This window comes from Pseudomonas sp. GP01-A4 (assembly GCF_058780865.1).
On record NZ_JBYSWF010000005.1, the window covers coordinates 57,672 to 173,014 of the forward strand.

Sequence of the window (115,343 nt, forward strand, 5' to 3'; positions counted from 1 at the left end):
CTCAACACTGTTTCGCTCATTATTGCGCCGCCAGTTCAGTGCCCGGGATGGTCAACACCTGGCCGACCTTCAATTCATCGGTCTTGAGGTTGTTGGCACTGCGCAAGGTTGCCGCTGACACCTGGAAGCGCACCGCCAGCATCGCCAGGGTGTCACCCGGCTGCACGCGATGGTCACGCGGGCCCTGGGCGATTTTCCCGGAGTCACGCAGCCAGGCTATATAAGTGCCCGGCGGCGGGTTCTGCTGGAAGAACTGGCGAACACCGGCGCTGATGGAGCGCGCCAAAGCCTGCTGATGGCTGGCCGAGGCCAGTTTCGAGGCTTCGTTGGAGTTCGAGATAAACCCGGTCTCCACCAGGATCGACGGAATATCCGGCGACTTGAGCACCATGAACCCGGCCTGTTCCACGCGCTGTTTGTGCAACGAGGTGACGCGACCAATGTTGCTCAGGACTTTCTGCCCGACGTTCAGGCTAGAGGTCAGCGAGGCAGTCATCGACAGATCGAGCAATACGCCAGCGAGCATCTTGTCCTTGTCGTCGAGGGATACGTTGCCAGCCCCGCCGATCAAGTCGGAACGGTTTTCACTGTCCGCCAGCCAGCGGGCGGTCTCGGACGTAGCGCCGCGATCAGACAGGGCAAACACCGAGGCACCAAACGCCGCGGCCGAAGGTGCGGCGTCGGCGTGGATCGAGACGAACAGGTCGGCGCCCTTCTTGCGGGCGATTTCGGTACGGCCACGCAGCGGAATAAAGTAGTCGCCGGTCCGGGTCAGCTCGGCGCGGTAGCCTTTCATGCCATTGATCTGGCGCTGCAGTTCGCGGGCGATGGCCAGTACTACGTCTTTTTCATGCTGGCCGCGCGAGCCCGAGGCACCCGGGTCTTCGCCGCCGTGACCGGCATCGATGACCACGATAATGTCACGTTTGCCCGCCGGAGCCGGTGGCAGCGGCGGCAATTTGACCTGGGGTTGCGACTGGTTCACCGGCACCGCAGGTATCGTCGCGACGCTTGGAGTTGGCGCAGGCGGCGGCGCGGCATCGGCGGCGTTGTCGAACAGGTCGACCACCAGCCGGTTGCCATACTGCGCGTTGGGCGCCAGCACGAAGCTTTTCGGGGTCACGGCCTTTTTCAGGTCGATAACCACCCGCAGGTCGGTCGGCGTACGCTGGGCCGAGCGCATCGCGGTAATCGGGGTATTGGCCATGGCGACTTTCAACGGCGCGGCCAGGGTCGCACCGTTGATATCAATCACCAGGCGATCAGGCGCCGTGAGGGTGAAGACGCTGTGCTGAACCGGGCCAGACAGGTCGAATACCAGTCGCGTGTTATCCGGTGCCCGCCACAGGCGAACACTTTTCACCTGTGAGGCCGCCAGTGCATTGAAAGTCATTGCCGCAAGCAACACCCCTACGACAGTAACCAACGCGCGAAAGCGCATACCTAACCCCATCAATTATTTGAATTCCAATGCCAAGGCGGCGCACCACGACTCGCCGCGCGCGCTCTGGGACAACAACTTCAGCTGACGTCCTTGCTTATGCGGGGTAATGGTAATGGTCAGGTCCGGCTTTGGCAAAAAGCCTGTGCCTTTATCTGGCCACTCGATCAGGCACAAGGCGTCCTCATCGAAGTAATCACGAATGCCCATGTATTCCAGTTCTTCCGGGTCCACCAGGCGATACAGGTCGAAGTGGAACGCTCGTACGTCACCGATTTCGTAGGGTTCTACCAAGGTGAACGTAGGGCTTTTCACAGCACCCGCGTGCCCCAACCCGCGAATGATGCCCCGGGACAAGGTGGTTTTTCCGGCGCCGAGATCGCCTTCCAGAAAGATCAGCCCTGAGCCTTGAGTGACCCGGGCAATACGGTTGCCCAAGGCGACCATGGCGTCTTCATCAGGCAGGAAAAGAACTACTTCAGACACGGCGATTGCTCCTCCAGCAACTGACGAATGGCAGGAATCAGGTCACTGGCGGCGAGCCCGCGACCGTAGGTACCCTGGCGATCTCCGGCAGTGGCATGCAGCCAGACCGCCAGGCAGGCGGCATCAAATGCCGGCATGCCTTGCGCCAGCAAAGCACCGACCAGGCCGGCCAACACATCGCCCAGGCCAGCGGTCGCCATCGCAGGATGGCCCTGATCGCAGCGGGCAACCCGACCGTCCGGGCTGGCGATCAAGCTGCCGGCGCCCTTGAGGATCGCCACCGCATTGAATTTCTGACTCAAGGCGCGCGCCACGTTAAGGCGGTCGGCCTGAACCTCGGCTGTCGAAATACCCATCAAGCGGGCCGCTTCGCCAGGATGCGGAGTGATCACGCAATTGGCCGGCAGGCTGACGCTGCCCGCCGCCAGCAGGTTCAAGGCATCGGCGTCCCAGACTTGCGGCTGCCTGGCATTGGCCGCTACCGACAGCAGGCTTTTGCCCCAGGAGACCTCGCCCAGGCCCGGGCCGATGACGATCACGGAAATCTTTTCCAGCAGGCCCATCAATTGATTGGCCGAGTGCACGCCCACCGTCATCACTTCCGGCAACCGCGCCAGCGCCGCACCGACGTGTTCGCTACGGGTCGCCAGGGAAACCATGCCGGCACCACTGCGCAGGGCACTTTCAGCACTGAGCAAGGCGGCGCCGCCAAAACCTCGGTCGCCGCCGATCAGCAATACATGGCCGAACTGGCCTTTACGGGCGTCCGGGGAACGCGCAGCGAGTTGCGGCAATTGGCCGGGCAACAGGTGCTGAACGTCGGGTATTTCGTGTTTTGTCTGCGGCATGCGTCTTCAAGCTCCGATGTCTGGCAGAATTATACGCATCTAACCTGCGGTTTCTCTTGTTCATGCCTGCTATTACCTACGACCTGCCCGCCCTCGCCCAATCGATCAAAGACTGGGGCCGCGAGCTGGGCTTTCAACAAGTGGGCATCAGCGGCCTCGACCTCGCCGAGCATGAACAGCACCTGCAACGCTGGCTCGACGCCGGCTACCACGGCGAAATGGACTACATGGGCGCCCACGGCAGCAAGCGCTCACACCCGGAGGAGCTGGTACCCGGCACCTTGCGCGTGGTCTCACTGCGCATGGACTACTTGCCGGGCGACACCCAAATGGCCCAACTGCTGGCCAAACCCGAAAAAGCCTACATCTCCCGCTACGCCCTGGGCCGCGACTACCACAAGCTGATCCGCAAGCGCGTGCAGCAACTGGCCGACCGCATCCAGGCGCAAATCGGCCCGTTCGGCTTCCGCGCCTTTGTCGACAGCGCCCCCGTGCTGGAAAAAGCCATCGCCGAGCAGGCCGGGCTCGGCTGGATCGGCAAGAACACCCTGGTACTCAATCGCAAGGCGGGCAGTTACTTCTTCCTGAGCGAGCTGTTTGTCGACCTGCCGTTGCCGGTCGACCCACCCCACGCCACCGAACATTGTGGCCGCTGCACCGCCTGCCTGGATATCTGCCCTACCAACGCCTTCGTCGGGCCCTACGTGCTGGACGCCCGGCGCTGCATTTCCTACCTGACCATCGAGCTGAAAAGCGCGATCCCCGAAGAACTGCGCCCACTGATCGGCAATCGGGTATTCGGCTGCGATGACTGTCAGATCGTTTGCCCGTGGAATCGTTTCGCGCGGCCTACCGACGAAGGCGATTTCAAGCCACGGCACAACCTGGATAACGCAGAGCTCGCCGAGTTGTTTATGTGGGACGAGGACAAATTCCTCAGCAGCACCGAAGGTTCTCCCCTGCGCCGCGCCGGCTATGAGCGCTGGCTGCGCAACCTGGCGGTGGGCCTGGGCAATGCGCCATCAAGCATTCCGGTGCTGGAAGCGCTGAAGGCGCGTCGGGAATACCCCTCGGAACTGGTGCGCGAACATGTGGAATGGGCGCTGAACCAGCACGCCGAACGTCAGTGCACGTCGTCGTTGTAGACGAACTTGGGCATTTCCCAGTGAAAACGGATCGCCAGCAGGCGCAATAGAAAGCCGCTGAACAGCGTCAGCAGGATCGATTGCTCACTTGGCAGCTCAAGGTAGATGCACAGCATGTAGAACCAGGCGGCCAGGAACGACACGCTGGCGTACAGCTCGCGGCGGAAGATCAACGGAATGTCGTTGCAGAAGATATCCCGCAGGATGCCGCCGAATACCCCGGTGATCACACCGCTGACTGACGCCACCAGCATGCCGTGGCCCATTTCCAGGGCGGTCATGCTGCCGATCAGGGTGAAGGCCACCAGGCCCACGGCGTCCAACGCGAGGAACAGCGACCGCAGGTGGCGCATCAATGGAGCGATGAAGATGGTCACCAGGGCCGCGACGGAGGTCAGCACCAGGTACTCCGGGTGTTTGACCCAGGTCAGCGGGTAGTGGCCGAGCAACACGTCACGCACCGAACCGCCGCCCAGCGCCGTCACGCAGGCGATCAGCACCACACCGAACCAGTCCATCCCGCGCCGCCCGGCGGACAAGGCGCCCGTCATGGCTTCGGCGGTGATGGCGATGAGGTAGAGCATCAGCAGCATGGTGGCGATCCTTGCAAAGAGGCGCGCAGTCTAATCATTTGGTGATGGCACCAAAAGGGGGCGAGCGCTGAAGAGTTTAAAGCTCTTGCTGATGTGGCGAGAGAGCTTGCTCCCGCTGGACTGCGCAGCAGTCCCATTTTTCAGGGCCGCTTCGCAGCCCAGCGGGAGCAAGCTCCCTCGCCACAAAAACGCCTCACCACGACTCAAGTCAGAACCTGATGAAATGCTTGCGGTAATGCTGCAGCTCGGCAATCGACTCGCGAATATCGTCCAGCGCCAGGTGGGTGCTGCCCTTGTGGAAGCTGTCTTTGACTTCCGGCGCCCAGCGCGCGGCCAGCTCCTTCAAGGTCGACACGTCCAGGTTGCGGTAGTGGAAGTAGCTTTCCAGCGCCTTCATGTGGGTATAGAGAAAGCGGCGGTCCTGGCAAATGCTGTTGCCGCAGATTGGCGACTTGCCCTTGGGTACCCACTTTTCCAGGAAGGCGATGGTTTCGGCTTCAGCCTCGGCCATGCTCACGCGGCTGTCGCGCACACGCTGGGTCAGGCCCGAGTTGCCGTGGGTGCGGGTGTTCCACTCGTCCATGGTGGCCAGCACCGCGTCGCTGTGGTGAATGGCGATCACCGGACCTTCGGCCAAGGTGTTGAGGTTGCTGTCGGTGACAATGGTCGCCATCTCGATGATGACGTCGGTGTCAGGGTTCAGACCGGTCATTTCCAGATCGATCCAAATCAGGTTCTGTGGGTTTTGCATGTCGTGGTTCCTTGGCACCTTGGCGTAGCTGCGCAGTTTAGCAGGCAGGGCGTGCTAGACTCGCGACCGTTTCACCTAACCTTTGCATTATCGACACGGAACACCAATGGCCAAACGCCAGCTCAACCGTCGCCAAAACTGGCGCATCGAAAAGATTCAGGGCGAACGCGCTGCCCGCGCCGCCAAACGTGAATCCTCCGCCGTGGAAGCGCTTGAGGGCGGCGACCTGGGCCCCGAGCAAACGGGCCTGGTGATCGCGCACTTCGGTGTGCAGGTCGAAGTCGAGGCCACCGAAGGCGATCACGCCGGCCAGGTGTTCCGTTGCCACCTGCGCGCCAACCTGCCAGCGCTGGTGACCGGCGACAAGGTGGTATGGCGTGCCGGCAACCAGGGCATCGGCGTGATCGTCGCCCAGTTGCCGCGCACCACCGAACTGCGTCGCCCCGACAGCCGTGGCCAGCTCAAGCCGGTAGCGGCCAACGTCGACATGATCGTCATTGTCTTCGCGCCACTGCCCGAACCCCATGCCAACCTGATTGACCGCTACCTGGTAGCCGCCGAACACGCCGGCATTCGCCCGCTGTTGCTGCTGAACAAATTCGACCTGATCGACGAACAGAACGCCCCGGCGCTCAACGCGTTGCTGGCGGTGTACCGCACCCTCGGCTACCCGGTGCTGGAAGTCTCGGCGCATCACGGCAATGGCATGGAACAGTTACAGACTGAACTGGACGGGCGCATCAGCGTGTTCGTCGGCCAGTCGGGTGTGGGCAAGTCGTCTCTGGTCAACAGCCTGTTGCCGGAAGTCGAAACCCGTGTTGGCCCGCTGTCGGAGCTGTCCGGCCAGGGCACCCACACCACCACCACCGCGCGATTGTTCCACTTTCCGGGCGGCGGCGAGTTGATCGACTCCCCCGGCATCCGTGAATTCGGCCTGGGCCATGTGAGCCGTGCCGATGTTGAAGCGGGCTTTATCGAGTTCAACGACTTGATCGGCACCTGCCGCTTCCGTGACTGCAAACATGACCGCGAGCCGGGTTGCGCCCTGCTCAAGGCACTGGAAGACGGCCGCGTGCAGCAGCAGCGAATGAACAGCTATCGCTCGATCATCGCCAGCTTGCCCGAGACCAGCTATTAACATGTAGGAGCGAGCTTGCTCGCGAAAAGCTTGAGGGCGCCGCGTGCATTCAGAGAGCACGCGTCATCGTTAACGTCCATCGCGAGCAAGCTCGCTCCTACAGGATGTAGCAGATACAAAAAGGCCGCGATCATCGCGGCCTTTTTGTACCTGCTTACGAGCCAGTGGCTGGCTGAGTCGGATCCTTCACACCGCCATCGTCAAACAGGTTCAGCTTCTGCCGCAGCTCATGGGCTGGCAGCGGCTCCTGCTCCGGCGGCAGTGCGTTCGGGTCTGCCGGCACTTCGCCCGGCGCGCCTTCACCCTGGGTCGGTACCGGTGGCGTCGCAGGCGGGTCACCTTCAATTGCACGCTGGGCCTTTTTGGTCAGCACGACGATATCGATGCGTCGGTTGATCGGATTGAACGGATCCTTGGGATCAAACAGCTGCGAGGAAGCAAACCCCACCACCCGTGCCACTTGCGGGTCCGGATAGCTGCCGGCCACCAGTGCACGGCGCGCGGCATTGGCCCGGTTGGCCGAGAGCTCCCAGTTGCCGAAGTCGCCCTGGCCTGCATACGGCTTGGCGTCGGTGTGGCCGCTGATGCTGATCTTGTTCGGCACCGCCTTGATGGTGTCGGCCATGGCCAGCAGGATGTCTTCAAAGTACGGCTTCAAGCGTGCACTGCCGGAATCGAACATCGGCCGGTTGGCGGCGTCCGTGATCTGGATGCGCAAGCCATCCGGGGTGATCTCGAAGGAAATCTGGTCCTTGAACTTCAGCAGTTGCGGGTTTTCCTCAACCTTGGTTTGCAGTTCCTGCAGCAGCAATTCCAGGCGTTCCTGCTCGACCTGTTCGGCCATGCTCTCGACGGTGTCGCGCTCGATCGGGATCTTTTCCTGGGGCGAGTCGGTCTTGATTTCCGGGTTGATGGTGCGCTCTGGCGCCAGTTGCGGCGAACCACCGAGGTCGATCACAAAAGGCGTGCCGCTCTCGGAGAAACCGATGGGGTCCTTGAAGTACCCGGCGATGGCGATCTTCTGTTCCGGCGTAGCGGTGGACATCAGCCACAGCACCAGGAAGAACGCCATCATCGCCGTCGCAAAGTCGGCGAAGGCGATTTTCCAGGCGCCGCCATGGTGCCCCGCAGCGAAGCGCTTGACGCGCTTGATGATGATCGGCTGGTTGTTTTCCATGGCTTAGCGACCGCGAACCGCTTGTTCCAGCTCAGCGAAGCTTGGACGGTGCTTCGGATACAGAACCTTGCGCCCGAACTCCACTGCCAGCGATGGCGGCATGCCGGAAGCCGAAGCCACCAGGCAGGCCTTGATGGCTTCGTAAAGATTCACTTCTTCCTTGGCATCGTGGGCCAGGGACGTGGCCAGCGGGCCGAAGAAACCGTAGGCCGCGAGAATACCGAAGAAGGTACCTACCAGTGCCGCACCTACGTGCATGCCGATGGCTTTCTGGTCGCCTTCACCGAGGGAGGCCATGGTCACCACGATCCCGAGCACCGCGGCAACAATACCGAAACCGGGCATGCCGTCGGCGATGCCGGTCACGGCGTGGGATGGGTGCTCCAGCTCTTCCTTGAGGCTGAACAGTTCCATGTCGAACAGGCCTTCCAGCTCATGGGGCGCCATGTTGCCGGACGACATGATGCGCAGGTAATCACAGATGTAGGCGGTCATGCGCTCGTCTTTGAGCACGGCCGGGTACTTGGCAAAAATCGGGCTCGCCGCGGCGTCCTCGATGTCGCCTTCGATGGCCATCATGCCTTCGCGGCGGCTCTTGTTGAGGATCTCGTAGATCAGCCCCAGCACTTCCAGGTAGAAGGTGTGGGAGAAGCGCGAGCTGAACATGCCCAGCGACTTCTTGATCACGTGCATCGTCATGTAGCCGGGGTTGGCCTGCAGGAATGCGCCGAACGCCGCACCGCCGATAATCAGCACTTCGAAAGGCTGGATCAGCGCCGCAATCTTGCCGTGGGAAAGGACGTATCCGCCGAGCACGCTCGCGATGACGACGATGATGCCGATAATTTTAGCCATAGGGGATGAGTACTTGCGCCGTCGGGTTCAGGGTCATATTCGCAAGAGTTGAAAACTCTTGTTCTACTTATCGGCAAATCTGCGCCAGACTATAGCCCGTTATGGCGAAAAACCAGTTCGGCCCGTCCCGGGCGTGTTGACCGCAAGTGATGATCGCGCCCCAATCATGGCAAATGAAACGACAGTCCCAACTCAAAAACCCGCCACCCTCGCCGCTTGGATAAAGCGCCTGGACGATGTGCTGTTGCCTGTTCCACAGGCGAGCCACGACCGGGTTTGCAAGGCCATCGGCGACAACCGCAGTTCGTTGCGGGATATTGCAGAGCTGATGCAGAACAGCCCGGCGCTGGTGCTGAGCGTGATGCGCGAGGCCAACAACCAGGCCCACGGCAGCCTCGCGGAGCCGGCAGAAAACCTCGAAGTGGCGATCAATCGCCTCGGCCTCAAGCGCACCGAGGAGTTGCTGCGGCGCCTGCCTTCCGTGCCGCTAAATGAAATTCCCGTGGCCCTGCGCCAGCTGCAGATGATCAGCCAGCACGCGTCGCAACAAGCCAGCGGCCTGTTCGCCAGCCGCCTGGCGCGGTTGTGGCAAGACATTCACTGGGGCAGCCTGCTATTCCTTTCGCCGCTGTGGCCGATGGCGATTGCCTATCCCAAGCTGCTGGAAGAATGGGAGCTGCGGGTGATTCACAAGGGCGAATCGGCCCGCACGGTCGAACAGGAGCTGTTCGGCGTACGCCTGCTGGACCTGTGCCTGGGGTTGACCGACACCTGGCGCCTGCCGATCTGGGTGTCCCAGGGTTATACGTTGCTGCTGACGGAACAACGCTTGCTGGTCAAGGCGCTGAGCATTGCCCGTGAAGACGAGCCGTTGCGCCAACAGCAGTTGCTGGATGCCGACCCGAACCTGCGCCGCTGGCTGAACCAGCCGGCCAACACTGTGCTGTTGGCCAACGGCCTGGCGCTGGCGGCGCAGGAGTCCTGGACCTGCCCGCACACCCAGCGCTGGCAATACCTCACTGCGCTTTACCTTCAACAACCGTTGGCCGAAGTGCAGCAACAGTCCCACCAACACGCGGCGATCAGCGCCCGCAGCACCCTGATGCGCGACCTGTGGCACCCGGCGCTGTCGTTGATCTGGCCATGGGATGTGCAGCGCGTTCACCACGGTTTGCTGCCGGCCCCCCCGCCCACCGCCGAGTCCCTGGCGATCTGGCGCAAGCGCTGCACCGAATTGCTCGTAGAGCCGAGCCGCTTTGCCAATGCCATGCACCTGACCACCTGCGCCAAGGAAGCCCTCGTGGCCTGCGGCATGCAACGGGTGATGCTGCTGATGGCGGACAAAACCTTGAGCACGCTACGTGTGCATCAAGTCGACGGCCTGCCGAAGGACGCCGACCACATGAGCCTCGACGTGGCGCAAAGCACCCTGCTGCAACGCCTGCTGGCCAAGTCCGCCCAGGTGCGCCTCAACCCCGACAACCACGCCCAGTTCTCGGCACTGCTGCCGCCGGAACTGCGCCGCCTGTTCAAGGGCGAACACCTGCTGCTGCGCTCCCTGAGTTGCAATGGCCGGGTGGTGATGCTGATGGTGGCCGACCAGGGCGGCGGGCCGTTCTCGGAAACCACCGTGCAGGCCTTCGGTAAAACCGCCCAATGCATCGAAAAGGCCCTGCACAGCTTTACCAACCGCAGTGCCTGACGCTTGCGCTACAATCGCCCTCCCTTAGCGCCCAATTTTTATGCCCAGGAGACCTCACATGCCTGACTTCTCTGGCTTGCCGCTGGTCATCGAGGCCAGTGACCTGCTCGGTCGCCTCGATGCCGAACACCTGATCCTGGTGGACCTCACCAGCGCTGCGCGTTACGCCGAAGGGCATATCCCCGGCGCACGCTTTGTCGACCCCAAGCGCACCCAACTGGGCCAGCCACCAGCGCCGGGCCTGCTGCCGGGCAAGGCTGATCTGGAAAAGCTGTTCGGCGAACTGGGCCACACTCCGGATGCCACTTACGTGGTGTACGACGACGAAGGCGGTGGCTGGGCCGGGCGATTCATCTGGATGCTCGACGTCATCGGCCACAAGAAATACCACTACCTCGACGGCGGCCTGCTGGCGTGGCTGGAAGAAAAACACCCAGTGTCCACCGAGGTACCGGCCAGCGCCGGCGGCCCGGTCAGCCTTACGTTGCATGAAGAACCCACCGCCACCCGCGAGTACCTGCAAAGCCGCCTCGGCGCTGCCGACCTGGGCATCTGGGACGCTCGCGGCCCGCTGGAATACTCCGGCGAGAAAGTCCTCGCGGCCAAGGGTGGACACATCCCGGGCGCGGTGAACTTCGAATGGACCGCCGGCATGGACAAGGCGCGCCAACTGCGCATCCGCCGCGACATGCCGCAGATCCTCGAAGACCTCGGGCTGACCCGCGACAAAGAAATCATCACCCACTGCCAGACTCACCACCGTTCTGGCTTCACCTACCTGGTGGCCAAGGCGCTCGGTTATCCGCGAGTCAAAGGTTATGCCGGTTCCTGGGGCGAATGGGGCAACCACCCCGACACCCCCGTTGAGATTTAAGGTTTAAGGACAGTTAATGAAAAAGCAGTTGTTCATCCTCAGCCAGTACTTGCTGCCCCACCACCTGCTGTCGCGTCTGGCCGGTTGCATTGCCGAATGCCGCGTGCGCTGGTTCAAGAATGCGTTCACCAGCTGGTTTGCCAAGCGTTATCAAGTGGACATGTCCCAGGCCCTGGTTGAAGACGTGACCGCTTACGAGCACTTCAACGCCTTCTTCACCCGCGCGTTGAAAGACGGTGCACGGCCGCTGGATCAGACCCCAGGCGCGGTGTTGAGCCCGGCCGATGGCGCTGTCAGCCAGTTGGGCCCGATTGAACATGGCCGGGTGTTCCAGGCCAAGGGCCACAGCTTCAGCGTGCTGGAATTGCTGGGCGGCGATGCGGCGGTGGCTGCGCCGTTCATGGGCGGCGATTTCGTCACTGTTTACCTGTCGCCGAAGGACTACCACCGGGTGCATATGCCATTGGCCGGCACCCTGCGGGAAATGGTTTATATCCCTGGCCGAATCTTCTCGGTAAACCAGACCACCGCCGAAAATGTGCCGGAACTGTTTGCGCGTAACGAGCGTGTTGCCTGCATCTTCGACACCGAACGCGGCCCGATGGCCGTGGTTCTGGTTGGCGCGATGATCGTGGCGTCGATTGAAACGGTTTGGGCAGGCTTGGTAACGCCGCCAAAACGCGAGCTGAAAACCTTCCGCTACGACGAAGCTGCCCGTGGGCCGATCCACCTGGAAAAAGGTGCGGAACTGGGACGCTTCAAGCTGGGTTCGACGGCAATCGTGCTGTTTGGGCCGGACCAGGTTCAATGGTCGGAAGCACTGTTGGCGGGTTCGCCGGTGCAGATGGGCCAGGGCATGGGTTTGCCGAAAGCCTGACTCAAGGCGATTGAAGATCAAAATGTGGGAGCTGGCTTGCCTGCGATAGCATCGGCGCGGTCCCTCTGAAAGAACGAGGCGCCTGCATCGCGGGCAAGCCCGACTCCCACATTGATCCGGTTCAGACCTTAAGCTTTGTGTCGTTTACAGTTGGCCGTCGCGGTCGCGAAAGCCCAACAGGTACAACACGCCATCCAGCCCTAAAGTCGAAATCGCCTGCTTGGCCGATTGCTTGACCAGCGGCTTGGCCCGGAACGCCACACCCAACCCGGCAATCGCCAGCATCGGCAAGTCATTTGCCCCGTCGCCGACCGCAATGGTCTGCTCCAGACGCAACCCTTCCTTGTGTGCCAATTCCCGCAACAGGTCAGCCTTACGCTGTGCGTCGACAATCGGCTCCACGGCCACACCCGTCACCTTGCCGTCTACCACTTCCAGCTCGTTGGCGAACACATAGTCGATACCCAGCTTGGCCTGCAATTGCTTGGCGAAGTAAGTGAAACCGCCCGACAGGATCGCGGTCTTGTAGCCCAGGCGCTTGAGTTCGGCGAACAGGGTTTCGGCGCCTTCGGTCAGGCGCAGCGAGGCGCCGATGGAGTCCAGCACGCTGACGTCGAGGCCTTTGAGCAGCGCCAGGCGCTCCTTGAAGCTGGCTCGGAAATCCAGCTCACCAGCCATGGCACGCTCGGTAATTTCCGAAACCTGCTCGCCTACACCGGCAGCCTTGGCCAATTCGTCGATAACTTCGGCTTCGATCAGCGTCGAATCCATGTCGAACACCGCCAGGCGGCGATTGCGGCGGAACAGCGAGTCTTCCTGGAAGGCGATATCGACGTTCAGCTCCTGGGCAACGCTCAGGAATTCGGCACGCAGGGCCTGGGGATCTGCCGGCTCACCGCGTACGGAGAACTCGATGCAGCCCTTGCCCTTGTCCGCCGGCGTGTCCAACGGCATACGACCCGACAGACGGTCAATGTGGTCGATATTCAAACCGTACTGAGCCGTGATCGAACTGACACGCTGCAATTGCTCGGCCGTCACCTTGCGGGTCAACAGGGTCACGATGTGGCGTTTTTTGCCCTGGCCGGCCACCCAGCTCTGGTAATCCTCTTCGGACACCGGGGTGAAACGCACCTGCTGATCCAGCTTATACGCCGTAAACAGGATGTCCTTGAGCACGGACGAGGCTTGCTCGGTGCTGGGAATTTCCACCAGGATGCCGAACGACAGCGTGTCGTGAATCACTGCCTGGCCGATGTCGAGAATGTTCACACCACCCTGGGCCAGAACACCGGTAATGGCTGCGGTGAGACCCGGACGGTCCTCACCTGTGATGTTAATCAGGACAATTTCGCGCAAAGCGCACCCCCGAGCTGGAAAAAAACCGCATTCTACCCACTTTCAGTGACCATCGGGCACAGCCAGCGCTTTGCCGGTCTTGGGCCTGTCGCTATACTGCGCGTCAACTTCACGGACTAAAGAGCCGAGCTTAAGTGAACCGGCCCACGCCAGTAAAAACCGATAACTTCTTCCTGCTGATCTTCCGGGCACTGCGCCACCGCCGTGTACCGATCGCATTACGCATCGCCAGCCATAACGTGATCCTGGTCGCCCTGGCCCTGGTCATCTACGCCTGCGTGATGGGTTTGCAGTTCAAGCAGGCCATGCACGAGCAAGCCGACGCTTTGGGCGAGAGCCTGACCACCCAGACCGCCACCTCGGCGACTGAGTTGTTGGTGTCCAACGACATCCTCAGCCTCAACGTGCTGCTCAACAACCTGACCAAGAACCCGCTGGTGGCCCACGCCGCTATCTATAGCGTGGACAACCGGATCATGGCCGAAGCCGGGCAACGCCCGAAAAACGGCCTGCTGGGTGAAGCCGAAGGCCTGTACCAGAGCAATATCACGTTTCAGGACGTGAAGGCCGGCCAACTGCGCATCAGCCTGGACATGCAACAGTTCCAGCAGCCGATGACCATCAGCCTGCAGAGCATGGGCATCCTGAGTGCGATCCTGCTGGCACTGTCCCTGGCCTTGAGCCTGCGCCTGGGCCGGCATATCTCCACGCCACTGATGCAACTGCGCATCTGGCTGCGGGATATCGATGAACACACCCCGGCCACCGACCGCCAGGACGAAATCGGCGACCTCGCCCGCCAACTGCACACCAGCTTCGCGCCGGAGCCCGTAGTGCCCGAGGTTGAACCCGAGCCCGAGTTCGACGACACCGACTACGAAGACGACGAGCCCGAGTTTGAAGTGCGCAACCTGCGGGACCCGAGCTTCGACGAGTCTGCGCCGGTAGCGGCCCAAAAGCCGGCGACCCGTCATGTGATCAAGGCAGAAGAAGACGAACTGGACGAAGAAGACCCGTTCGCCGATCTTCGCGATACTTCAGTGCCAACCGCTCCTGCTGTGCAGCCTGCTCCGGTGCGCAGCACCCAGCCCCAGCACAGCGCCGTATTGGCCGTGCAACTGGGCGCACAGGATCAACTGCGTCGCTTGCCGCGGGCACGCCTGACCGAGCTGCTGGAACGTTATCGTGACTGCCTCGACCAGGCGGCCTCGCTGTATCAGAGCGAACTGCACACCCTGAACGACGGCAGCACCTTGATGCTGTTCCACAGCGAAGACAGCGGCGAAGACTACCTGACCAACGCCATCTGCTGCGGTGAACTGCTGCGGGCCCTGGGCCATGCGCTGCAAATCGAAGTGGCCGACAGCGGCATCACCCTGCAACTGCAATTGGGCCTGACGGTGGGCGACGATCTGTATGGCATGAGCCAGATCGATCTGCTCCTGACCGAGATTGCCCAGGATGCGCTGGCCTTGTCGCAACACAGCCGCAACCTGCTGCTGGTGGAACGCAAGATCAGTGACGACGTGCTGATTCGCCAGCGTGCGCGGATCCGCCCGATTGCCAGCCCTGAAGGTGCGTGCTGTGTGGAGCGGTTGATGGAGCCTTACCCGTCGATGCTTGAGCGCCAGCTGGCGCGGATGCATGAGACGCGGGCGAAGAACTAAAGAACAACGCAAATCAATGTGGGAGCGGGCTTGCTCGCGAAAGCGGCCTGTCAGTCAGCCTATGTATCGACTGATCCGCCGCCTTCGCGAGCAAGCCCGCTCCCACATTAGATCTGCGTACCGCTCAAATCCCGCACAAACAAAAGGCCCGCTCATCAGCGGGCCTTTTTGTTGGTCTGTATTCAGGTCAGAACCTGAACACTTCCATATCGGTGCGAATCGGCACGGCCATCGGCATCTTCGGCTTCTCCGGTGCCGCAGCCTTGGGCTGCGCCGGGGCCTGTTTGCGTGGCGCTTCTGCCACCGCTGGCTGATTGGCCAATGGCTTGAGGGCCACCGACAGCTGGTCAGCCAAACGTTGCAGCAACACACCCTGGGCCTGGACCTGGGACGCGGTGCTGCCGCTGTGCTCTTCCTGCAAGTGCACGATGCGGTTATCCCGCACCTGGCCACGACGGTCGATCAGGCGCCATTGCGCGTCGAGGATAGCGGGCTGCGAAACGCCCGAGTCCAGTCGCGTAATGGTCAGCAGCACCTGTACGTCCGGGGCAAAACCCAACGGCGCCGGCGCCAATACCACACGCTGGCTGTCCAGGTGGCCAGCCACCTGGCGCAACATCAACTGATTGATGTCGGACGAAAGGCTACCGGCCCAGCGGCCATCGGTGGAACCTTGCAGGCTGCCGTCGTTCTGACGTTGCAGCAGGGTTTCACGTTGCAGATAGTCGGCCACTACAACAGGGCCAAGCAATACAGCCATGCCGGCACTTTGTGCAGGCTGAGCCGGACTTCCACTGTCCAGCTGATACAGCGACACCGGTTGGTGTGTGCTGCAACCCGCCAGGCCCAAAAGGCCAGCGAGCAACAAAAATAAAGGAAGGCGCGGAGCAGTCATCATCCCATCCAGGTGGCTGCCACAAGGCGAACCACAATGTAATACTCAAAAATAACCTGTACGCGCTCAGCCACGCCGGCGCTGGAAAGGCCATATCATCCGTGAATATGCGCCATGACTCCAGCGCGAAAGCGTCGATCTACGGGTTAAATCGTAGATCGGGCGCTCTATATCGCCTTAAACGGGCGTTTCCACCAGTAAAGCGTCCACTCGCTGGAAGCCGCGCGGCAGTTTATTGCCACGACGACCCCGCTCACCCTTGTAGTGCTCGAGGTCGTCAGGGCGCAGTGACAACGTGCGCTTGCCGGCCTGCAACACCAGGGTCGAGCCTTCCGGGATCACGGCGATGTCGGTCACGTACTCTTCGCGACTGGCCACCCGCTCCCCGGGAATACCAATGATCTTGTTGCCCTTGCCTTTGCCCAACTGCGGCAAATCGCTGATCTTGAACACCAGCAGGCGCCCTTCGGTGGTCACCGACGCCAGCCAGTTGCCTTCACGGTCTTCCACCGGACGCGGCAGGATCACCTTGGCGTTGTTCGGCAGGCTCAACAACGCCTTGCCCGCCTTGTTCTTGGCCTGCAGGTCTTCACCCTTGACCACGAACCCATAGCCCGCATCGGAAGCGATGACGTACAACGAGTCATCGTCCGGCAGCAGCACGCACTCAAAATTCGCACCCGGCGGCGGTGTCAGGCGTCCGGTCAATGGCTCGCCCTGACCCCGCGCCGATGGCAAGGTGTGCGCCGGCACCGAGTAACTGCGACCGGTGGAGTCGATAAACACCGCAAACTGGTTGGAACGCCCCGCCGCCGCGGTTTTGAAACCGTCGCCAGCCTTGTAAGACAGGCCGGTGGCGTCAATATCATGCCCTTTGGCTGAGCGAACCCAACCCTTTTCCGACAGAACGACGGTAATTTTCTCGTTGGGCAGCAGCTCGGTTTCGGTCAGGGCCTTGGCTTCGGCGCGCTCGACAATCGGCGAGCGGCGGTCGTCGCCATAGGTTTCGGCGTCCTTGATCAGCTCGGTGCGCACCAGCTTCTTCAGCTTGGCCTCGCTGCCCAGCAGGGCCTGGAGCTTGGCTTGTTCCTTGAGCAGCGCGTCCTGTTCGTCCCGCAGCTTCATCTCTTCCAGTCGCGCCAACTGACGCAGACGGGTGTCGAGGATGTAGTCGGCCTGGATTTCGCTGAGTTCGAAGCGCGCGATCAGCTCGGCCTTCGGGTGCTCGGCGGTACGGATGATATGGATCACTTCATCCAGGTTGAGGTAAGCGATCAGCAAGCCGTCCAACAGGTGCAGGCGGCGTTCGACCTTGTCCAGGCGGAATTGCAGGCGGCGACGCACGGTCTGCACCCGGAATTCCAGCCATTCCACCAGCAAAGCCCGCAGGTTCTTCAACTGCGGCTTGCCGTCCAGGCCAATGATGTTGATGTTGACCCGATAGCTGGACTCCAGCTCGGTGCTGGCGAACAGATGCTGCATCAGCACTTCATGGTCGACCCGGCTGTTGGTCGGGATGATCACGATGCGGCACGGGTTTTCGTGGTCGGACTCGTCACGCAGGTCGGCGACTTGCGGCAGCTTCGACGGCTTGGCCTGCATCAGCGCGGCAATCTGCTCCAGCACCTTGGCCCCGGATACCTGATGCGGCAGCGCGGTGACGATGATGTCGCCGTCTTCGATGTGGTACACGGCGCGCATGCGCACCGAGCCTTTACCGGTCTGGTAGATTTTCAGCAGGTCGGCGCGAGGCGTGATGATTTCTGCTTCGGTCGGGTAATCCGGGCCCTGGATATGCTCGCAGAGCTGTTCGACCGTAGCCTTCGGCTCATCCAGCAGGCGCACGCAGGCGCTGGCCACTTCCCGCAGGTTGTGGGGCGGTACGTCAGTGGCCATGCCCACGGCGATACCCGTGGTGCCATTGAGCAGGATATTCGGCAAACGTGCCGGCAACACCAGCGGCTCGTCGAGGGTGCCGTCAAAGTTCGGGCCCCAGTTGGCCGTGCCCTGGCCCAGTTCGCTGAGCAACACTTCCGAATACCGCGACAGACGCGCTTCGGTGTAACGCATGGCGGCGAAGGACTTCGGATCATCCGGCGCACCCCAGTTACCCTGGCCGTCCACCAGCGTGTAGCGGTAGCTGAACGGCTGGGCCATCAGCACCATGGCTTCGTAGCACGCCGAATCGCCGTGGGGGTGGAACTTACCGAGCACGTCACCGACGGTACGCGCCGACTTCTTGTGCTTGGAGTCAGCGTCCAGGCCCAACTCACTCATCGCATAGATAATGCGCCGCTGTACGGGCTTCAGGCCGTCGCCGATATGCGGCAAGGCACGGTCCATGATCACGTACATGGAGTAGTTGAGGTAGGCATTTTCGGTGAAGTCAGCCAGCGACCGGCGTTCAACGCCATCTAAGCTGTCTGCAAGGATGTCACTCATGCGGGCCTCATCATTGTTTGGTCTGGCGCAGCAGCAAAGTGCCGCTGCGCTGGGTAAATTCAAGTTGTTTCAATGCACTCATGCCCAGCAATACCTGTTCATCGCCCAAACCTGGTACCACGATGGCGCGCACGTCCCGAAGGACGATATCGCCCAGTTGCAGGCGGCCCAACTCGGTCCGAAAGCCCTGGGTTCGCCCGTTGGCCGTACTCACGCCAACCGGCATGCCGCGTTCAAGCCCGAGACGGTCGGCCAATTCAGCCGGAACCGCCACGTCGGTGGCCCCGGTGTCGAGCATGAACTGCACCGGCTTGCCGTTGATCTGGCCAGTGGCGACAAAATGCCCTTGGCCGTTGCCCAGCAGTTTTACTTCGATATAACCCTCGTGCTGCTCCGAGGTCACCACGGCATTGGGGTTTTCCTGTCGCGCTTCCCACTGCCCAAAAAATCGTGTCGCCAAAAACAGGCCGGCGCCCCACGCGACGAACATCAACACACGCCCGGCGCGCTTGCCGGGTGGTTGCGCACTCATGGCTTGGCGCTCCAGCCACCCGCAGGGGCGGCGAAACGATAGACCACCGGCCGCTTTTCGCCATCGGCGCGGGCACCGAAGTTATTGTCGATGCCGATCCAGGCACCGTCAGCGTCCACCACCAAGGCTTCGGCCAATCCATAGGCCTGGGCATAACGCCGATTCGGCGTCAGCGCTTCATCGGCAAACGACCAGCACAACTCCACCTGGGCCGTGACCGCATCCCGGCGACACACCTGAAACGCATTGCGCTCCAGGGTAAACAGCTTGCCATTGAACAGCGCCAGGTCGGCAAAGTCCTTGGACACCGCCTTGGCGCCCGGGAACTGCGCCGGCTGCATCTCCTGGCCGGCCTCGCTCAGCAATACACAAGGGCCGTCACAATCCCAGAGGGTTTGCGGGCGCTTGATGGAGATCAACCCGCGCCGCTCACGCTCTGCTGCGAGCCAGATTTGATTGCCTTCCGGGTTCACCACGATGCCTTCAAACAGCGCGTTGAAGTGCAGCAACATGCCACTGGCCCGAGCTTCGCGAACCATGCCCGGGGCGATCTTCAGCCACTCCGTTTCACCGTGTTCTGAGGAGAAAGGCACCCTGAGAACCGCCGCGTGGGCTTCGCTGACAATGTAACGGTTACCCGCCGCATCGCAGCTGATGCCTTCAAAATCCAGATCACCACCACGAATCAACGCAGCTGCCCTGGTGCGTGAGCGCAGGCCAAAGGGCAAACCCGACGCCGGCACCGGCGGCACATCAATCCCGTATTTCTCTGCTTTCCAGACGTCACCGGCGGTATCGAGCCGGTAGATCTGGTCGTCATCGCGATCGGAGACTGTCCACAATTCGCTACCGCATAAGGCCAGGCCCGACAGGTTGCCGCCGCGCATGCCTTCCACCGGGTGTTCCGACAACAGCTTCAGCTCAGCCACGGGCGCCGCGACCGCCGAGGTGGTCGCCAACCCGCTCAACAACAGAATCGCCAGGGCGAAACTGCTGCGCATCAGCCCAGAACCTCGGCCAGGTTACCCTTGGACTCCAGCCAGTTCTTGCGATCCGGCGCGCGTTTCTTCGCCAGCAACATGTCCATCATTTCCGAGGTAGCGGCGAAATCTTCCAGGGTCAACTGCACCAGGCGCCGGGTGTTCGGGTCCATGGTGGTTTCCCGCAGCTGCGGCGGGTTCATCTCACCCAGGCCCTTGAATCGGGTGACCTGCGGCTTGCCGCGTTTCTTCTCGGCCACCAGGCGATCGAGGATGCCATCGCGCTCGGCTTCGTCCAGGGCGTAGAAAATCTCCTTGCCCAAGTCGATGCGGTACAAAGGCGGCATGGCGACATAGACGTGACCGGCATCCACCAACGGGCGGAAATGCTGGACGAACAGTGCACAGAGCAAGGTCGCAATGTGCAAGCCGTCGGAGTCGGCGTCGGCGAGGATGCAGATCTTGCCGTAGCGCAGCTGACTCATGTCCGCCGCGCCCGGGTCGACACCGATGGCCACGGCGATGTTGTGCACTTCCTGGCTGGCCAGCACTTCGCTGCCATCGACTTCCCAGGTGTTGAGAATCTTGCCCCGCAGCGGCAGGATCGCCTGGAATTCCTTGTCCCGCGCTTGCTTGGCGGAACCGCCGGCAGAATCACCTTCCACCAGGAACAGTTCGGAACGCATCGGGTCTTGCCCGGCGCAATCCGCCAGCTTGCCCGGCAGTGCCGGACCCTGGGTGATGCGCTTGCGCTCGACTTTCTTGCTGGCCTTCAGGCGACGGCCGGCGTTGTTGATCGCCAGCTCCGCCAGGGCCAGGCCCAATTCAGGGTGTTCGTTGAGCCACAGGCTGAAGGCATCCTTGACCACCCCGGAGACAAACGCCGCTGCCTCACGGGACGACAGGCGCTCCTTGGTCTGGCCGGAGAATTGCGGCTCCTGCATTTTCATCGACAGGACGAACGCGATCCGCTCCCAGACGTCTTCCGGCGCCAGCTTCACGCCGCGCGGCAGCAGGCTGCGGTATTCGCAGAATTCGCGCATGGCATCCAGCAAGCCCTGGCGCAAACCGTTGACGTGGGTACCGCCCTGGGCCGTCGGGATCAGGTTGACGTAGCTTTCCTGGACGCTGTCGCCACCTTCCGGCAGCCACAACAAGGCCCAGTCCACGGCTTCTTTATTACCCGCCAGGCTGCCGCAGAACGGCTCGTTCGGCAGGCGCTCGAATTCGCTGACGGAGTCTTCCAGGTAGGACCGCAGGCCGTCTTCGTAATGCCACTCGACCTTTTCGCCGGTGCCTTTGTCTTCAAAGCTGACCAGCAGGCCCGGGCACAGAACAGCCTTGGCCTTGAGCACATGCTTGAGGCGGCTGATGGAGAATTTGGGTGAATCGAAGTATTTCGGGTCCGGCGCGAAGTACACGCTGGTGCCGGTGTTGCGCTTGCCGACGGTGCCGATCACTTCCAGGTCGGTGGCCTTGTAGCCATCGGCGAAAGTCATCTGATACTCGTTGCCGTCGCGCTTGACCTTGACCCGTACGTGGTTCGACAGGGCGTTGACCACGGAAATACCCACACCGTGCAAGCCACCGGAGAACTGGTAGTTCTTGTTGGAGAACTTGCCGCCGGCGTGCAGCTTGGTGAGGATCAGCTCGACGCCCGACACACCCTCTTCCGGGTGAATGTCCACCGGCATGCCACGACCGTCGTCGGACACTTCCAGGGAATGGTCGGCGTGAAGGATGACTTGTACCGACTTGGCGTGCCCGGCCAAGGCTTCGTCGACGCTGTTGTCGATGACTTCCTGGGCAAGGTGGTTCGGCCGACTGGTGTCGGTGTACATGCCGGGGCGTTTGCGCACCGGGTCGAGGCCCGAGAGGACTTCGATGGCGTCGGCGTTATAAGAGCTAGCGCTGGGAGTGGCCATGGGGTCTCGTCGTGAGTCGTTCGATTAAAAAGTAACCTGCGGTTTCACAATGCGGTGAAATCGAAGGATTGGTACTGATCGGAGCCTATGCCGGCAAAACTCAACAGCGCCGGTAACTGTTGGGCGAAGCCCTGGTAACCGTGATCGCCACCGGCCTGGATGCGCAAGGCACAGGCCCGGTAATACTGCTGGGCGAGGCGATAATCCAGTGTTTCATCGCCGGTCTGCAACCACACCTGATAACGCTGGGCGTCCTGGGGCGCCGGCACTTCCAGCTCGGCCAGGGCCGCGACGTGGTCGTGGGTCAGCTCCCAGGTCTCATCGGTGTAGAGGTTCTTCTGGGTGCCCAGGTAACCGTCGAACATCCGATGAGGGCTGACTGCCGGGTTGACCAGCAAGGCGTTGAGGCCATGGCGTTCGGCAAGATGGGTTGCATAGTAGCCGCCGAGTGAGCTGCCTACCAGCAGTGGCCTTCCGAGGTCACGGATAGCCGCCTCCAACTGGGGGATCGCCTGGCGGGGGTGGTGATGCAGGGCCGGCACGCGCAGTTGGTCGGCCAGACCGAGGCTGTCCATCACGGTGATCAACTGCCTGGCCTTGTTGGAGGCTGGTGCGCTGTTGAAACCGTGGATATACAAGATCGATGCGGACATTCCGGGTCCTCTGTGGGTCTGCCAAAGAGGCGCAGTTTACAGGGAAATCTCAGTAGCCGTTGCTACCGTAATCCACCTGAAACGCGAAGCCCTGCACCCGCTCCACACCGGTTTCCAACCGCCCGTCGGCATGCAACCGCAGCCAGCGATACCCGGGTGCCTGCTCACTCACGCTGAAATCCTCACTCCCGGGAGCGAACTGAATACAGGTAGAAGGCGAAGCCAACAAACGCACCCCATTGCGCTCCCGGTCAATTTCCTGATGCACATGCCCCCAAAGCACCGCCCGCACCTGCGGAAACCGATCCAGCACCGCAAACAACGCCTCAGGATTGCGCAAACCGATGGGCTCCATCCAAGCGCACCCAATCGACACCGGATGATGGTGAAAACACACCAGATGATGCCGAGTCGGCGCCTCACTCAACGATTGCGCCAACAGTTGCAGTTGCTGGTCCTGCAAATACCCCGGCACCGAGCCCGGCACCGCCGAGTCCAGCAGGGTAATCCGCCAGTTACCCACATCCACCACCGGTTCCAGCAACGCACTGTTGATCGCCGCTTGCAGCATCACCTGCGGCTCATCGTGATTCCCCGGGATCCAGCGCGCCGGCGCCTGAATCTGCCGCGTCATGTCACGAAACGCCTGATACGACTCCAGCGTACCGTCCTGGGACAAATCCCCGGTGGCCAGCACCAGATCAATCTGCGGCTGCTGCACCAACACCGTGTCGATCACCCGTTGCAGGCTCTCGCGGGTATTCATGCCCAGCAGGCCGCCGTCCGCCTCGGCAAACAGGTGACTGTCGGACAACTGCACCAGCAACGCCGAAGCGTCAGGGTTCATGGCGGATACGCTCGGCAAGGCGTTCTCCCAGGGCGTGATCACAGGAATGGACATTTGAGGCGATTATGCTGGGGCAGGACACAAAGAGGAAACCCGTGAAGCGGACGCAGTTCACATCTATCGAACGACTTCGAACTCGTGGCCCAGGGCCAGGCAGTGACTCAACCATTCACCGAGGAACACATTGAGCTGTGCTTTCTCATCGGGTTGGTGCATGAACACGTTGGGGTAAGGATAGATGCTGCGAAAGCGTCGTGCATGTTCGGCGCTGATCACTTCGGCCATGCGTGCGTCGTGGTACACCTGCACTTCCAGCTGCGGCACCGGCAGCCACGGCAGGCTGTGCTCCTGACGCACCCGCAAAGTGGTGGTGTACGGGCAGTTCACGATCACTTCCAGGGTCAGCACGCCGAGCATCTGGTCGCCGTGAGTCACGGCAATGCGCCGCGCCTCGGGGGTGTGGCGCATGTCCGGCAGCAGCCGCATCAGCCGTGCATAGTTGGCCTCGCAGGCTGCTTGCAGCCCGATCAGGTCAACCCGATATCGCTCCCGTGCCTTTACTGCCATAACCCCCTCACTTCCGCGCGATTAAGCGCAAGCCATTGCAGGGCAATAATGCTCGCTGCGTTGGAAATTTTACCGTCACGTACCGCCTGCAGGGCATCTTCAAAGGCCCAGACGGTGACGCGGATATCTTCGGCTTCCTCTTCCAGTCCATGGACGCCACCGGCCCCGGCGCTTTCGCAACGGCCCAGGAACAAGTGGACAAATTCGGTGCTGCCACCCGGCGACGGAAAGTACTTGGTGATCGGCCAGAGTGCGGAGAATGTAAGGCCAGCTTCCTCCTCGGCTTCGCGGTGTGCAACCTCCTCCGGTTGCTCATCCTTGTCGATCAGGCCGGCGACCATTTCGATCAGCCACGGGTTGTCGGTACGCCCCATGGCGCCGACGCGAAACTGCTCGATCAGCACCACTTCATCGCGCTGCGGGTCGTAGGGCAGTACACACACGGCGTCATGACGCACAAAGACTTCGCGATTGAGTTCACGGCTCATGCCGCCATCAAACTTCTCGTGCCGCAGTTTCAGCCGATCCAGTTTGTAGAAGCCCTTGTAGGCATTGTCGCGCTGAACAATCTCGACCTTGCTCGGCGTCGATTTCGCTGTGTCCGTCATATCAACCCTCGTTTATTGCCTTGCGGTGTCGAGGCGGCCTCGACATCGCGCCATCCTAACGCGCTCGTGCCCCTTGATGCAGCCCCTTTCCGGTTGCCGGGATAGACGGCGGGCGTCAAACTCACTCTAATCAGCTTAGTGGCGAACTGACTGCCTTGTCGGGAGTCGAAGCTCCACATTTTCACCTTTCCTCGATTTATGAAGGACACACATGTCGCTTTTAAAAATCGCCTCCGTGGCCTGTATCGCCTTGACCCTGGGTGCTTGCCAGAGCCTGTTCCAACCGGCCTACCTGAAGCCGCTGGACACCACCGCCGACGCCTCCGAGCAGATCAAACCCGGCTGCAGCAGTCCGGATTGCCCGCTGGTAAATATCGATACCGTGCACTTCCCGTCCGAGCCGCAGTTGGACCAGATCATCGAACAGCGCCTGCTGCAGATGGCCCGCACTTCACCTGGCCAGGCCATGCCCGCCACCCTGAACGCCTACCGCGACAAGTTCTTGCGTGAGTCCCCGGACCGCAACAGCATGTACTTGCAGGCCAAGGTACGTGAGCAGCATGACGGACTGGTGATCATCGAAGTGTCCAGCTACCTGGACACCGGCACCGCCCACGGCGAGCCGGGCCGCGGCTTCATCAACTATTCACGCCTGCTGCACAAAGAGCTGAGCCTGACCGACATGCTGTTGCCAGGCCAGGAAGATGCATTCTGGAAGACCGCGAAAGTCGCCCACAACAACTGGCTGATCAACTCGCAGATGGACCGTGACCCGGAGTTCGTGAAGAACTGGCCGTTCCAGAAAACCCCGAATGTGGCGCTGACCAGCAATGGCGTGGTGCTCAAGTACAACGTGACCACCATCGCGCCGTACGCATTGGGGCTGATCGAAATGACCATCCCCTATGCGCGCCTCACCGGCGTGATCAAGCCTGAGCTGGTGCCCGCACGCCACTGAAGGCCCGGCCCAGGATGAAGTGCAACAGCCCTGCCAGCACCAGCGCCGGCAGGGTCGCGCCGACATCCGGGTACAGATTCGCCAACAGGTGATAGGTGCTGATCCCTCCAAGCCACGCCAGCAGTGCCGGCCAGCGCAGGTTGGCGGCAACACCATGGCCACGACGGCGCAGGATGAAGTGATCCACCAGCACCACGCCGAACAGCGGCGCGAACACCGAGCCGATCAGCAGCAGGAAGTTCTGGTACTGCGCCAACGGTGCAAAGCAGGCGATCAGCGTGCAGATAACGCCAATGGCCAATGCCAGGTGCTCGACTTTCAAGCGCAACAGAATCCCGCTGGACACCGCCGCCGAGTGAATATCGGCGAACGCGTTTTCTGATTCATCCAACAGGATCAGCAGCAGAGGAATCCCCAGGCCGGCTCCGGCCAATGCCAGCAGCAACGCATTCACTTCACCGCTCGGCGCAAACGCCAGGGTGTAGGCCACGCCAAGGCTCATCAGCCAGAAGTTACCGATGAAGAAACCCAGTGCCGTGCCGCCGAACACGTTTTTCGCGCGTTTGCCGAAACGTGAGTAGTCGGCAATCAGTGGCAGCCAGGACAGCGGCATGGCAATCGCGATATCGAAGCCAACGGCAAACGGCATCGAACCGTCACCAGCCTGGGCCCAGAGAGCGGCCAGGTCGGCTTTGGCAAACAGGTTCCAGGTCAGCCACAGGCAGGCGGCCAGCAGCAGCCAGATGCCCCATTTACGCAGGATCTGCCGCACAAAAGTCAGCGGACCGCTGACGGCAAGCAAGGTCGCGAGGGCGCCGAATACCAGGGTCCAGAACAATGGGCTGGTCAGCAGGCTGCCTTCGCTGAACGCGCGGGCGCCCAACAGGCTGGCGGCGTCGCGCATCACGATGATTTCGAACGAGCCCCAGCCGATCAGCTGCAGCAGGTTCAGCAGCGCCGGCAGGCTTGCGCCCTTGGTGCCGAGGCTGAGTTTCAGGGCGGCCATGGACGACAGGCCGGTGTCGCTGCCGATCACGCCGACGGCGGCCAGCAACAGCACGCCGACCAAAGTGCCGAGGAAAATCGCCAGCAAGGAACCGGAGAGGCCCAGGCCCGGCGCCAACAGTGCGCCGGTTTGCAGGACCATCAGGCCGATGCCCAGGGAGAACCACAGGGAAAAGAGATCGCGGGCGCCGAAGACGCGTTTGTCGGTGGGCACCGCGATGTCTGGGGAATAGGTGCTGGGTTGAATGCTCAAGGGTGCTATCTCAGAGGGACACTATTATTTGAATCAGCAAAGTCCCCTGTGGCGAGGGAGCTTGCTCCCGCTGGGCGGCGAAGCCGCCCCAAAACCTGCAACCGATGAGTGTCAGTCAAGACACCGATCCAGATTCCGGGAGCGCTGCGCACTCCAGCGGGAGCAAGCTCCCTCGCCACAGGTTCTGATTCAGACCTTTTTGTACAGCTGGCTACCTTCCTGCTTGAACCGCTCCGCCTGCTCCGCCAGTCCCTTGGCCACGTCCACATCCACCGCTTCAATGCGCTGGTTGGCCGCGTACTCACGCACTTCCTGGGTGATCTTCATCGAGCAGAATTTCGGCCCGCACATCGAGCAGAAATGCGCGACCTTGGCCGAGTCCTTCGGCAAGGTTTCATCGTGGTAAGAACGCGCCGTGTCCGGGTCCAGGCCCAGGTTGAACTGGTCCTCCCAACGGAATTCAAAGCGCGCCTTGCTCAACGCGTTGTCACGAATCTGCGCCCCCGGATGCCCCTTGGCCAAGTCCGCCGCATGGGCCGCGATCTTGTAGGTGATGATCCCGGTCTTCACATCGTCCTTGTTCGGCAGGCCCAAATGCTCCTTCGGCGTGACGTAGCAGAGCATCGCGCAACCGAACCAGCCGATCATCGCCGCCCCGATGCCCGAAGTGATGTGGTCATAACCCGGGGCGATGTCGGTGGTCAGCGGACCGAGGGTGTAGAACGGCGCTTCGTCGCAGCACTCCAGCTGCTTGTCCATGTTCTCCTTGATCAACTGCATCGGCACGTGGCCCGGGCCTTCGATCATGGTTTGCACGTCGTGCTTCCAGGCAATCTTGGTCAACTCGCCGAGGGTTTCCAGCTCGCCGAATTGCGCGGCGTCGTTGGCGTCGGCAATCGAGCCCGGGCGCAGGCCGTCTCCCAGGGAGAAGCTGACGTCGTAGGCCTTCATGATTTCGCAGATTTCGTCGAAATGGGTGTAGGTGAAGTTCTCTTTGTGGTGCGCCAGGCACCACTTGGCCATGATCGAACCACCACGGGACACGATGCCGGTGACGCGCTTGGCGGTCAGCGGTACATAGCGCAGCAATACGCCGGCGTGGATGGTGAAGTAGTCGACGCCCTGCTCGGCCTGTTCGATCAGGGTGTCGCGGAACAGCTCCCAGGTCAGGTCTTCAGCGGCGCCGCCGACTTTTTCCAGGGCCTGGTAGATCGGCACGGTACCGATCGGCACCGGCGAGTTGCGGATGATCCACTCGCGGGTTTCATGGATGTGCTTGCCGGTGGACAGGTCCATCACCGTGTCCGAACCCCAGCGAATGCCCCACGTCAGTTTCGCCACTTCTTCTTCGATGGACGAACCCAGGGCGCTGTTGCCGATGTTGCCGTTGATCTTCACCAGGAAGTTACGGCCGATGATCATCGGTTCCAGTTCGGTGTGGTTGATGTTGGCCGGGATGATCGCGCGGCCACGGGCGATTTCTTCGCGCACAAATTCCGGGGTGATGATTTTCGGCACGCTGGCACCGAAGCTGTGGCCGGCGTGTTGCTGGTCCAGCAGGCCGGCGGCGCGGGCCTCTTCCAGCTTCATGTTTTCGCGGATGGCGACGTATTCCATCTCGGCGGTGATGATGCCTTTGCGGGCGTAGTGCATCTGGGTGACGTTGGCCCCGGCCTTGGCACGGCGCGGGTTTTTCACGTGGGCAAAACGCAGCGCGGTCAGCTCGGCATCGCTCAGGCGCTGCTGACCGAAGTGCGAGCTCAAGCCCGACAGGCGCTCAGTGTCGCCGCGGGATTCGATCCACGGCGAGCGCACATCGCCCAGGCCTTTGCGCACGTCGATGATCACGTTCGGGTCGGTGTAGGGGCCTGAGGTGTCGTAGACCACTACGGGCGCATTGATTTCGCCGCCGAAGTCGGTGGGGGTCACGTCGAGACTGACTTCACGCATCGGCACGCGGATATCCGGACGGGTGCCCTGGACGTAGATTTTTTGCGAGCGGGTAAACGGCTGCACGGAACCGGAGTCGACCTTGGCCGATTCACTCAAGTGCACGGTGTTTTTTGATTTTTGGCTTTTTAATTCGATGCTCATCACGGGCTCTCCAACTATCCAGGCGGTGGATTTTTGTCGGAGTGAACCTGTGACGGATGGACGCACTGTGACAGTGCTGTGCTTGGCGCACGGGCTGTTCGATTGTCGAACAACATCCCGGACGAAGCACAAGAGGACTCGCCGGGTGACGAGAAATCTTGTTCCCTACGCAGGCGCTAACCTGATCAGGTTCAACGGGATCCGGTATTTACCGATCTCAGCCTTCCAACAAGGCACCCCGACAAGAACGCGGCCAGTCTAGACCATGGAGCAGGCAAATTGCCAACGGCGGTGCATTCATCGTGATGAATGGCGTAATTACAGGATTGTTGTGCCGTGATAGCGCCACTACACTCGGTGACTGCCTGAGGTCTTGACGCCAGGAATGGGCCGCCTTAGCCTTGGGCTCCAAATTATCGCTGTAATATTTATTCTAGGGATCGCCTCATGCTGCGCAAACTTTCACTGGCTCTTGCCGTGTCTTGTGCGACCAACGGACTGGTCTGGGCAGCTGAAGCGCCCCTGACGACCAAAACCGACCTGGTCAGCGTCTACCAGGAAGCGGTGGACAACAACGCCGACCTGGCCGCCGCCCGCGCCCAATACGGCGCGCAGAAAGAAGTGGTGCCCCAGGCCCGCGCCGGGTTGCTGCCGAACCTGTCGGCCGGTGCCGACATCAACAATGTGCGCACCCAGCTGGACCAGCCCGCCGCCACGGTCAACCGCGACGCCCATTCCTGGCGCGCGACCTTGAGCCAGCCGCTGTTCCGCGCTGATCGCTGGTTCCAGCTGCAAGCCGCTGAAGCCGTCAACGAGCAGGCCGCGCTGCAACTCTCGGCCACCGAACAGAACCTGATCCTGCAAAGCGCCGAAAACTACTTCGCCGTGCTGCGGGCCCAGGACAACCTGGCGTCCACCAAGGCCGAAGAAGCCGCGTTCAAACGCCAACTGGACCAGTCCAACGAACGCTTTGACGTCGGCCTGTCGGACAAGACCGACGTGCTGCAATCCCAGGCCAGCTACGACACCGCACGGGCCAATCGCATCCTGGCCCAGCGCCAGGTGGACGACGCCTTCGAAGCGCTGATCACCCTGACCAACCGCCAGTACAACTCGATCCAGGGCATCGTCCACACGCTGCCGGTGCTGCCACCGGCGCCGAACGACGCCAAGGCCTGGGTCGAAACCGCCGGCCGCCAGAACCTGAACCTGCTGGCCAGCAACTATGCCGTCACCGCCGCCGAAGAAACCCTCAAGCAACGCAAGGCCGGCCACGCGCCGACGCTGGATGCCGTGGCGCAATATGAAAAAGGTGACAACGACGCCCTGGGCTTCAGCAACCCGAGCGCCTTTGGCCAGCCGTATCACGGTGACGTGTCGCAACGCACCGTAGGCTTGCAGTTGAGCATCCCGCTATACAGCGGCGGCCTGACCAGCTCGCAAGTGCGCGAATCCTATTCCCGCCTGGGGCAGACCGAGCAGCAGCGCGAAGGCCTGCGTCGCCAGGTGGTGGAAAACACCCGCAACCTGCACCGCGCGGTGAACACCGATGTGGAGCAGGTACAGGCGCGCCGCCAGTCGATCATCTCCAACCAGAGCGCGGTGGAAGCCACGGAAATCGGTTACCAGGTGGGCACGCGCAATATCGTCGATGTGCTGGACGCCCAGCGCCAGCTGTACACCTCGGTGCGCAACTACAACAACAGCCGCTACGACTACATCCTCGACAACCTGCGCTTGAAGCAGGCGGCGGGCACGTTGAACCCGGGGGACTTGCAGGATCTGGCGCGTTACCTGAAGGCCGACTACAACCCGGACAAGGACTTCCTGCCGCCGGACCTGGCCAAGGCCGCCGCGGCGCAGCTGAAGGCTAACCCGGGTTACTAAGACCGCCCGTTAACCCAATGTGGGAGCGGGCTTGCTCGCGAAAGCGGTGTATCAGTCGACTTATTCGCTGACTGACACTGCGCATTCGCGAGCAAGCCCGCTCCCACATTTGATTTGTGTTGTTAGACGTTAAGCAGTCTGCCCAATCCGTCCAGCAAACGCTTCAATGCCCCCTGATTGGCGCGCATCACCGCCAGCCCCGCCTGCCCCATCTTCTGCGCGTCCTGCGGCAGCTCGAACAAACGCTGCACCGCCACCGCCAAACCCTCGGCATCGTCCACTTCCTGCAACGCGCCGGCGTCGCGCATCATTGCGCTGATTTCCAGGAAGTTGAACACGTGGGGCCCGCAGATCACCGGCTTGGCCAAGGCCGCCGGCTCCAACGGGTTATGCCCGCCCGTGGCAACCAGGCTACCGCCGACAAAAGCGCTGTCGGCCAGGGCATACAGAAACAGCAACTCGCCCATGGTGTCGCCCAGCAGCACCGAGGTTTGCGCCGTCACCGCCTCGCCGCTGGAGCGACGCACCGTGGCGAAACCCTGTTGCTGGCACAGCTCGAACATCGGGTTGAAGCGCTCCTGATGGCGCGGCACCAGGATCAGCAACGCATTGGGATAACTGGCAAGCAACTGGCGATGGGCAGCGAGCACCACTTCGTCTTCGCCTTCGTGGGTGCTGGCGGCGATCCACACCGGGCGTTCACTGGCGTGCCACTGTTCACGCAACGCGGCGGCGAGCGCCAGCAGTTGCGGGTCGATGGCCAGGTCGAACTTGATCGAGCCGGTGACTTCGACAGTCTCGGGCCGTGCACCCAGGCTGCGAAAACGCTCGGCCTCGGTTTCGGTCTGGACGGCGAACAGGCTCATTTCCGCCAGCATCGGCGCGGTCAGCCTGGCGAAACGCCCGTAGCCCTTGGCCGAGCGAGCCGACAGCCGCGCGTTGGCCAATGCCACGGGAATCCCGCGTTTGGCGCACTGGTGAATATGGTTGGGCCACAGTTCGGTCTCCATGATCACCGCCAGTTTCGGCTGCACACGATCGAGAAACCGCTTGGCCGCACAGGGCAAATCGTACGGCAGGTAGCAGTGCTGGATGCGCGGCTCGTTGGCGAACAACGCCTGGATGCGCTCGGAACCAGTAGGCGTCATGCAGGTGACGGTGATCGGCAGCTGTGGATAACGTTCCAGCAGCCCGCGAATCATCGGCGCAGCGGCGATGCTTTCGCCCACCGACACCGCATGCACCCAGATCCCGCCGGGTTGCATCACCGGCAAGCCCCAGGAGAAGCGTTCACCCACGCGCTTCGCGTAAGCAGGCGCTTTGCGGGCCCGCAGCCACAGACGTAAAGCCACCAACGGCAGCGCCAGGTAAAACAGACAGCTGTAGAGAGTTCTATTCATGGCGGCGGAGTTTATCGGCTTTTTCAGTCGATCGCCTGCAAGCACTCGGCAAAACGTTCGGCGAGGAAACGCGCGGCCGGGCCGAGGGGCTCGTCGCGGCGCCAGACCAGCTCCACCACCAGCGCCGGCGGGGTCCATTCGCTGTTCAGTTCGACCATCTGGTTCTGATAGGCCGGATACTGCACCACATGCCGCGGCAACCAGGCCCAACCCAGGCCGCGCGCAAGCCATTCGGCCAGCACGTAGAAACTGTCAGCCCGCCACACTTGCGGGCTGGCGGCCTCGCTGCCGGGATACACACTGGTCTGGGTCGCCATCAGCAATTGGCGAAACTGCGCCAGGCGCTGGCAATCCACGAACTGTTCCTTGGCCATGGGATGCCCGATACCGCACACGGTCACCATCTCCACACTGCCCAGCACGCGGCGCTCCAACGCTTCGGGGATCTGATCGTGATAGAACAGCAGGCCCAGATCCGCCTTGCGCTCCACCAGCTTGCGCGCGACATCGCCTTGGGCGGCGCTGGACAACTGCACTTCCAGGCTGGGAAATTTTCCCGCCAGCGCTTCGAGGCTATCGAGCACCGGCTGATAGAGCATGGCTTCATCCTGGGCCAGGCGCAGGCGCGCCTCTTCACCGCGCATCAATGACAAGGCACGGCCATTCAGGCGCTCGCACTGGCGCAAGACTTCCCGCGCCTCCTCGAGCAGTGCCGTGCCCGCCTCGGTCAAACGGGGCTGGCGGCCGCTGCTGCGGTCAAACAGGGATACGCCCAGGTCCGCCTCCAACAGGGCAATCCCATTGCTGACTGCCGATTGTGCCCGACGCTGGTCCCGCGCCACCGCCGAAAATGAACGCTGCTCGGCGACGCTGACAAACAGGCGCATTTGCTCAAGACTCCACTGCACGCTCATGGCTCAACCCATCTTCAATTCGGATAGGTAATGACTTTACCGCATCTGGTAAGTCTCTAAAATGCCAACCTTATCAAGCGACCCTGTACCGAGGATTTACCCCATGAACGCCGCCTACTATTACCTGGCCATTGCCATCTGCTCGGAAGTGATCGCCACCGTTTCCATGAAAGCGATCAAGGGTTTCAGCACGCCAATCCCGTTGTTGCTGGTGATCGTCGGCTACGGCGTGGCCTTCTGGATGCTCACGCTGGTGGTGCGCACCGTGCCGGTGGGTGTCGCGTATGCAGTGTGGGCCGGGATGGGCATCGTGATGGTCAGCATCGCCGCGCTGTTTATCTACGGGCAGAAACTGGATATCCCGGCGATGCTGGGCATGGGCCTGATTGTGCTGGGCGTGGTGGTGATTCAGTTGTTCTCGAAAACGGCCGGGCACTGAGCGTCCAAGTGAGATTCAATTGAGGCCGAAACTCGCAGCCTCGTTCCACTCGACAGCTCCTGCGGTGCGTCTGTCATCAGGGAGCGTTGGGGCGAAGATTCACTTCATGAGCCTGTATACTGCGCAGCCTGTCTTGAACACTGAGGTCGCTGCATGCCATCCGTTATTTCCACCGACGTTCTGATTGTCGGCGCCGGGGTTGCCGGCCTCTGGCTCAATGCGCGCCTGCGCCGCCAGGGCTTTTCCACGGTATTGGTGGAAAGCGCCACCCTCGGTGGCGGGCAAAGCGTGAAGTCCCAGGGGATCATCCACGGCGGCGCCAAATATGCACTGCACGGCGCCCTGACCGGTGCCTCCGAAGCCATCGCCGACATGCCCCGCCGCTGGCGCGAAGCCCTGGCGGGCAACGGTGAACTGGATCTCTCCGGTGTGCGCCTGCTGTCCGAAGCCCACTATTTGTGGTCGCCGGGCACCATCGCCGGCAACCTCACCAGTTTCTTCGCGAGCAAGGCCGTGCGTGGCCGCGTGGATCAAGTGAAGGGCGATGACCTGCCACCGGCCCTGCAAGATCGCCGCTTCAAGGGCAAGGTCTATCGCCTGGCCGAACTGGTGATCGACGTCCCAAGCCTTATCGAACGCCTGGCCCAACTGGCCGGCGACGGTTTGCTCGCGGGTAAACAGATCGAACCCTTGCTGGAACAAGGCACTCTGGTCGGCCTGAAGGTCGATGGCCGTGAGATCCGCGCCCAGCGTATCGTCGTCAGCGCCGGCGGCGGCACCGCTGACCTGCTCGGCGCCCTGGGCCTGAGCCAGCCCGCCATGCAACGCCGACCGCTGCACATGATCATCGCCAAGGGCCCCGGCCTGAAGCCGCTGTACGCCCACTGCCTGGGGGGCGGCACCAAGCCGCGCATCACCGTGACCACGCATCCCGCCGCCGACGGCAATTGGGTGTGGTACCTGGGCGGCGATATCGCCGAAGCCGAAGGTGTGGCCCGCACCCCGGAGCAACAGATCGCCACCGCCCAAAAAGAGCTGGGGCAGTTGCTGCCCTGGATCGACATGAGCCAGACCCAATGGGCCACCTTGCGCGTCGACCGCGCCGAACCATTGCAGTCAGGCCTGACCCGCCCGGACAACGCGTTCCTCGCCGAACAGGATCGCCTGTTGGTGGGCTGGCCGACCAAGCTGGCATTGGCACCGGATTTCGCCGATCGAGTGATCAACGCACTGGAACGTGACGGCATCAAGCCAGGAACTACCGAAAAACTGCCCGAGCTGCCGAAACCCGCCATCGCCCAACCCGCCTGGGAGCAACTGCTGCCATGACCCTGCCGACTCTGCACGACCTCCACCGCCCGCTGGGCAGCACCGGCCTGCTGGTCTCGCCGCTGGGCCTGGGCACCGTCAAGCTGGGCCGCGACCAAGGCGTGAAATACCCCAGTGGCTTCCAGATTCCCGATGACGATGCGGCGCGGATGCTGTTACGCCAGGCCCGGCAATTGGGCATCAACCTGATCGACACTGCGCCCGCCTATGGCCGCAGCGAAGAACGCCTGGGCCCGCTGTTGCGCGGCCAGCGCCAGGAATGGGTAATTGTCAGCAAGGTGGGCGAAGAATTTGCCGAAGGCGTATCCCATCACGACTTCAGCGCAGCCCACACCCGGCTTTCGGTGGAGCGCAGCCTGAAACGACTGGAAACGGATTTTATCGACCTGGTGCTGGTGCACTCCGACGGCAACGACCTGCATATCCTCAATGATTGCGAGGTTTACCAGACCCTGGAAGACCTCAAGCGCGAGGGCAAGATCCGTGGTTTCGGCTTCTCCGGCAAAACCGTCGAGGGCGGTGTAAAGGCTCTGGAACAAGGTGATTGCGCCATGGTCACCTACAATTTGAACGAACAGGCCGAGAAAGCCGTCATTGATTATGCCGCCGCACACGGCAAGGGCATCCTGGTGAAAAAGGCACTAGCCAGTGGCCATGTCTGCCTGGAATCCGGAGTGGATCCAATTCACGCCAGTTTCATGCTGTTGTTTGCGCAAACTGGCGTTGCCAGTGCTATTGTCGGGACCATTAATCCGCTGCACCTCGCCCACAACGTGGCGACCGCTGCCAAGGTCATTCGCCAACTCTGATGCCGCCGACGCGGCCGACCCCGACGCAAGAAGGAGCCGACATGCCGCGAACGCTCATAAGAAAGAACCCCAGCAACTTCAAGACACTGCCGCTGCACGTCGAAGCAACCCCCGAAGGCTTGAGCTACCAGAGCGTCGGCATGCCGCTCAACTTCGCCCAGACCCTGCAACGGCGCAAGCCGGTGGAGGTGAAAGACACCGAGCGTTTCGTGCTGGAGCTGGCCAACCTTGGGGTCTCGGTGCGCCTGACGCTGCACTGGCAGAACCGAGATTACTGGGTGCTGGTGCGCCAGCGCCGACAAGACCGTGGCGACGTCGTGCTCAAGCTGATCTCCGGCTATGTGCCGGCCCACGAACTGAACCTGCCACTGCACACCGCCATCCAGGAAATCGCCGAGGAATGCCTGCTGGAAACCCCGGAAGGCTGGCTGGGCGGTCGTTTCAATGACACCTGGCTGCCGGCGCCCTACTCGTCGGCCCTGCACTACCGCGAAGCGTTGCCGTTCCGCCTCTCACCGCTGTCCGGGGCCGCGCGCCCGGTGCGCTGCGCCACCATGCAATTGATTGAACGACCACGCGCCTACGTGCACCTGCCCACGGCTTCGCTGCAGTTGATTTATGACTTGCGCCTGGAAGTGCCCAAGGAGGCGAAGTCCCTGAGCCTGTTTCATGTGGACGAGCGCCTGGAGGGCGACCAATTGGTGGCCCGCCTGGACCGCCAGCGCCCGGACCTGTACCTGATGCCGCTGAAGGACGGGCAGCCGTGTGCGGAGCTTTATACCTTGAAGAAGGATCAGCTGTATCCGGCGAGTACGCGAGGGTTGTATCTGGCTGAAAGCTTTGCCCAGCAGGAAGGCTGGATCGTGCGGGATGAGCGGATCCGCTGGAAGGACTGGCTGCGCCAGCAGGGGCTGAGTGCACCCGAGAAAGAGTCGAAGCTGAAGCGCTTGACGGGTAAGGCGCGGCAGATCTTGCGCAAGATCGTGCCGAAGAAAAAAGCCAACCGGTAACCGGACGTCAGGTCGCGGCAGTCAAATGTGGGAGCGGGCTTGCTCGCGAAGGCGGTGTATCAGTCACTGCATCTGCCAGCTGACCCACCGCTTTCGCGAGCAAGCCCGCTCCCACACGAACCCGCTCCCACCATCAGTTATTGCGGATCTTCTCGACAATCGCCGTGGTCGAGCTGTTTTCCACCAACCCCAGCACTTTGACCTTGCCACCGTAGGCACTGACGATATCGGCACCCACCACCTGGTCGACGGAATAATCACCGCCCTTGACCAGCACGTCCGGCTTGACCTGGGCCAGCAGGTTTTCCGGGGTCGCCTCGGCAAAGCTGATCACCCAGTCCACCGCACCCAAACCTGCCAGCACCGCCATGCGACGGTCGACACTGTTGATCGGCCGGCCTGGCCCCTTGAGGCGGCTGACCGACGCATCATCGTTGACTGCCACGATCAAGCGATCGCCCTGGGCCCGCGCCTGCTCCAGGTAGGTCACGTGACCGGCGTGGAGGATGTCGAAGCAACCGTTGGTGAAGACAATGCTCTCGTTATGGGCACGGGCATCGTCAATCGCCAGCAACAGTTGCTCAAGGCTCAACACGCCGCGCTCCGAGCCTTCGGATCGCTGGATGGCGCGGCGCAGCTCAGGGGCACTGATGGCCGCCGTACCGAGCTTGCCGACCACGATACCTGCTGCCAGGTTGGCCAGGGCCACCGCATGGGGCAATTCCTCGCCCGCCGCAATTGCCGCGGCCAGGGTGGAAATCACGGTGTCACCGGCACCGGTCACGTCGAACACTTCACGGGCCCGCGCCGGCAGGTGCATGGCCGGGTGATCGGGACGCAGCAAGGTCATGCCGTGTTCGCCACGGGTCACCAGCAAGGCACCCAGGTCGAGGTCGGCCATGAGTTGGGCGCCCTTGGTCACCAGCTCGTGCTCATCGACGCAACCGCCGACGATGGTTTCAAATTCGCTGAGGTTCGGCGTGATCAGGCTGGCGCCCCGATAAATCGAGAAGTCCTTGCCCTTGGGATCTGCCAGCACCGGAATGCCCCGGGCCTTGGCGGCCTGGATCAGTACCTGATGGTTTTTCAAGGCGCCTTTCCCGTAGTCGGACAGCACCAGCACCTTGATGCCTTCGAGCATCTCGTCGACCTGGGCGCTGAGCACCAGGGCATCGGTGGCGAAGGGTTCTTCAAAATCGATACGCAGCAATTGCTGGTGCCGACTCATGACCCGCAGCTTGACGATGGTCGGCTGGTGGGGAATGCGCTGGAACAGCGCACGCACACCCGCACCCTTCAGGCTGTTGGCCAGGCTGTCGGCAGCCTCGTCGTCGCCGGTCACACCCACGAGGGATGCCGGGGCGCCGAGGGCGGCAATATTGAGGGCAACGTTGGCAGCGCCACCTGGACGGTCTTCGATTTGCTCGACCTTGACTACCGGTACCGGTGCCTCAGGGGAAATCCGTGAGGTACCGCCATGCCAGTAACGGTCGAGCATGACATCGCCGACCACCAAGACAGGGGCTTGATCGAATCGCGGCATGGACAACTTCATGGAGCAACCCACATACAAAATGAACAGGGGCGCGATATTACCACAGGGTTGTCAAAGGCTTGTGCAATGTAGGAGCCGGCTTGCCGGCGATGCGGCCACCGCGGTTTTTCAGTGCAACCGCGGTGGCCATCGCCGACAAGCCGGCTCCTGCAGATCAGGTGATGTCGGCCGGGATCGGCGCGTCCAGGCCCATGGCATGCAGCCGGGCGTAGTAACCGTTTTGCGCCAGCAATTCGCCGTGGGTACCGCGCTCGACTATCCGGCCATCGTCCATCACCAGGATCAGGTCGGCTTTCTCGATGGTCGACAGGCGGTGAGCGATCACCAGGGTCGTGCGACCTTGCATGACCTTGTCCAGGGCGGCCTGGATATGGCGCTCCGATTCGGTGTCCAGCGCCGAGGTGGCCTCGTCGAGGATCAGCAATGGCGCGTTCTTGAGCAAGGCCCGGGCGATTGCCAGGCGCTGGCGCTGGCCGCCGGACAGCAGCACGCCGTTTTCGCCGACCTGGGTGTCGAAGCCCTTGGGCAACTGGTCGATGAAGTCCTTGGCATAGGCATCGGCCGCTGCCGCCTCGACATCGGCCCGCGGTGCGCCGGCCAGGTCACCGTAGGCGATGTTGTTGGTCACCGTGTCGCTGAACAGGGTCACATGCTGGGTCACCTGGGCGATGTGCCGACGCAGGTTGAGCAGGCGATAGTCTTCGATTTCCACGCCGTCGAGCAGGATCTCACCGCTCTCATGGTGGTAGAAACGCGGGATCAGGCTGGCCAGTGTCGACTTGCCGCTACCCGAACGCCCCACCAGGGCAACCATCTGCCCGGGCTCTGCGGTAAAAGTGATGTCCTTGAGCACATGACGCTCGGTGCCCGGGTAGGTGAAGTTCAGGTTGCGCACTTCCAGGCGGCCGCTGACCTTGTCGCGCTCGATGGTGCCGCGATCGATTTCCACGTCTTCGTCCAACTGCTCGAAAATACTTTCGGCACCGGCCACGCCTTTCTGGATGGTCGAGCTGACTTCGGACAGCTGGCGGATTGGCTTGGGCAACAGGCCGGCCAACGTGATGTAGGCGACCATGTCACCCGCCGACGCATCACCGCGAAGGTACAGGACCAGGAACATCAACACTGCCATGGCGCTGTAGATCACCAGTTGCAGCGCCGGCGTATAGATCGCGCCGGTGCGGGTCATGCGCAGTTGCTTGTTGGTGTTGCTAAGGCTCGCCTTGAGGAAGCGCTTCTGCTCATACACCTCACCGCCGAAGCTGCGCACCACGCGGTAGCCCTGGATGGTTTCCGAGGCAACGTGGGTCACATCGCCCATCGCAACCTGGATCTTCTTGCTCTGCTTGCGGAATTTCTTGCTTGCGGTGCTGACCATCACGGCAATCAACGGCAGGATGGCGATCATCACCAGGGTCAGCCGCCAGTTCATGAACAGCAGCGAGGCGAACAGGAAGATCACCGTCATGCCTTCGCGAATCACCACCTTGATGGCATCGGTCGCAGCACCGGTGACCATGGTCACGTTGAAGGTGATGCGGGAGATCAGGTGCCCGGAGTTGTGATTGTCGAAATAGCGGTTCGGCAGGGTCAGCAGGTTGTTGAACAACTGCACCCGCAGGTCGTGGACCAGGCCCAGGGAAACCTTGGCCAGCAGGTAGTTGCCCAGGAACGAACCGAGGCCCTGCCACGCGGCGATCAGGATGATCAGCAACGGCACGGCCTGCAGCAGTTGCAGGTCACGCAGGAAAGGCACCGTGGGGAACAACACCGCTTCAGGGTTGGACAGGCCATCGACAAAGTACTTGAGGATGTAGCCCAGCATCGGCTGGGTCGAAGCGAAAATCAGAAAGCCGACGATACTCAGCGCGAACAAGCCGGCATAGGGCTTAACGTAGCTGAGCAGGCGGAAGTATATTTTCAAGCTCGAAGGGCTTGCGCTCGGACTGGAGTCGGTCATATCACGCGGCGGTTTTGAAAAAGGAGGCTGACTTTAGCACAGCTTCTCTGTTGTACTTGCACGCGGCACAACCGCGGCCCCGTTGGATCCAACGGGCGACATTGTATAGCCACTACTTTAGTATGGTTGGCTTTCTTTATACTGGAACGGCTTTTCTGTATGCAATCCAAGCGCCTTACCTATGGCTCAAACCGCGTTTTCGACTTCCTCTGTCTGTGGATTCTGCCCATCGGCTTGTTGCTGCTCCTGAGTGCGCTGTTCTTCGTTACCAATCGAAATGTGCTGCACAGGTTTTACTACCTTCTATTCGCCGCGCCGACACTGTTGCTGCTGTGCCTGCGCCCGACGGAATTCAAGCAGGTATTGCGCGAGCCCCTGGCGATTGCCTTCCTGGTTTTCTCGGGCTGGGCGCTCACCAGCCTGCTCTGGAGCCCTGAGGCTACGACAGACTCCGACCTGTTCAAGCGGCCACCGAATACCTTCACGTTGTTTGCCGGTTTCGGACTGTTGCTGCATTACCGCAACGAACTGTTCAAGCCGATCTTCTTCTGCGCCGCGCTGATTGCGCTTGTATCGAGCGCCTGCAGCCTGGTGGCTTTTGCTCCCCATATCTCGGATGGCACGCGAATGATCGGCGGGCGTGGGGCACTTGATAATCCGCTGCTGAGCTCTCACGTATTTGGATTCTTCTGCGTTTACTGGCTGTACGTGTGCATGACTACCAAGCGTGCTCACGTACTCTGGTTCAGCGTTCCGGCACTGGCAATCATGGCCGCGGCGGTGCTGGCCACCGGCTCGAGAACACCGATGGTTGCACTGGTCCTCGCCGTGCTCTGGATGAGTTTCATCAGTCGCAATCGGCGCTCGGCCCTGCTGATCGCCTGTATGGCGCTGGGCGCTGCGGCGCTGTTGCTGTTCTATCCCGAAATGATCACCAATCGTGGCAGCTCGTTCCGGTTCGAACTCTGGAGCATGTCGCTCGCGCGTATCGCCGAACACCCCTGGATCGGCCACAGCTACGACTCAGAGTTGTACCTGACGATTGCCGACGGCTATCAACTGCGCGAACCCCACAGCTTTGCCCTCGGCGTGCTGTATTACGTCGGCATCATCGGCTTCATCCCGTGGGCCTTCATGCTCGGCTGGGGCCTGTACAAAAGCCTCAAGGAACGTGCACAGCCATTGTTCATCCTGGCCTCCTCCTTGCTGGCCTATGGCATCGGTGCCGGCCTGACCGAAGGCGGCGGCATTCTCTCGCGGCCAAAAGAACACTGGTTCCTGCTGTGGATCCCGCTGGCACTGATCGCCGGCCTGAGCATCGCCCAGCGTCGCCGCAGCCTGCTGCGCATGCCGGTTCAACGCCTGAAATCGCAAGACTTCGAACAGCTGTGCGCCAACGCCCACGTGATCGAAGCCGATGGCCTCGGGCCCAAGGTCCTGCGCCTGGACGATGGCAGCTTCCTCAAGCTGTTCCGCCCTCGTCGCTGGTACACCTCAGGCAGCTTCAATCCCTATTCAGAGCGCTTTGCCAGCAACAGCGAGCAACTGCGTGCATTGGGGATTCCATCACCGGTCATCCTCAATCTCTATCAGTTAAAGGATGCGAGCAGCGCCGTACGTTATCAGCCGCTGCCCGGCCTGACCCTGCGCCAGGCCCTGCAAAGCCTGGACAGCAGCCTGCGGGAATCGCTGATCGAACGTTTCGGCCGGTTCATGGCCCAGCTCCACGAGCGCGGCGTGTACTTCCGCTCCCTGCACCTGGGCAACGTACTTTTGATGGATGATGGCGAGTTCGGCCTGATTGACGTGGCAGACATGCGCATCTACCCATCGCCGCTGCGTAACGCCCTGCGCCAGCGCAACCTGCGGCACATGCAGCGTTATCCCCAGGACCGCAACTGGTTGTTCGAAACCCACTTTGAACAACTCGCCGCTGGCTACGCTTCGGCAGCATCGCCAAGCGCCACGGCGAAGATCCGTGACCAGGTGTCCAGGCTCAATCGTCCGGTTGCGCAGGTAGCGAACCCGGCCAAGTGATGGTTTGAAGCGCCGGGGTTGCAGGCCCCGGGCCATTGCGGTGAACGCAATGGCCCGGCCGAAGCCCTATGAGCTGCGCTGCGGCGCCAGGTACAGCCGCACCAACCCACGCAAGGTCTTGCGACCCCAGAACTTCAACGGAATCTGCTTGAGGATCTCCCGCGCCAGTGGGCGGTCACGGTCGGCGGTCTTGAGGAACATCGAGTTCAGGAAGTTGTAGCGAACCTGATCGTAGGCGGGATGATCGCTGAACAACCCGTAGGTCTTGAGGATGTTCTGGATCATGTAGCGGTGATTCTTGTAGGTGTTGGTCGCGTGCTGGCGATAGCGCGCCATCACCACGTTCAACACGTCGATGGTGTACCCGGCGTGGGTGATCTTCAATTCGATCAGCAAGTCTTCCAGCGGAATCAACGGATCGAACCCTCCGACCTCTTCCAGCGCCTGCCGACGGATCATCAGCGTCGGTGCCGGCGGAAAGGGCTTGCGATCGAGGAACAGGTCATCGAAATCCAGGCTGCGAAACGGCAAGTCGCGGCGCTGCTTCTTCTCCGGGTATGGCTTGCCGTCCCCATCAATCAACTCGATATTGCCGGCGCAAATACCCACCTTCGGCTTGCCTTCCATGTAGGCAACCTGGGTGGCGATGCGCTCAGGCAGCATGATGTCATCGGAGCCGAATGGCGCGATCAGGCTGCCTTTGGCGCGAGCGATGGCACCGTTCAGGGTATTGGTCAGGCCCTGGTTCTGCTGCACCTGGAAATCAAACCCGTGTTCGGCCTGCAAGCGCTGGATGCGCTCCACGCTGTCATCCCTGGAGCCATCGTCTACCACCAGCAACTCGATGTTGGGGTAGGTCTGGCCGAGCACACTGAGAATGCTCTGCTCGATGTACGGCCCGTGGTTGTAGGAGGCGATGATCACAGTGACCAGGGGTTGCTGCAGACTCATGCTTTACCTACTTCACGCAGACCGGTTTCGATCAGGTTCAAATACTTGTGCCGGAACTCGTCCAGGGTGTGGTTTTCTTCCAGGTAGCGGAACACTTGCTCGCCCTTGGCACGCAACTGCTCGTCGCTCAACGCCAGGTAAGTGTCCAGCGCCGCCGCCAGTTGCTCGACGTTGCCCGGGTCATGGGATAGGCCGCCTGCACCTTCCACCAACGGCAACATTGCCGGGCCGTTGGAGGCAATCACCGGCAAATGGCCGCTCATGCCTTCCAGCAGCGCCAGGCCCAGGCCTTCGAACAACGACGGCATGGTCCAGATGTCGAAACCGCGCACATACTTCATGCCATCTTCGCGAAAGCCCAGCAGGTGCGCACGGCCGGTCAGGCCCAGGCGCTCGATATCGGCGCGCAGGTCTGCTTCGGCGCGGCCGGAGCCGATGATCCCCACCTGGGCCTCAGGGTATTTGTCCTTGAGGGTGGCGAACGCTTGCAACAAATGGGTGTGGCCCTTGATCGGCACCAGGCGGCCCAGGGCGCCAATCATCCGTGCATCCAGCGGCAGACCCAGGGCCTCGCGCGCTTCATCCCGTGGCAACTGCAAGGCTTCGGCCTGGGGGATGTCGATGGCATTGGTGACAAAGGTGGTGTTTTCGCGGGTGAACCCGCAGTTGAGGTCCACCAGGTAATCCCTGACCGCTGCCGACACCCCGACGAATCGCCACGCCGGGCTGACCCACTTCTGCGTCTGGCGCCGGCGGTAGCCCCGGGCGTACTCGCCAAAACCGTGGGAAATGCCGATGCACAGGGGGATCTTCAACCAGCGGTTGAGCGACAGCATCATGTTCACCGACTTGAAGCGGTTACAGATGACCACGTCGAATTTCTGCTCGCGGCAATATTTGTAGATCTGCCACATCGCGCCGAAACGAATGCCCTTGAGGGACTTTTCCGGCAACTCGAAATAATGGGAGTGCTCAGCCACGCTCAGGGGCTGGCCGGGCAGCGGGCGGCCGCTGAGGAACCCGGATGTGACCTCGAAACGTTCAGCCGGCAAGGCCTTGACGATCTGCTCGCCGAGGTCGGCGAAGTCGTGGGTCTTGACGTTGTAGTCCGGCTGTAACTGCAAAACCTTGAAACGAGGTTTCATAACTCTCCATGCTGCAATCTGGCTGCGGGCGCGCAGCCCGGCGAAAAGGGGCGGCAGGCGCTGCAAGCCTGCCTTCAATAAGGTCTCAATCCTGCTTCAACACCCAGAGCAACTCATGACGGCGCACCGCCTTGCGGAAGAACTCATTCTCTCCGTAAGGCGATGGACTACGGCCCGCCAGTAATTGCTGCAACCACCTGCGCACGCGGCGCTTGAACGGCGCCCGCGGCTGCAAGTCGTGCATCATGCCCAGGGCCATGGCCTTGTCCTGCTGCTGGCTGAGCGTCAGCGGCAAACTGCAAGGCACAAGTTCACGGGAGGCATCAAAACGCGGCGGCAAGGCCACGCCAGCGCCCGAATCACCCATGGGCCAACGATCGTTATCATGCAGGTGGTTGGCGTAGCCGAGCAACGTGCCCGGTTGCCACTCCAGGCCTTGCAAGGCTTCGAGAATCGCGGCGTGGGCGCAGATGTGATCCGGGTGCGGATCCAGCAACGGCGTCGGCAACACGATCACCTGCGGGCGCGCCTTGAGCAGCAATGCCCGCAGGTCGGCAATCAGGTTATTCCAGGTCGGGGCGCCGTCCACATCCCCGGGCAAGGCCAGGGCATTGAACTGGCGAAACAGCCGCGTATCGTCCAACTGAGCTTCCCGGGAAGCCTGGGGCTGATCCGGTGCGGCCTGCATCGCTGCAAGCTGCATGCAGAAGTAACCCAACTGCACGCACTGCGCTTCGGGAACGCCCGCCCAACGCGGCACGGTGACACTGTCCCAGGCACGCAGGCGGCCTTTGAGTCGTGCGGCATCGGCTTTGGGCATGCCCAACTGCTGATAGTGATCGGCTTCGATTTCGCCCGCCGTCAGGGTGACGATCCAGCTCTCATCGGCTTGGCTGTAGAGGCTGAAAGCGGCGAGTTCGGCATCGTCGGCATGGGGCGCGATGACCATCACCCGTTGGCGACGGTAGTCCGGTTGGCGGAACAACCAGAGCGTCGGCTGCCCCTTGATCCGGCAGAAGCGCCCGCGCAAGCGCAGCTTACCGCCGGCGAGTGCTTCGCCCATGCCCGTCAGGTTGAGGTAACGCCGGCCTGAAAGACCACGCTCGAAGACTTGCCGGTCGGGTGCATCCAGGCCCGACACGTCCACCGCAGGATCGAGAAAACGCCCGAGCCAAGAGCTTTTGAGTTCAACCCCGACGATCAGGGTTTCATCGCCCACCAGAGGCGTGTCCAACAGCAGGCGCCCGGCTTCAAGACGCAGGCCCGCGCACTCGCTCCCTTCAGGAAACGCGTACTCATAATCGTCTTTCGGCGAGTAGAACAGATGATCGGCAAACCAGGCCTCATGTGCGGCCCACAGCACCACGGCCAGCACCAGTGGCAACCACCAGGCCACCAGCACACCGACAGCCACCAATAGCAACAGGCCCACCAACAGCGCAATACGCTTGTTGCGCCGGTGCTGCTTGAGCAATTGCTGTTTGCGACTCATACGCTGAACACCGGCACCGGGTTGCACCAGCGCTCCTTGTATTCACGGTCGGAACGCCCGAAGGAGAAACGCAGCGGCTTGTCGCTCGCCCGCGCTTGCTCCCAGGCACTTTGGGTATTGAGGAAGCTCAGCACGCTGCCGGGGCTGAACGCCTTGGTTTCAGGGTCGACACCGCCGTTGACGTATTCGGCGCTGACCCACTGCGGCGCCTGCACCTGATACACCAGTTGCACGGCAATCGCAGCATCATTGAGAAACAGCACCGAGCCGAACAGGAATTCCTTGAGCAACTCCAGCACCTCGGCCAAACGCTCGGCCCCCGCCGCAGGGAAACCCCAACGCCGCTGGAACAGGTCGCAGTAAATCGCCGCCAGTTCGCTGCTGGAAAACTCGCCGACCGCCCTTACCACGCCGCCCGCCTCTTCCAGCAAACGCAGTTCGCGGCGCTGGTTGTAGCGAAACTTCTTCGACAGCTCTTCCGGTGTGCGCGCCATGGCCAACTGCTCAGCCTGGGGCTTGAGGGTGCTCACGCGCCCTTCATTCAGTGCAGAGAGATAGCGCGCGCGATGGCGCAACGGCACCTGCGCATCGGCGGCAAGCGGCAGGATGATCTCGGCGTTACCCAGATCAAACAGGCCTTTTTTGCCTTTGCGCTTGAGCACGTCCTTGGACAGGGCCAGGTCGCGCCCCCAGGTAGCAATTGCGCCCTTCAGCTCACCGTCCTGCTCCCAGCCCAGGTAGCGCACCGGAATCTGCGCCAGGTGCGCCAGCCGCTCGACGATCTGCGGATGAGTCGCCACGCTGCCGCCAAAACGCTGCCAGGCCTGGGCGTAAACCTCGGCCTCGACAGGCGTCCAGCCACGTTCACGCCAGCCCTGGAAGCGGTTCAGCATTTAGACCACGGCGTCATAAGGGTCCACGCCGTCCTTGACCACGAGGATGTCTTCCATGATCAGGTACTGCAGGTCGGAACCGAAGAACATGTTCAGCGCGTCGGTCGGCGAGCAGATCATCGCTTCGCCACGACGGTTGAGCGAGGTGTTCAGCGACACACCATTGCCGGTCAGTACTTCCAGTTCTTTCATCATGTCGTAGTAGCGCGGGTTGTATTCGCGCTTGAGCACCTGGGCACGGGAGGTACCATCTTCATGGACCACTTCCGGCACGCGGGTTTTCCACTCTTCCGACACTTCAAAAGTGAAGGTCATGAACGGCGCCGGGTGATCGACCTTGATCATCTGTGGCGCAACGGTGTCGAGCATCGACGGGCAGAAAGGCCTCCAGCGCTCGCGGAACTTGATCTGGTGGTTGATCCGGTCAGCCACGCCGGTGGCGCTTGGGCAACCGATGATCGAACGACCGCCCAGGGCACGCGGGCCAAACTCCATGCGGCCCTGGAACCAGGCCACCGGGTTGCCGTCGACCATGATCCTGGCGATGCGCTTGGGCATGTTTTCAATCTTGCGCCAAACCGGCTTGCTCTCGTGCTTGGCGCACGCCGCGATCACGTCTTCGTTGCTGTAGGACGGGCCGAGATAGACGTGTTCCATCTTCTCAACCGGTACGCCACGGGCGTGAGACACGTAGGCGGCTGCACCCACCGCAGTACCGGCATCGCCGGACGCCGGCTGCACGAACAGCTCCTTGACGTCGTCGCGGGCAATGATCTTCTGGTTCAGCTTGACGTTCAGCGCACAGCCGCCGGCAAACGCCAGCTTGCCGGTGTCTTTGAGGATGTCGCCCAGGTAATGGTCGATCATCTGCAACGCCAGCTTCTCGAACAGCGCCTGCATGCTGGCCGCGTAGTGGATGTACGGCTCGTCGGCGATATCGCCTTCGCGCTTCGGACCCAGCCACTCGATCAGTTTTGGCGAGAAGTAGAAACCCTTGCCCTTCTCTTTGTAGCGGCGCAGGCCGATGACGTTGGCGTAGTCGGTGTTGATCACCAGCTCGCCGTTTTCAAAGGAGGCCAGGCGCGAGAAATCGTACTTGCTGGCATCGCCATACGGCGCCATGCCCATGACCTTGAACTCACCGTCGAGCATCTCGAAACCGAGGAACTCGGTGATCGCGCCATACAGGCCGCCGAGGGAGTCCGGATCGTAGAATTCCTTGATCTTGTGGATCTTGCCGTTTTCGCCGTAGCCGAAGAAGGTGGTGGCGTACTCGCCCTTGCCGTCGATCCCGAGGATCGCGGTCTTCTCCTGGAAGCCCGAGCAGTGGTAGGCACTGGAGGCGTGAGCCAGATGGTGTTCAACCGGTTCGATCTTGATTTTCTTCGGATCGAAGCCCAGTTGCTCCAGGCACCAGACGATCTTGTTGCGATAGCGCTTGTAGCGACGGTTGCCCATCAGGATCGCGTCGAGGGCGCGGTCCGGGGCGTACCAGTAACGCTTGGCGTAGTGCCAGCGGGCCTCGCCGAACAGGCTGATGGGGGCGAACGGAATCGCCACCACATCAACGTCGGAAGGCTTGATACCGGCTTGTTCCAGGCAGAACTTCGCCGACTCGTAGGGCATGCGGTTCTTTGCATGTTTGTCGCGTACGAAGCGCTCTTCTTCGGCGGCCGCGATCAGCTTGCCGTCGATGTACAAGGCTGCGGAAGGATCATGGCTAAGGGCGCCGGACAGGCCAAGAATCGTCAATGCCACAGGGGTCTAGCCTCTTTTAGTCTGCATGCAGGCGCGTCACGCCTGAAAAAAGTGTGCTCCCCGCCTGGGCGAGAAACAGCTAAAGGGCGGGATTATAGCGTAAACACGGCGCGGGATGATCTAGGGATTGTGGCGACCGGTTGTCACTGCAGGCCTAGCGGAAAATCTCGATGCTGCCGTCCCTGTTCTGGCGGTAGACCGTGTAGGGCAGCACAAGGGTGTCGAGCAAGCCGGAGGCCACGAGCTCGGCGGCGAAGATCGGCAGGGAGCCAGAGGCATCGCGCGTGTGCTCTTTGGTGGTGTCGGGCGCGCCGTTCAAGGTGCAGAAACCGTAGATCACCCCACTGTAGATACGCGGCACGTTTTCACAATAACTGCGCGATTCCTTGAGGTTCTGGCTGGCAACGGCGTCCGGGCGAAACACCGTGTTGATGGTGCCGCAACCGGTGGTGGATACCAGTACAGCGGCGAGAAGGACTCTGGTTGCAAGACTCACGGACAACTCCATTTGGCATAAGTGTGGGCATTCATCCCTGCCCCATACAACCTTGCCGGATCCGTTTATGAACCCGGGCGCCAATAGATACTGATGTTGCCATCGGTACCTTGCTTGTAGACCGTATAGGGCAGGACCACTGTATCAACAATGCCCGAGACCGTTATATCCAATAGAACGAATGGCATCAGCACGCCAGTGAGGTCCGGCGCGGCGTGCAGCAGGCAGAAATCAAAGGCAACCCCGCTGTAGACACGGGGAATCGACTGGCAGTAGGTTTTTTGCTTCCTGAGTTCACGTGCCGCCGCCGCGTCTTCGCGCAACAGCGTATTGGCCGTTCCGCAGCCGCTCAACACAAGGATTCCAATGCTTAGCGCAGCAGTCATTTTTAGCGTCATGGCAAGCCCTCTGAATGGCCAGCAACGCTAACATCGGCCCTGTTGGTGACCCAGACCCCACGCACCGCCGCGCCATGTAAGAAGATTCCGAAATGGCAAAAGCTGGCTGAATCGTTAAACTCGCGCACTTTTGTGCGCCATGGATGCTGGTTTACTCATGAAAGTTGTTGTACCCACTCGATTTGCGATGCTGCTTCCCGGACTGCTTGGCCTGTACAGCAGCGTCCAGGCCGATGAAGCGCCACTGGTCCTGGACCCCAGCGTGGTCACCGGTTCGCGCAGTGCCAGCCCGTCGTTTGACCTGCCGTATTCGGTGGACAGCATCAGCCGTGAGCAAATCAGCGATGGCCAACTGGGCATCAATGCTTCAGAGGCACTGTCCCGCGTGCCCGGCCTGGTGGTTCAAAATCGCCAGAACTACGCCCAGGACTTGCAGATTTCCTCCCGTGGCTTCGGTGCTCGCTCGGCATTTGGTGTGCGCGGTATCAAGCTGATCGCCGACGGCATACCCGCCAGCACCCCGGACGGTCAGGGCCAGGCGGCGACGTTCAACCTCGACACCGCCGAGCGCATCGAAGTCCTGCGCGGCCCGGCCGCCACGCTGTATGGCAGCAATGCCGGCGGCGTGATCCAGATGTTCTCCCGCAACGGCGAAGGCCCGCCGCGCATCGGTGCCGAGACGCTGGTGGGCAGTGACGGCCTGAGCAAGAACCACCTCACCGCCGAAGGCGCGGCAGACGGCGCAGGCTTCGTGCTGGACGCCTCGCGCATGGACACCGACGGTTATCGCGACCACAGCAGCGCCCGCCGCGACCAGACCTTTGCCAAGCTCAATTTCGAGCCCGATGAAGACAGCAAACTGGCGCTGATCTACAGCAGCCTGGAACAGAACGGCACGCAGGATCCGCTGGGGCAGGCGTGGGATGCGTACAAGGCCGACCCGCGCTCGGTCAGCAGCGCCGCCGAGCTGTACAACACCCGCAAAAGCATCGACCACCAGCAACTGGGGATGAATTACGAGCGGTATTTCGGTGATGCCACACTGCAGGTGAATGCCTATACCGGGCGACGGAGCGTGATTCAGTACCTGTCGATTCCCAAGGGAACGCCCGCCAACGAACGCGGCGGCGGCGTGGTGCAGTTCGACCGCAAGTTCTACGGCGGCTCCGTGCGCTGGATGCAACCGGTCGACAGCGTGCCGGGCGAGCTGATGATCATCACCGGCCTGGATTTCGACCAGAGCGAAGACAGCCGCCACGGCTACCAGAACTACAGCGGCAGCACCGTTGGCGTAAAAGGCCAGTTGCGCCGGGATGAAATCGACACCGCCCGCAGCCTCGACCCCTACATCCAGGCCAACTGGGCCATCAATCGCTGGACCCTGCAAGCCGGGGTACGCCACAGCACCATGGAACTGGATGTCGACGACCAGTTCCTGAGCAACGGCGACTCCAGCGGCAACAAGACCTATCAGAAGAACACACCGTCCGTGAGCGTGATGTATGCCTTCACGCCCGACCTGCACGGCTACGTCAGTGCCGGCAAGGGGTTCGAGACGCCAACCCAGGCGGAACTGGCGTACGCGCCGGGCAACATCGAAGGGTTCAACTTCGGCCTGAAGCCGTCGGAAAGCACGCAGTATGAAGTGGGCTTGAAGGCACAGTTGAACGACACCCGGGGCAACGCCGCTGTCTTCCAGATCACCACCGAGGACGAGCTGGTGGTGGACCAATCGATCGGCGGCCGCACCAGCTACCAGAACGCCGGCCGCACCCTGCGCCGCGGCTTCGAACTGGGCATCGAAAGCCAGCTCAGCGAGCAGTGGAGCACCAACATCGCCTACACCCGCCTGCAAGCCACCTACGACAGCGACTTCATCGGTGGCGGCAAACCGGTGGACAAAGGCAACTACCTCCCCGGTGTGCCGCAAACCACACTATTCGCCGAGCTCAACTGGAAACCCCGGGACTGGGTCAGCACCGCCGTGGAAGGCATGTACCGCAGCAAGGTCTACGTCGAAGATACCAACCAGCAACACGCGGCACCGGGCTACAGCGTGTTCAACTGGCGTGCACGCTTTGAGCAGAAGGTGGAGCACTGGACGTTCCACCAGACCCTGCGCCTGGATAACTTGCTGGATCGCCAATATGTGGGGTCGGTGATTGTCGGAGACGGCAACGGCCGCTATTACGAAGCAGCGCCGGGACGCTCGTGGTATGCAGGCGCCGGCGCCGAGTACACATTTTAGAAACTGACCATCGAACTTGTGGCGAGGGAGCTTGCTCCCGTTGGGCCGCGCAGCGGCCCTAAACCCCTAGCCCACTGCCTTTGGCAACCGCTGATCAATCACCCGATACAACGCACTGCTCTCAGGCCAGTTACGCATAAACCTTGCCCGATCCCTGGCATATGCCGGAGCGAAGCTGCTCAAGGACGTGTGCTGACACATCGAATCCAGGTCGATCAGCGCCCAGCGATCCGTGTGCCAGAACAGGTTATGCCCCTTGAAATCCCCATGGCTGATGCGCTCGCGGATCAACTCTGCGAACAAATTATCCAGGGCCTGCAATTCGGCCTCGGGTGCCTCGCCACTCTCAACATACGGCGCGAACCGCTCGATGATGTCCGGCCCCGGCAGGTACTCGGTCACCAGATACGCGCGGCTGCGCAGCCACAGGAAGCGCTTTTCCAGCAACGCCAGCGGCTTGGGCGTGGCGATGCCGAGGAACGCCAGGCGATTGCCTTCGCGCCACGAATGCCAGGCCCGGCTCGGGCGCCAGAAGCGCTTGAGCCAATGGGCAAACCCCTTGATGTTGTAGCGCTTGATCACAAGTGGTCGACCGGCCACCTCGACCTTGGCGACACTGGCCGCCCCACCGGTTTTATACAGGTGGCCCTGGTCGAGCAGCGCATCGGCCTGCGCCAGCACCGGCAGCATCGCCGCTTCTTCCTCACGACGAGTCGCGCGCAGGGCGAACGGCCCGCGCACGACGCTGAACAGCGTGCACTCCCGGCCAACCTTGCTCAGGAAGTCCTTCAAGCGCCAGACGCTGACCTTGTGTACCTGCTTCTGCAACGCTTCGAGCGGCAACGCGTGTTCGCCATTGCTCAGCAGGTAATACACCAGCAACTCTTCGGTAAACGGCTCGAGGTTTTTCGGCAACTGCGCGAAAAACACCCCAAGGTTTTCCAGCACCCGGTTGCGCGACAGCGGTTTGCCCGCTTCTTCGACACAGATCCCGGCGCCGTCGATCAAATACAGTTTGCCGTCCTGACGCAGCAGGTTGTCCAGGTGCAGGTCTTCCTGCCACAGGCCCTTGGCGTGCATCTGCGCAATCGCACCCAGCGCTTCGGCGAGCACCGCTTGCTGCTGGTCAGCCAGCGGCGGCAGGTGTTCAACAGCCTGCCAAGCATCAGCCAGGCTGTCGGCGCCTTCAAGAAACTCGAACAGCAGCCAACCGCCCTCACCCTCTTGCAGACCATCGGCCAGCAACAGCGGCGTGGTCAGGCCTTGCTCGGCCAACAGCCGCACGCCCTTGAGTTCACGCTGAAAATGCCGCGCCGCCTTGCTGCCCACCAACAATTTGGCCAGCACCGGGCGCCCGCGCCACACAGCTGCGCCGACATAACGCTGGGCCGGCAATACCCGCAGCAGGCTCAGCAGTTGCAACTGCCCAGGCCCGGCAGCGTCTGCCAGTTCGATGCTCAGGGGCAAGCTTGGCGTGCGGCCGGCATTTTTCAGTTCGGACAAACGCATCAGCGGTTCTCCTTGTGACTGCGCCGGGCCGCCAGGCGCTGGTGCCAGGTGGCAACCAATGCGCTGTCCTGCGGCTGGTCCAGGTAAGCCGCCAACAGCTGGCGAACCTGATCGTCCGACCACTGCGGCGCACGGCGCAACAGCGGTTCCAGGTCCTTGACCCGGTCCCGCCAGCCGAACAGCAGCGGGCGGGTTTTCTCCAGGTCGATCAACTGTGCCGCGTACCCGTCGCCGGTGGCCTGCAGGAAAATATGCTTGGGATAAAAACAGCCATGCACCTGGCCCACGCTGTGCAACTGACGAGCAAGCTGACCGCAGGCCAGCAGGATTGCCCGCTGCTGCACGTCGCTCAACTCAGACCATTGCTCCAGCAATGAATCCAGGTCATTCCAACCATCCAGCGCCCGGGTCAGCAACATCGCCCGATGCTCTCCGGCCACTTTGCGCTCACCGAAAAACGCCGCCTGCAATGCCGGAATACCCAACTGCCGATAGCGGCTGATGTTACGAAACTCGCGGGCAAAACTCGGCTCGCCAAACGGGCGGTGCAAGGTGCGCGTCAGGTAGTTGCTCTGGCGCTTGAGGTAGTAGCCCTGGCCTTCGAGTTCGAGGCGAAACACGCTGCTCCAGCCGCCGCGGCTGGTATTGGGCTCGTCCACCGCATCCAGTTGCTTGGCCCACAGCGCGTCGAAAGTGCCGAGGCCGTTGCGCTCAAGCAATGCTCGATCTTCGGCCGCCAGGAAATCACTCATTCTCGCCCCTCGAAAAACTTCACCACGTGGCGAATTCGCTGTTTGTCCGCCGCACTCAAGTGTTTGCGCTGACGGTATTGCATGTAGAAGCGCAGGCGCTGGGTAGCCGACAAGTGATACTTGGCGACTTTGTCCAGGCAGGCCAGGTCCTTGGTAATGCGGTACTTGAGCCAGAACCCGCGCCAGAAATCGCCATTGGGGCAATCGATCAGGTACAGGGTTTGCTGGTCGTCTACCAACAAGTTGCGCCACTTCAAATCGTTGTGGGTAAACCGGTGGTCGTGCATGGTCCGCGTGTATTCAGCGAGCTGGCGACTGATCTTGTTGACCCACACCGGGTCTGACAGTTGCGGGTCATTGCGCTCGGCCAATGCCGACAAGTCTTCAGTCTTCGGCAGCTCGCGCGTGATCATCGCCCCGCGGTGATACGCCAGGCCTTTACGCTCCAGGCCCCAGGCGATCACATCGGCGGTGGGTATGCCCCACTTGGCGAAGCGCTTGAGGTTCTGCCATTCGGACTTGACTCGTGGCTTGCCCAGATAGCGGCGCAACCCCTTGCCTGCACCGACGTAGCGCTTGACGTAATAGTTGACCCCGCCGCGCTCCACGCGAATCACTTCGGACAACGGATCGCGGGTCAGCCGCTCGCCTTGCAGGGCGAACACGGCTTCCAGGCTACCAAAGTCATCCGCCAGGGCGGCGTAAGCGGGTTCCAGGTTCCAACCCGCCATCAGAGCGCATCCCCGTATCGTTGCTTGCGTGCGTAAAGCTTGGCGGCCATGCGTTCCAACGCCGACAGCAGCGCGCTTTGCTCGCCCAGGATCTGGCGCAAAGGTTGCTGGAAGTACGCCTTGAGAAACCGCAGTTTGTCGCGCCGGGTCAAACCGATCTCCAGGGCGGAGTAGTAAAGCCCCGCCAGGTCCTTGTCACGCCAGCGCCGGGGAATCTTCGAACGCACCTGGGCACGGTGCAGGTCGATCACCGAGAGCTTGATGTTGTGCACGGTAACCGGCTGGTCGGTGTGCAACAGGAAGTGGCACAGGTAGCAATCACGATGGTTCACGCCCCCCCGGTGCATCGTGCCCAGGGTGCGCGCAAGCTCAACGGTCAAGGCATGCCGAATCGCCGGCACGGGCGGCTGTTTGACCCAGTCCATGGTCAGGTCTTCAAGGCTGACGATAGGCGCCAGCTCTTCAGTGACGATGAACGAGTGCTGGTCGGCCGGGTTGCTGCCCTTTTCACCAAAGGCCACGCCGGTCATGGTGGGCACGCCGAGTTCCCGCAGACGCTGGATCGCGTCCCACTCCTGGCCCGCGCCCAAGACAGGCAACTTGGCCGTGATCAGGTTCTTGAGGATTTCACCCCAGCCAATTCCCCGGTGGATCTTTACAAAATAATGGCGGCCTTCCACTTCCGTACGCAGGGTACGGCGCGCGGCCAGCTCACGAAACACCTGGCCGTCCAGCTTCTCGACTTCGGCGAACGCATCGCGTCCGGCCCACAGGGTCTTGAACGGTTCGGCAAGAATCAACTTCATCGGTTTGGCTCCGCCAGAATCAGGTCCGCAGCGTACTGCGGCATGCTATAGAGGTCGGCCGTCTCTGCGAAGGCCAGACCATTGCGGCTCCACGCCGCGCGCGCTTGTGGATCGTCGAGCATGTCGACCAGGTACTGGTTGAGTTGGGCCTGCTCGAACGGTTCGTCCAACACCCGGCCATTCTGGGCCTTGTCGATGTAGAACGCGTAACCGCAGACCTTGCTCACCAGTACCGGGAGGCCGGCGACCACCGCTTCGATCAGCACCATGCCGGCCGCCTCGTTGTACGCGGGGTGGATCAACAGGTCGGCGCCCAGCAGAAAGCGCGGGATGTCGCTGCGGCCCTTGAAGAACTGCACCTGGTCGCCCAGTCCCAGCGCAGCACTCTGCAATTGGAATACTTTGGGGTCGTCCTGGCCGATTACAAATAGCCGGGTGCGTTTCTTCAGGCTCGACGGCAGCGCGGCCACGGCTTTGAGGCTGCGATCGACGCCCTTGGTCTTGAAGCCCGAGCCAATCTGCACCAGCAGCAAGTCATCGTCGGCCAGGCCGAATTCGCGACGAAACTCGGCGCGGATCTCGGCAGCATTGGGCGGCGCGCGGCGGTCGCGGGCGATGCCCGGCGGCAACAAATGAAAACGCTCGGCCTGGGTCCCGTAATACTGGGTGAACAGCTGCTGCTGGTGTTCGGACAGCACCATGATCTGCGTCTTGGCGTCTTTGTCGAACACTGCACGCTCGTATTCGGCAAAGTGCTTGTACCGGCCGAACCAGCGATACATCGGGTTGCGCAGGTTCTGCGCCTTGTCTTCGAACACGCCGTCGGCGGCGAAGTACAGGTCCAGCCCCGGCATCTTGTTGAAGCCCACCACGCGGTCCACCGGGCGCTTGGCCAGGTCGGCCTGGATCCAGGCGTAGAGCTTTTCATTGCGCCGATGGTTGACCAGCGCCTTGACCGGCGCCACCAGTACTTCAAAGCCCGGCGGCACGTCACCCTCCCAGATCAGCGTATAGACGCGAATCTGATGCCCGCGCTGCTGGCACTCCAGGGCAATACGCATGAAGTCGCGCTGCAGGCCACCAAAGGGGAAATACTTGTAGAGGACAAAAGCCAGTTGCATCAGTGTTCCTCAGCCAGTAACAACGTGCTTAAACGAGTTGCGACACGCTCAGGGTTCAGGCGAGTGAAGCACAGGGGCCACTCGCGCTTGAGATCGAACCGACGCTGGTCTTCGGCAGTCGGTTGATAAGTGCATTTCTTTTGCAGGCATGGCGCACACGGGAAGTCGCTGGCCAGGTGAATCTGCGCCTTGCCATAAGCCCCGGTCAGGCCAGGATTGGTAGGGCCGAACAGGGAAATCGTTGGCACATCCAGTGCTGCGGCCAAGTGGCCAAGGCCGGTGTCGACCGCAACACACGCCTTCGCCCCCGCCAGCACTCGGGCCACCCCCGCGAGGTTCAGCCTGGGCAGCACTTCGGCGTTTTTCAGGCCCTGGGCCAGGCGTTCAGCCCGGGCTTTTTCGGCGGCATTGCCCCACGGCAACTTCACGTCCACGCCAAAGCGGTCCATGCGCTCGGCCAGGTCGCGCCAGTAGGCTTCCGGCCAGTGCTTGGTGTCCCAGGTGGTGCCGTGCAGCAGCAGTACAAACGGTTTTTTCGGCGGCAGGCCCAGCAGCTTGTCGACACTGAGGCCGTAGTCGCCCAGGCCTTTTGGCAGGTCATAACCGAGGGCGACGGCAAACAGCTGGCGCAAGCGCTCCACCGCGTGCTGCCCACGGGCCACGGCCAGGCGTCGGGAATAGAAGTGCGCCGCCAATGGCTCGCGAGCCGACTGTTTGTCGAAACCGGCCACCGGGGCACGTACGTAGCGGGTCAGCCAGGCACTTTTCAGCAGGCCCTGGGCGTCGATCACCAGGTCATATTTGGTCGACTGCACGCTCTTCTTGAAGCGCCGCCATTCGCCACTCTTGAAGGTCTGCCAGAGGTTCTTGCGCCAGCGGCGGATCGCCACCGGGATCACCTTGTCCACCGCCGGGTGCCAGGTGGGAATCTCGGCGAAGCCTTCTTCCACCACCCAGTCAAACCGGATGCCCGGGATCGCCCGCGCCGCGTCGGTCAACGCCGGCAAGGCATGAATCACATCGCCCAGGGATGAGGTCTTGATTACCAGAACCCGCAACTTAACGAACCTCGACCACAGTGCCCTGCAACCGCTGCAACGCGTCGCTGACAGGTTGCGGCAGCAACTGGCGCAGGCAGTTGTAGTGGCCGAAGCGGCAGGTGCGATCAAAACACGGGCTGCAATCCAGGCCCAGGCGCACCACTTCGACCTTGTCGGCCAGCGGTGGGGTAAACCCGGGAGACGTCGAGCCATACACTGCCACCAGCGGGCGGTTCAGCGCCGCGGCCACGTGCATCAGGCCGGAGTCGTTGGACACCACCGAGTCGGCACAGGACAGCAGGTCGATGGCCTCGGCCAGGGATGTGTCGCCGCTCAGGTTGACCGCCTCTTCGCGCAGCCCCGGGATCAAGCGCTGGCGAATATCCTCGCCCACCGAATGATCGTTTTTCGAGCCGAACAACCAGACTTGCCAGCCCTCGCGAATCTTCATCTCCGCAACCTTGGCGTAATGCTCCGAAGGCCAGCGCTTGGACTCGCCAAACTCGGCGCCAGGGCACAGCGCCAGCACCGGACGGTCCAGCTCCAGGCCGAACTTGGCCAGGGCGGCGTCGCGGGTGACCGGGTCGATTTGCAGGCTCGGGCGCGGATAAGGCGTCGGCAACTCGGCTCCCGGCGCGTAGGCCAGGGCCATGAAGCGCTCGATCATCAGCGGGTAACGGGCCTTGTCGAGCTTGCGCACATCGTTGAGCAGGCCATAGCGAAACTCGCCACGCCAGCCGGTGCGTTTGGCAATACCGGCGAAGAACGGCACCAGTGCCGACTTCATCGAGTTGGGCAACAGGATCGCCTGATCGTACTGGCCAGCCAGGGACTTGCCGATGCGTCGACGGGTCGCCAGCTCCAGCGCGCCGTGGCCGAGCGGGAAGCTCAAGGCCTGACGCACCTCGGGCATGCGCTCAAGGATCGGCCGGCTCCACTCGGGGGCGAGCACGTCGATTTGGCAGTCGGGATGACGTTGCTTGAGGCACTGGAACAGTGTCTGCGCCATCACCATGTCACCGACCCAACTGGGCCCAACGATCAGAATATTCATGTAGTTTCCACAAACGATACGGGGAGGCTCATGCCTCCCCGCCTTATATAGTGTTTCAGCTTAACCCCAGTTCATGCCAGATTCGCTGCACCTGGCGCCGTTCGTCAGCGAACTGGTCCCCTGCCACCGTACCGGCCTCGTTCTGCAGGGCCTGGCGGTGAGCGGCGGAACGGTAGGCTTTATACACCTCGCGCAGCAAATGGGCATCGGCGGCGGGCATCAGCCCGACCTGCTCCAGGCCTTCCAGAATGCGGATATTGTCGGTGTAGCGCAGCAACGATGGATGTTGCGCAGACCACGCCAGAGCCGCGTATTGCACCATAAATTCAATATCGACGATACCTCCGGCGTCCTGCTTGAGGTCGAACGACGCCGTGGGTTCGAAGGCATTCGCCGCCGTTCCCGCCGCCGTGGACTTGGTGCCGAGGTTGTCGCGCATCTTGGCGCGCATCTCGCTGACCTCCTGGCGCAGCTTGTCCAGGTCCTGCGCGCGGCCCAGCACTTGCGCCCGTACCTGCTCGAAAGCACGGCCCACATCCTGACTGCCTACCAGCACTCGCGCACGCACCAGCGCCTGATGCTCCCAGGTCCAGGCTTCGTTTTCCTGATAACGCGCAAATGCGCCCAGGGAACTCACCAGCAAACCGGATGCGCCCGAAGGCCGCAGGCGCATGTCCACTTCATACAACTGGCCCGAGTTGGTCTGGGTGGTCAGCAGGTGAATGATCCGCTGCCCCAGCCGGGTAAAGAACTGCGCGCCATCGATCGGCTTGGCACCGTCGGTTTCGGCCTGGGGGTCACCGTCATGGATAAACACCAGGTCCAGATCCGAACCATGCCCCAATTCGATGCCGCCGACTTTCCCATAACCGACAATGATGAAGCCAGGATCGCACAAGGTGCCGTCCACCCGTTGCGGCGAGCCGTAGCGGGCAACCGTCTGGCGCCAGGCCAGGGCCAGCACTTGTTCGAGGATGGCTTCGGCGAGCCAGGTCAGGTAGTCGCTGACTTTCATCAGCGGCAGGCTGCCGGCGATTTCCGAGGCGGCCACCCGCAGGCGGTGGGCCAGCTTGAAGTGCCGTAGGGCCTCCATCTGCTGCTCAAGGTCATCTTCGGGGATGCGCGTCAGGCGCTCGCGCAATTCGGCGGCCAGTTCCGGCGCCAGCGGCGGCTTGAACAGGCGGCCTTCGTTGAGCAGTTCGTCCAGCAGCAGCGGGAAGCGAGTGATCTGCTCGGCAATCCACGGGCTGGCGGCGCACAGGGTCAGAAGGCGACGCAGGGCGTCGGGGTTTTCCGTCAGCAACACCAGATAAGCGGAACGCCGGGCGACGGCTTCGACCAAGGGCAGGACGCGCTCCAGTACCAGGTCCGGGTTGGCATGTTCGACGGCCTGGGCCAGCAAGCGCGGGATAAATGCATCCAGACGCTCGCGACCCAGGCGCTGCATGGCACGCAATTGCGGACTGCTGCGCAGGCCGGCCAGGGTTTTCAAGGCTTTGGGCGCGTCGGTAAAACCGCCTTCCTGCAACTGACGGCAAGCGGCTTCCTCGTCCTGGGACTCTTCCCACAACGGCAACCACTCACCGCCCACCATCAACTCGCTCTCTTCGCCCTCTTCTTCATCCGGATCGGCAATCACCTGGCGGAAATGCCAGTCCACCCGGCCACGCCAGTACATCAGGCGCTCATGAAACGCGGTCCAGTCCGGAAAGCCCAGCATGAAGGCAATCCGCGCCTGGTCTTCGGTGCCATCCGGGAGCATCTGCGTCTGGCGATCGGCGATCGCCTGGATCGCGTGCTCGGTGTAGCGCAGGAATTCATAGCCATCGCGCAGCTCGGCGACCACCGCCGGCGGCAGGTAACCCTGGCCTTCCAGGGTACCCAGCACTTTTAACAGTGGGCGCTGCTGCAGGCTCAGGTCACGGCCACCGTGGATCAGCTGGAACGCCTGGGCGATAAATTCGACTTCACGGATGCCGCCCGAGCCCAGCTTGATGTTCTCGGCCATGCCCTTGCGCCGCACTTCCTGCTGGATCAACTGCTTCATGGTGCGCAGCGCTTCGATGGCGGAAAAGTCCAGGTAACGCCGGTAGACAAACGGTCGCAGCATGTCGAGCAGTTGCGCACCGGCCACCTGGTCACCGGCCACCACCCGCGCCTTGATCATGGCGTAGCGTTCCCAGTCGCGGCCCTGGTCCTGGTAGTACTGCTCCAGCGCGTTGAAGCTGAGCACCAGCGCCCCGGCTGAACCGTAAGGTCGCAGGCGCATGTCGACCCGGAACACAAAGCCGTCGACGGTCATCGGGTCCAGGGCCTTGATCAGTTTTTGACCAAGGCGGATGAAGAACTCCTGGTTGTCCAGCGAGCGCTTCACGCCAACCGTGTCGCCGCCTTCGGGGTAGGCGAAGATCAGGTCGATGTCGGACGACAGGTTCAGCTCCACTGCGCCGAGCTTGCCCATGCCGAGGATGACCATGTGCTGCGGTTCGCCGCTGCGACGGCCCGTGGGTGTGCCGAACAATACGCAGTGGCGCTGGTACAACCACTGATAGGCCTGGTCGATGCTGGCGTCGGCCATGTCCGACAGGTCGCGGCAGGTTTGCACCAGGTCCGCCTGTCGGGTCAGGTCGCGCCAGATGATCCGCACCTGCTGGCGGGTGCGCTGGCGGCGCAGAACCCGGCCCAGTTCGTCTTCTGTCTCGGCTTGTTGCACGGCCGTTGCAATCTGTCCGCACAGCTCGCCGGGGGCAAAGCTGCGGTCCAGTTCGCCCCAGGCCACCAGCTCGAGCAACATCAAAGGGTCACGAACACTCTGTTCAATGACGAAATCACTGGCGGCGCACACACGGGCGAAGTCAGCCCAACGTTGCGGCGTCCACTCAGAAAGGCCATTATCGCCGTCCAATCCGGCCACGGCGTCACGAAATGACTGCTCGGCCCGCTTGGCAAATGGAAGCAGGATGGCCGGGAGTTCGGCCTGCATTGGAAGGCTCATGGTCTATCCTTGATCGGCGCGTAAAGGGCTTGTAGCTGTGAACGCAAGAACCACGCTCGGTGAAGGACTGTCGAACAAAGGTTAGAAATAGCTGAAAATTTTTCTTTTTTGGCAGTCAACATCAAATCTCTACCCTTTCTTGTTCGCAAAAGATCAACAATAACGATTATGCTCGCCAGCTAGACCGAGCAATCCGCTCAGTCTTGTGTAGTTTTACTACTCGTATATACATTCGAAAGGCTGAAATGGCCGACGATTTGTAGTAAAACTACAGGACGCCGAAGCAACCTTCGGCCATCCAAGAATTTATGTCGTCTGCCCACAAGGCCAGTCGCAAACTTCAGGCAACCGATTCTGGTAGCCTTTCCGCCCTGGAGCAAGCCATGCAAGACCTCGATCCCGTCGAAACCCAGGAATGGCTGGACGCCCTGGAATCGGTTCTCGACAAAGAAGGCGAAGACCGTGCTCACTACCTGATGACCCGTATGGGCGAACTCGCGACCCGCAGCGGCTCGCAACTGCCCTACGCCATCACCACGCCGTATCGCAACACCATCCCGGTAACCCACGAAGCACGCATGCCTGGCGACCTGTTCATGGAACGCCGCATTCGCTCGCTGGTACGCTGGAACGCCATGGCGATGGTAATGCGCACGAACTTGAAAGATTCTGACCTGGGCGGTCACATCTCCAGCTTCGCTTCCAGCGCAACCCTGTATGACATCGGCTTCAACTACTTCTTCCAGGCCCCGACCGAAGAACATGGCGGCGACCTGATCTACTTCCAGGGCCACACCTCGCCAGGCGTCTACGCCCGTGCGTTCATGGAAGGCCGCATCACCGAAGAACAAATGAACAACTTCCGCCAGGAAGTCGACGGCCAGGGCCTCTCGTCCTATCCGCACCCTTGGCTGATGCCTGATTTCTGGCAGTTCCCGACGGTATCCATGGGCCTGGGCCCGATCCAGGCGATCTACCAGGCACGCTTCATGAAGTACCTGGAAGCCCGTGGCTTCATCCCTGAAGGCAAGCAGAAAGTCTGGTGCTTCCTGGGCGACGGCGAGTGTGACGAGCCGGAATCCCTGGGCGCCATCTCCCTGGCCGGCCGCGAGAAGCTGGACAACCTGATCTTCGTCATCAACTGCAACCTGCAGCGCCTCGACGGCCCGGTTCGCGGCAACGGCAAGATCATCCAGGAACTCGAAGGCGTGTTCCGTGGTGCTCAGTGGAACGTGACCAAAGTCATCTGGGGCCGTTTCTGGGACCCACTGCTGGCCAAGGACGTCGACGGCATCCTGCAACGCCGCATGGACGAAGTCATCGACGGCGAGTACCAGAACTACAAAGCCAAAGACGGCGCGTTCGTACGTGAACACTTCTTCAACACGCCTGAACTCAAGGCAATGGTTGCAGACCTGTCCGACGACGAGATCTGGAAACTCAACCGTGGCGGCCACGACCCGTACAAGGTCTACGCGGCATACCACGAAGCGGTCAACCACAAAGAACAACCGACCGTCATCCTGGCCAAGACCATCAAGGGTTATGGCACCGGTGCCGGCGAAGCGAAGAACACTGCGCACAACACCAAGAAAGTCGATGTCGACAGCCTGAAGTTGTTCCGCGACCGCTTCGACATCCCGGTCAAGGACGAAGAGCTGGAGAACCTGCCGTTCTTCAAGCCGGAGCCAAACAGCGCCGAAGCCCGCTACCTCAGCGAGCGTCGCACTGCACTGGGCGGTTTCGTGCCACAGCGCCGCGCCAAGAGCTTCAACATCCCTACTCCGCCACTGGATACCCTCAAGGCAATCCTGGACGGCTCGGGCGACCGTGAAATCTCCACCACCATGGCCTTCGTGCGGATCCTCGCGCAGCTGGTCAAGGACAAGGAAATCGGCTCGCGTATCGTACCGATCATCCCGGACGAAGCCCGTACCTTCGGTATGGAAGGCATGTTCCGTCAGTTGGGCATCTACTCCTCCGTCGGCCAGCTCTACGAGCCAGTCGATAAAGACCAGGTGATGTTCTACAAGGAAGACAAGAAGGGCCAGATCCTCGAAGAAGGCATCAACGAAGCGGGCGCCATGAGCTCCTTCATCGCTGCCGGTACGTCGTACTCCAGCCACAACCAGCCGATGCTGCCGTTCTACATCTTCTACTCGATGTTCGGTTTCCAGCGTATTGGCGACCTGGCTTGGGCAGCAGGCGACAGCCGTACCCGTGGCTTCCTGATCGGCGGTACTGCCGGGCGGACCACGCTGAACGGCGAAGGCCTGCAACACGAAGACGGTCACAGCCACATCCTGGCGGGCACCATCCCGAACTGCCGCACCTTTGATCCAACCTACGGCTATGAGCTGGCGGTGATCATCCAGGACGGCATGAAGAAGATGACCGAAGAGCAGCAGGACGTTTTCTACTACATCACCGTGATGAACGAGTCCTACCAGCAGCCAGCCATGCCGGCCGGTGTCGAGGAAGGCATCATCAAGGGCATGTACCTGCTCGAAGAAGACACCAAGGAAGCCGCTCACCACGTGCAACTGATGGGCTCCGGCACCATCCTGCGCGAAGTGCGTGAAGCTGCAAAAATCCTGCGTGAAGAGTTCAACGTCGGTGCTGACGTATGGAGCGTTACCAGCTTCAACGAACTGCGTCGCGACGGCCTGGCCGTAGAGCGCAGCAACCGCCTGCACCCGGGCCAGAAGCCTGCGCGCACCTACGTCGAAGAGTGCCTGGCTGGCCGTAAGGGTCCGGTTATCGCCTCTACCGACTACATGAAGCTGTTTGCTGAACAAATTCGTCAGTGGGTACCGTCCAAGGAATTCAAAGTCCTGGGCACCGACGGTTTCGGCCGTAGTGACAGCCGCAAGAAGCTGCGTCACTTCTTCGAAGTCGACCGTCACTTCGTGGTGTTGGCAGCCCTGGAAGCCTTGGCTGACCGTGGTGAAATCGAACCCAAGGTGGTAGCAGACGCTATCGTCAAGTTCGGGATCAACCCGGAAAAACGCAACCCACTGGACTGCTGAGGAGACTTTCTGTGAGCGAACTCATTCGCGTACCTGACATCGGCAGCGGTGAAGGTGAAGTAATTGAACTGTTTGTGAAGGTCGGCGACACCGTCGAAGCCGACCAGAGCATCCTGACCCTGGAATCGGACAAGGCGAGCATGGAAATCCCTGCTCCCAAGGCCGGCGTGGTCAAAAGCCTGAAAGTGAAGCTGGGCGACCGCCTGAAAGAAGGCGACGAACTGCTTGAGCTGGAAATCGAAGGTGACGCTGATGCGGCCCCTGCGGCGGCCGCTCCTGCTGCTGCCCCGGCGCCTGCCGCCGAGAAGCCTGCCGCTGCTGCCGAGGCCCCTGCGGCTCCGGCGGCTGCACCTGCCGCCGAAACAGTCCAGGACATTCATGTTCCGGACATCGGTTCGTCGGGCAAGGCCAAGATCATCGAGCTGCTGGTTAAAGTCGGCGACACCGTCGAAGCTGATCAATCGCTGATCACCCTGGAGTCCGACAAGGCCTCCATGGAAATCCCTTCGCCGGCAGCCGGCGTGGTGGAAAGCATTGCCGTGAAGCTGGAAGACGAAGTCGGCACTGGTGACTTCATCCTCAAGCTGAAAGTAGCGGGCGCTTCGGCTCCTGCTGCTGCCGCTCCAGCCGCCGCTGCTCCGGCCGCCAAGGCTGAAGCCGCACCGGCTGCCGCCGCGCCTGCACCTGCACCTGCGCCTGCTGCAAAAGCCGAGGCCGCACCGGCTCCGGCGGCTGCACCTGCGCCAAGCGGTGCCAAGGTTCATGCCGGCCCTGCCGTGCGCCAACTGGCCCGTGAATTCGGCGTCGAGTTGAGCGCGGTAACCGCCAGCGGTCCTCACGGTCGCGTGCTCAAGGAAGACGTGCAGGTTTACGTCAAATCCATGATGCAGAAGGCCAAGGAAGCTCCGGCTGCCGGCGCTGCTACCGGTGGCTCGGGCATTCCGCCGATCCGCACCGTCGACTTCAGCCGCTTCGGCGAAATCGAAGAAGTGCCGATGACCCGCCTGATGCAAATCGGCGCGGCCGGCCTGCACGCCAGCTGGCTGAACATCCCGCACGTGACCCAGTTCGACCAGGCCGACATCACCGACCTGGAAGCATTCCGCGTTGCGCAGAAAGCCGTGGCCGAGAAGGCCGGCGTGAAGCTGACCGTGCTGCCCCTGCTGCTCAAGGCTTGCGCACATTTGCTCAAGGAGCTGCCGGACTTCAACAGTTCGCTGGCGCCAAGCGGCAAGGCGATCATTCGCAAGAAGTACGTGCACATCGGCTTTGCCGTCGACACTCCGGATGGCCTGCTGGTACCGGTCATCAAGAACGTCGACCAGAAGAGCCTGCTGCAGCTTGCCGCTGAGGCTGCTGCACTGGCTGCCAAGGCCCGCGACAAGAAGCTCACCCCGGACGACATGCAGGGCGCGTGCTTCACCATCTCCAGCCTCGGGCACATTGGCGGCACTGGCTTCACGCCAATCGTCAACGCGCCGGAAGTGGCGATCCTGGGTGTTTCCAAGGCCACTATCCAGCCTGTGTGGGACGGTAAAGCGTTCCAGCCGAAGCTGATGCTGCCACTGTCGCTGTCCTACGATCACCGTGTGATCAACGGCGCGGCTGCCGCACGCTTCACCCAGCGCCTGAGCCAGTTGCTGAACGACATCCGCACCATCCTGCTTTAAGCCACAACAGGTCTTCTGCCCATGCAGAAGACCTGGCTTCAACGATTTCCGAGCGCCACGCTCGTACCTCAACCCCGCCAATTGGCGGGGCTTTTTTTGCCTGCTTTCCAGGGAAAACCTGGACACGGAAATCGAGGTTGTACACCGCCCATCACCCCGGTTGCAGAAAACCGCTCGCTGGCCGATAACCCACTTATAGCACTTAGCCTTCATCCTCTCTTGTCAGCCTGTGCTGCATGATGCAACCTTGCCGCAGGCAACAGTAAAGAGGGCGTGAGCCCGGCGCGATGCGCATTTTTCCAAGCGAGTTTCCCCATGAAAAGCCAACCCGATGTCGCCCGTACGGCGGCCGAGGTAGTGACGCAATTACCGGTGCCTTCGCGCCTCGGTATGCTGCGTTTCGAGCGGCTTAATGAGGCTAGCTGGGCCCTGCTGTACCTCGACCCCAATTGCGAACGCCAGTTCGGCCTGCCCGCGATGGAACTGTGCGCCCTGATCGGCTCGCCCTACGCCAGCCTGATGGAGCCCCAGGCGCGCTATCAGCTGCATGATGCGATCCAGGAACAGCTGACCATCAGCCCGCATTACCTGGTGCGCTACACCCTGCACACCAACGACGGCCCGTTGAGCCTGCTGGAACTGGGTGAAGCCTACAAACAACACAATCGTCACCTGCTGCGCGGCTACCTGATGGTGGTCGACGGCCTGTTCAGTGATCTCCCACCGGCCCCTGCGGCAGACCTGGAGAGCCAGAACAGCCGCTTGCAGATTGCCCTGGAACTCAACCAACGCGCCCAGCAGGAACAACTGCAACACCTTGAGCGGGTGCGCGCCCAGCAGGAGTTGATCCTGCTGCTGGCCCGCCAGCGCTACAGCACCAACAACTCGCTGCAGGAAGCCGCCGAGCTGATCACCCGCAGTGCCTGCGATATCTACCAGATCGACTGCGCAAGCATCTGGAACCTCGAAAACCAGCATCTGGTGCCGATTTCCGCTTATCACCGCGCCGATCAGCAGCACCACCTGCCAGAGTCTATCGATGCCAGTGGCTTCCCGGATTACCTGGAAGCCCTGCAAACCAGCCGTGCGATCGACGCCACCAACGCCATGCGCGACCCACGCACGCGTGAAATGGCCGAGAGCCTGCGCCCGCGGGACATCCACGCCATGCTCGACGCCAGCATCCGCGTCGATGGCAACGTGGTCGGCGTGTTGTGCCTGGAGCAAAGTGGCAGCACCCGCGTCTGGCAGTCCGACGAGATCGCCTTTGCCGGCGAGCTGGCCGACCAGTTCGCCCAGGTGATCAACAACCACAACCGCCGCACCGCCACCAGTGCCCTGCACTTGTTCCAGCGAGCCGTGGAGCAAAGCGCCAATGCGTTCCTGCTGGTCAATTGCGACGGCGTGGTGGAATACGTCAACCCCAGCTTTACCGCGATCACCCAGTACAGCACCGAAGAAGTCCACGGCCACCAGCTGTCGGAACTGCCGGCACTGGAGAACCTCAGCGAGCTGCTGTTCGACGCGCCTTCAAGCCTGGCCAAGAGCAACAGTTGGCAAGGCGAGTTCAAGAGCCGGCGCAAAAACCTCGAACCCTACTGGGGCCAGTTGTCGATCTCCAAGGTTTATGGCGATAACCGTGAGTTGACCCATTACATCGGCATCTACGAAGACATCACCCAGACCAAGCTGGCCCAGCAGCGCATCGAGCGGCTGGCCTACACCGACAACCTGACCAACCTGGGCAACCGCCCGGCGTTCATCCGCAACCTGGATGAACGCTTTGCCCGGGACAGCGACAGCCCCATCAGCCTGCTGCTGGTGGACATCGACAACTTCAAGCGGATCAACGACAGCCTCGGCCACCAGACCGGCGACAAGCTGCTGATCAGCCTGGCCCGGCGCCTGCGCAACAGCCTGACCGCCAGTGGCAGCCTGGCGCGATTTGCCAGTAACGAATTTGCCGTGCTGCTGGACGATACCGACCTTGAAACCGGCCAGCAGGTCGCCAGCCAGTTGCTGGCCACCCTCGACAAGCCGATGTTCGTCGACAACCAGCTGATCAGCGTCACCGGCTCCGTGGGCCTCGCCTGCGCGCCGCTGCATGGCCGCGATCCGCAGACCCTGATGCGCAACGCCGGCCTGGCGCTGCACAAGGCCAAGGCCAACGGCAAACACCAGGTGCAGGTATTTACCGAAGCGCTGAATGCCGAAGCCAGCTACAAGCTGTTCGTGGAAAACAACCTGCGCCGCGCCCTGACCCAGAACGAACTGGACGTGTTCTACCAGCCCAAGCTGTGCCTGCGCAGCGGTCGTCTGCTGGGGATGGAAGCGTTGTTACGCTGGAACCATCCGGAAAAGGGCATGATCCGCCCCGATCAATTCATCAGCGTGGCTGAAGAGACCGGGTTGATCATCCCCATCGGCAAATGGATCGCCCGCCAGGCCTGCCGCATGAGCCGACAACTGACCGCTGCCGGCATGGGCAACCTGCAAGTGGCGATCAACCTGTCGCCCAAGCAGTTTTCCGACCCGGACCTGGTGGCCTCGATTGCCACGATCCTCAAGGAAGAACAGTTGCCGGCCAACCTGCTGGAACTGGAGTTGACCGAAGGCCTGCTGCTGGAAGCCACCGAAGACACGCGCCTGCAACTGGACCAACTGAAGAGTTTCGGCTTGACCCTGGCGATGGATGACTTCGGTACCGGTTACTCGTCGCTGAGCTACCTGAAAAAATTCCCGATCGACATCATCAAGATTGATCGCAGCTTCATCCATGAAATCCCGGACAACCAGGACGACATGGAAATCACCTCGGCGGTGATCGCCATGGCCCACAACCTCAAGCTCAAGGTGGTGGCCGAAGGCATCGAGACTGCCGAGCAGCTGGCGTTCCTGCGCCGCCACCGTTGCGACGTCGGCCAGGGCTACCTGTTCGACCGGCCAATCCCAGGGGCCGAGCTGATGACGATGCTTAAACGCTACCCTCGCGGGCCAATCGCCTGACAGCGCGGTAACACTCGGGCACACTGGCAGTCTGAACTCTTACTTGTAACTCAATCTGACTGAGAGGACTGATCATGGTCTTGCGCTCGGAAATCCTGGTGAATAAAAACGTGCTTCCCACTCAAGAACAAGCTTTGCCTGGCCGTGAAACCCCGATGTCGCTGCCCGAGACGCACTTCGTCAACGGCAACCCGCTGCTGGGCCCGTTTGTCGATAACGTAGAGTTTGCGATCTTCGGCCTGGGTTGCTTCTGGGGTGCAGAGCGTCGTTTCTGGCAGCGTGACGGTGTGGTCAGCACGGTAGTGGGTTATGCCGGCGGCTACACGCCGAACCCGACGTATGAAGAAGTCTGCTCAGGCCTGACCGGCCACAGCGAAGTGGTGTTGGTGGTGTTTGACCAGGACAAGATCAGCTACGAAGAGCTGCTGAAAATGTTCTGGGAACTGCACAACCCGACCCAGGGCATGCGCCAGGGCAATGACATCGGCAGCCAGTATCGTTCGGTGATCTACGCGGTCAAGCCGGAGCACCTGGAGGCGGCGAAGGCCAGCGCAGAGGCTTATCAGGCGGAATTGACCAAGGCCGGCCTGGGCACCATCACCACCGAAATCGAAGAAGCGCCGACGGTGTATTTCGCCGAGGCGTACCACCAGCAGTACCTGGCGAAGAATCCGCAGGGTTACTGCGGAATCGGCGGCACCGGCGTGACCTGCCCGATCTAAGAGCGACACCGATAAAAATGTGGGAGCGGGCTTGCTCGCGAAAGCGGAGTGTCAGTCACTGAATGTGTTTCTGATACACCGCTTTCGCGAGCAAGCCCGCCCCCACATTGGGTCTTCAATACCTTGCGATTGGCTTACTCGGCGATAAGCCAATCCATCTGCCAGCCACCCTGGGTTTGCCCAAGCTGCTTGGACAACCACGGCAGCAGCTCACGCAACTCCTCCTCCAGCCCCCACGGCGGATTGGCAATCGCCAGACCCGAACCGGTCAGGGTGTTGGGCGTGTCCAGCGGATGCACCAGCAATTCCACCCGCAGCAACTTCGGCGCACCGGTACCGGCCAGGTCCTGGTAGAAGCGGCGCAGCATGCGCTGGTCCTTCACCGGGTACCAGATCGCAGCCACTGTCTGGCGCATCCGGCTCACGGCTTCCTTGAGGGACGCGGCGCAGCGCTGCATCTCGTCGAGCTTCTCGAACGGCGGGTCTATCAACATCAACGCACGCTTTTCCGGCACCGGCAGCAATGCCCGTGGCACGTGCCAGCCTTCGCCAAGGTGGACTTTCACCCGACGATCACCCTTCATGTTGTCCTTGAGCAGCAGGCCGTCTTCCGGGTGCTTTTCGTTGAGCAGCACGCGGTCCTGAGGACGAGTCAGGCGTCGCGCCAGCTCCGGCGAACCCGGGTAGTAGCGCAATTCGCCATCCGGGTTCATCTCGTGCAGCACACGCATGTAATCGGCGGTCAGCGGCGGCAGGTCGGCCTGGCCCCACAGGCGGGCGATGCCTTCCAGGTATTCACCGGTACGGTTCGCCTGGTCGCCCTGCAGGTCGTACAGACCAATGCCGGCGTGGGTGTCGAGATAGGCAAACGGCTGCTCCTTGCGCGACATCAGGGCGATGAGGCGGGTCAAGGTCAGGTGTTTGAAGACATCGGCGTGGTTGCCGGCGTGATAGGCGTGACGATAATTCATGGTTGCTCCTGCGCAGGGGGCGAAGTTTACCTTTTACGCAGGCAAAGGTGCAGGGCTGCGCGTCAGGTGGCGCTTATGCCGCAAACACAGGGGCGCTGCCGAAAATAGTCTAATTGGCGGTGCGAAAGCGGATTTATTGTGGCGAGCAATTATCCATGGAGGTCATAACAACTCATGAAAGACGCCACCATCGCTTTGCACCATGGCTTCAAGTCGGACCCGACTACCAAGGCCGTCGCCGTGCCGATCTACCAGAACGTCGCTTTCGAATTCGATAACGCCCAGCACGGCGCCGACCTGTTCAACCTCGACGTGCCCGGCAATATCTACACGCGCATCATGAACCCCACCAACGACGTGCTGGAGCAACGCATCGCAGCACTCGAAGGCGGCATCGCGGCCCTGGCGGTGTCGGCCGGCAGCGCGGCGATCCACTACGCGATCCAGACCCTGACCCGTGCCGGTGACAACATCGTCACCACCCCGCAGCTGTACGGTGGCACCTACACCCTGTTCGCCCACTTGCTGCCGAGCTTCGGCGTTGACGTGCGCTTCGCCCGTGACGACTCCGCCGAAGCCATCGCCGAGCTGATCGATGACAACACCAAACTGGTGTACTGCGAGAGCATCGGCAACCCGGCAGGCAATATCATCGATATCGAAGCCCTGGCCAACGTCGCCCACGCCCGTGGCGTGCCGCTGATGGTGGACAACACCGTGGCCACGCCAATCCTGTGCAAGCCGATCCAGTTCGGCGCGGACATCGTCGTGCATTCGGTGACCAAATACGTGGGCGGCCACGGCAACTCGCTGGGTGGCGTGATCGTCGACAGCGGCACCTTTCCCTGGACCCAGTACCCGGAGAAATTCCCCGGACTCAACCAGCCGGAGCCGGCCTATCACGGTGTGGTCTACACCGAAAAATTCGGCCCGGCGGCGTTCATCGCCCGCGCCCGTACCGTGCCGCTGCGCAACACCGGCGCGGCCCTGGCGCCGATGAATGCATTCCTGCTGCTGCAAGGCCTGGAAACCCTGGCCCTGCGCATGGAGCGCCACACCGAAAACGCCTTGAAGATTGCCCACTTCCTGCAAGACCACGCACTGGTGGAGTGGGTCAGCTACGCCGGCCTGCCGGATCACCCCCACCATCACCTGGCGCAGAAATACATGCAGGGCAAACCGTCGGCGATTCTGTCCTTCGGCCTGAAGGGTGGTTATGAGGCAGGCGTGCGTTTCTACGATTCGCTGCAGATCTTCAAGCGCCTGGTGAACATTGGCGATGCCAAGTCCCTGGCCTGCCACCCGGCGTCCACCACCCATCGCCAGATGAATGAACAGGAGCAGGCGAAGGCCGGGGTGAAGCCGGAGATGATTCGCCTGTCTGTCGGCATTGAGGCGATTGAGGACCTGATCGAAGACTTGCAGCAGTCGCTGGCCTCAACCCAGCTCTGAGGCCAGCCAGGCGGCCAGCGCCTGATGGCTGACATCCGGCCGGCGCACGAAGTAGGCGACCTTGTGCTTCAAGGTCGCCGGCACAAAGGCGCTGTATAGGTCCGGGCGCTGTTCTTCCAGCCACTGCAACAGGTTGTCCACCTGCGTAACGCTCGATTGCTCACCCAGGTGCTGGAGAACATGCGGCGGCACTTGCCACCATGGGCCGGGCTTTGCCGCTCCCGCTGCCGTAACCGCTACCTCATGCTGGCGACCATTGATCCAGTAGCGACTGAACACCGGGAGCAACTCCTTTGCCTGTAGCCCCAGCGCCTGCAACACAGGCAGGACATAAGCACCGTCCCAGAAGCGAAAGAACACCGCCGGCCCTTCCGGCAACAGTACCTTGGTCAGGCTGCGCAGATGCTCGACGACGGTGTGCAAGGAACAGGACGACACCGCCAGCCAACCCCAGTCGATACCTTCACATTCAGCGGCCCATTTCAAAAAAGCGCTGTCGACGGCGACCACCGCGACGTAGGGCATGACCTCCTCCCACGCTGCATACTCGCTACCCGCCCAGATGGGGCTAAGTGCACGTCCGTCGGTACGCCGCCACGCATCGAGCGGCTTGCAGTCGCTGGCATTGCCCATCACCACAAACAACTGCTCGCCCGCCTGCAACGGCGCAGCCTCAAGCCACTGCCCGGGAGAAATCATGGCGCACCCGCGGGCAGTGATGTATTGCGATGCAGGGGCGTATTGCACACGCCATTCCTGCAGCGCTCGCACTCTTCGCAAAAGGGTGCGCTGCGCTTCAGGCTTAACACCTGGACGGCACTCAACGGTGCAGGTATTACCGCCAGCAACTTTTCCTGCAGCCCCGGCGTCAGCGGCGCTCCCGCCGGTGCCGGGGAGCCGCCAAGCTGGATTTGCGTGCTGCTGAAAATCCCGCCCGCCGAAACGTTGATCCACTGCCCACCGGCCTGGAGGGTCACGCTGGCACCCGCATCAATAACGACGTTTTGCCCGGCACCGATGTGAATGGTCAACCCGGCACGTACCTGCTGGGAGCCCGCGACCATCAGGTGATCGTCCTGCTTGAGTTCGGTCAGGCGGTTGCCGTGGGTAGTGCGCTGTTCTTCGCCCTGAAGCTCGTGACGATCAAGGCCTTTGACGATCACGTCGCGCTGGTTGTCGACCTGCACGTGCTGGTCGTGCAGTACATGCTGGGTCCAGTTGCGCTGGGCGCGCAGGTAGATTTCCTCGGCACCCTTGCGGTCCTCGATGCGCAGCTCGTTGTAGCCACCGCCGCCGGGGCTGGTCTGGCTACGGAAGATGCTGCGGGTCTTGTCGGCTGGCAGGTCCAGCGGCACCGGCGTGGCGGCATTGGCCAGGCAACCGACCACCAGCGGCGTGTCGGCGTCGCCGTCGACGAAACCCACCAGCACCTCCATGCCTACCCGCGGGATCAACACCGAGCCGTAATGCTCATGGGCCCAGCCACTGGCCACCCGCAGCCAGCAACTGGAATGTTCGTCGTGCTCCCCGGCGCGATCCCAGGCCATCTGCACCTTGACCCGGCCATACTCGTCACAATGGATCTCGCTGCCTGCCGGCCCTGTAACCACGGCGTTTTGATAGCCAGACACCGGCGGTCGCGATACCAGCAGCGGTGTTCGAAACGGCACCTCCCATGGCGTTACGACAAAGTGATTGCTGTAGCCCTGAGCCGATTCATCACCTGAGGCGTCGATGGCCGACTCCTCCAGCACCTGAGGCTGGCGCCCTGCATGCGTCACCTGGGTGACCAGCCACAAATCATTCCATTCCTGGCGAGGATGCCCTTCCATCCTCAGGAACTGCCCGCTGACCAGGGACGGCTGGTCGCTATGGCCACTGGCCTGGCGAAAGTCACCGCGATGGCGCTCCAACCTACGTTGCGCCAGGTATTTACCATGAGCGCGATCCGTAAAATTCCCGGGATAACACTGTTCCTCCAGCATGGGACGCTGGCCGCCGGACGCCGTGCTTTCCAAGCTCAGGCGTGGCTTTCTGAAGTCGTAGTCCCGCAGATTCACATCGGTGGTACGGGTCTTCAACCGCAGGGTAAAACGCTTGATCACCGGCGTGTCGGCAACCATCCCCGAACCCGCCGCGTATTGAGTGGCTTGCTCAGGCTGGGCGAACACGCTCTGGTCATCGCCGAACACCAAAAGGTGGCGCTCGGGGTGATGCTGGAAGTGGTAGTGAATGCCCGACTCGGCGCACAAGCGCTGGATGAACGCCAGATCGGTTTCGCCAAACTGAACGCAGTACTCACGCTCGGGGTACACCCCGCTCAGTTGAAACGAGAAGGCATCCGCCTGGATACCCTGCCCTTCCAGCACCAGTGCAATGATCTGCGGCACCGTCCGGTTCTGGAAAATCCGCTGGTGAGCGCTGTGCTCAAGATAAGCCAACCGCGGAACCAGCGTGATCTGATAACGCGTCAGGCGCTTGCCCGAGTCGCCTTGCGCCACCCGATAAACTTGGCCATGAATACCATGGCCATGCGCATCAAACCCCAGGAACGCCTGGCGATGCATCAAGCTTTCCAGGTCAAGGTCGGGTTGCTCGCTGACCAGTTCAAGGTCAAAACGATAGGGCAGGCTGATGAATTCATCGCCCGTGAACTCACGCACCTTGAGAACACTTGGCACACCGTCGAGGGTCAGGCTAAAGGCACTTTGATTGGCAGGAGCGAACATCCGGTGTTTCTCTGCGAGTAGTGGGTGGCCGATTCTGCACCAGCTGTTTGCCGAGCTGAGTGCGCTGCAGGCAAATCAGTAAATCCCTACATCGCAGGCGCTTTAATCTTCATGTATCAGGCATCGAAGCCCTACCACCAGCGTGCTAGCGTATTCGTCCCCCGTCGCCCCATGACAATGGAAAAAACATGGCCACCCGCTACGCAAAAATCGTCCTGACCCTTGCCCTGGCAGCCTTCGCCACACTCGTGGCCTTCAGCAACATCACCGACTACGGCTCCAACTTTGCCTTCGTCAAACATGTGCTGAGCATGGACACCACCTTCCCCGGCAACGCCGCGATGTATCGCGCCATCACCACCCCATGGCTGTGGCACGGTGCATATTGGCTGATCATCGCCGGTGAAGCCCTGACGGCCGTGCTGCTGGCGCGTGGAGCACTGGCCTTGTGGCGGGCTCGTCGTGCCACAGGTATCGACTTCAATCGCGCCAAGAAAAGCGCAATCGTCGGGCTGACCCTGGGTTTCGTGGTGTGGTTCTTCGGCTTTATGGTGATCGGCGGCGAGTGGTTCCTGATGTGGCAATCCCATCAGTGGAACGGCCAGGAAGCGGCGTTCAAGTTTTATATGGCGATCCTGGGTGTGCTGATTTTTCTCAACCAGCCGGACACTGACCACGACTGAAAAACCACGAATTCAAAATCGGTGGATGCCCTTTCGCAAACTACTGTCAGATAGCTGACGGTAGTTTGTAGCCCTTTTCCCAAAGTATAAAAACCGCCTCACATTCAACGCTCACAGCCACCAGGCGAGCCCTTAAATTGGCCGTTTACTTCAGTGATCATCTGAATCTGTGAAAACAACACTGCGAGATCTGGAAGGCAAAAAAACGGCCCGTCATCCAAAAGATGCGGGCCGTTTTCACTTCAGCGGGCATTCAAGCCCCCGCCGATTACTTGTTGAGGTTGTAATCCGCCTCGGCTGCATCAAACCGCTGAAGCATGCCAGCCGTCGGAGCACCCAGCTTGCTCACAAAGTAGATCGCCAGGCTGGCGAAGATGAAGCCCGGGATGATTTCGTACAGGCCAAACAGGCTGAAGTGCTTCCACACGATCACGGTGATCGCACCCACCAGGATGCCGGCCAATGCGCCATTACGCGTCATGCCTTTCCACAGTACGGAGATCAGTACCACAGGACCGAACGCAGCACCGAAACCGGCCCAGGCGTAGCTCACCAGGCCCAGTACGCGGTTTTCCGGGTTGGCGGCCATGGCGATGGCAATCAGCGCCACCAACAGCACCATGGCGCGACCGACCCATACCAGCTCGACCTGGGAGGCGTTTTTACGCAGGAAGGTTTTGTAGAAGTCTTCGGTGAGGGCACTGGAGCACACCAGCAACTGGCAGCTCAGGGTGCTCATTACCGCCGCCAGGATGGCCGACAGCAGCACACCGGCAATCCATGGGTTGAAGAGCAGCTTGGCCAACTCGATGAACACACGCTCGTGGTTCTCGGTCACGGGACCGGCGACTTCCGGGTGCGCCGAGAAGTAGGCGATACCGAAGAAGCCCACCGCCACGGTGCCGCCCAGGCACAGGATCATCCAGGTCATGGAGATACGACGGGCATTGGCAATCGATTTCACCGAATCCGCCGCCATGAAACGCGCGAGGATGTGCGGCTGGCCGAAGTAACCCAGGCCCCAGCCCATCAGCGAAATGATGCCGATGAAGGTGGTGTTTTTCAGCATGTTGAAGTTGTCAGGGTTCTGCGCTTCGATCGCCAGGAAGGTGGTGTCGACGCCACCGGTGGCCAGCAGCACGATGATCGGGGTCAGCAACAAGGCGAAGATCATCAGCGTGGCTTGCACGGTGTCGGTCCAGCTCACGGCCAGGAAACCACCGACGAAGGTGTAGGCAATGGTTGCGGCAGCACCGGCCCACAGCGCGGTCTCGTAGGACATGCCGAAGGTGCTTTCAAACAGACGGGCGCCAGCCACGATGCCGGAAGCGCAGTAGATGGTGAAGAACACCAGGATCACCACCGCAGAGATGATTCGCAGCAGGCCGCTTTTATCTTCGAAACGGCTGGAGAAGTAATCCGGCAGGGTCAGGGCGTCGCCGTTGTGCTCGGTCTGCACCCGCAGGCGGCCGGCTACAAACAGCCAGTTCAGGTAGGCACCGACGATCAGGCCGATGGCAATCCAGCTTTCCGACAGGCCAGACATGTAGATCGCGCCGGGCAAGCCCATCAGCAACCAGCCGCTCATGTCCGAGGCACCGGCCGAAAGCGCGGTAACCACGCTGCCGAGGCTGCGACCGCCGAGGATGTAGTCGGAAAGGTTGTTGGTGGAGCGATAGGCCATGAAGCCGATCAGCACCATGGCAGCGATATAGATCACAAATGTGATCAGGGTAGGATTACTTACGCTCATTGAGTTACGCCCTGGCTTTGTTTTTATGTAGCGGCGGTCTGTCCGGACGGCCATCCACTTTGCTAGTGGATAGACGAAGCCTGGCGCCGCGCATTTATGACTGACGTTTCCCCAGGAAAGCCATCAGCCGATGAACCGTCAGTAAGAGGTTGCACCTTGGGCGCGAATGCTATTCAACAAAGCAAATAAGGTGCAACCAGTTTCTTGAGAATAAGTTGCACCTCGATGTTTTTTGTGGAAAACACCGTGTTTTTGCTCCTTTTCGGAGCAAGAGCAGCCAAAGTCAGAAGCAAATGCACCAAGGCGCAGCCGATTCGGCTGTGACGATAATTTTTCCCGATCAGCATCAAAAAATTCATGGATAAAAAGGGTTGCACCCGGTTGCACCTCTCTCGGCGCAAAGCTAATCTTGCCGCCAGCTGATGCCACGCAGTAGTGGCACCCATGAGGATAAAAAGATGGCTACGACCACCCTTGGGGTCAAACTTGACGACCCGACCCGCGAGCGCCTGAAGGCGGCCGCGACCTCCATTGATCGCACGCCGCACTGGCTGATCAAGCAGGCGATTTTCAATTACCTGGAGAAACTCGAGGGTGGTGCAACCCTGGCCGAGCTCAACGGCCTGGGCAGCAAGGACGCGGAAGAAGCCGGCGAGGTCCAGACCGACCACGCCCACCAGTGCTTCCTGGAATTTGCCGAAAGCATCCTGCCGCAATCCGTACTGCGCGCCTCGATCACCGCCGCCTACCGTCGCCCGGAGCCGGAAGTGGTGCCGATGCTGATCGAGCAGGCTCGCTTGCCCGCGGCAATGGCCGAGGCCACCAACAAGCTCGCCTCTTCGATCGCCGAGAAACTGCGCAATCAGAAAAGCGCCGGCGGCCGTGCAGGCATCGTCCAGGGCCTGCTGCAAGAATTTTCCCTGTCGTCCCAGGAAGGCGTAGCGCTGATGTGCCTCGCCGAAGCGCTGCTGCGCATCCCGGACAAGGGCACCCGCGACGCACTGATCCGCGACAAGATCAGCACCGGCAACTGGCACCCGCACCTGGGCAACAGCCCGTCGCTGTTCGTCAACGCCGCCACCTGGGGCCTGTTGCTGACCGGCAAACTGGTCGCCACCCACAACGAAGCCGGCCTGACCTCGTCCCTGAGCCGCATCATCGGCAAGAGCGGCGAGCCGATGATCCGCAAGGGCGTCGACATGGCCATGCGCCTGATGGGCGAGCAGTTCGTCACCGGCGAAACCATCGCCGAAGCCCTGGCCAATGCGAGCAAGTTCGAAGCCAAGGGCTTCCGCTATTCCTACGACATGCTCGGTGAAGCCGCACTTACCGAACATGACGCCCAGAAATACCTGGCCTCGTACGAACAAGCCATCCACTCGATCGGCAAGGCGTCCCACGGTCGCGGGATTTATGAAGGCCCGGGCATTTCCATCAAGCTCTCGGCCCTGCACCCGCGTTACAGCCGTGCGCAGTACGAGCGCGTGATGGACGAGTTGTACCCGCGCCTGCTGTCGCTGACCCTGCTGGCCAAGCAGTACGACATCGGCCTGAACATCGACGCCGAAGAAGCCGACCGCCTGGAGCTGTCCCTCGACCTGCTGGAACGCCTGTGCTTCGAGCCGCAACTGACCGGCTGGAACGGCATCGGTTTCGTGATCCAGGCTTACCAGAAGCGGTGCCCGTATGTGATCGACTACGTGATCGACCTGGCACGCCGCAGCCGCCACCGCCTGATGATCCGCCTGGTAAAAGGCGCGTACTGGGACAGCGAAATCAAGCGCGCCCAGGTCGAAGGCCTGGAAGGCTATCCGGTGTACACCCGCAAGGTGTACACCGACGTTTCCTACATTGCCTGCGCACGCAAACTGCTTTCGGTACCGGAAGTTATCTACCCGCAGTTCGCCACCCACAACGCTCACACCTTGTCGGCGATTTACCATATTGCCGGTCAGAACTATTACCCCGGCCAGTACGAGTTCCAATGCCTGCACGGCATGGGCGAGCCTCTGTACGAGCAGGTTGTAGGCAAGGTCTCCGAAGGCAAGCTGAACCGTCCGTGCCGCGTGTACGCACCCGTCGGCACCCACGAAACACTGCTGGCTTACCTGGTGCGTCGCCTGCTGGAAAACGGCGCCAACACCTCGTTCGTCAACCGTATTGCCGACCAATCCATCTCGATCCAGGAGCTGGTGGCCGATCCAGTGGCCAGCATCGAGCAGATGGCGACGCTGGAAGGCGGCTTCGGCCTGCCGCACCCGCGTATCCCGCTGCCGCGTGACCTGTATGGTGCCGAGCGCGCCAACTCCGCCGGTATCGACCTGGCCAACGAACACCGCCTGGCGTCGCTGTCCTGCGCCTTGCTGGCTACCGCGCATAACAACTGGAAAGCCGCGCCTATGCTCGGTTGCGCTTCCAGCAATGAAGCGGCTGCACCGGTGTTGAACCCGTCGGATCTGCGTGACGTGGTTGGCCACGTACAGGAAGCAACTGTCGAAGACGTCGACAACGCCATCCAGTGCGCCCTGAACGCTGCGCCAATCTGGCAGGCCACCCCGCCCGCCGAACGCGCCGCGATCCTGGAACGTGCCGCCGATTTGATGGAAGGCGAGATCCAGCCGCTGATGGGCCTGCTGGCCCGCGAAGCCGGCAAGACCTTCGCCAACGCCATCGCCGAAGTGCGTGAAGCCGTGGACTTCCTGCGTTACTACGCGGTGCAGGCTCGCAACGATTTCACCAACGACGCTCACCGCCCGCTGGGTCCGGTGGTGTGCATCAGCCCGTGGAACTTCCCGCTGGCGATCTTCAGTGGCCAGGTCGCCGCTGCACTGGCCGCCGGCAACCCGGTACTGGCCAAGCCTGCCGAGCAAACACCGCTGGTGGCCGCACAAGCCGTGCGCCTGCTGCTGGAAGCCGGGATTCCGGAAGGCGTGCTGCAACTGCTGCCGGGCCAGGGCGAAACCGTCGGTGCGCGCCTGGTGGGTGATGATCGCGTCAAGGGCGTGATGTTCACCGGTTCCACCGAGGTTGCGCGCTTGCTGCAACGCAGTGTCGCCGGCCGTCTGGATGCACAGGGTCGTCCGATTCCGCTGATCGCCGAAACCGGTGGCCAGAACGCAATGATCGTCGACTCCTCGGCGCTCACCGAACAAGTGGTGATCGACGTAGTGTCGTCGGCCTTCGACAGTGCCGGTCAACGTTGCTCGGCCCTGCGCGTACTGTGCTTGCAGGAAGATTCCGCTGACCGCGTCATCGAAATGCTTAAAGGTGCCATGGCTGAATGCCGCCTCGGCAACCCGGAGCGCCTGTCGGTGGATATCGGCCCGGTGATCGACGCCGAAGCCAAGGCTGGCATCGAGAAACATATCCAGGCCATGCGCGACAAAGGCCGCAACGTTTACCAGGTCGCCATTGCCGATAGCGAAGAGATCAAGCGCGGCACCTTCGTGATGCCAACCCTGATCGAACTGGAAAGCTTCGACGAACTGCAACGGGAGATCTTCGGCCCGGTGCTGCACGTGGTGCGCTACAAGCGCAAAGAGATCGACCAGCTTATCGGCCAGATCAATGCCTCCGGCTATGGCCTGACCCTGGGCGTGCACACCCGCATCGACGAGACCATCGCCAAGGTGATCGACAACGTCCATGCCGGTAACGTCTACGTTAACCGCAACATCGTGGGTGCCGTGGTCGGTGTGCAGCCGTTCGGTGGCGAAGGCTTGTCGGGCACTGGCCCGAAAGCTGGCGGCCCGCTGTATCTGTACCGTCTGCTGTCGACCCGTCCTACGGATGCCATCGAGCAATCCTTCGTTCGTGGTGATGCACTGGCCGCACCGGATGTTCGCCTGCGGGAGGCCATGAGCAAGCCGCTGACCGCCCTGAAAGCCTGGGCCGACAGCAACAAGCTGAGCGACTTGAGCGCCCTGTGCGTGCAGTTCGCCGCGCAATCCCAAAGCGGTATCACCCGCCAACTGGCCGGCCCGACCGGCGAGCGCAACAGCTACGCCATCCTGCCCCGCGAGCACGTGTTGTGCCTGGCGGAAGTGGAAGGCGACCTGCTGACGCAACTGGCGGCCGTGCTGGCAGTCGGCGGCTCGGCGGTATGGCCGGAAACTGAATTGACCAAGGCCGTGTTCGCACGCTTGCCGAAGGATATTCAGGCGAAGATCGCGCGGGTGGCTGACTGGACCAAGGATGAAACCGTGTTTGATGCCGTGCTGCATCACGGTGATTCCGACCAACTGCGCGGGGTTTGCCAGCAAGTGGCCAAGCGTGGCGGGGCGATTGTCGGGGTTCACGGTTTGTCTTCGGGCGAAACCGGGATCGCCCTGGAGCGCCTGGTGATCGAGCGGGCGTTGAGCGTCAACACTGCTGCTGCGGGTGGTAACGCCAGCCTGATGACCATCGGCTAACTGACGAAACGCGGTCAGTGTGGGAGCGGGCTTGCTCGCGAATGCGCAGTGTCAGTCGCCAGATGTACTGACTGATCCACCGCATTCGCGAGCAAGCCCGCTCCCACACTGACCGTGCTTGCAACTCACCGCTGTTGTTTTGCCCCTCCATCACCCAGATCAATCTTGCTATCCAGCCTCTATTTGCGCACTTAGACTCAGGCCCATTCCCACACAGGTAAGCCGCCATGTCCGAGACGCTGCTCAGTTCCCGCAATCTGGCTTTCGAGCTGTACGAAGTCCTCGATGCCGAGGGCCTGACCCAGCGCGAGCGGTTTGCCGAACACAACCGTGAAACCTTCGACGCCGCCATCGGCACCGCCCGCAGCATTGCCGAGAAGTTCTTCGCCCCGCATAACCGCAAGGGCGACGAGAACGAGCCACGCTACGAAAACGGTCAGGCGATTCTGATTCCCGAGGTGAAACCGGCAGTAGATGCCTTCCTCGAAGCCGGCTTTCTCAACGCTGCCCGCAGCTTCGACGCTGGCGGCATGCAACTGCCCACCCTGCTCTCCCAGGCGTGTTTCGCCCACTTCCAGTCGGCCAACGCCGCATCCACGTCCTACCCGTTCCTGACCATGGGCGCCGCCAACCTGATCGAGAGCTTCGGCACCGAGGAGCAGAAGCAACGCTTCCTGCAACCGATGATCGAAGGCCGCTTCTTTGGCACCATGGCGCTGACCGAGCCCCATGCGGGCTCATCGCTGTCGGATATTCGTACCCGCGCAGAGCCGGCGGCTGATGGCAGCTATCGCCTCAAGGGCAACAAGATCTTCATCTCCGGCGGCGATCACCCGCTGTCGGAAAACATCGTGCACATGGTGCTGGCCAAGCTGCCGGACGCACCTGCCGGGGTGAAGGGCATTTCGCTGTTTATCGTGCCCAAGTTCCTGGTCAACGACGACGGCAGCCTGGGCAAGCGCAACGATGTGCTGCTGGCCGGGCTATTTCACAAGATGGGCTGGCGTGGCACCACCTCGACCGCGTTGAATTTCGGCGATAACGGCGAGTGTGTCGGCTACCTGGTGGGCCAGCCGCACCAAGGCCTGAGCTGCATGTTCCAGATGATGAACGAAGCGCGGATCGGCGTGGGCATGGGCGCGGTGATGCTGGGTTACGCCGGCTACCTGTACTCCCTGGAATATGCCCGTGAACGTCCCCAAGGCCGCTTGCCCGACAGCAAGGATCCCAACACCGCGCCGGTGTCGATCATCCAGCACGCCGATATCAAACGCATGCTGTTGACCCAAAAAGCCTACGTGGAAGGCGCCTTCGACCTTGGCTTGTACGCCGCACGGTTGTTCGATGACACCACTACTCTGCCCAACGAAGCCGAGCGCAAACAGGCCCACGAACTGCTGGACCTGCTGACGCCGATCGTCAAATCCTGGCCGTCGGAGTTTTGCCTTAAAGCCAACGAACTGGCGATCCAGATCCTCGGCGGCCACGGCTACACCCGCGAATACCCGGTGGAGCAGTACTACCGCGACAACCGTCTGAACCCAATCCATGAAGGCACCCACGGCATTCAGTCGCTGGACTTGCTCGGGCGCAAACTGGCGCAGAACGGCGGTGCGGGCTTGAAGCAACTGATCCGCCTGATCGCCGAGACCGGCGCACGGGCACAGGAGTATCCGTCGCTGAATGCCTTGCGGGAACCGCTGGAACAACTGGTGGCACGCCTGCAAGAGGTCACCCTCGGCCTGTTGACGGATCTCGCCCAAGGCAAGGTCAACAGCAGCCTGGCGAATTCGGCGCTGTACCTGAAAGTGTTCGGGCATACGGTGATTGGCTGGCGCTGGCTGGAACAGGCGATTCGCGCCGAGGAAGGGCTGGCCAAGGGCAATGCTGCCGATGTCGCCTTCTATAAGGGCAAGCTCCAGGCCGCCCGGTACTTCCTGACGTGGGAAATACCGGGCTGCCATCATGAACTGGCGATTCTCGAGGCACGCGATGACACGTGCCTGGGGATGCAGGATGAGTGGTTCTAAGGCGTTCCGATTGCCTTGGAAATCACCTCGACCGTGGCGCTGACTTGCTCTTGGTAACGGTCGAGTTCCTGCTGGTGGTGCTTTTGCATTTCGATCTGCTCGGCGCACAGGTTCAGCGCCGCCAGCACCAATAGCTTGTCACCGATCAGCGTCGGGTACTTTTTCTTGGTGGTGGCCAGGGATGCCTTGAGCATCGTCACGGCGCTCATCAGGGTGTTGTCTTCCCCTTCCGGTGCCTTGATCGAGTAATCCTCACCGAGAATCGAAACGACCTTTATCCCTTCATTCATGCGCCGACAGGACCTGCGCTCACACGCTCAACCAACGCCTGGATACGGGCAGCGGTGGCGCCCTGCTTTTCTTCCTGTTCCATCAGGTTCAGCTGCAAGCTGTCGTTTTCATCCTTGGCGCGAGCCAGTTCGGCCTTGAGGGATTCGTTGGTGCCCAGTAGATCCTGGTTCTGCTGTACCAGGTCGCTGACCAGTTGTTCCAATTGGCTGAGGGATGCTTCTAACATTTTGATTTCTCGGGCTTTTTCAAAGGGCGGTGACGATAAAGAAAATTCACCTCGGATGCCAGGGTTATCCCTGGCGCGGGGCCTTGATTTTACAGGGCAGGCCACGCTTTCGAGCCTTAGTGACTGCATTTATGGCATCTGGTTCCTGAATCCCGTCGGCCCGCCCCGATCTGCGACAAAAGCGCGCACCCCCTCAAGACTTTAGTCGTATGACCGATAGGTCATGGACACCCCGCTCAAACCCCGCATGGATCGCGCTTCTCCCCAGGATCACAACATGTCTCTTCGTAATATGAATATCGCGCCGCGGGCCTTTCTCGGCTTCGCGTTGATTGGCGCGCTGATGTTGTTTCTCGGTGTGTTCGCCCTGAACCAGATGAGCAAGATCCGTGCGGCGACGGAAGACATCACCCTTAGCAGCGTGCCGAGCATTCGCGCCCTGGACGAGTTCACTCAACTGACCCTGCGCCTGCGGGTGCTGTCGTATCGCCTGCTGACCAACCGCGAGCCTGACGTCCAGCAAAAGACCCTTGAGTCTTTTGACGTGCGCAATCAGCAGATTCGTACGGCCCAGGCGGTCTACGAGAAGTTGATCGACAGCAGCGAAGAACGTGCTGCCTACGATGAATACGTGCGTCTGCTGGCCCAGTACCATCAGATTGAAGAGCGCATGAAGAGCCTGTCACGGGCCAATCAGGTGGAAGAGCTGCGCACGCTGCTGAATACCGAGCTGCTGAACAACTCGGATCAGGTGAACGCCGTACTGAACCGCCTGCTGGACATCAACAACAAGATGGCGCTGGCCACCAACCAGCAAGCTGCCGACCAGTACGACATGGCGTTTGAGCTGGTGGTGATCCTGCTGATCCTCGCCACGGCGCTGACCATGCTGTTCGCCTGGCTGCTGACCCGCAGCATTACCCAGCCGATCGCCCAGGCCCTGGATGCCGCCGAGGAAATCGCCGAAGGCAACCTGACGCGCCCGATCAAGGTGGAAGGCAACGACGAAGCCGGCCGACTACTGTTGGCAATGGCCAAGATGCAGGACAAATTGAAGGACACCTTGCAGCGCATTTCCGGCTCGGCCACCCAATTGGCCTCCGCCGCGGAAGAGCTGAATGCCGTGACCGACGAAAGCGCCCGTGGCCTGACCCAGCAAAACAACGAAATCGAACAGGCCGCCACGGCGGTGAACGAGATGACCAGCGCGGTTGAAGAAGTGGCCCGCAACGCGGTCAGCACCTCCGAAGCTTCGAAAAACGCGACCTCCTCGGCCGGCGATGGCCGTGACCTGGTGCAGGAAACCGTCGGAGCCATCGAGCGCATGAGCAGTGACGTACAAGCCACTGCGACCCTGATCGGCAACCTGGCGGAAGAATCCCGGGACATCGGCAAGGTGCTGGACGTGATTCGTGGCTTGGCTGACCAGACCAACCTGCTGGCCCTGAACGCCGCGATTGAAGCGGCGCGTGCCGGTGAAGCCGGGCGTGGTTTTGCGGTGGTGGCGGATGAGGTGCGGGCCCTGGCCCATCGCACCCAACAGTCCACCAGCGAAATCGAGCGGATGATCGGCAGCATTCAGGCCGGTACCGAGCATGCAGTGGATTCGATGCGCAACAGCACCGAGCGGGCGGAATCGACGTTGAACATCGCCAAGGGTGCGGGGATGTCGCTGGACACCATCAACACTGCCATCGTTGAAATCAACGAGCGCAACCTGGTGATCGCCAGTGCCGCCGAAGAGCAGGCGCAGGTGGCGCGGGAAGTGGATCGTAACCTGGTGAATATTCGTGACTTGTCGGTGCAGTCGGCGACCGGCGCCAGCCAGACCAGTGCGGCGAGCAGTGAGCTGTCGCGGTTGGCGGTGGATTTGAACGGGATGGTGGGGCGGTTCAGGCTTTAACGGATACCGCAGGGCTAAAAAAGTGGGAGCGGGCTTGCTCGCGAATGCGGTGGATCAGCTACGCATAACGCGACTGACACACCGCTTTCGCGAGCAAGCCCGCTCCCACATTGAATATGCGCCAGCCATTCAAAACCTTTTTGACAGCACAGCAATTCAACAGGTTAGAATCGCTGGCACGCAGACTGCATGGTCAGTTTGCGCCTCGTCTTTCCTGCTCATGGAGTACTGCCTTTGAATGCGACGACCATCAACAGCCTGTTCTTGATCGGCGCGTTGCTGGTAGGTGCGAGCATTCTGGTGAGTTCTCTTTCGTCCCGCCTGGGGATTCCGATCCTGGTGATCATCCTGGCCGTGGGCATGATCGCCGGCGTCGACGGCGGCGGCATCATCTTCGATAACTACCCGACTGCCTACCTCGTGGGCAACCTCGCCCTGGCCGTGATCCTGCTCGACGGCGGACTGCGAACGCGGGTAGCCAGTTTCCGTGTAGCCCTCTGGCCTGCGTTGTCCCTGGCGACGGTCGGGGTGCTGATCACCACCGGCCTCACCGGCATGGCAGCCGCCTGGCTGTTCAACCTCAACATCATTCAAGGCCTGCTGATCGGCGCCATCGTCGGCTCCACGGACGCCGCAGCGGTGTTCTCGCTGCTGGGCGGCAAAGGCCTGAACGAACGGGTCACCGCCAGCCTGGAAATCGAATCCGGCAGCAACGACCCGATGGCGGTGTTCCTCACCGTCACCCTGATCGACATGCTTGCCAGCGGCCAGACCGGCCTGCACTGGAGCCTGCTGGGCCACTTGATCCGTGAGTTTGGCATCGGCGGCATCATCGGCCTGGGCGGCGGCTGGTTGATGCTGCAGATGGTCAACCGGATCAACCTGGCCAACGGCCTGTACCCGATCCTGGTGATTTCCGGCGGCCTGGTGGTGTTCGCCCTGACCAACGCCTTGCACGGCAGCGGTTTCCTCGCCGTTTACCTGTGCGGCCTGGTGATCGGCAACCGCCCGGTGCGCAGCCGGCACGGCATTTTGCATATGCTCGACGGCATGGCCTGGCTGGCACAGATCGGCATGTTTCTGGTGCTGGGCCTGCTGGTCACGCCCCATGATTTGCTGCCCATCGCGCTGCCGGCCCTGGGCCTGGCGCTGTGGATGATTCTCTTCGCACGGCCGCTGTCGGTGATCGTCGGCCTGTTGCCGTTCAAGGCCTTCCATGGCCGAGAGAAAGCCTTTATCGCCTGGGTCGGCCTGCGCGGTGCGGTACCGATCATTCTGGCGGTGTTCCCGCTGATGGCCGGCCTGCCCCACGCGCAGCTGTACTTCAACCTGGCGTTCTTTATCGTGCTGGTGTCGTTGCTGGTGCAGGGTACGAGCCTGCCGTGGGTCGCCAAACTGTTGAAAGTGACGGTACCGCCAGAGCCGGCGCCGATTTCCCGGGCGGCCCTGGAAGTGCACGTCACCAGCGAGTGGGAGCTGTTCGTCTACCGCCTGGGCGCCGAAAAATGGTGCATCGGCGCCGCCCTGCGGGAGCTGAAAATGCCCGAAGGCACGCGGATCGCCGCGCTGTTTCGTGGCCAGCAACTGCTCCATCCGTCGGGTAGTACGGTGCTCGAAGTCGACGATCTGCTGTGCGTAATCGGCCATGAACACAACTTGCCGGCCCTCGGCAAACTGTTCAGCCAGGCACCACAACGGGGCCTCGACCTGCGCTTCTTCGGTGACTTCGTCCTGGAAGGCGACGCCCAGCTGGGCGCGGTTTCGGCCCTGTACGGGCTCAAGCTCGAGGGCATCGACCCGGACATGCCACTGAGTCGTTTCATCACCCAGAAAGTCGGCGGGGCACCCGTGGTCGGCGACCAGGTGGAATGGAACAACACCATTTGGACCGTCGCGGTCATGGACGGGAACAAGATCGGCAAAGTCGGCGTCAGATTCCCCGAAGGAAGTCGCCCGGGCCCCGGACTCTTCCTCTAAACTGCGGGGCGACGGCGCGCCAGTCGATGTCGGGACGCCCCCTATTTTTCACCTTGCTCGACCGGTCTCTATGACAACCCTGCGCACTTTTCTCGCCACTGCCCTGCTGGGCCTGACTCTCTGCGTCGGCACCGTACACGCGGCCGACCCGCCCAGCATCGATTCCGTCCAGCAAACCCTGGACAAGCTGCCGGACCGCAAGCTGCCCGACGCCGACATGAAGGCGCTGCAAAGCATCCTGCAGCAAACGCTCACCTTCCTGGGCAACCAGCAGGACTACCAGCAGCGCCTGGTGGACCTCAAGCGCCAGCTCGAAGACGCGCCGCGCCAGACCGTCGACAACCAGCGCGAACTGACCCGCCTCAAGGCCACCAAGGTCATTCCCGTCGCCCAGCGCTACGCCACCTTGCCCGTGCCACAGCTTGAACAACTGCTGGTGCAGCGCACCACCCAGCAAGGCGACCTGCAAAAGGAACTGGCCGACGCCAACAGCCTGACCATCGCGGCCCAGACCCGACCCGAGCGCGCCCAGACCGAAATCAGCAGCAGCCAGACACGTATCCAGCAGATCAACGCGACCCTCAAGGCAGGCAAGGACAACGGCAAGACCCTCAGCGGCGACCAGCGCAACCAGCTGAATGCCGAGTTGGCCGCACTCAACGCCCTGATTCCCCTGCGCCGCCAGGAACTGGCCGGCAACAGCCAACTGCAAGACCTGGGCAACAGCCAGCACGACCTGGTGCTGGAAAAGACCGCGCGCCTGGAGCAGGAAATCCAGGACCTGCAAACCCTGATCAACCAGAAACGCCTGGCCCAGTCCCAGGAAACCGTGACCCAGCAGTCCATCGAAGCCCAGAAGGCCGGGGGCAGCAGCCTGCTCGCCACGGAAAGCGCGGCCAACCTGAAACTGTCCGACTACCTGCTCAAAAGCACTGACCGGCTCAACGAGCTGACCCAGAAAAACCTGCAAACCAAGCAGCAACTGGACAGCGTGACCCAAAGCGACTCGGCGCTGGACGAGCAGATCAACGTGCTCAAGGGCAGCCTGTTGCTGTCCAAGATCCTCTACAAACAAAAGCAGGCCTTGCCGCGCCTGACCGTGGACCGCGACCTGGCGGATGACATCGCCAACATTCGCCTGTACCAGTTCGAGGTCAATCAACAGCGCGAACTGATCAGCACCCCGAGCACCTACGTCGACAGCTTGCTGGCCAACCAGCCGGCCGACCAGGTGACGCCACAACTGCGGCGCACCCTGCTGGAACTGGCGATCACCCGCAGCGACCTGCTGGAGCGCTTGAGCCGGGAACTGAGCGCACTGCTCAACGAATCCATCACCCTGCAACTGAACCAGAAACAACTGCTGAGCACCGCCACCACCTTGCGGGCGACCCTCGACGAACAGATGTTCTGGATTCCCAGCAACAAGCCGCTGGATACCGAATGGCTGGAAACCGTACCGGCGCACCTGAGCAAACAGGTCAATACCCTGCCGTGGGCCTCCAGCGTCAGCGAGCTGTATGACGGCCTGACCCAGCGCCCGCTGCTGTTCCTGCCCCTGCTGTTGTTGATCGGCGCGCTGCTGTGGCGTCGCAGCTACCTGTATGCCCGGCTGAAAAAAATCCATATGGACATCGGCCACTTCAAACGCGACAGCCAGTGGCACACGCCGGTGGCGATCCTGGTGAATATCGCGCTGGCGATGCCGGTGGCCCTGGGCCTGGCACTCTGCGGCTATGCGCTGCAGATCGACGCCCGCGGGCAAAACGCCAACCTCGGCGCCGCCCTGCTGCAGATCGCCCAGGCGTGGCTGGTGTTCTACACCGCGTATCGGATCCTCGCGCCCGGCGGCGTCGCCGAGTTGCACTTCCGCTGGGAGAAACCCCAGGTCGAATTCCTCCAGGGCTGGGTACGCAAGCTCGGGCTCGTGGTACTGGCGTTGGTGGCCGTGGTGGCCATCGCCGAGCATCAGCCGGCAGCGCTGGCCGACGATGTGCTGGGCATCGGCGTGGTACTGACCTGCTACGCACTGATGGCGTGGCTGCTCGGGCGCCTGCTGCTCAACAGCCCGACTCATGAAAAAGCCTCGCTGTTTCGCAAGGCCGTGGGCCTGGTGTTTACGGCACTGCCGGTGGCGCTGTTTATCGCCGTATGCTTTGGCTACTACTACACCGCCCTCAAGCTCAGCGACCGGCTGATCAACACCTTGTACCTGCTGATGTTCTGGCTGGTGATCGAAGCCACCTTCGTACGTGGCCTGGGCGTAGCGGCACGGCGCCTGGCCTATGCGCGGGCCCTGGCCAAACGCCAGGCCGCCAAGGAAGCCGGTGATGGTGAAGCAGTGATCGAAGAGCCGACCCTGGACATCGAACAGGTCAACGAACAGTCGATGCGACTGATTCGCCTGGCGCTGCTGGGCGGCTTTATCGCTGCGTTGTACTGGGTGTGGTCCGACTTGATCTCGGTGTTTTCCTACCTGGACAACGTCACCCTCTACGAATACACCAGCGGCACCGGCGCCAATATCAGCATGGTGCCCATCAGCATCGGCGACTTGCTCGGCGCCCTGATCATCATCGGCATCACCTTCGCCCTGGCGCGCAACCTGCCCGGCCTGCTGGAAGTGTTGGTGCTGTCCAAGCTCGACCTGGCCCAGGGCAGCGCCTACGCCACCACCACCTTGCTGTCCTATGTGATTGCCGGCGTCGGGTTTGTCTCCACCCTGTCGACCCTCGGCGTGAGCTGGGACAAGTTGCAATGGCTGGTGGCCGCGCTGTCGGTGGGGTTGGGTTTCGGGATGCAGGAAATCTTCGCCAACTTCATCTCCGGCATCATGATCCTGTTCGAGCGCCCGGTACGGATCGGCGACACCATCACCATCGGCAACCTGTCGGGCACGGTGAGCAAGATCCGCATCCGTGCCACCACCATCACCGACTTCGACCGCAAGGACATCATTGTCCCGAACAAGACGTTCATCACCGGGCAACTGATCAACTGGTCGCTGACCGACACCATCACCCGGGTCACCCTGAAACTGGGCGTGGACTACGGCTCGGACCTGGACCTGGTGAAGGAATTGCTGCTCAAGGCCGCCGCCGAAAACCCACGCGTGCTGAAGGACCCGGCGCCCCACGTGTACTTCCTCAACTTCGGTGAAAGCACCCTCGATCACGAACTGCGCATGCATGTACGGGACCTGGGCGACCGCAACCCGGTGATCGATGAGGTCAACCGCTTCATCAACCGCGAGTTCAAGAACCACCACATCAACATCTCGTTCCGGCAGATGGAGGTTTACCTGAAGAACCTGCATGGCCAGGAATACAAGCTGGTGCCGGTGGAAGAAGAAAACCGGACCATCTTGCCGCCCGCCCAGGACCAGGACCTGCCCGAGCCGCCGCCCGCCAAACTCGACTAAACGCGCTATCCCCAGCAGAATGGTCGGACATTCTGCTCAGGAGATGGCCGTTGAAAGCCCTCGACGAACTGACCTTCGACAACCGCTTCGCCCGCCTGGGCGACGGTTTCTCAACCCATGTGCTGCCCGAGCCCATCGACGAACCGCGTTTAGTGGTGGCGAGCGAGGCAGCCATGGCGCTGCTGGATCTCGACCCTGGCGTGGCCGAAACGCCGGTGTTTGCCGAGCTGTTCGGCGGGCACAAGCTGTGGGCCGAGGCCGAGCCGCGGGCGATGATCTATTCCGGGCATCAGTTTGGCTCGTACAACCCGCAACTGGGGGATGGCCGCGGATTGTTGCTGGGCGAGGTGTACAACCAGGCCGGCGAGCATTGGGACCTGCACCTCAAGGGTGCCGGGCAAACCCCGTACTCGCGCATGGGCGATGGTCGTGCGGTGTTGCGCTCGTCGATCCGGGAGTTTCTGGCGTCGGAAGCACTGCATGCGCTGGGCATTCCCAGCAGTCGTGCGCTGTGTGTGATCGGTTCCACCACGCCGGTGTGGCGCGAGAAACAGGAGCGCGCCGCCATGGTGCTGCGCCTGGCCCACAGCCACGTGCGCTTTGGGCATTTCGAATATTTCTACTACACCAAGAAGCCTGAATTGCAGAAGCAATTGGCGGAGCACGTGCTGTCCCTGCACTTCCCGGAATGCATGGAACAGCCCGAGCCGTACCTGGCGATGTTCCGCGAAATCGTCGAGCGTAATGCCGAGTTGATCGCCAAGTGGCAGGCCTATGGGTTCTGCCATGGAGTGATGAACACCGACAACATGTCGATCCTCGGCATCACCTTCGACTTCGGGCCGTTTGCATTTTTGGACGATTTCGACGCGCAGTTCGTCTGCAACCACTCCGACCATGAAGGGCGTTATTCCTTCAGCAACCAGGTGCCGATCGGGCAGTGGAACCTGAGCGCACTGGCCCAGGCGTTGACGCCGTTTATCAGCGTCGAGGCGCTGCGGGAAACGCTGGGGCTGTATCTGCCGTTGTTCCAGGCCCATTACCTGGACCTGATGCGCCGCCGACTGGGCCTCACCACCGCCGAAGATGACGATCAGAAACTGGTGGAGCGCCTGCTGCAACTGATGCAGAACAGCAGCGTCGATTACACCCTGTTCTTCCGCCGGCTGGGGGATGAATCCGCCGCATTGGCCGTGGCGCGGTTGCGCGACGACTTTGTCGACCTCAAGGGGTTTGATGAGTGGGCGGATCTGTACAAGGCGCGTGCGGAGCGCGACGCCAGCGGCACAGAAGAACAGCGACGTGAGCGGATGCATGGGGTGAATCCGCTTTATATCCTGCGCAATTACCTGGCGCAGAACGCCATCCAGGCGGCAGAGCTTGGGGATTACAGCGAAGTGCGCCGGCTGCATGAAGTGCTGACCAAACCGTTTGAAGAGCAGCCGGGGATGGAACGATACGCCCAGCGGCCGCCGGATTGGGGGAAGCATTTGGAGATTAGTTGTTCTTCATAGCGCGACCTAGATAAAGGTTTCCACTGAAACCCCAAAGCGCTCCGCCAGCCAACGAATCTGCCGCAGGTTGAGTTGGCGTTTGCCACTAAGTACTTCAGAGACAACCGACTGCGCACCAACGCCCGGGAGATCACTTTGGGTCAAGCCATGCTCTCGCATCATTGAACGTAGCACTTCAACGCCACTGGCAACGGGCATCGGCCGGTGCTCGAGATCGTAGGCCTCGATCCAGTCACTGAGGATATCCACCAGGCTCATGAGCGGGCTGGATTCATCTTCGCCTATCAGGTCCAGCAATTCGTCGAGGGCGCTGACCAAGGTATCGTAGTCCGCCTCGTTTCTTGGCTTGCGCAGCAATGGCGAAACAAATTGCCAGTGTTCGGCAGCCTGCCTGATGAGTGCGCTCATCTGATTTTCTCCTTCCATTTACCTTGCTCATATTCACGGTGATCGAACAGGTACTTGATATAAATTCGTTGTACTTGGTAATGCACGAAGGCAATCAACCTCAGCTTATTGCCCCCGATGTCAAACACATGGAACTGCCCGACTTTGTCTGTTGCAGGGAACATTCCTTTCATCGACGCAAAGTCGGCGGGACTGTTGCGTTTCATTCTGCGATACCACTCATCCAGTGCCGTGGCTGAATGCGGCCATCTTTCTTTCGCTTCCCATATCCTTTTTTCGCTGATCACTCGCATGCAACATCCTTATCGCATCTTGCTATGAAGGTTAGTCTTGCCGAAAAAATATCGCAATCTGCGATATTCCTTGGCGGACCAGTGGCGCAATTCCAAGCACCCTTCAACAGCCTAGATACGCCGCGATAGAAGTCACCACCAAAAATGTGAACGCGTACGTCACTGGCGTCGAACCTTGATAAACACCCTTCCCGGCTCCAAATAGAACCCATTGGCCACTTTCACGGAGCCCAGCATGTCCGACTCTCTAGTAATTCCCTGCCCCCACTGCAACGGTCTTAACCGCATCCCCAATGAACGCCTGGGCGATGCGCCTAAATGCGGGCGCTGCAAGCAACCGGTGCTGCTGAGCAAACCCTTTGAGCTGAAACAGGGCGATTACGCCAGCCAGATCAAGGGCGACCTGCCGTTGCTGGTGGATGTTTGGGCCGAATGGTGTGGGCCGTGCAAGTCGTTTGCGCCGGTGTTTGAGCAGGCCGCCGGGCAGTTGGCCGGGAAGTGTCGATTGGCCAAGCTCGATAGCGAGGCCAATCAGCAGTTATCCGCTCAGTTGGGGATTCGCTCGATTCCCAGCCTGATCCTGTTCAAGAATGGCCGGGAAGTGGCGCGTCAGAGCGGTGCGTTTCCGTTACCGCAATTGATGAGCTGGCTGCGCAGTCAGGGTGTTTGAGGTAACGGGACACCCCGGTCCATCACTTGCCCCATCAGCAATACGCCCAATTCGCTCAATTGATGAATGGCCAACGCGACATCGCGCTGCTTGCCGGTGAGGTCGTCGGAAAGGTCGAGCAAGAGGGTGGTGACTGAGGAGAAGGTTTCGTAGGTATTGAGGATCAGGGTTTCGGTGGCTTGGCCGGGGCTGACTGTAAAAAGGTACGACGGGGGATTTGGAGTAGCTTTAAACATGGTCGACATTCCTGATTGGAGCCGCCATCTGATCGCTACTAAACGAATTAGGGTGGCAGCTGTACGCAGGTTAGTAGACCGGGAAATGTCGAAGCCGGCGCGCCCGAAGACGCCCTACGCACAGCTACCATCAAGCACAGACTCAGCGCCTGAAAGATGAAGCTTATGCACTTAACGACAAACACTCGGGCTACTAAACCCGATCACTGAGAATTCAGCGACCGAGCAACCTTAGAGACGCCCATCCAGACGCACAAGCCGGCGGATTCTGGCGTAACTGTAGGCAACGGCGCAAGACGACGATTTCCCTGTAGGAACAGAGACCAATGTGGGAGCTGGCTTGCCTGCGATAGCATCACCTCGGTGTAACTGACAAACCGAGTTGACTGCATCGCGGGCAAGCCCGGCTCCCACACAAGCAGGCTTCCACATTGTTTTGTGTTGCCTGCTAAATCACGCGTTTTCCAGCAAGTTATGCAACTCCACAAACTGCTGTGTCAGCTTGTGCCGTGGGTCCAGGTGGATCAGCGGCATGTTCGCCTGGTGCGATTCACGCATGCGCACCGAGCTGGTGAGGTACACCGGCAGTACCGGCAACCCTTCGGCAATCAATTCATCCAGCATCTGCTGCGGCAGGCTCGCCCGGGCCTGGAACTGGTTGACCACGATGCCTTCCACTTCCAGCCCTTCGTTGTGGTCTTCCTTCAATTCTTCAATCTCTGCCAGCAGGCCATACAGCGCCTGGCGGGAGAAGCTGTCGCAATCGAAGGGGATCAGCACGCGATCAGCGGCAATCAGCGCTGAAACGGCATAGAAGTTCAGCGCCGGCGGCGTATCCAGGTAGATCCGGTCGTAGTCCTCGCTCAATTCATCCAGCAGCTTTCGCAGCTTGTTGATCTTGTGCTTGGCCTCGAGCTTGGGCTGCAGGTCTGCCAGTTCCGCGGTGGCGGTGATGACGTGCAGGTTGTCGAACGGGGTTTCGTAGATATCCACCTGGTTCTTCTTCGAAAACGGCCCGGAAGACAGGGTTTGCTTGAAGAAGTCGGCGATTCCCATGGGGATATCGTCGCCGGTCAGCCCGGTGAGGTACTGGGTAGAGTTAGCCTGGGCATCGAGGTCCACCAACAGGGTTCGATAGCCTTCGCTGGCGCTGACCGCCGCCAGGTTGCAGGCAATGCTGGACTTGCCAACACCGCCTTTTTGGTTGAACACCACGCGCCGCATGGAAAAACCTCCGTGTATCAATGAATGACCCGAGTGTAGAGGGCAAAAGCGCCCGTTAGCTACCTCGTTTGTTCCTGTACTACAGCATCAGAGGCTCTATCTCGCATAACAATTTCCCGTCTGTCCGACAAAGCAGGAATTGCCTGACACCTGCTGCCCTACCTGCATGATGGACAATCGGTAATTCTTTCCAGCGAATTTGTAATCATCCGTGAACAATTCTTTACCAAAGTTTGCTAGAACCCCGCAGCACCGGGATAATGCGCGCCATTCGGCGATTGCACCCTGTCCCGGTATTCGGGGCCAATGGCCGCACAAGGAAGCCCGCAGGGGCGGGATAACTTCTCAGTGATCAATTTCAACATCGCCCAATGGCGCGCCTGGGCTCCCGGGCTCGAAAGCGCGGACGACTGGCGTACCTGGTGCCGGCAGCCGATGTTGCTCGCCCGCAGCGACGCGGCACCCGACGTGTCCTTCCTGCCGGCCATGCAGCGCCGGCGCCTGAGCCGCCTGGCGCGCATGGCCTTCAGTGTGGGCTGGCCCCTGGCCGAAGGCTTGCAACAGCTGCCATTGGTGTTTGTTTCCCGTCACGGCGAAACCCCACGCACCCTCGATATTCTCAGCGACCTGGCCAACGACGAGCCCCTGTCGCCGACCCAGTTCAGCCTGTCGGTGCATAACGCGGTGATTGGCCTGTGGTCGATCCTGCGCAATGAAACCAGTGAAATGACCGCCCTCGCCGCCGCCGGCGATGGCCTGGAGCACGGCATGCTCGAAGCCGCTGCCCTGCTCAATGAAGGCGCACCGGCTGTATTGCTGATCATTACCGAGGAACAGCCCCCCGAAGCCTATGCGCGCTGGATCGAGGACGTGCCCTTCCCCTACGCCCTCGGCCTGCTGCTGACACCGGGCGACGAGTGGCAGCTGGAACTGAATACAGCCGCTGTCCAACCCACCACCAAAGCCCAGTGGCCCCACGCCCTGAACCTGCTGCGCACCCTGCTGAACGAAGAGGGCGCCTGCCAACATGCCTGGAAGAACCGAGTATGGAACTGGCAACGCAAGTCCTGACCGAAAAGCCTCGGAAGGCCTACTACTGGCGCCTGTTCGCCACTGCCACCGCCTTCGCCCTGTTTGGCCTCGGCGGCCTGTGCCTGCGTGTCCTGGTGTTTCCGCTGCTCAGTTGCCTGCCGGGTGATGCCAAACAGCATCAGCGACGCGCCCGCCACACCATCAGCTGCCTGTTCTGGTTGTTTATCCGCATGATGATGCGCCTGGGCATCCTGACCTACAGCGTCGAAGGCGCGGAAAAGCTCGGCCGCCCGGGCCAGATGATCATCGCCAACCACCCATCGCTGGTGGATGTGGTGTTCCTGATCGCCCAGATGCGCCAGACCAACTGCGTGGTCAAGCAGAGCCTGTGGCAGAACCCCTTCACCCGGGGCCCGGTGCGCGACGCCGGCTACATCAGCAACGACGGCAGCGCCGACATGCTCGACGCCGCCGCCGATGCCCTACGGGACGGCCAGACCCTGATCATTTTCCCGGAAGGCACCCGCACCTCACCGGGCCAGGCGCCGACCTTTCATCGCGGCGCCGCCGCCATTGCCCTGCGCGGTGCGAGCATCATCACCCCGGTAGTGATCAAGGTCAGCCCCACCACCCTGACCAAGGCCGAACCCTGGTATCGCATCCCGAATCGCCGCTTTCACTTCAGTTTGCGCGTGGGTGCCGATATAGAACCACAGGCGTTTGCCGCACAAGGGCCCGCGCCCCAGGCATCACGCAAGCTCAACGATTACCTGCACCAGTATTTTATTAAGGAGCTCGCCGAAGATGAGCGACCAACACCGCCTTGAGCACGACATAAAAACGCTGATCATCGAGGCCCTGGGCCTGGAAGACATCAGCGAGAGCGACATCGGCAACGAGCAAACCCTGTTCGGCGAAGGCCTTGGCCTGGATTCAGTCGACGCCCTGGAATTGGGCCTGGCGATCCAGAAAAAGTACGGCATCAAGATCGATGCCGACGCCAAGGACACCCGCAATCACTTCACCAACGTGGCCAGCCTCGCGGCGTTCGTCACGGCCCGACAGGCAGCTTGAGACCGTACCATGCAAACTCGTGACGATATTTTCAACACCTTGCGCGACGCCCTGGTGGAACTGTTTGAACTGGAACCGGAACGCGTCACGCTCGACGCCAACCTGTACCAGGACCTGGAAATCGACAGCATTGATGCAGTGGACCTGATCGACCACATCAAGCGCCAGACCGGCAAGAAAATCGCCGCCGAAGAGTTCAAGGCCGTGCGTACCGTGAATGACGTGGTCGAGGCGGTCTACCGTCTGGTTCAACCGGCCGCATGAGCCGGCTGATCGGCCTTGGCCTGTTGCTGGCGGGGCTGCTGTACCCTTTTGCGGTGTATTACGGCACTGAGCATTTTGCCCCGTGGCAATTTGGCCTGCTGCTGGGCAGCCTGTGGCTGTTGCGCGCCCTGACCGGCGCCAGGCGCCCGGGCAGCCGCTGGATGGCGGCGGCGATCATTGTCTTTTGCCTGCTGCTCGCCTGGTTCGACAACCCGCAGATGCTGCGCTGGTACCCGAGCCTGGTCAGCGCCTTCATGCTGGCACTGTTCGGCCTGAGCCTGAAATACGGGCCGCCGATGGTCGAGCGCCTGGCGCGCATGAGCGAGCCGCAACTGCCCGAAGAAGCGATTGTGTATACCCGCCAGGTCACCGTGGTGTGGAGTGTATTTTTCCTGTGTAACGGCCTGCTCGCCGCCGCGCTCACCCTGTGGGCGCCGCTGAGCTGGTGGACGTTGTACAACGGCATGATCGCCTACGGGCTGATGGGGCTGTTGTTTGCCGTGGAATGGCTGGTACGACAAAGGGTTCGAGGCCGCGTATGAATTGGTTGAATCTTGAGCACTTGCTGCTTGAGCCTGTGGAGCAGCGTTTGGTGACCACCGAACCTGCCCTGGATCACCCACACCTGTGGGAGAAGTCCCTGAGCCTGGCCGGCGGGTTGCAAGCCCGGGGCATCCAGCGCCTGGCGGTGTACCTGGAAGATGCCGGCTTGCTGGCGATCGCGCTGCTGGGTGCGTGGCGCGCAGGCGTCAGTGTGTTGTTGCCCGCTGACCTGCAACCACAAACGCGCCAACGCTGGGATGATGTCGTCGATGCCTGGCTGACCAAAGCTGGCGACCTGGATGCGCTGTATCAAGCGCCATTAAGCGCCGCGGCCCTGGACCTGGACGCCTGCTGCCTGAGCCTGTGCACCTCCGGCTCCAGCGGCGAGCCCAAGCGCATCGACAAAACCCTGCGGCAGATGGCCAATGAAGTCCAGGCGCTGGAAACCTTGTGGGGCGCCGACCTCGGCGAGGCCTGCATCATCGGCAGCGTCGCCACCCAGCATATCTATGGCTTGCTGTTCCGGGTGCTGTGGCCGTTGTGTGCCGGGCGCACCTTTGTGCGCCAACAGTTGGCATTTCCCGAGGACTTGCAGCGCGCCAGCCGCGAGCATGCGCAATTTGCCTGGGTCGCCAGCCCGGCGCTCCTCAAGCGCATGGGTGACAACCTCGACTGGCCAGCGCTTACACCGGTCAAACGGGTGTTTTCCTCCGGCGGCGCCTTGCCCCTTGAAGCCGCCGGCAGCCTGCATCAGCGTTTGCAGCAATGGCCGACGGAAATCCTCGGCAGCTCGGAAACCGGCGGTATCGCCTGGCGCCAGGGCGAACAACCGTGGCAGCCGTTTGCCGACGTGCAGCTGAGCCAGGACGCCGACGGCGCCTTGCGCATCGCCTCGCCATACTTGCCCGCCGGCCATGTCGAACAGACCGCCGACGCCGCCACCATCCACGCCGACGGCCGCTTCGAATTGCTCGGCCGCCTGGACCGCATCGTCAAGCTGGAAGAAAAACGCATCTCCCTGCCGATGCTGGAACAGGCGCTGATGGACCATGCCTGGGTCGCTGAAACGCGCCTGGGCGTGGTGCAGGAAAACCGCGCCTCCCTCGGCGCCCTCGTGGTGCTCAGCGCAGGCGGCTTGCATGCCCTGCGTAACCAGGGCCGGCGCACCGTCACCCAAACCCTGCGCCAGCACTTGAGCCAACACTGCGAAGCCCTGGCGCTGCCCCGCCGCTGGCGCCTGTTGCGCCAATTGCCGCTGAACACCCAAGGCAAGCTGCCCCAGGCCGACGTCGAAGCCCTGCTGCTGGCACCGCGCCCGAAAGCCCCGGAAGTACTGGAACAAGTCGAAGCCAACGGTGAATGGACCCTGCAACTGGCGATCCCGCCGGACCTCGCCTACTTCAGCGGCCACTTCCCGCAAACCCCGGTGCTACCGGGCGTGGTGCAAGTGGATTGGGCGCTGAGCCTGGGCCAGCAACTGCTCAAGCTGCCGGGGCCGTTCGCCGGGATGGAAGTGCTCAAGTTCCAGCAACTGGTACGCCCGGATGACCGGATCGAACTGCACCTGCGGTTCGACCAGGAGCGCGGCAAGTTGTACTTCGCCTACCGCAATGAGGCGGCCGCCTGCTCCAGTGGGCGGATCGTGCTGGGGAGGGTCAGTGATTAAGCTTTTGTGGCGAGGGAGCTTGCTCCCGCTGGAGTGCGCAGCGCTCCCAACCCAGGCACTGTGGTTTATCAGGCAAATCGGTGTCGCCTGTGTTGGGGCCGCTTCGCAGCCCAGCGGGAGCAAGCTCCCTCGCCACGCACAGCGCTTCTGCCAATGGGGTACCTGTTATGCATAACCCCTGCGCCTTGATCCCGGTCTACAACCACGAGGCCGCCGTGCCCGCCGTGGTTCATAGCGTGCTGTCCAGCGGCCTGCCATGCCTGCTGGTAGACGACGGCAGCAGCGCCGCCTGCGCCGCCGTGCTGGCGCAACTGGCAACCCTCGACAACGTGTCCCTGCTGACCCTGCCCGCCAACCAGGGCAAAGGCGCCGCCGTCATGGCCGGCTTTCGCGAAGCCGCACGCCTGGGCTTCACCCACGCCCTGCAAGTGGACGCCGACGGCCAGCACGACCTGCGGGAAGTCGGTACCTTCCTCGACGCCTCCCGCGCCCACCCGAATGCGGTGATCTGCGGCTACCCGGAATACGACGACAGCGTGCCCAAGGGCCGCCTTTACGCGCGCTACCTGACCCACGTTTGGGTGTGGATCAACACCTTGTCGCTGCAGATCCGCGACTCCATGTGCGGCTTTCGCGTGTACCCACTGCCACCGACCCTGGCCTTGATGGACTCGGCCAGCATCGGCAAACGCATGGATTTCGACTCCGACATCCTGGTGCGCCTGGCCTGGCGCAACCAGCCGATGCGCTGGCTGCCGACCAAGGTGCACTACCCCGCCGACGGCCTGTCGCACTTTCGCCTGTTCCATGACAATGCGCTGATTTCCTCCATGCACACCCGGCTGTTCTTCGGCATGTTGGTGCGCGCGCCGATGATCCTCTGGCGCCGGTGGCAGGCATGAGCCAGGACACCAAGCACTGGGCCGACCGCGAGGAGCGCGGCAGCTTCTGGCTGATGAAATTCACCGCCTTCGCCGCCAAGGTCCTCGGGCGCCGGCTGCTGAGCCCGCTGCTCTACGGCATCGTTTTCTACTTCTTTCTGTTCGGCCGCACGGCCCGCCAAAGCGCCTGGCAATACCAGCAGCGCCTGGCCGACTGGAGCCGGCGCGACGACCTGCGCCCTACCCACAGAAGCGTCTTCGGCCAGTTCATGGCGTTCGCCGACGCCCTGCTGGACAAGCTCGACGTATGGAACGGCAAGTTGCGCCTGGAGCAGATCGAAATCATCGACCCGGCCCAACTGCGCGGCCAACTGCGTAGCGAACGCGGGCAGATGCTGGTGGGCGCGCACCTGGGCAATCTTGAGGTGTGCCGCGCCCTCGCCGAGCTTGGCGAAAAGGTCACCATGAACGTGCTGGTGCACACCAAGCACGCTGAACGTTTCAACCGGATTCTGGGCGAAGCCGGGGCGACCAATCTGCGCCTGATCCAGGTCAGCGAACTTGATCCGGCAGTGATGATGCTGCTCAGCCAGCGCCTCGACGACGGCGAGTGGCTGGCGATTGCCGGCGACCGCGTACCGCTGCATGGCGGGCGCACGGTACGCGTGGATTTCCTCGGCCATGACGCCGCCTTCCCCCAAGGCCCGTGGCTGTTGGCCGGTTTGCTGAAATGCCCGGTCAACCTGCTGATGTGCTTGAAGCATCAAGGCCGTTATCGCCTGATCATCGAGCCGTTCGCCCAGTTGATCGAATGGAAACGCAGCGACCGCCAGCAGGTGATCGCACAATGGACCGCCCGCTACGCCGAGCGCCTGGGCCAGTTCTGCCTGGAAGCGCCCCAACAATGGTTCAACTTTTACCCTTTCTGGAAGACCGATGACGACGCATCTTGAGCCGGTAACCTTCGGCGAAATTCCCCTGCGCATCGAAGACGTGCTGGCCCTGGCCAACCGTCAGGCGCCGACTCAACTGCAAGCTGATGCCAAGTACCGCCAGCGCATCGCCAAGGGCGCGCAGTTCCTGGATTCGTTGCTGGACAAGGAAGGCGTGATCTACGGCGTGACCACCGGCTACGGCGACTCGTGCGTGGTGGCGGTGCCGCTGGAGCACGTCGAAGCGCTGCCCCGCCACCTCTACACGTTCCACGGCTGCGGCCTGGGCAAGTTGCTGGATGCGCAAGCCACCCGCGCGGTGCTGGCGGCGCGGTTGCAGTCGCTGTGCCATGGCGTGTCGGGCGTGCGCGTGGAGTTGCTGGAACGCCTGCACGCGTTCCTGGAGTTCGACGTACTGCCGCTGATTCCGGAGGAAGGCTCGGTGGGCGCCAGCGGTGACTTGACGCCGCTGTCCTACGTGGCCGCAACCTTGTCTGGTGAGCGCGAAGTGCTGTTCCGTGGCGAACGCCGCCAGGCGTCGGAGGTGCACCGCGAGCTGGGCTGGGACCCGCTGGTACTGCGCCCGAAAGAGGCCCTGGCACTGATGAACGGCACCGCCGTGATGACCGGCCTCGCCTGCCTGGCCTTCGCCCGCGCCGACTACCTGCTGCAACTGGCCACGCGCATCACCGCGCTGAACGTGGTGGCGCTGCAAGGCAACCCGGAGCATTTCGACGAGCGCCTGTTCGCCGCCAAGCCGCACCCGGGGCAAATGCAAGTCGCCGCCTGGCTGCGCAAGGATCTGGCGATTGACGCGCCGACCGCGCCGCTGCATCGCCTGCAAGATCGTTACTCCCTGCGCTGCGCGCCCCACGTCCTGGGCGTGCTGGCCGACAGCCTGAACTGGTTGCGCTCGTTCATCGAGATCGAACTCAACAGCGCCAACGACAACCCGATCATCGACGCCGAAGAAGAACGCGTGCTTCACGGCGGCCACTTCTACGGCGGCCACATCGCGTTCGCCATGGACAGCCTCAAGACCCTGGTGGCCAACGTCGCCGACCTGCTGGACCGCCAGCTCGCGCTGCTGGTGGACGTGCGTTACAACCACGGCTTGCCGAGCAATTTGTCCGGTGCGCCAGCCGAGCGGGCGATGATCAACCACGGCTTCAAGGCTGTGCAGATCGGCACCAGCGCCTGGACCGCCGAAGCGCTGAAAAACACCATGCCGGCCAGTGTGTTCTCGCGCTCCACCGAGTGCCACAACCAGGACAAGGTGAGCATGGGCACCATCGCCGCCCGCGATGCGATTCGTGTGCTGGAACTGACCGAACAAGTCGCCGCCGCCACCTTGCTCGCCGCTAATCAGGGCGTATGGCTGCGGGCCCAGGCTGAAGACGCACGCCCGCTGCCGCCGGCGCTGGCCGCCATGCACGACGAGCTGGCCAAAGACTTCCCGCCGGTCATCGAAGACCGCGCCCTGGAAGGCGAACTGCGCCTGTGCCTGAAACGCATCGCCGAGCAACACTGGAGGCTGCATGCGTAGCCCCGGCGTGTTGCACTGCGACACTGAAATCCTCGTGCCGTTTTTCGACATCGACACCATGAACGTGGTGTGGCACGGGCACTACGTAAAGTACCTGGAAGTCGCCCGCTGCGCCTTGCTGGACAAGATCGGCCACAACTACACAGCGATGCTGCAAGCGGGCTACGCCTGGCCGGTGATCGACATGCAACTGCGCTATGTGCGCGGCGCGACCTTCGGCCAGACCATCAACGTGCGCGCCAGCCTGGTGGAGTGGGAGAACCGCTTGAAGGTCAATTACCTGATCAGCGACAAGGCCACCGGTGAACGCCTGACCCGCGCCAGCACCGTGCAAGTGGCGGTGGAGATTGCCAGCCGCGAAATGCAGTTGGCGTCGCCAAAAATATTCACTGACGCCATAGAGAGAGCCTTGAAATGAGATTCCCTGTGGGAGCGGGCTTGCTCGCGAAAATCGTCAACGATAACGCAGGCCGCCTGACACCCCGTGGCGCCCTCAGGTTCTTCGCGAGCAAGTCGAATCGTCGCACCGCCGCTCCCACAGGAATCGCCTTCATTCTGTTGTTGGGCATTCCAGGCCTGGCCCATGCTTTCGACCTGCAACAACTCAGTGACCAGCTTGCAAAACCGTCGGTGATCCACGGCAACTTCATCCAGGAAAAACACCTGCGCGCGCTGCCGCAGCCGCTGACCAGCAAGGGCACCTTCGTCCTGGCCAAGGACCACGGCCTGCTGTGGCTGCTGAAAACCCCGCTGCAACAGGACTACCGCATCAGCGCCAACGGCATCGCCCGGCGTGACGCCAACGGCTGGCAATTGCTGCCGAACAAGAGCGCCGGCGCCGAGCAGAACCGTTTGTTCCTCGCCGTGTTACAGGGCGACAGCAGTGGCTTGCAGCGTGACTTCGAGCTTCAACTGCAAGGCGAAGCCCAGCAGTGGAAACTCACGTTGATCCCGCGCTCGCTGCTGCTCAAGCAGGTGTTCACCCAAATCAATATCGACGGCGGCGAACTGGTGCAGAAGATCGAGCTGCTGGAAACCCAGGGCGACAGCACCGTACTGCGCATGCAGGACAGCACCAGCAGCCAGCCCTTGAGCGACGCGGAGCAACACGACTTTGCCGAGTGAACGCTGGTTGCCGCGCCTGTTCCTGATCCTGCTGGTGGCCGTGTTGGCCCTGGCGGGCTGGCAATGGCGCCATGGCGCACCGCTGTCGGCGAACCTGATGGAACTGGTGCCCGGCACCGCGCCGGATGCGCTGGAGCTGCGGGCCGAACAGCGCATGCAGGAACCGCTGAACCGCGAAATGCTGGTGCTGGTGGGGCATGCCGATCGACAAAAAGCCGTGGCCATGGCGACGCAATTGGGCGAAGCCTGGCAAGCCAGCGGCCTGTTTGAAAAGGTCCAGTGGAACCTCCAAGCCGACCTGCCGGCCCTGCGTCAGCAGTTGCTGCAAGGCCGGCTGGCGATGCTCTCGACCAAGGATCGCGAGCAACTGATCGACGAGCCCCAGGCGTTTATTCAGCAGCGGGTTCAGGCGCTGTTCGACCCGTTCACCGGCTTCAGCCTGGTGCCGAGCCAGGACGATTGGCTGGGCCTCACCGGGCGCATCCAGAACAGCCAGCCGCAACACGGTTCGGTGCAGCTGGATATCGGCAGCGGCGCGCTGATCGCCGATGCCGACGGCAAAAGCTGGGTACTGCTGCGGGCCCGCACCACCGGCAACGCCTTCGACATGAAACTGCCGCTGCAAGTGGCTGACCTGCTCAAGGCCAGCCGCGAGCAGGCCGACCAGCAAGGCGCGCAATTGCTCGCCGCCAGCGGCCTGCTGTATGCAGCCAATGGTCAGCAGCAGGCCACGCGGGAAATCACCTGGGTCGGCGGCGGCGCGACGGTAGGCATCCTGTTATTGCTGCTGCTTGCGTTCCGCCGCTGGCGGGTGTTGCTGGCGTTCGTGCCGGTGCTGGTGGGCATGCTGTTTGGTGCGGTGGCCTGTGTGGCGCTGTTCGGGCATATGCATGTGATCACGCTGGTGCTGGGCTCGAGCCTGATCGGCGTGGCGGTGGATTACCCGCTGCATTACCTGTCCAAGAGCTGGAGCATGAGCCCTTGGCGCAGTTGGCCGGCCTTGCGCCTGACCTTGCCGGGCCTGAGCCTGAGCCTGGCCACCAGTTGCATCGGTTACCTGGCCCTGGCGTGGACGCCGTTCCCGGCGCTGACGCAAATCGCGGTGTTCTCCGCTGCCGGTCTGGTGGGCGCTTACCTGTCGGCCGTGTGCCTGTTGCCGGCCTTGCTCAAAGGCGTCGAGCTGCGCCCGGCGCAATGGCCGCTGCGCATTGCCGAGTTCCTGCTGAGCGTGCGCGAGTCGCTGCTCAAGCGCCTGCCAAGCCCGGTGTTGTTGATACTGGTGTTGGTGTTTTGCGCCGGTGGGCTGTGGCACCTGAACAGCAAAAACGATATCCGCCAGTGGATCGGTGCGCCACCGCAGTTGCTGCAGGAAGCCCAGGCCGTTGCGCGGATTACCGGGTTCCAGCCCACCAGCCAGTTCTTCCTCGTGCGGGCGGACAACCAGCAGCAGTTGCTGGAACGCCAGGCCGCGCTGAGCCAGCGCCTGGATCAGTTGGTGAACATGGACAAGCTCCAGGGTTACCTGACGCTCAACCAGTTGGTCAGCGCGCCGGCGGAGCAACAGCAACTGCGCGAGGCCCTGAAACAGCTGCCGCAGTACTGGCAGCCATTGCTGGACCTCGGTGTGCCCGCCAGCGCGCTGCAAGCCGAGCTGGCCCAGTTGCAGGCCTTGCCCACCGAAGACATCGACGCAGCACTGGTCGGCCCGCTGGCCGAGCCGTGGCGCACGCTGTGGCTGGGGAATGTCGACGGTGGCGTGGCGGCGATGGTGAGCCTGCAAGGGTTGAACAACCCGGCCTTGCTGCGGGTGCAGGCCCTGGATCTGCCCGGCGTGCAGTTGGTGGATCGCCTCGGCGACTTGAACCAGGTGTTCGCCGCCACACAGATCAGCGCGGCGGAATTGAAATTGATGTCCTGCGTGTTGATCGTACTGCTGTTGATCCTGCCGTTCGGCTTCGGCGGCGCCTTGCGCATCGTCGCCCTGCCGTTGCTGGCGGCGCTGTGCAGCCTGGCCAGCCTGGGTTGGCTGGGGCAGCCGTTGACGTTGTTCAGCCTGTTCGGCCTGCTGCTGGTGACCGCCATCAGCGTCGACTACGCGATCCTGATGCGTGAACAAATTGGCGGCGCCGCCGTGAGCCTGTTGGGCACACTGTTGGCGGCCGTGACTACTTGGCTATCGTTCGGCCTGCTGGCTATTTCCAGCACACCGGCGGTGAGTAATTTTGGGCTGTCGGTGAGCCTGGGGCTGGCGTTCAGCTTCATGCTGGCGCCGTGGGCCAGCCCGTCCGGGACAAGGAAGATGAGATGAGCAGCCAATACCTGAGTAAAAACTACGTCGAAGAAACCAAATTCGGCTTCTGGTTCCTGCGCAGCCACACCTGGCAGCACCATGTGCTGCGCGTGGCTATCAACGACCTGCGCAGCCTGTTCAGCGACCCGCTGCCGGTTGCCCCGGTGCTGCTGGACGCTGGTTGCGGCCAGGGCAAGTCGTTCCAGTACCTGCAGCAGGTGTTCGCCCCCGACCGCCTGATCGGCCTCGACGCCGACCCCCACAGCCTCGACCTGAGCCGCGCCGAAGCCGCGCGCCAGGGCATCGCCATCGAGTTGATCGGCAGCGACTGCGCGACCCTCGACGTGGCCGACGCCAGTGTCGACGTGCTGTTCTGTCACCAGACCTTCCATCATCTGGTGGAACAGCATCGCGCCCTGAAAGAGTTCTATCGGGTGCTCAAGCCAGGCGGCTACCTGCTGTTTGCCGAATCCACCGAGGCCTATATCGACACTTGGGTAATCCGCTGGCTGTTTCGTCACCCGATGCATGTGCAGAAAAGCGCCGAGGAGTACCTTGAGATGATTCGCGAGCAGGGCTTTGAGTTCGGCCCGCAGAACGTCTCGTACCCGTACCTGTGGTGGAGCCGCGCCACCGATTTCGGCCTGCTTGAGCGCTGGGGCCTGCGCCAGCCAAAACCGGCCGGCCAGCGCGAAGAAACCTTGGTCAACGTGGTTGCCCGTAAACCTCTGGCGAGCACTGAAACATGATCCGAATGCTGTTGATCGGTTGCCTGTTGCTGCTGAGTGCCTGCGCCAGCCAGCCGCCGTTGCCGTCGAAAAACCCGGTGCTGAGCCTGCCGTTGCAACTGCATGTGCAGCGCGAACAGGATGGCCAACGCCAGGACTGGTTGCTGGTGATGCAGCGCGAAGGCGGCGGGATTCGCTGGTCGATGATGGACCCGCTGGGCATTCCCCAGGCTCGGCAGATGCTGATCAATGGCGCCTGGCAGGCCGACGGTCTGCTGCCGCCCAATCCCCAGGCGCGTGAACTGTTTGCCGCGCTGTTGTTCGCCCTGACCTCGGCGGATGAAGTTTCCAGGCTGTACCCCGGGACCCAGGAAATGGACCTGATCCGCACCCTGCCGTCCCACTGGAAGATCACCTATCACTCCTCCCTGGTGTTTCGCGTGGACGTGATCGGGCAACACCTGACCTACCACATCTCGCCGCTTGGGGCTGCCCGATGAGCGCCTACCTCAATGCCCTCGGCGTGATCTGCGCCCTGGGCCGCGACAAGCGCGAAGTCAGCCGCAGCCTGTTTGCCGGCGACTGCTCCGGCATGCGCGCCGAAAGCGGCTGGGTGCCGGAGCGTGTGTTGCCGGTGGCCGCTGTGCACGGTGAACTGGCGGCGATACCGCCCGGGCTGGAATCCCATCGCAGCCGCAATAACCAGTTGCTGTTGGAAGCCGCGTTGCAGATTGACGACGAGATCCGGCAAGCGATCCAAACGTTCGGCGCGTCGCGCATTGGCATCGTGCTCGGCACCAGCACCTCGGGCATCGATGAAGCCAGCCGTGGCATCGCCCACTATCTGCGGGAAAACCAGTTCCCCGCCGACTACGACTATCAGCAACAGGCGCTTGGCGCCCCGGCCGATTTCCTCGCCGACTGGCTGCAACTGAGCGGCCCGGCCTACGTGATTTCCACCGCCTGCACCTCCAGCGCACGAGCGCTGATGAGTGCCCAACGCCTGTTGGACCTGGGCGTGTGCGATGCGGTGATCTGCGGTGGCGTCGACACGCTGTGCAAGCTGACCCTCAATGGTTTTTCGTCGCTGGAGGCGGTTTCGGCAGAGCGCTGCAATCCGTTTTCGCTGAACCGCAACGGCATCAATATCGGCGAAGCCGCCGTGTTGTTCCTGATGAGCAAAACCCCGGCGCCGGTCGCACTGCTGGGCAGTGGTGCCAGTTGCGACGCCCACCATATTTCCGCCCCCGAGCCTACCGGCAAGGGTGCGTTGCAAGCGATGCGCAAGGCCCTGGCCAGCGCACAACTGGCGCCCGGACAAATCGGTTACCTGAACCTGCACGGCACCGCTACCCAACATAACGATGCCATGGAAAGCCTGGCGGTCGCGGCCCTGTTCCCGGACGGCGTAGCCTGCTCCTCGACCAAACCCATGACCGGCCACACCCTGGGCGCCGCCGGCGCGCTGGAAGCGGCGTTCTGCTGGCTGAGCCTGGCAGAAGGCATAGTGCCGCCGCATGTCTGGGATGGCCAGGCGGACCCCGACCTGCCCGTACTGAAGTGGGCGTCGCCCGGCGACGCCCTGGAAAAACGCTGCCTGATGAGCAACTCGTTTGCCTTCGGCGGCAACAACGTCAGCCTGATTATCGGAGACGCCCCATGACTGATTGGCCGCTCGCCGAACTGCTGCCCCACGCCGGTGACATGATCCTGATCGATCAGGTCTTGAGCTTTGATGAAGAACAGATCCAGACCCGCCTGACGGTCAAGCCCGGCGGTCTTTTCAACCGCGCCGATGGCAGCCTGCCCGCGTGGGTCGGCATTGAGTTGATGGCGCAAAGCGTCGCGGCCTACGCCGGTTGCCGCGCGCGCCAGAAAGGTGAAGCCGTGGAGTTGGGCTTCCTGCTGGGCACGCGCAAGTTCGAGTGCAACGTCGAGCACTTTCCCGCAGGCACCGAGCTGACCATCCACGGCCTGCGCTCCCTGGAAGACGACAACGGCATGGGTGTGTTCGAATGCCACCTCACCGGTCACGGCATCCAGGCCAGCGCGCGCTTGAACGTATTTCGACCGCCCCAGGCGGCCAACTATTTAGATGAATCGAAGGACACCACGCCATGACTGAATCCGTATTGGTGACCGGCTCCAGCCGTGGCATCGGCCGCGCTATCGCTGTGCGCCTGGCCCAGGCCGGGCACGACATCGTGCTGCACTGCCGCAGCGGGCGTGCCGAGGCGGATGCGGTGCAGGTCGAAATCGAAGCGCTGGGGCGCAAGGCCCGGGTGTTGCAATTCGATGTGGCGGACCGCGCCAGCTGCAAGGAGATCCTTGAAGCCGACGTGGAAGCCCATGGCGCGTATTACGGCGTGGTGCTCAATGCGGGCCTGACGCGCGACGGCGCGTTTCCAGCGCTGTCGGAAGACGATTGGGACGTGGTGATGCGCACCAACCTCGACGGTTTCTACAACGTGCTGCACCCGGTGATGATGCCGATGATTCGTCGTCGCGCCGCCGGGCGGATCGTGTGCATCACCTCGGTATCCGGGCTGATCGGCAACCGCGGCCAGGTCAACTACAGCGCGTCCAAGGCCGGCCTGATCGGCGCCGCCAAGGCCCTGGCCATCGAGCTGGGCAAGCGCAAGATCACCGTCAATTGCGTGGCCCCCGGGCTGATCGACACCGCGATGCTCGATGAAAACGTACCGGTGGAAGAGCTGATGAAAATGATCCCCGCCCAGCGCATGGGCACTCCGGAAGAAGTCGCCGGGGCGGTGAATTTCCTGATGTCGGCAGAAGCCGGCTACATCACCCGCCAAGTGCTGGCCGTGAATGGAGGCCTGTGCTGATGAAACGTGTGGTGGTCACCGGCATGGCCGGCGTTACGTCCCTGGGCAGCGATTGGGCAACCATCGCCGCCAACTTCCGCGCCAACCGCAGCGGCATCCGGCGCATGGACGAGTGGGACCGTTTCACCGAACTGAACACCCGGCTGGCCGGGCCGATCGATGATTTCGTGGTGCCCGCCCACTGGACCCGCAAGCAACTGCGCAGCATGGGCCGGGTTTCCCGGCTGGCTGTATGGGCGGCGGAGCAGGCGCTCAAAGACGCCGGCTTGCTGGGCGACGAGTCGATCAAGGACGGGCGCATGGGCGTGGCCTGTGGCTCGTCCACCGGCAGCACCGACGAGATCAAGGCCTTCGGCAATATGCTGCTGAACTCGGTGGCCGAGGGGCTGAACGCCAACTCCTACGTGCGGATGATGCCCCACACCACGGCGGCGAATATCAGCATTTTCTTCGGCCTCACCGGCCGGCTGATCCCCACGTCCAGCGCGTGCACCAGCGGCAGCCAGGGCATCGGCTACGCCTATGAAGCCATCAAGTTCGGCCGCCTGCCGCTGATGTTGGCAGGTGGCGCCGAAGAGCTGTGCCCTACCGAAGCCATGGTGTTCGATGCGCTGTACGCCACCAGCCTGAAAAATGATGCACCACAAACCAGCCCGCGTCCCTACGACAGTGGGCGCGACGGCCTGGTGATCGGCGAAGGCGGCGGCATCCTGGTACTCGAAGAGCTGGAACATGCACTGGCCCGTGGCGCGCATATCCACGCCGAAATCGTCGGCTTCGGCAGCAACGCCGACGGCCAGCACACCACCCGCCCGGAACAGGCCACCATGCGCCGCGCCATGGAACTGGCACTGGAAGATGCGGGGCTTGCGCCCGACGCGATCGGCTATGTGAACGGCCATGGCACCGCCACCGACCAGGGCGACATCGCCGAAACCCTGGCCACCAGCAGCCTGTTCGGCAGCCGCATGCCCATCAGCTCGCAAAAGAGTTTCCTTGGGCACACCCTGGGCGCATGCGGCGCGCTGGAGTCGTGGTTCAGCATCGAAATGATGAACCGCAACCAATACGTGCACACCTTCAACCTCGACGAGGTCGACCCGCGCTGCGGCGAGCTGGACTACCTGCAAGGCGAGTTCCGCGAGCTGCACAACGACTACGTGATGAACAACAATTTTGCCTTTGGCGGCGTCAACACTTCGCTGATTTTCCGCCGCTGGGCGTGAGTTTTTTTACTGACTGGAGAAATGGAATGTCTTCCCTGCTACGCGCAACACTGGTCGTTTTGGCCCTGCTCACTACCGCTGGCTGCACCAACAAACCGGTGCTCAACACCCAGCACGACTTGCCGGCAAACCCGCAGGTCAACGAAGAAAAAATGAAGCAGACCATTATCGCGGCCTTGAACAAACGCCAATGGGTCGTACAGCGCCTGAGCCCGCAACTGGTGCAGGCCGAGATCAACGTGCGCAACAAATTCCACGCTGAAATCGACATCCGCTACACCGCCACCAGCTACGCCATCACCTACCGCGACAGCCGCGACCTGGGCTACAAGGACGGCAAGATCCACCGCAACTACAACCGCTGGGTGAGCATGCTGGACCGTGACATCCTGGCGGCGTTGCGCACCAATGGTGTGAGTGACACGGCGCAGTTGCTCCAGCAGACCGGGACGTCGAAGCAGAACTGAAACACCCGCTTCCCTGTGGCGAGGGAGCTTGCTCCCGTTCGGGCGCGAAGCGCCCCTGAAACCTGCGATTGAAGGTTGCCTGGTAAAACTCAGTCGTCGGGTTTCGGGGCTGCTGCGCAGCCCAGCGGGAGCAAGCTCCCTCGCCACAGGTTATGCGTCGGTCATACCAATGCCTTACGGGTCAGCAACTCGACAAACGCCTTGGCCATCGGCGTCTGCTGGCCCTTGCGCTGCACCAGCCACACCGCCGTCACCGCCTCCTGATCCAGCAACGTGCGATACACCACGCCATCAATGCGGATCCGCTGATACGACGCCGGCAACACCGAGACACCCAACCCCGCCGCCACCAGGCCGATGATGGTCATCGCCTCCCCGGCCTCCTGCGCGAAGTGCGGGCTGAAGCCGGCATCACGCGCCAGGCTCATCAATTGGGCATACAACCCGCTGCCGTAAGTCCGCGGGAAAAACACAAACGGTTCTTCGGCCAATTGCGCCAGGTGCAAACCCCGCTCACTGCCCTCTACCAACGGATGCCCGGCGTTCAGCACGGCCACCAAGGGCTCGCGCATCAGTTCCACGACGCTCAAGGAATCGGGCAACGGCAACGGTCGCATCAACCCCACCTGAATCGACTCATCCACCAGCGACTCGGCCACCTCCGTGCTGCTCATCTCCTGCAGATTCAAATGCACCGCCGGGAATGCCTGGCGAAACGCGAAGATCGCCTGTGGGATGCTGGAGTTGAACGGCGCAGAAGAGGTGAAGCCAATCTTCAACTCCCCCAGTTCCCCCAGCTGCGCCCGACGCGCCACGTCCGCCGCTTTATCCACCTGCGCCAGCACCAACCGCGCCTCTTGCAGGAACAACCTGCCGGCCTCGCTCAGCTCGACCCGACGATTGGTACGCTCAAACAACCGCGCACCTATCTCCTGCTCCAGCGCCTGGATCTGCTGGCTCAGGGGCGGCTGGGAGATCCCCAGCACCTGCGCGGCGCGGCCAAAATGCAGCTCTTCAGCCACGGCGATGAAGTAACGCAGGTGGCGCAATTCCATGAAAACCTCATTAGGTCGTAAAAGCTCTTAAACAGGTCGAACAATATATTGGAAAGAATCAATAGGGAGCTATATTCTTTTTTGCATTGCCAGCCCTGGCAGTCTTTCCTCCCCGAGGTCCCGCGTGAAATCTGCTGTCGCTCCGCTTGCTCAAGAAGTACCGCCCACCGCCCTCGATGAAGTGGTGGCACAGCTCAACGAGCAGTACATCGAAAAAGGCACCCCGATGTTCATGCGCACGGTGCTGGCGCTGTTCTCCGGCGGTTTCGCCACTTTCGCCCTGCTCTACTGCGTACAGCCGATGATGCCGGCGCTGTCCCACGAATTTTCCATCAATGCCGCGCAAAGCAGCCTGATTCTCTCGGTGGCCACCGGCATGCTCGCCATTGGCCTGCTGATCACCGGGCCGATTTCCGACACCCTGGGGCGCAAGCCGGTGATGGTTGCCGCGCTGTTCTGCGCCGCACTGTGCACCATCGCCAGCGGCTTGATGCCAAGCTGGGAAGGCATCCTGCTGATGCGCGCACTGGTGGGCCTGTCCCTCAGCGGCCTGGCAGCGGTGGCCATGACCTACCTGAGTGAAGAGATCCACCCGCAACACATCGGCCTGGCCATGGGTTTGTACATCGGTGGTAACGCCATTGGCGGCATGAGCGGGCGCTTGATCATCGGTGTGCTGATCGACTTCGTCAGTTGGCACACGGCGATGCTGATCATTGGCGCCCTGGCGCTGATCGCAGCCACGGTGTTCTGGAAGATCCTCCCCGAGTCGCGCAACTTCCGCGCCAGCACCCTGCACCCGCGCAGCCTGGTGGACGGCTTCACCCTGCACTTCAAGGACGCCGGCCTGCCGTGGCTGTTCCTCGAAGCCTTCGTGCTGATGGGCGCCTTTGTGACGATGTTCAACTACATCGGCTACCGCTTGCTGGCGGACCCGTACGATTTGAGCCAGGCCGTGGTAGGCCTGCTGTCGCTGGTCTACCTCTCGGGTATCTACAGCTCGGCGAAAATCGGCTCCCTGGCCGACCGCCTGGGCCGTCGCCGAGTGCTGTGGGGCACCATCGTGCTGATGCTCGGCGGCATCGCCCTGACGCTGTTTACCCCGCTGTGGCTGGTAGTGCCCGGCATGCTGATCTTCACCTTCGGCTTCTTCGGCGCCCACTCAGTGGCCAGCAGCTGGATCGGCCGCCGCGCACTAAGAGCCAAGGGCCAGGCGTCGTCGCTGTACCTGTTCAGTTACTACGTGGGGTCGAGTATTGCGGGGACGGCGGGCGGGTTTTTCTGGCACTACGCCGGGTGGAACGGGATTGGCGGGTTTATCGTCGCGCTGTTGATCGTCGCGTTGCTGGTGGCGTTGAAGCTGGCGAAGTTACCGCCGTTGCAGGAAGCCAAGGCTTAACCAGCGCTTACAAAAAAGCCCGGCATCTGCCGGGCTTTTTCATTGCCGCGCGATCACTCGTGATACTGCGCCGACAACTCGTGCACCGCCCGCAGGAACGCGCCTGCGTGCTCCGGATCAACTTCCGGAGTAATGCCGTGGCCAAGGTTGAACACGTGACCACTGCCTTTGCCGTAGCTGGCGAGGATACGGCCCACTTCAGTGCGGATGGCTTCCGGCTTGGCGTACAGCACGGTTGGGTCCATGTT

General features: G+C 61.9%; 98 protein-coding genes, 3 pseudogenes and 1 riboswitch (2 of these 102 cut by a window edge). Of the genes and pseudogenes, 48 read left to right on the plus strand and 53 right to left on the minus strand.

Going from position 1 to position 115,343, the window contains the following annotated elements:
- The 4 genes in view from mutL to AC3WKX_RS05285 are tightly spaced (at most 14 nt apart) and all read right to left on the minus strand, a layout consistent with a single transcriptional unit that may run on beyond the window.
- On the minus strand, window positions 1-5 hold the 5' end (the start) of the coding sequence (mutL, locus tag AC3WKX_RS05270) for a DNA mismatch repair endonuclease MutL (protein ID WP_173883027.1). The gene continues 1,894 nt to the left of window position 1, outside the view; only the first 5 of its 1,899 coding nucleotides appear in the window; the start codon lies at window positions 3-5; its stop codon lies off the left edge, out of view.
- Between the two features lie 14 nt (window positions 6-19).
- Complete coding sequence (locus AC3WKX_RS05275) at window positions 20-1,453, minus strand: N-acetylmuramoyl-L-alanine amidase (RefSeq protein ID WP_202948682.1); 1,434 nt, start codon at window positions 1,451-1,453, stop codon at window positions 20-22.
- Between the two features lie 3 nt (window positions 1,454-1,456).
- A complete protein-coding gene (tsaE, locus tag AC3WKX_RS05280; protein ID WP_003217524.1) occupies window positions 1,457-1,927 on the minus strand; it encodes a tRNA (adenosine(37)-N6)-threonylcarbamoyltransferase complex ATPase subunit type 1 TsaE in 471 nt (156 codons plus the stop codon).
- Window positions 1,915-2,775 carry an NAD(P)H-hydrate dehydratase gene (locus tag AC3WKX_RS05285; RefSeq protein ID WP_102604272.1) on the minus strand — a complete coding sequence of 287 codons (861 nt, stop codon included), beginning with the start codon at window positions 2,773-2,775 and terminating at the stop codon, window positions 1,915-1,917. Before AC3WKX_RS05285 ends, tsaE begins: the two co-directional genes overlap by 13 nt.
- 62 nt (window positions 2,776-2,837) lie before the next feature.
- Between AC3WKX_RS05285 and queG the strand changes: the two genes are divergently transcribed.
- The gene (queG, locus tag AC3WKX_RS05290; RefSeq protein WP_003217527.1) at window positions 2,838-3,920 is read left to right on the plus strand and encodes a tRNA epoxyqueuosine(34) reductase QueG; all 1,083 of its coding nucleotides are present in this window, start codon (window positions 2,838-2,840) and stop codon (window positions 3,918-3,920) included.
- On the opposite strand, the gene AC3WKX_RS05295 is transcribed toward queG, so the two are convergent.
- Entirely contained in the window at window positions 3,899-4,513 is a 615-nt protein-coding gene (locus AC3WKX_RS05295; RefSeq protein ID WP_003217528.1) for a trimeric intracellular cation channel family protein, read from the minus strand. The two genes, queG and AC3WKX_RS05295, sit on opposite strands and share 22 nt — an antisense overlap.
- A gap of 208 nt (window positions 4,514-4,721) precedes the next feature.
- Window positions 4,722-5,264: an oligoribonuclease gene (orn, locus tag AC3WKX_RS05300; protein ID WP_102604273.1), complete on the minus strand. Its 543-nt coding sequence runs from the start codon at window positions 5,262-5,264 to the stop codon at window positions 4,722-4,724.
- Between the two features lie 106 nt (window positions 5,265-5,370).
- Between orn and rsgA the strand changes: the two genes are divergently transcribed.
- The gene (gene rsgA, locus AC3WKX_RS05305) at window positions 5,371-6,402 is read left to right on the plus strand and encodes a small ribosomal subunit biogenesis GTPase RsgA (RefSeq protein ID WP_003217530.1); all 1,032 of its coding nucleotides are present in this window, start codon (window positions 5,371-5,373) and stop codon (window positions 6,400-6,402) included.
- A 2-nt stretch (window positions 6,403-6,404) separates the two neighbouring features.
- Here the strand turns inward: rsgA and AC3WKX_RS05310 are convergent.
- From AC3WKX_RS05310 to motA, 3 genes and pseudogenes are all read right to left on the minus strand, one after another.
- A pseudogene (locus AC3WKX_RS05310) lies at window positions 6,405-6,536 on the minus strand (outer membrane lipoprotein carrier protein LolA); the annotation flags it as partial.
- Window positions 6,537-6,556: 20 nt separating this feature from the next.
- Window positions 6,557-7,579 (minus strand): flagellar motor protein MotB, encoded by a 1,023-nt coding sequence (gene motB / locus AC3WKX_RS05315; RefSeq protein WP_003217531.1) that lies wholly within the window; start codon window positions 7,577-7,579, stop codon window positions 6,557-6,559.
- Between the two features lie 3 nt (window positions 7,580-7,582).
- Window positions 7,583-8,434, minus strand: a complete 852-nt coding sequence (motA, locus tag AC3WKX_RS05320) for a flagellar motor stator protein MotA (protein ID WP_003217532.1) — start codon at window positions 8,432-8,434, stop codon at window positions 7,583-7,585.
- A gap of 166 nt (window positions 8,435-8,600) precedes the next feature.
- Here motA and AC3WKX_RS05325 point away from each other — a divergent pair, with 166 nt between their 5' ends.
- The 3 genes from AC3WKX_RS05325 to asd are packed head-to-tail and all read left to right on the plus strand — an operon-like array spanning window position 8,601 to window position 11,887.
- On the plus strand, window positions 8,601-10,136 hold the full coding sequence (locus AC3WKX_RS05325) for an HDOD domain-containing protein (RefSeq protein WP_102604274.1): 1,536 nt from the start codon (window positions 8,601-8,603) through the stop codon (window positions 10,134-10,136).
- A 58-nt stretch (window positions 10,137-10,194) separates the two neighbouring features.
- On the plus strand, window positions 10,195-11,010 hold the full coding sequence (locus tag AC3WKX_RS05330) for a rhodanese-like domain-containing protein (RefSeq protein WP_102367974.1): 816 nt from the start codon (window positions 10,195-10,197) through the stop codon (window positions 11,008-11,010).
- A gap of 16 nt (window positions 11,011-11,026) precedes the next feature.
- The gene (asd, locus tag AC3WKX_RS05335) at window positions 11,027-11,887 is read left to right on the plus strand and encodes an archaetidylserine decarboxylase (protein ID WP_102604275.1); all 861 of its coding nucleotides are present in this window, start codon (window positions 11,027-11,029) and stop codon (window positions 11,885-11,887) included.
- A gap of 144 nt (window positions 11,888-12,031) precedes the next feature.
- On the opposite strand, the gene serB is transcribed toward asd, so the two are convergent.
- Entirely contained in the window at window positions 12,032-13,246 is a 1,215-nt protein-coding gene (gene serB, locus AC3WKX_RS05340) for a phosphoserine phosphatase SerB (RefSeq protein WP_003217536.1), read from the minus strand.
- Window positions 13,247-13,380: 134 nt separating this feature from the next.
- Between serB and AC3WKX_RS05345 the strand changes: the two genes are divergently transcribed.
- Entirely contained in the window at window positions 13,381-14,913 is a 1,533-nt protein-coding gene (locus AC3WKX_RS05345) for an AhpA/YtjB family protein (RefSeq protein ID WP_008439111.1), read from the plus strand.
- Between the two features lie 187 nt (window positions 14,914-15,100).
- On the opposite strand, the gene AC3WKX_RS05350 is transcribed toward AC3WKX_RS05345, so the two are convergent.
- The 9 genes from AC3WKX_RS05350 to AC3WKX_RS05390 form a co-directional block, all read right to left on the minus strand.
- Window positions 15,101-15,808, minus strand: a complete 708-nt coding sequence (locus AC3WKX_RS05350) for a PqiC family protein (protein ID WP_003217538.1) — start codon at window positions 15,806-15,808, stop codon at window positions 15,101-15,103.
- Between the two features lie 177 nt (window positions 15,809-15,985).
- Window positions 15,986-18,250, minus strand: a complete 2,265-nt coding sequence (parC, locus tag AC3WKX_RS05355; RefSeq protein ID WP_003217539.1) for a DNA topoisomerase IV subunit A — start codon at window positions 18,248-18,250, stop codon at window positions 15,986-15,988.
- Window positions 18,251-18,260: 10 nt separating this feature from the next.
- A complete protein-coding gene (locus AC3WKX_RS05360; RefSeq protein WP_008439113.1) occupies window positions 18,261-18,782 on the minus strand; it encodes a retropepsin-like aspartic protease family protein in 522 nt (173 codons plus the stop codon).
- Window positions 18,779-19,783, minus strand: coding sequence for an esterase-like activity of phytase family protein (locus tag AC3WKX_RS05365; protein WP_102604276.1), 1,005 nt, complete (start codon window positions 19,781-19,783; stop codon window positions 18,779-18,781). Before AC3WKX_RS05365 ends, AC3WKX_RS05360 begins: the two co-directional genes overlap by 4 nt.
- The gene (gene parE / locus AC3WKX_RS05370; RefSeq protein ID WP_003209518.1) at window positions 19,783-21,687 is read right to left on the minus strand and encodes a DNA topoisomerase IV subunit B; all 1,905 of its coding nucleotides are present in this window, start codon (window positions 21,685-21,687) and stop codon (window positions 19,783-19,785) included. The genes AC3WKX_RS05365 and parE overlap by 1 nt, the downstream gene beginning before the upstream one ends.
- Before the next feature lie 44 nt (window positions 21,688-21,731).
- Entirely contained in the window at window positions 21,732-22,340 is a 609-nt protein-coding gene (locus AC3WKX_RS05375) for a YqiA/YcfP family alpha/beta fold hydrolase (RefSeq protein ID WP_102604277.1), read from the minus strand.
- 49 nt (window positions 22,341-22,389) lie between these two features.
- Window positions 22,390-23,205 (minus strand): 3',5'-cyclic-AMP phosphodiesterase, encoded by an 816-nt coding sequence (gene cpdA, locus AC3WKX_RS05380; RefSeq protein ID WP_008439120.1) that lies wholly within the window; start codon window positions 23,203-23,205, stop codon window positions 22,390-22,392.
- Window positions 23,206-23,304: 99 nt separating this feature from the next.
- Window positions 23,305-23,754 carry a DUF1249 domain-containing protein gene (locus tag AC3WKX_RS05385; protein ID WP_003209507.1) on the minus strand — a complete coding sequence of 150 codons (450 nt, stop codon included), beginning with the start codon at window positions 23,752-23,754 and terminating at the stop codon, window positions 23,305-23,307.
- A complete protein-coding gene (locus tag AC3WKX_RS05390) occupies window positions 23,745-24,362 on the minus strand; it encodes an NUDIX domain-containing protein (RefSeq protein WP_003209505.1) in 618 nt (205 codons plus the stop codon). The genes AC3WKX_RS05385 and AC3WKX_RS05390 overlap by 10 nt, the downstream gene beginning before the upstream one ends.
- 211 nt (window positions 24,363-24,573) lie before the next feature.
- Here AC3WKX_RS05390 and AC3WKX_RS05395 point away from each other — a divergent pair, with 211 nt between their 5' ends.
- Window positions 24,574-25,320: an RsiV family protein gene (locus AC3WKX_RS05395; protein ID WP_087692488.1), complete on the plus strand. Its 747-nt coding sequence runs from the start codon at window positions 24,574-24,576 to the stop codon at window positions 25,318-25,320.
- Here the strand turns inward: AC3WKX_RS05395 and cytX are convergent.
- On the minus strand, window positions 25,289-26,578 hold the full coding sequence (cytX, locus tag AC3WKX_RS05400; RefSeq protein WP_102604278.1) for a putative hydroxymethylpyrimidine transporter CytX: 1,290 nt from the start codon (window positions 26,576-26,578) through the stop codon (window positions 25,289-25,291). The genes AC3WKX_RS05395 and cytX overlap by 32 nt on opposite strands.
- Window positions 26,579-26,767: 189 nt before the next feature.
- The gene (gene thiC / locus AC3WKX_RS05405; protein ID WP_008439122.1) at window positions 26,768-28,672 is read right to left on the minus strand and encodes a phosphomethylpyrimidine synthase ThiC; all 1,905 of its coding nucleotides are present in this window, start codon (window positions 28,670-28,672) and stop codon (window positions 26,768-26,770) included.
- Between the two features lie 145 nt (window positions 28,673-28,817).
- A riboswitch (TPP riboswitch) is annotated at window positions 28,818-28,923 on the minus strand.
- A gap of 196 nt (window positions 28,924-29,119) precedes the next feature.
- Here thiC and AC3WKX_RS05410 point away from each other — a divergent pair.
- Window positions 29,120-30,559 carry a TolC family outer membrane protein gene (locus tag AC3WKX_RS05410; protein ID WP_102604279.1) on the plus strand — a complete coding sequence of 480 codons (1,440 nt, stop codon included), beginning with the start codon at window positions 29,120-29,122 and terminating at the stop codon, window positions 30,557-30,559.
- 122 nt (window positions 30,560-30,681) lie between these two features.
- Here the strand turns inward: AC3WKX_RS05410 and waaA are convergent, their stop codons facing one another.
- Both waaA and AC3WKX_RS05420 read right to left on the minus strand, forming a co-directional pair.
- Window positions 30,682-31,959, minus strand: a complete 1,278-nt coding sequence (gene waaA / locus AC3WKX_RS05415) for a lipid IV(A) 3-deoxy-D-manno-octulosonic acid transferase (protein WP_102367970.1) — start codon at window positions 31,957-31,959, stop codon at window positions 30,682-30,684.
- A gap of 23 nt (window positions 31,960-31,982) precedes the next feature.
- On the minus strand, window positions 31,983-32,873 hold the full coding sequence (locus AC3WKX_RS05420) for a LysR family transcriptional regulator (RefSeq protein ID WP_008439125.1): 891 nt from the start codon (window positions 32,871-32,873) through the stop codon (window positions 31,983-31,985).
- Window positions 32,874-32,976: 103 nt separating this feature from the next.
- Between AC3WKX_RS05420 and AC3WKX_RS05425 the strand changes: the two genes are divergently transcribed.
- The 4 genes from AC3WKX_RS05425 to AC3WKX_RS05440 all read left to right on the plus strand — a co-directional run bounded on the left by AC3WKX_RS05425 (window position 32,977) and on the right by AC3WKX_RS05440 (window position 36,460).
- Window positions 32,977-33,312, plus strand: a complete 336-nt coding sequence (locus AC3WKX_RS05425; RefSeq protein ID WP_003209492.1) for a DMT family transporter — start codon at window positions 32,977-32,979, stop codon at window positions 33,310-33,312.
- Between the two features lie 153 nt (window positions 33,313-33,465).
- Window positions 33,466-34,641, plus strand: coding sequence for an NAD(P)/FAD-dependent oxidoreductase (locus AC3WKX_RS05430; protein WP_008439128.1), 1,176 nt, complete (start codon window positions 33,466-33,468; stop codon window positions 34,639-34,641).
- Entirely contained in the window at window positions 34,638-35,450 is an 813-nt protein-coding gene (locus AC3WKX_RS05435) for an aldo/keto reductase (protein WP_003209490.1), read from the plus strand. The genes AC3WKX_RS05430 and AC3WKX_RS05435 overlap by 4 nt, the downstream gene beginning before the upstream one ends.
- A gap of 41 nt (window positions 35,451-35,491) precedes the next feature.
- A complete protein-coding gene (locus tag AC3WKX_RS05440; protein ID WP_008439131.1) occupies window positions 35,492-36,460 on the plus strand; it encodes a hypothetical protein in 969 nt (322 codons plus the stop codon).
- A gap of 133 nt (window positions 36,461-36,593) precedes the next feature.
- On the opposite strand, the gene hldE is transcribed toward AC3WKX_RS05440, so the two are convergent.
- Window positions 36,594-38,015: a bifunctional D-glycero-beta-D-manno-heptose-7-phosphate kinase/D-glycero-beta-D-manno-heptose 1-phosphate adenylyltransferase HldE gene (hldE, locus tag AC3WKX_RS05445; protein WP_003209486.1), complete on the minus strand. Its 1,422-nt coding sequence runs from the start codon at window positions 38,013-38,015 to the stop codon at window positions 36,594-36,596.
- A gap of 154 nt (window positions 38,016-38,169) precedes the next feature.
- The gene (gene msbA, locus AC3WKX_RS05450; protein ID WP_003209481.1) at window positions 38,170-39,975 is read right to left on the minus strand and encodes a lipid A export permease/ATP-binding protein MsbA; all 1,806 of its coding nucleotides are present in this window, start codon (window positions 39,973-39,975) and stop codon (window positions 38,170-38,172) included.
- Between the two features lie 159 nt (window positions 39,976-40,134).
- Here msbA and AC3WKX_RS05455 point away from each other — a divergent pair, with 159 nt between their 5' ends.
- On the plus strand, window positions 40,135-42,012 hold the full coding sequence (locus AC3WKX_RS05455) for a bifunctional O-antigen ligase/aminoglycoside phosphotransferase family protein (protein ID WP_102604280.1): 1,878 nt from the start codon (window positions 40,135-40,137) through the stop codon (window positions 42,010-42,012).
- Between the two features lie 66 nt (window positions 42,013-42,078).
- Here AC3WKX_RS05455 and AC3WKX_RS05460 read toward each other — a convergent pair whose 3' ends face one another.
- The 7 genes from AC3WKX_RS05460 to AC3WKX_RS05490 form a co-directional block, all read right to left on the minus strand.
- Window positions 42,079-42,963, minus strand: a complete 885-nt coding sequence (locus AC3WKX_RS05460; RefSeq protein WP_102604281.1) for a glycosyltransferase — start codon at window positions 42,961-42,963, stop codon at window positions 42,079-42,081.
- Window positions 42,960-44,108 (minus strand): glycosyltransferase family 4 protein, encoded by a 1,149-nt coding sequence (locus AC3WKX_RS05465; protein ID WP_102604282.1) that lies wholly within the window; start codon window positions 44,106-44,108, stop codon window positions 42,960-42,962. Before AC3WKX_RS05465 ends, AC3WKX_RS05460 begins: the two co-directional genes overlap by 4 nt.
- Before the next feature lie 85 nt (window positions 44,109-44,193).
- Complete coding sequence (locus tag AC3WKX_RS05470) at window positions 44,194-45,600, minus strand: PIG-L deacetylase family protein (protein ID WP_102604283.1); 1,407 nt, start codon at window positions 45,598-45,600, stop codon at window positions 44,194-44,196.
- A complete protein-coding gene (locus AC3WKX_RS05475) occupies window positions 45,597-46,493 on the minus strand; it encodes a GNAT family N-acetyltransferase (protein WP_003209464.1) in 897 nt (298 codons plus the stop codon). Before AC3WKX_RS05475 ends, AC3WKX_RS05470 begins: the two co-directional genes overlap by 4 nt.
- Entirely contained in the window at window positions 46,494-48,251 is a 1,758-nt protein-coding gene (locus AC3WKX_RS05480; protein ID WP_008439143.1) for a carbamoyltransferase family protein, read from the minus strand.
- A gap of 154 nt (window positions 48,252-48,405) precedes the next feature.
- On the minus strand, window positions 48,406-48,759 hold the full coding sequence (locus tag AC3WKX_RS05485) for a YceK/YidQ family lipoprotein (RefSeq protein WP_008439144.1): 354 nt from the start codon (window positions 48,757-48,759) through the stop codon (window positions 48,406-48,408).
- 53 nt (window positions 48,760-48,812) lie between these two features.
- Complete coding sequence (locus AC3WKX_RS05490; RefSeq protein WP_010169294.1) at window positions 48,813-49,145, minus strand: YceK/YidQ family lipoprotein; 333 nt, start codon at window positions 49,143-49,145, stop codon at window positions 48,813-48,815.
- Between the two features lie 157 nt (window positions 49,146-49,302).
- Between AC3WKX_RS05490 and AC3WKX_RS05495 the strand changes: the two genes are divergently transcribed.
- On the plus strand, window positions 49,303-51,393 hold the full coding sequence (locus AC3WKX_RS05495) for a TonB-dependent receptor family protein (protein ID WP_173883012.1): 2,091 nt from the start codon (window positions 49,303-49,305) through the stop codon (window positions 51,391-51,393).
- A 66-nt stretch (window positions 51,394-51,459) separates the two neighbouring features.
- On the opposite strand, the gene AC3WKX_RS05500 is transcribed toward AC3WKX_RS05495, so the two are convergent.
- Genes AC3WKX_RS05500 through glnE form a run of 8 tightly spaced genes read right to left on the minus strand, consistent with a single transcriptional unit; the run spans window position 51,460 to window position 61,401 of the window.
- On the minus strand, window positions 51,460-52,902 hold the full coding sequence (locus AC3WKX_RS05500) for a lipopolysaccharide kinase InaA family protein (RefSeq protein WP_102604285.1): 1,443 nt from the start codon (window positions 52,900-52,902) through the stop codon (window positions 51,460-51,462).
- The gene (locus AC3WKX_RS05505; RefSeq protein WP_008439156.1) at window positions 52,902-53,654 is read right to left on the minus strand and encodes a lipopolysaccharide kinase InaA family protein; all 753 of its coding nucleotides are present in this window, start codon (window positions 53,652-53,654) and stop codon (window positions 52,902-52,904) included. The genes AC3WKX_RS05500 and AC3WKX_RS05505 overlap by 1 nt, the downstream gene beginning before the upstream one ends.
- Window positions 53,651-54,385, minus strand: a complete 735-nt coding sequence (locus AC3WKX_RS05510; RefSeq protein ID WP_003209451.1) for a lipopolysaccharide kinase InaA family protein — start codon at window positions 54,383-54,385, stop codon at window positions 53,651-53,653. The genes AC3WKX_RS05505 and AC3WKX_RS05510 overlap by 4 nt, the downstream gene beginning before the upstream one ends.
- Window positions 54,385-55,191, minus strand: a complete 807-nt coding sequence (gene rfaP, locus AC3WKX_RS05515; protein ID WP_003209450.1) for a lipopolysaccharide core heptose(I) kinase RfaP — start codon at window positions 55,189-55,191, stop codon at window positions 54,385-54,387. Before rfaP ends, AC3WKX_RS05510 begins: the two co-directional genes overlap by 1 nt.
- Window positions 55,188-56,312, minus strand: coding sequence for a glycosyltransferase family 4 protein (locus AC3WKX_RS05520; protein ID WP_008439159.1), 1,125 nt, complete (start codon window positions 56,310-56,312; stop codon window positions 55,188-55,190). Before AC3WKX_RS05520 ends, rfaP begins: the two co-directional genes overlap by 4 nt.
- Window positions 56,312-57,370, minus strand: coding sequence for a lipopolysaccharide heptosyltransferase I (gene waaC / locus AC3WKX_RS05525; protein ID WP_003209442.1), 1,059 nt, complete (start codon window positions 57,368-57,370; stop codon window positions 56,312-56,314). The genes AC3WKX_RS05520 and waaC overlap by 1 nt, the downstream gene beginning before the upstream one ends.
- Before the next feature lies 1 nt (window position 57,371).
- Complete coding sequence (waaF, locus tag AC3WKX_RS05530; RefSeq protein ID WP_102604286.1) at window positions 57,372-58,406, minus strand: lipopolysaccharide heptosyltransferase II; 1,035 nt, start codon at window positions 58,404-58,406, stop codon at window positions 57,372-57,374.
- Between the two features lie 55 nt (window positions 58,407-58,461).
- Window positions 58,462-61,401 (minus strand): bifunctional [glutamate--ammonia ligase]-adenylyl-L-tyrosine phosphorylase/[glutamate--ammonia-ligase] adenylyltransferase, encoded by a 2,940-nt coding sequence (glnE, locus tag AC3WKX_RS05535; RefSeq protein ID WP_032899861.1) that lies wholly within the window; start codon window positions 61,399-61,401, stop codon window positions 58,462-58,464.
- A 383-nt stretch (window positions 61,402-61,784) separates the two neighbouring features.
- Between glnE and aceE the strand changes: the two genes are divergently transcribed.
- The 4 genes from aceE to msrA all read left to right on the plus strand — a co-directional run bounded on the left by aceE (window position 61,785) and on the right by msrA (window position 69,828).
- The gene (gene aceE, locus AC3WKX_RS05540; protein ID WP_003209439.1) at window positions 61,785-64,430 is read left to right on the plus strand and encodes a pyruvate dehydrogenase (acetyl-transferring), homodimeric type; all 2,646 of its coding nucleotides are present in this window, start codon (window positions 61,785-61,787) and stop codon (window positions 64,428-64,430) included.
- A gap of 11 nt (window positions 64,431-64,441) precedes the next feature.
- Window positions 64,442-66,100, plus strand: a complete 1,659-nt coding sequence (aceF, locus tag AC3WKX_RS05545; RefSeq protein ID WP_102604287.1) for a dihydrolipoyllysine-residue acetyltransferase — start codon at window positions 64,442-64,444, stop codon at window positions 66,098-66,100.
- A gap of 315 nt (window positions 66,101-66,415) precedes the next feature.
- On the plus strand, window positions 66,416-69,106 hold the full coding sequence (locus AC3WKX_RS05550; RefSeq protein ID WP_003209437.1) for a putative bifunctional diguanylate cyclase/phosphodiesterase: 2,691 nt from the start codon (window positions 66,416-66,418) through the stop codon (window positions 69,104-69,106).
- A 74-nt stretch (window positions 69,107-69,180) separates the two neighbouring features.
- On the plus strand, window positions 69,181-69,828 hold the full coding sequence (gene msrA, locus AC3WKX_RS05555) for a peptide-methionine (S)-S-oxide reductase MsrA (RefSeq protein WP_003209436.1): 648 nt from the start codon (window positions 69,181-69,183) through the stop codon (window positions 69,826-69,828).
- A gap of 134 nt (window positions 69,829-69,962) precedes the next feature.
- Here the strand turns inward: msrA and AC3WKX_RS05560 are convergent, their stop codons facing one another.
- Window positions 69,963-70,799 (minus strand): 23S rRNA (adenine(2030)-N(6))-methyltransferase RlmJ, encoded by an 837-nt coding sequence (locus AC3WKX_RS05560; RefSeq protein ID WP_003209435.1) that lies wholly within the window; start codon window positions 70,797-70,799, stop codon window positions 69,963-69,965.
- 174 nt (window positions 70,800-70,973) lie between these two features.
- On the opposite strand from AC3WKX_RS05560, the gene AC3WKX_RS05565 reads away from it, so the two are divergent.
- Window positions 70,974-72,251, plus strand: coding sequence for an O-acetylhomoserine aminocarboxypropyltransferase/cysteine synthase family protein (locus AC3WKX_RS05565; protein WP_102604288.1), 1,278 nt, complete (start codon window positions 70,974-70,976; stop codon window positions 72,249-72,251).
- On the opposite strand, the gene AC3WKX_RS05570 is transcribed toward AC3WKX_RS05565, so the two are convergent.
- Together AC3WKX_RS05570 and AC3WKX_RS05575 are read right to left on the minus strand one after the other, a co-directional pair.
- Window positions 72,237-72,950, minus strand: a complete 714-nt coding sequence (locus AC3WKX_RS05570) for a DUF4123 domain-containing protein (protein WP_102604289.1) — start codon at window positions 72,948-72,950, stop codon at window positions 72,237-72,239. The two genes, AC3WKX_RS05565 and AC3WKX_RS05570, sit on opposite strands and share 15 nt — an antisense overlap.
- A complete protein-coding gene (locus AC3WKX_RS05575; protein ID WP_102604290.1) occupies window positions 72,947-74,980 on the minus strand; it encodes a type VI secretion system Vgr family protein in 2,034 nt (677 codons plus the stop codon). The genes AC3WKX_RS05570 and AC3WKX_RS05575 overlap by 4 nt, the downstream gene beginning before the upstream one ends.
- 188 nt (window positions 74,981-75,168) lie before the next feature.
- Between AC3WKX_RS05575 and AC3WKX_RS05580 the strand changes: the two genes are divergently transcribed.
- Entirely contained in the window at window positions 75,169-75,663 is a 495-nt protein-coding gene (locus tag AC3WKX_RS05580) for a DUF2165 family protein (protein ID WP_008439179.1), read from the plus strand.
- Between the two features lie 268 nt (window positions 75,664-75,931).
- On the opposite strand, the gene putP is transcribed toward AC3WKX_RS05580, so the two are convergent.
- Together putP and AC3WKX_RS05590 are read right to left on the minus strand one after the other, a co-directional pair.
- Window positions 75,932-77,416, minus strand: a complete 1,485-nt coding sequence (gene putP, locus AC3WKX_RS05585) for a sodium/proline symporter PutP (protein WP_003209422.1) — start codon at window positions 77,414-77,416, stop codon at window positions 75,932-75,934.
- A gap of 138 nt (window positions 77,417-77,554) precedes the next feature.
- Window positions 77,555-77,845 (minus strand): hypothetical protein, encoded by a 291-nt coding sequence (locus AC3WKX_RS05590; protein WP_158244062.1) that lies wholly within the window; start codon window positions 77,843-77,845, stop codon window positions 77,555-77,557.
- A gap of 29 nt (window positions 77,846-77,874) precedes the next feature.
- Here AC3WKX_RS05590 and putA point away from each other — a divergent pair, with 29 nt between their 5' ends.
- Window positions 77,875-81,828 carry a trifunctional transcriptional regulator/proline dehydrogenase/L-glutamate gamma-semialdehyde dehydrogenase gene (putA, locus tag AC3WKX_RS05595; protein WP_102604291.1) on the plus strand — a complete coding sequence of 1,318 codons (3,954 nt, stop codon included), beginning with the start codon at window positions 77,875-77,877 and terminating at the stop codon, window positions 81,826-81,828.
- A gap of 227 nt (window positions 81,829-82,055) precedes the next feature.
- Complete coding sequence (locus AC3WKX_RS05600) at window positions 82,056-83,858, plus strand: acyl-CoA dehydrogenase (protein ID WP_102604292.1); 1,803 nt, start codon at window positions 82,056-82,058, stop codon at window positions 83,856-83,858.
- Here the strand turns inward: AC3WKX_RS05600 and AC3WKX_RS05605 are convergent.
- Window positions 83,855-84,148: a cell division protein ZapA gene (locus AC3WKX_RS05605; protein WP_003209415.1), complete on the minus strand. Its 294-nt coding sequence runs from the start codon at window positions 84,146-84,148 to the stop codon at window positions 83,855-83,857. The two genes, AC3WKX_RS05600 and AC3WKX_RS05605, sit on opposite strands and share 4 nt — an antisense overlap.
- On the minus strand, window positions 84,145-84,375 hold the full coding sequence (locus AC3WKX_RS05610; RefSeq protein WP_010169256.1) for a hypothetical protein: 231 nt from the start codon (window positions 84,373-84,375) through the stop codon (window positions 84,145-84,147). Before AC3WKX_RS05610 ends, AC3WKX_RS05605 begins: the two co-directional genes overlap by 4 nt.
- 343 nt (window positions 84,376-84,718) lie before the next feature.
- On the opposite strand from AC3WKX_RS05610, the pseudogene AC3WKX_RS05615 reads away from it, so the two are divergent.
- The 5 genes and pseudogenes from AC3WKX_RS05615 to selO form a co-directional block, all read left to right on the plus strand.
- Window positions 84,719-85,372 (plus strand): annotated as a pseudogene (locus AC3WKX_RS05615) (MCP four helix bundle domain-containing protein); the annotation flags it as partial.
- Between the two features lie 306 nt (window positions 85,373-85,678).
- Window positions 85,679-86,278: pseudogene (locus AC3WKX_RS05620) on the plus strand (methyl-accepting chemotaxis protein); the annotation flags it as partial.
- 234 nt (window positions 86,279-86,512) lie between these two features.
- Window positions 86,513-88,255 (plus strand): potassium/proton antiporter, encoded by a 1,743-nt coding sequence (locus tag AC3WKX_RS05625; RefSeq protein ID WP_008439183.1) that lies wholly within the window; start codon window positions 86,513-86,515, stop codon window positions 88,253-88,255.
- Between the two features lie 70 nt (window positions 88,256-88,325).
- Window positions 88,326-91,676: a mechanosensitive channel MscK gene (gene mscK, locus AC3WKX_RS05630; protein WP_102604294.1), complete on the plus strand. Its 3,351-nt coding sequence runs from the start codon at window positions 88,326-88,328 to the stop codon at window positions 91,674-91,676.
- Window positions 91,677-91,726: 50 nt separating this feature from the next.
- Window positions 91,727-93,190 (plus strand): protein adenylyltransferase SelO, encoded by a 1,464-nt coding sequence (gene selO / locus AC3WKX_RS05635; protein WP_102604295.1) that lies wholly within the window; start codon window positions 91,727-91,729, stop codon window positions 93,188-93,190.
- Between the two features lie 6 nt (window positions 93,191-93,196).
- On the opposite strand, the gene AC3WKX_RS05640 is transcribed toward selO, so the two are convergent.
- Both AC3WKX_RS05640 and AC3WKX_RS05645 read right to left on the minus strand, forming a co-directional pair.
- Window positions 93,197-93,598, minus strand: coding sequence for a helix-turn-helix domain-containing protein (locus AC3WKX_RS05640; RefSeq protein WP_008439186.1), 402 nt, complete (start codon window positions 93,596-93,598; stop codon window positions 93,197-93,199).
- Window positions 93,595-93,891 carry a type II toxin-antitoxin system HigB family toxin gene (locus AC3WKX_RS05645; RefSeq protein ID WP_093202502.1) on the minus strand — a complete coding sequence of 99 codons (297 nt, stop codon included), beginning with the start codon at window positions 93,889-93,891 and terminating at the stop codon, window positions 93,595-93,597. The genes AC3WKX_RS05640 and AC3WKX_RS05645 overlap by 4 nt, the downstream gene beginning before the upstream one ends.
- A gap of 235 nt (window positions 93,892-94,126) precedes the next feature.
- Here AC3WKX_RS05645 and trxC point away from each other — a divergent pair, with 235 nt between their 5' ends.
- Window positions 94,127-94,561, plus strand: coding sequence for a thioredoxin TrxC (gene trxC, locus AC3WKX_RS05650; protein ID WP_003209402.1), 435 nt, complete (start codon window positions 94,127-94,129; stop codon window positions 94,559-94,561).
- Here trxC and AC3WKX_RS05655 read toward each other — a convergent pair.
- Both AC3WKX_RS05655 and AC3WKX_RS05660 read right to left on the minus strand, forming a co-directional pair.
- Entirely contained in the window at window positions 94,549-94,797 is a 249-nt protein-coding gene (locus AC3WKX_RS05655) for a DUF6124 family protein (protein ID WP_003209399.1), read from the minus strand. The two genes, trxC and AC3WKX_RS05655, sit on opposite strands and share 13 nt — an antisense overlap.
- Window positions 94,798-95,250: 453 nt before the next feature.
- The gene (locus tag AC3WKX_RS05660; protein WP_003209397.1) at window positions 95,251-96,021 is read right to left on the minus strand and encodes a ParA family protein; all 771 of its coding nucleotides are present in this window, start codon (window positions 96,019-96,021) and stop codon (window positions 95,251-95,253) included.
- A gap of 348 nt (window positions 96,022-96,369) precedes the next feature.
- Between AC3WKX_RS05660 and AC3WKX_RS05665 the strand changes: the two genes are divergently transcribed.
- The 19 genes from AC3WKX_RS05665 to AC3WKX_RS05755 all read left to right on the plus strand — a co-directional run bounded on the left by AC3WKX_RS05665 (window position 96,370) and on the right by AC3WKX_RS05755 (window position 112,641).
- Complete coding sequence (locus AC3WKX_RS05665; protein WP_008439188.1) at window positions 96,370-97,092, plus strand: beta-ketoacyl synthase chain length factor; 723 nt, start codon at window positions 96,370-96,372, stop codon at window positions 97,090-97,092.
- Entirely contained in the window at window positions 97,068-97,880 is an 813-nt protein-coding gene (locus AC3WKX_RS05670) for a lysophospholipid acyltransferase family protein (RefSeq protein ID WP_008439194.1), read from the plus strand. Before AC3WKX_RS05665 ends, AC3WKX_RS05670 begins: the two co-directional genes overlap by 25 nt.
- Entirely contained in the window at window positions 97,858-98,127 is a 270-nt protein-coding gene (locus AC3WKX_RS05675) for a phosphopantetheine-binding protein (protein WP_008439197.1), read from the plus strand. The genes AC3WKX_RS05670 and AC3WKX_RS05675 overlap by 23 nt, the downstream gene beginning before the upstream one ends.
- Before the next feature lie 9 nt (window positions 98,128-98,136).
- Window positions 98,137-98,391, plus strand: a complete 255-nt coding sequence (locus tag AC3WKX_RS05680; protein ID WP_003209389.1) for an acyl carrier protein — start codon at window positions 98,137-98,139, stop codon at window positions 98,389-98,391.
- Entirely contained in the window at window positions 98,388-98,933 is a 546-nt protein-coding gene (locus tag AC3WKX_RS05685; protein ID WP_008439202.1) for a COG4648 family protein, read from the plus strand. The genes AC3WKX_RS05680 and AC3WKX_RS05685 overlap by 4 nt, the downstream gene beginning before the upstream one ends.
- Window positions 98,930-100,600, plus strand: a complete 1,671-nt coding sequence (locus AC3WKX_RS05690; protein WP_102604297.1) for an acyl-CoA synthetase family protein — start codon at window positions 98,930-98,932, stop codon at window positions 100,598-100,600. The genes AC3WKX_RS05685 and AC3WKX_RS05690 overlap by 4 nt, the downstream gene beginning before the upstream one ends.
- A gap of 167 nt (window positions 100,601-100,767) precedes the next feature.
- Window positions 100,768-101,502, plus strand: coding sequence for a glycosyltransferase family 2 protein (locus tag AC3WKX_RS05695; RefSeq protein ID WP_102604298.1), 735 nt, complete (start codon window positions 100,768-100,770; stop codon window positions 101,500-101,502).
- The gene (locus AC3WKX_RS05700; protein ID WP_008439230.1) at window positions 101,499-102,434 is read left to right on the plus strand and encodes a lysophospholipid acyltransferase family protein; all 936 of its coding nucleotides are present in this window, start codon (window positions 101,499-101,501) and stop codon (window positions 102,432-102,434) included. The genes AC3WKX_RS05695 and AC3WKX_RS05700 overlap by 4 nt, the downstream gene beginning before the upstream one ends.
- On the plus strand, window positions 102,418-103,959 hold the full coding sequence (locus AC3WKX_RS05705; RefSeq protein ID WP_102604299.1) for an HAL/PAL/TAL family ammonia-lyase: 1,542 nt from the start codon (window positions 102,418-102,420) through the stop codon (window positions 103,957-103,959). Before AC3WKX_RS05700 ends, AC3WKX_RS05705 begins: the two co-directional genes overlap by 17 nt.
- Complete coding sequence (locus AC3WKX_RS05710) at window positions 103,952-104,377, plus strand: acyl-CoA thioesterase (protein WP_102367948.1); 426 nt, start codon at window positions 103,952-103,954, stop codon at window positions 104,375-104,377. The genes AC3WKX_RS05705 and AC3WKX_RS05710 overlap by 8 nt, the downstream gene beginning before the upstream one ends.
- Window positions 104,374-105,084, plus strand: coding sequence for an outer membrane lipoprotein carrier protein LolA (locus tag AC3WKX_RS05715; RefSeq protein WP_102604300.1), 711 nt, complete (start codon window positions 104,374-104,376; stop codon window positions 105,082-105,084). Before AC3WKX_RS05710 ends, AC3WKX_RS05715 begins: the two co-directional genes overlap by 4 nt.
- The gene (locus AC3WKX_RS05720; protein ID WP_102604301.1) at window positions 105,074-107,392 is read left to right on the plus strand and encodes an MMPL family transporter; all 2,319 of its coding nucleotides are present in this window, start codon (window positions 105,074-105,076) and stop codon (window positions 107,390-107,392) included. The genes AC3WKX_RS05715 and AC3WKX_RS05720 overlap by 11 nt, the downstream gene beginning before the upstream one ends.
- On the plus strand, window positions 107,389-108,123 hold the full coding sequence (locus AC3WKX_RS05725; RefSeq protein WP_102604302.1) for a class I SAM-dependent methyltransferase: 735 nt from the start codon (window positions 107,389-107,391) through the stop codon (window positions 108,121-108,123). The genes AC3WKX_RS05720 and AC3WKX_RS05725 overlap by 4 nt, the downstream gene beginning before the upstream one ends.
- Window positions 108,120-108,602 (plus strand): hypothetical protein, encoded by a 483-nt coding sequence (locus AC3WKX_RS05730; protein WP_173883011.1) that lies wholly within the window; start codon window positions 108,120-108,122, stop codon window positions 108,600-108,602. Before AC3WKX_RS05725 ends, AC3WKX_RS05730 begins: the two co-directional genes overlap by 4 nt.
- Window positions 108,599-109,765: a beta-ketoacyl-[acyl-carrier-protein] synthase family protein gene (locus tag AC3WKX_RS05735; RefSeq protein WP_102604304.1), complete on the plus strand. Its 1,167-nt coding sequence runs from the start codon at window positions 108,599-108,601 to the stop codon at window positions 109,763-109,765. Before AC3WKX_RS05730 ends, AC3WKX_RS05735 begins: the two co-directional genes overlap by 4 nt.
- Window positions 109,762-110,223, plus strand: a complete 462-nt coding sequence (locus AC3WKX_RS05740) for a hotdog family protein (protein WP_102604305.1) — start codon at window positions 109,762-109,764, stop codon at window positions 110,221-110,223. Before AC3WKX_RS05735 ends, AC3WKX_RS05740 begins: the two co-directional genes overlap by 4 nt.
- Entirely contained in the window at window positions 110,220-110,948 is a 729-nt protein-coding gene (fabG, locus tag AC3WKX_RS05745; RefSeq protein ID WP_087692521.1) for a 3-oxoacyl-ACP reductase FabG, read from the plus strand. Before AC3WKX_RS05740 ends, fabG begins: the two co-directional genes overlap by 4 nt.
- Window positions 110,948-112,174 (plus strand): beta-ketoacyl-ACP synthase, encoded by a 1,227-nt coding sequence (locus AC3WKX_RS05750; protein ID WP_102604306.1) that lies wholly within the window; start codon window positions 110,948-110,950, stop codon window positions 112,172-112,174. The genes fabG and AC3WKX_RS05750 overlap by 1 nt, the downstream gene beginning before the upstream one ends.
- Window positions 112,175-112,200: 26 nt before the next feature.
- Entirely contained in the window at window positions 112,201-112,641 is a 441-nt protein-coding gene (locus tag AC3WKX_RS05755; protein WP_102604307.1) for a hypothetical protein, read from the plus strand.
- Between the two features lie 161 nt (window positions 112,642-112,802).
- Here the strand turns inward: AC3WKX_RS05755 and AC3WKX_RS05760 are convergent, their stop codons facing one another.
- The gene (locus AC3WKX_RS05760; RefSeq protein ID WP_003209358.1) at window positions 112,803-113,696 is read right to left on the minus strand and encodes a LysR family transcriptional regulator; all 894 of its coding nucleotides are present in this window, start codon (window positions 113,694-113,696) and stop codon (window positions 112,803-112,805) included.
- A 181-nt stretch (window positions 113,697-113,877) separates the two neighbouring features.
- Here AC3WKX_RS05760 and AC3WKX_RS05765 point away from each other — a divergent pair, with 181 nt between their 5' ends.
- Window positions 113,878-115,095: an MFS transporter gene (locus tag AC3WKX_RS05765; protein WP_371858859.1), complete on the plus strand. Its 1,218-nt coding sequence runs from the start codon at window positions 113,878-113,880 to the stop codon at window positions 115,093-115,095.
- A 53-nt stretch (window positions 115,096-115,148) separates the two neighbouring features.
- On the opposite strand, the gene hemE is transcribed toward AC3WKX_RS05765, so the two are convergent.
- Window positions 115,149-115,343: the 3' end of a uroporphyrinogen decarboxylase gene (hemE, locus tag AC3WKX_RS05770; RefSeq protein WP_102604309.1), read on the minus strand. It continues 873 nt past the right edge of the window; the window shows 195 of its 1,068 coding nt (coding positions 874-1,068); its start codon lies off the right edge, out of view; its stop codon occupies window positions 115,149-115,151.

Coding starts and splice junctions, on each gene's coding strand:
- queG (WP_003217527.1), top strand. CDS start 2,838: ATGCCTGCTATTACCTACGACCTGCCCGCCCTCGCCCAATCGATCAAA.
- rsgA (WP_003217530.1), top strand. CDS start 5,371: ATGGCCAAACGCCAGCTCAACCGTCGCCAAAACTGGCGCATCGAAAAG.
- AC3WKX_RS05330 (WP_102367974.1), top strand. CDS start 10,195: ATGCCTGACTTCTCTGGCTTGCCGCTGGTCATCGAGGCCAGTGACCTG.
- AC3WKX_RS05475 (WP_003209464.1), bottom strand. CDS start 46,493: ATGCTGAACCGCTTCCAGGGCTGGCGTGAACGTGGCTGGACGCCTGTC.
- AC3WKX_RS05350 (WP_003217538.1), bottom strand. CDS start 15,808: ATGACTGCTCCGCGCCTTCCTTTATTTTTGTTGCTCGCTGGCCTTTTG.
- AC3WKX_RS05520 (WP_008439159.1), bottom strand. CDS start 56,312: ATGCAACTGGCTTTTGTCCTCTACAAGTATTTCCCCTTTGGTGGCCTG.
- AC3WKX_RS05715 (WP_102604300.1), top strand. CDS start 104,374: ATGAGATTCCCTGTGGGAGCGGGCTTGCTCGCGAAAATCGTCAACGAT.
- motA (WP_003217532.1), bottom strand. CDS start 8,434: ATGGCTAAAATTATCGGCATCATCGTCGTCATCGCGAGCGTGCTCGGC.
- AC3WKX_RS05325 (WP_102604274.1), top strand. CDS start 8,601: ATGGCAAATGAAACGACAGTCCCAACTCAAAAACCCGCCACCCTCGCC.
- parE (WP_003209518.1), bottom strand. CDS start 21,687: ATGGCCACTCCCAGCGCTAGCTCTTATAACGCCGACGCCATCGAAGTC.
- AC3WKX_RS05640 (WP_008439186.1), bottom strand. CDS start 93,598: ATGAGCGCACTCATCAGGCAGGCTGCCGAACACTGGCAATTTGTTTCG.
- parC (WP_003217539.1), bottom strand. CDS start 18,250: ATGAGTGACATCCTTGCAGACAGCTTAGATGGCGTTGAACGCCGGTCG.
- thiC (WP_008439122.1), bottom strand. CDS start 28,672: ATGAGCATCGAATTAAAAAGCCAAAAATCAAAAAACACCGTGCACTTG.
- AC3WKX_RS05570 (WP_102604289.1), bottom strand. CDS start 72,950: ATGATTTCTCCCGGGCAGTGGCTTGAGGCTGCGCCGTTGCAGGCGGGC.
- aceE (WP_003209439.1), top strand. CDS start 61,785: ATGCAAGACCTCGATCCCGTCGAAACCCAGGAATGGCTGGACGCCCTG.
- AC3WKX_RS05755 (WP_102604307.1), top strand. CDS start 112,201: ATGTCTTCCCTGCTACGCGCAACACTGGTCGTTTTGGCCCTGCTCACT.
- AC3WKX_RS05460 (WP_102604281.1), bottom strand. CDS start 42,963: ATGAGTCTGCAGCAACCCCTGGTCACTGTGATCATCGCCTCCTACAAC.
- trxC (WP_003209402.1), top strand. CDS start 94,127: ATGTCCGACTCTCTAGTAATTCCCTGCCCCCACTGCAACGGTCTTAAC.
- AC3WKX_RS05550 (WP_003209437.1), top strand. CDS start 66,416: ATGAAAAGCCAACCCGATGTCGCCCGTACGGCGGCCGAGGTAGTGACG.
- AC3WKX_RS05575 (WP_102604290.1), bottom strand. CDS start 74,980: ATGTTCGCTCCTGCCAATCAAAGTGCCTTTAGCCTGACCCTCGACGGT.
- waaF (WP_102604286.1), bottom strand. CDS start 58,406: ATGAATATTCTGATCGTTGGGCCCAGTTGGGTCGGTGACATGGTGATG.
- AC3WKX_RS05600 (WP_102604292.1), top strand. CDS start 82,056: ATGTCCGAGACGCTGCTCAGTTCCCGCAATCTGGCTTTCGAGCTGTAC.
- AC3WKX_RS05430 (WP_008439128.1), top strand. CDS start 33,466: ATGCCATCCGTTATTTCCACCGACGTTCTGATTGTCGGCGCCGGGGTT.
- AC3WKX_RS05695 (WP_102604298.1), top strand. CDS start 100,768: ATGCATAACCCCTGCGCCTTGATCCCGGTCTACAACCACGAGGCCGCC.
- AC3WKX_RS05655 (WP_003209399.1), bottom strand. CDS start 94,797: ATGTTTAAAGCTACTCCAAATCCCCCGTCGTACCTTTTTACAGTCAGC.
- asd (WP_102604275.1), top strand. CDS start 11,027: ATGAAAAAGCAGTTGTTCATCCTCAGCCAGTACTTGCTGCCCCACCAC.
- hldE (WP_003209486.1), bottom strand. CDS start 38,015: ATGAAGTTGTCCATGCCGCGATTCGATCAAGCCCCTGTCTTGGTGGTC.
- waaA (WP_102367970.1), bottom strand. CDS start 31,959: ATGAATAGAACTCTCTACAGCTGTCTGTTTTACCTGGCGCTGCCGTTG.
- AC3WKX_RS05410 (WP_102604279.1), top strand. CDS start 29,120: ATGCTGCGCAAACTTTCACTGGCTCTTGCCGTGTCTTGTGCGACCAAC.
- AC3WKX_RS05385 (WP_003209507.1), bottom strand. CDS start 23,754: ATGGCAGTAAAGGCACGGGAGCGATATCGGGTTGACCTGATCGGGCTG.
- AC3WKX_RS05470 (WP_102604283.1), bottom strand. CDS start 45,600: ATGAGTCGCAAACAGCAATTGCTCAAGCAGCACCGGCGCAACAAGCGT.
- AC3WKX_RS05495 (WP_173883012.1), top strand. CDS start 49,303: ATGAAAGTTGTTGTACCCACTCGATTTGCGATGCTGCTTCCCGGACTG.
- orn (WP_102604273.1), bottom strand. CDS start 5,264: ATGCAAAACCCACAGAACCTGATTTGGATCGATCTGGAAATGACCGGT.
- AC3WKX_RS05395 (WP_087692488.1), top strand. CDS start 24,574: ATGTCGCTTTTAAAAATCGCCTCCGTGGCCTGTATCGCCTTGACCCTG.
- AC3WKX_RS05510 (WP_003209451.1), bottom strand. CDS start 54,385: ATGGCGGGTTGGAACCTGGAACCCGCTTACGCCGCCCTGGCGGATGAC.
- motB (WP_003217531.1), bottom strand. CDS start 7,579: ATGGAAAACAACCAGCCGATCATCATCAAGCGCGTCAAGCGCTTCGCT.
- AC3WKX_RS05295 (WP_003217528.1), bottom strand. CDS start 4,513: ATGCTGCTGATGCTCTACCTCATCGCCATCACCGCCGAAGCCATGACG.
- AC3WKX_RS05580 (WP_008439179.1), top strand. CDS start 75,169: ATGGCCACCCGCTACGCAAAAATCGTCCTGACCCTTGCCCTGGCAGCC.
- AC3WKX_RS05605 (WP_003209415.1), bottom strand. CDS start 84,148: ATGAATGAAGGGATAAAGGTCGTTTCGATTCTCGGTGAGGATTACTCG.
- AC3WKX_RS05740 (WP_102604305.1), top strand. CDS start 109,762: ATGACTGATTGGCCGCTCGCCGAACTGCTGCCCCACGCCGGTGACATG.
- AC3WKX_RS05490 (WP_010169294.1), bottom strand. CDS start 49,145: ATGACGCTAAAAATGACTGCTGCGCTAAGCATTGGAATCCTTGTGTTG.
- AC3WKX_RS05735 (WP_102604304.1), top strand. CDS start 108,599: ATGAGCGCCTACCTCAATGCCCTCGGCGTGATCTGCGCCCTGGGCCGC.
- AC3WKX_RS05705 (WP_102604299.1), top strand. CDS start 102,418: ATGACGACGCATCTTGAGCCGGTAACCTTCGGCGAAATTCCCCTGCGC.
- mscK (WP_102604294.1), top strand. CDS start 88,326: ATGACAACCCTGCGCACTTTTCTCGCCACTGCCCTGCTGGGCCTGACT.
- msbA (WP_003209481.1), bottom strand. CDS start 39,975: ATGACCGACTCCAGTCCGAGCGCAAGCCCTTCGAGCTTGAAAATATAC.
- AC3WKX_RS05710 (WP_102367948.1), top strand. CDS start 103,952: ATGCGTAGCCCCGGCGTGTTGCACTGCGACACTGAAATCCTCGTGCCG.
- AC3WKX_RS05680 (WP_003209389.1), top strand. CDS start 98,137: ATGCAAACTCGTGACGATATTTTCAACACCTTGCGCGACGCCCTGGTG.
- AC3WKX_RS05420 (WP_008439125.1), bottom strand. CDS start 32,873: ATGAGCGTGCAGTGGAGTCTTGAGCAAATGCGCCTGTTTGTCAGCGTC.
- AC3WKX_RS05730 (WP_173883011.1), top strand. CDS start 108,120: ATGATCCGAATGCTGTTGATCGGTTGCCTGTTGCTGCTGAGTGCCTGC.
- AC3WKX_RS05360 (WP_008439113.1), bottom strand. CDS start 18,782: ATGAGTGCGCAACCACCCGGCAAGCGCGCCGGGCGTGTGTTGATGTTC.
- AC3WKX_RS05275 (WP_202948682.1), bottom strand. CDS start 1,453: ATGGGGTTAGGTATGCGCTTTCGCGCGTTGGTTACTGTCGTAGGGGTG.
- AC3WKX_RS05365 (WP_102604276.1), bottom strand. CDS start 19,783: ATGCGCAGCAGTTTCGCCCTGGCGATTCTGTTGTTGAGCGGGTTGGCG.
- AC3WKX_RS05565 (WP_102604288.1), top strand. CDS start 70,974: ATGAAAGACGCCACCATCGCTTTGCACCATGGCTTCAAGTCGGACCCG.
- putA (WP_102604291.1), top strand. CDS start 77,875: ATGGCTACGACCACCCTTGGGGTCAAACTTGACGACCCGACCCGCGAG.
- AC3WKX_RS05750 (WP_102604306.1), top strand. CDS start 110,948: ATGAAACGTGTGGTGGTCACCGGCATGGCCGGCGTTACGTCCCTGGGC.
- AC3WKX_RS05375 (WP_102604277.1), bottom strand. CDS start 22,340: ATGTCCGCATCGATCTTGTATATCCACGGTTTCAACAGCGCACCAGCC.
- AC3WKX_RS05465 (WP_102604282.1), bottom strand. CDS start 44,108: ATGAAACCTCGTTTCAAGGTTTTGCAGTTACAGCCGGACTACAACGTC.
- AC3WKX_RS05285 (WP_102604272.1), bottom strand. CDS start 2,775: ATGCCGCAGACAAAACACGAAATACCCGACGTTCAGCACCTGTTGCCC.
- AC3WKX_RS05485 (WP_008439144.1), bottom strand. CDS start 48,759: ATGGAGTTGTCCGTGAGTCTTGCAACCAGAGTCCTTCTCGCCGCTGTA.
- AC3WKX_RS05425 (WP_003209492.1), top strand. CDS start 32,977: ATGAACGCCGCCTACTATTACCTGGCCATTGCCATCTGCTCGGAAGTG.
- AC3WKX_RS05685 (WP_008439202.1), top strand. CDS start 98,388: ATGAGCCGGCTGATCGGCCTTGGCCTGTTGCTGGCGGGGCTGCTGTAC.
- AC3WKX_RS05500 (WP_102604285.1), bottom strand. CDS start 52,902: ATGCGTTTGTCCGAACTGAAAAATGCCGGCCGCACGCCAAGCTTGCCC.
- AC3WKX_RS05455 (WP_102604280.1), top strand. CDS start 40,135: ATGCAATCCAAGCGCCTTACCTATGGCTCAAACCGCGTTTTCGACTTC.
- AC3WKX_RS05760 (WP_003209358.1), bottom strand. CDS start 113,696: ATGGAATTGCGCCACCTGCGTTACTTCATCGCCGTGGCTGAAGAGCTG.
- AC3WKX_RS05390 (WP_003209505.1), bottom strand. CDS start 24,362: ATGACGGACACAGCGAAATCGACGCCGAGCAAGGTCGAGATTGTTCAG.
- AC3WKX_RS05505 (WP_008439156.1), bottom strand. CDS start 53,654: ATGAGTGATTTCCTGGCGGCCGAAGATCGAGCATTGCTTGAGCGCAAC.
- msrA (WP_003209436.1), top strand. CDS start 69,181: ATGGTCTTGCGCTCGGAAATCCTGGTGAATAAAAACGTGCTTCCCACT.
- glnE (WP_032899861.1), bottom strand. CDS start 61,401: ATGAGCCTTCCAATGCAGGCCGAACTCCCGGCCATCCTGCTTCCATTT.
- AC3WKX_RS05440 (WP_008439131.1), top strand. CDS start 35,492: ATGCCGCGAACGCTCATAAGAAAGAACCCCAGCAACTTCAAGACACTG.
- AC3WKX_RS05700 (WP_008439230.1), top strand. CDS start 101,499: ATGAGCCAGGACACCAAGCACTGGGCCGACCGCGAGGAGCGCGGCAGC.
- AC3WKX_RS05675 (WP_008439197.1), top strand. CDS start 97,858: ATGAGCGACCAACACCGCCTTGAGCACGACATAAAAACGCTGATCATC.
- AC3WKX_RS05610 (WP_010169256.1), bottom strand. CDS start 84,375: ATGTTAGAAGCATCCCTCAGCCAATTGGAACAACTGGTCAGCGACCTG.
- putP (WP_003209422.1), bottom strand. CDS start 77,416: ATGAGCGTAAGTAATCCTACCCTGATCACATTTGTGATCTATATCGCT.
- fabG (WP_087692521.1), top strand. CDS start 110,220: ATGACTGAATCCGTATTGGTGACCGGCTCCAGCCGTGGCATCGGCCGC.
- AC3WKX_RS05670 (WP_008439194.1), top strand. CDS start 97,068: ATGGAACTGGCAACGCAAGTCCTGACCGAAAAGCCTCGGAAGGCCTAC.
- AC3WKX_RS05725 (WP_102604302.1), top strand. CDS start 107,389: ATGAGCAGCCAATACCTGAGTAAAAACTACGTCGAAGAAACCAAATTC.
- AC3WKX_RS05645 (WP_093202502.1), bottom strand. CDS start 93,891: ATGCGAGTGATCAGCGAAAAAAGGATATGGGAAGCGAAAGAAAGATGG.
- AC3WKX_RS05560 (WP_003209435.1), bottom strand. CDS start 70,799: ATGAATTATCGTCACGCCTATCACGCCGGCAACCACGCCGATGTCTTC.
- AC3WKX_RS05435 (WP_003209490.1), top strand. CDS start 34,638: ATGACCCTGCCGACTCTGCACGACCTCCACCGCCCGCTGGGCAGCACC.
- AC3WKX_RS05660 (WP_003209397.1), bottom strand. CDS start 96,021: ATGCGGCGCGTGGTGTTCAACCAAAAAGGCGGTGTTGGCAAGTCCAGC.
- rfaP (WP_003209450.1), bottom strand. CDS start 55,191: ATGAAGTTGATTCTTGCCGAACCGTTCAAGACCCTGTGGGCCGGACGC.
- AC3WKX_RS05690 (WP_102604297.1), top strand. CDS start 98,930: ATGAATTGGTTGAATCTTGAGCACTTGCTGCTTGAGCCTGTGGAGCAG.